Annotated in this window: 99 protein-coding genes, 1 tRNA gene and 4 pseudogenes (2 of these 104 cut by a window edge); 60 read left to right on the forward strand and 44 right to left on the reverse strand. The window is 70.7% G+C overall.

Going from position 1 to position 115343, the window contains the following annotated elements; translation table 11 throughout:
- Positions 1–696 carry the 3' portion of a DNA polymerase domain-containing protein gene (locus F4553_RS10855; protein WP_184835053.1) on the forward strand. 255 nt of this gene lie to the left of the window's left edge, so only the last 696 of its 951 coding nucleotides appear in the window; the start codon falls outside the window, past its left edge; the stop codon is at positions 694–696.
- 7 nt (positions 697–703) lie between these two features.
- Here the strand turns inward: F4553_RS10855 and F4553_RS10860 are convergent, their stop codons facing one another.
- Positions 704–1942, reverse strand: a complete 1239-nt coding sequence (locus tag F4553_RS10860) for a DUF1501 domain-containing protein (protein WP_184835055.1) — start codon at positions 1940–1942, stop codon at positions 704–706.
- Between the two features lie 22 nt (positions 1943–1964).
- A complete protein-coding gene (locus tag F4553_RS10865) occupies positions 1965–3281 on the reverse strand; it encodes a DUF1800 domain-containing protein (protein WP_184835057.1) in 1317 nt (438 codons plus the stop codon).
- A 144-nt stretch (positions 3282–3425) separates the two neighbouring features.
- Here F4553_RS10865 and F4553_RS10870 point away from each other — a divergent pair, with 144 nt between their 5' ends.
- The gene (locus F4553_RS10870; RefSeq protein ID WP_221469851.1) at positions 3426–4466 is read left to right on the forward strand and encodes an ion channel; all 1041 of its coding nucleotides are present in this window, start codon (positions 3426–3428) and stop codon (positions 4464–4466) included.
- Here the strand turns inward: F4553_RS10870 and F4553_RS10875 are convergent.
- The 3 genes from F4553_RS10875 to F4553_RS10885 form a co-directional block, all read right to left on the reverse strand.
- Complete coding sequence (locus tag F4553_RS10875) at positions 4463–6799, reverse strand: helix-turn-helix domain-containing protein (RefSeq protein ID WP_184835061.1); 2337 nt, start codon at positions 6797–6799, stop codon at positions 4463–4465. The two genes, F4553_RS10870 and F4553_RS10875, sit on opposite strands and share 4 nt — an antisense overlap.
- A 104-nt stretch (positions 6800–6903) precedes the next feature.
- Entirely contained in the window at positions 6904–9573 is a 2670-nt protein-coding gene (locus tag F4553_RS10880; RefSeq protein WP_184835063.1) for an AfsR/SARP family transcriptional regulator, read from the reverse strand.
- Positions 9574–9648: 75 nt separating this feature from the next.
- Entirely contained in the window at positions 9649–10212 is a 564-nt protein-coding gene (locus F4553_RS10885; RefSeq protein WP_184835065.1) for a PASTA domain-containing protein, read from the reverse strand.
- Positions 10213–10450: 238 nt separating this feature from the next.
- Between F4553_RS10885 and F4553_RS10890 the strand changes: the two genes are divergently transcribed.
- Entirely contained in the window at positions 10451–12571 is a 2121-nt protein-coding gene (locus F4553_RS10890; RefSeq protein ID WP_184835067.1) for a discoidin domain-containing protein, read from the forward strand.
- Positions 12572–12631: 60 nt separating this feature from the next.
- Here F4553_RS10890 and F4553_RS42355 read toward each other — a convergent pair whose 3' ends face one another.
- On the reverse strand, positions 12632–14215 hold the full coding sequence (locus F4553_RS42355; protein ID WP_184835069.1) for a PP2C family protein-serine/threonine phosphatase: 1584 nt from the start codon (positions 14213–14215) through the stop codon (positions 12632–12634).
- A gap of 40 nt (positions 14216–14255) precedes the next feature.
- Complete coding sequence (locus tag F4553_RS10900; protein WP_312875156.1) at positions 14256–15335, reverse strand: LLM class flavin-dependent oxidoreductase; 1080 nt, start codon at positions 15333–15335, stop codon at positions 14256–14258.
- Between the two features lie 302 nt (positions 15336–15637).
- On the opposite strand from F4553_RS10900, the gene fxsT reads away from it, so the two are divergent.
- Entirely contained in the window at positions 15638–18502 is a 2865-nt protein-coding gene (fxsT, locus tag F4553_RS10905) for an FxSxx-COOH system tetratricopeptide repeat protein (protein ID WP_184835071.1), read from the forward strand.
- A 41-nt stretch (positions 18503–18543) separates the two neighbouring features.
- Here fxsT and F4553_RS10910 read toward each other — a convergent pair whose 3' ends face one another.
- Together F4553_RS10910 and F4553_RS10915 are read right to left on the reverse strand one after the other, a co-directional pair.
- The gene (locus F4553_RS10910; RefSeq protein ID WP_184835073.1) at positions 18544–19014 is read right to left on the reverse strand and encodes a hypothetical protein; all 471 of its coding nucleotides are present in this window, start codon (positions 19012–19014) and stop codon (positions 18544–18546) included.
- A 27-nt stretch (positions 19015–19041) separates the two neighbouring features.
- Entirely contained in the window at positions 19042–20400 is a 1359-nt protein-coding gene (locus F4553_RS10915; protein ID WP_184835075.1) for an MFS transporter, read from the reverse strand.
- Positions 20401–20459: 59 nt separating this feature from the next.
- Between F4553_RS10915 and F4553_RS10920 the strand changes: the two genes are divergently transcribed.
- From F4553_RS10920 to F4553_RS10930, 3 genes are all read left to right on the forward strand, one after another.
- Positions 20460–21077 (forward strand): TetR/AcrR family transcriptional regulator, encoded by a 618-nt coding sequence (locus F4553_RS10920; RefSeq protein ID WP_184835077.1) that lies wholly within the window; start codon positions 20460–20462, stop codon positions 21075–21077.
- A gap of 82 nt (positions 21078–21159) precedes the next feature.
- Positions 21160–22539 carry a flavin-containing monooxygenase gene (locus F4553_RS10925; RefSeq protein ID WP_184835079.1) on the forward strand — a complete coding sequence of 460 codons (1380 nt, stop codon included), beginning with the start codon at positions 21160–21162 and terminating at the stop codon, positions 22537–22539.
- Positions 22536–23363, forward strand: coding sequence for an SDR family NAD(P)-dependent oxidoreductase (locus F4553_RS10930; protein ID WP_184835081.1), 828 nt, complete (start codon positions 22536–22538; stop codon positions 23361–23363). The genes F4553_RS10925 and F4553_RS10930 overlap by 4 nt, the downstream gene beginning before the upstream one ends.
- A 271-nt stretch (positions 23364–23634) precedes the next feature.
- Here the strand turns inward: F4553_RS10930 and F4553_RS10935 are convergent, their stop codons facing one another.
- Positions 23635–24267 carry a TetR/AcrR family transcriptional regulator gene (locus tag F4553_RS10935; protein WP_184835083.1) on the reverse strand — a complete coding sequence of 211 codons (633 nt, stop codon included), beginning with the start codon at positions 24265–24267 and terminating at the stop codon, positions 23635–23637.
- Between the two features lie 113 nt (positions 24268–24380).
- Between F4553_RS10935 and F4553_RS10940 the strand changes: the two genes are divergently transcribed.
- Positions 24381–25520 (forward strand): epoxide hydrolase family protein, encoded by a 1140-nt coding sequence (locus F4553_RS10940; protein WP_184835085.1) that lies wholly within the window; start codon positions 24381–24383, stop codon positions 25518–25520.
- An 86-nt stretch (positions 25521–25606) separates the two neighbouring features.
- Here F4553_RS10940 and F4553_RS10945 read toward each other — a convergent pair whose 3' ends face one another.
- Together F4553_RS10945 and F4553_RS10950 are read right to left on the reverse strand one after the other, a co-directional pair.
- On the reverse strand, positions 25607–27568 hold the full coding sequence (locus tag F4553_RS10945; RefSeq protein WP_184835087.1) for an elongation factor G: 1962 nt from the start codon (positions 27566–27568) through the stop codon (positions 25607–25609).
- A gap of 226 nt (positions 27569–27794) precedes the next feature.
- On the reverse strand, positions 27795–28385 hold the full coding sequence (locus F4553_RS10950; protein ID WP_184835089.1) for a GGDEF domain-containing protein: 591 nt from the start codon (positions 28383–28385) through the stop codon (positions 27795–27797).
- 243 nt (positions 28386–28628) lie between these two features.
- Between F4553_RS10950 and F4553_RS10955 the strand changes: the two genes are divergently transcribed.
- From F4553_RS10955 to F4553_RS10975, 5 genes are all read left to right on the forward strand, one after another.
- Positions 28629–28880 (forward strand): DUF397 domain-containing protein, encoded by a 252-nt coding sequence (locus F4553_RS10955; RefSeq protein ID WP_184835091.1) that lies wholly within the window; start codon positions 28629–28631, stop codon positions 28878–28880.
- A 170-nt stretch (positions 28881–29050) separates the two neighbouring features.
- On the forward strand, positions 29051–29944 hold the full coding sequence (locus tag F4553_RS10960; protein WP_512698870.1) for a Sco1979 family transcriptional regulator: 894 nt from the start codon (positions 29051–29053) through the stop codon (positions 29942–29944).
- Between the two features lie 123 nt (positions 29945–30067).
- The gene (locus F4553_RS10965; protein ID WP_184835093.1) at positions 30068–30853 is read left to right on the forward strand and encodes an SAM-dependent methyltransferase; all 786 of its coding nucleotides are present in this window, start codon (positions 30068–30070) and stop codon (positions 30851–30853) included.
- Positions 30854–30980: 127 nt separating this feature from the next.
- Positions 30981–32183 carry an esterase-like activity of phytase family protein gene (locus F4553_RS10970; protein WP_221469853.1) on the forward strand — a complete coding sequence of 401 codons (1203 nt, stop codon included), beginning with the start codon at positions 30981–30983 and terminating at the stop codon, positions 32181–32183.
- A 110-nt stretch (positions 32184–32293) separates the two neighbouring features.
- Positions 32294–33343, forward strand: a complete 1050-nt coding sequence (locus tag F4553_RS10975; protein ID WP_184835095.1) for a phosphatidylinositol-specific phospholipase C domain-containing protein — start codon at positions 32294–32296, stop codon at positions 33341–33343.
- 83 nt (positions 33344–33426) lie between these two features.
- Here F4553_RS10975 and F4553_RS10980 read toward each other — a convergent pair whose 3' ends face one another.
- Positions 33427–33804, reverse strand: a complete 378-nt coding sequence (locus tag F4553_RS10980; RefSeq protein ID WP_184835097.1) for a phage holin family protein — start codon at positions 33802–33804, stop codon at positions 33427–33429.
- 159 nt (positions 33805–33963) lie between these two features.
- On the opposite strand from F4553_RS10980, the gene F4553_RS10985 reads away from it, so the two are divergent.
- The 4 genes and pseudogenes from F4553_RS10985 to F4553_RS11000 form a co-directional block, all read left to right on the forward strand.
- The gene (locus tag F4553_RS10985; protein ID WP_184835099.1) at positions 33964–34374 is read left to right on the forward strand and encodes a TraR/DksA family transcriptional regulator; all 411 of its coding nucleotides are present in this window, start codon (positions 33964–33966) and stop codon (positions 34372–34374) included.
- A gap of 64 nt (positions 34375–34438) precedes the next feature.
- Positions 34439–34705 carry a DUF4235 domain-containing protein gene (locus F4553_RS10990; protein WP_312875157.1) on the forward strand — a complete coding sequence of 89 codons (267 nt, stop codon included), beginning with the start codon at positions 34439–34441 and terminating at the stop codon, positions 34703–34705.
- The gene (locus tag F4553_RS10995; protein WP_184835103.1) at positions 34705–35478 is read left to right on the forward strand and encodes a beta-phosphoglucomutase family hydrolase; all 774 of its coding nucleotides are present in this window, start codon (positions 34705–34707) and stop codon (positions 35476–35478) included. Before F4553_RS10990 ends, F4553_RS10995 begins: the two co-directional genes overlap by 1 nt.
- Positions 35475–37835, forward strand: a pseudogene (locus tag F4553_RS11000) (glycoside hydrolase family 65 protein); the annotation flags it as partial. The gene F4553_RS10995 and the pseudogene F4553_RS11000, both read left to right, overlap by 4 nt.
- A 75-nt stretch (positions 37836–37910) precedes the next feature.
- On the opposite strand, the gene F4553_RS11005 reads toward F4553_RS11000, so the two are convergent.
- Positions 37911–38321, reverse strand: coding sequence for a low affinity iron permease family protein (locus F4553_RS11005; protein ID WP_246466279.1), 411 nt, complete (start codon positions 38319–38321; stop codon positions 37911–37913).
- 5 nt (positions 38322–38326) lie between these two features.
- A complete protein-coding gene (locus F4553_RS11010; protein ID WP_184835107.1) occupies positions 38327–38803 on the reverse strand; it encodes a hemerythrin domain-containing protein in 477 nt (158 codons plus the stop codon).
- A gap of 159 nt (positions 38804–38962) precedes the next feature.
- Between F4553_RS11010 and F4553_RS11015 the strand changes: the two genes are divergently transcribed.
- A complete protein-coding gene (locus F4553_RS11015; RefSeq protein WP_184835109.1) occupies positions 38963–39853 on the forward strand; it encodes an alpha/beta fold hydrolase in 891 nt (296 codons plus the stop codon).
- 80 nt (positions 39854–39933) lie between these two features.
- Positions 39934–40182 carry a CsbD family protein gene (locus F4553_RS11020; protein ID WP_184835111.1) on the forward strand — a complete coding sequence of 83 codons (249 nt, stop codon included), beginning with the start codon at positions 39934–39936 and terminating at the stop codon, positions 40180–40182.
- Between the two features lie 91 nt (positions 40183–40273).
- On the opposite strand, the gene F4553_RS11025 is transcribed toward F4553_RS11020, so the two are convergent.
- Positions 40274–41719, reverse strand: a complete 1446-nt coding sequence (locus F4553_RS11025) for an APC family permease (protein ID WP_246466281.1) — start codon at positions 41717–41719, stop codon at positions 40274–40276.
- 222 nt (positions 41720–41941) lie between these two features.
- Between F4553_RS11025 and F4553_RS11030 the strand changes: the two genes are divergently transcribed.
- Together F4553_RS11030 and F4553_RS11035 are read left to right on the forward strand one after the other, a co-directional pair.
- Positions 41942–43402, forward strand: coding sequence for an alpha/beta hydrolase family protein (locus tag F4553_RS11030; protein WP_184835113.1), 1461 nt, complete (start codon positions 41942–41944; stop codon positions 43400–43402).
- A 625-nt stretch (positions 43403–44027) separates the two neighbouring features.
- Positions 44028–46037: a M4 family metallopeptidase gene (locus F4553_RS11035; protein WP_221470090.1), complete on the forward strand. Its 2010-nt coding sequence runs from the start codon at positions 44028–44030 to the stop codon at positions 46035–46037.
- Between the two features lie 59 nt (positions 46038–46096).
- Here the strand turns inward: F4553_RS11035 and F4553_RS11040 are convergent, their stop codons facing one another.
- The 3 genes from F4553_RS11040 to F4553_RS11050 are packed head-to-tail and all read right to left on the reverse strand — an operon-like array spanning position 46097 to position 48595.
- Entirely contained in the window at positions 46097–46606 is a 510-nt protein-coding gene (locus F4553_RS11040; protein ID WP_184835115.1) for a GNAT family N-acetyltransferase, read from the reverse strand.
- Between the two features lie 38 nt (positions 46607–46644).
- Positions 46645–47610, reverse strand: a complete 966-nt coding sequence (locus F4553_RS11045) for a site-2 protease family protein (protein ID WP_184835117.1) — start codon at positions 47608–47610, stop codon at positions 46645–46647.
- Between the two features lie 43 nt (positions 47611–47653).
- Positions 47654–48595 carry an ion transporter gene (locus F4553_RS11050; RefSeq protein WP_184835119.1) on the reverse strand — a complete coding sequence of 314 codons (942 nt, stop codon included), beginning with the start codon at positions 48593–48595 and terminating at the stop codon, positions 47654–47656.
- 293 nt (positions 48596–48888) lie between these two features.
- On the opposite strand from F4553_RS11050, the gene F4553_RS11055 reads away from it, so the two are divergent.
- Complete coding sequence (locus F4553_RS11055) at positions 48889–52788, forward strand: ThuA domain-containing protein (protein WP_184835121.1); 3900 nt, start codon at positions 48889–48891, stop codon at positions 52786–52788.
- A 41-nt stretch (positions 52789–52829) separates the two neighbouring features.
- Here F4553_RS11055 and F4553_RS11060 read toward each other — a convergent pair whose 3' ends face one another.
- Positions 52830–54227: an outer membrane protein assembly factor BamB family protein gene (locus tag F4553_RS11060; protein ID WP_184835123.1), complete on the reverse strand. Its 1398-nt coding sequence runs from the start codon at positions 54225–54227 to the stop codon at positions 52830–52832.
- A gap of 25 nt (positions 54228–54252) precedes the next feature.
- On the reverse strand, positions 54253–55605 hold the full coding sequence (locus tag F4553_RS11065) for an outer membrane protein assembly factor BamB family protein (RefSeq protein WP_184835125.1): 1353 nt from the start codon (positions 55603–55605) through the stop codon (positions 54253–54255).
- A gap of 177 nt (positions 55606–55782) precedes the next feature.
- Between F4553_RS11065 and F4553_RS42935 the strand changes: the two are divergent.
- The 4 genes and pseudogenes from F4553_RS42935 to F4553_RS11080 form a co-directional block, all read left to right on the forward strand.
- Positions 55783–56697 (forward strand): annotated as a pseudogene (locus tag F4553_RS42935) (fibronectin type III domain-containing protein); the annotation flags it as partial.
- 93 nt (positions 56698–56790) lie between these two features.
- Positions 56791–57813: pseudogene (locus tag F4553_RS42360) on the forward strand (chitinase); the annotation flags it as partial.
- Positions 57814–58170: 357 nt separating this feature from the next.
- Entirely contained in the window at positions 58171–58785 is a 615-nt protein-coding gene (locus tag F4553_RS11075) for a DUF4230 domain-containing protein (protein ID WP_184835129.1), read from the forward strand.
- Positions 58786–58853: 68 nt separating this feature from the next.
- On the forward strand, positions 58854–59435 hold the full coding sequence (locus tag F4553_RS11080) for a hypothetical protein (protein WP_184835131.1): 582 nt from the start codon (positions 58854–58856) through the stop codon (positions 59433–59435).
- 16 nt (positions 59436–59451) lie between these two features.
- On the opposite strand, the gene F4553_RS11085 is transcribed toward F4553_RS11080, so the two are convergent.
- Positions 59452–59856 carry a YbjQ family protein gene (locus tag F4553_RS11085; protein ID WP_184840598.1) on the reverse strand — a complete coding sequence of 135 codons (405 nt, stop codon included), beginning with the start codon at positions 59854–59856 and terminating at the stop codon, positions 59452–59454.
- Between the two features lie 145 nt (positions 59857–60001).
- Between F4553_RS11085 and F4553_RS11090 the strand changes: the two genes are divergently transcribed.
- From F4553_RS11090 to F4553_RS11100, 3 genes are all read left to right on the forward strand, one after another.
- The gene (locus tag F4553_RS11090; RefSeq protein ID WP_184835133.1) at positions 60002–60751 is read left to right on the forward strand and encodes a hypothetical protein; all 750 of its coding nucleotides are present in this window, start codon (positions 60002–60004) and stop codon (positions 60749–60751) included.
- Between the two features lie 72 nt (positions 60752–60823).
- Positions 60824–62320 carry a sulfatase family protein gene (locus F4553_RS11095; protein ID WP_184835135.1) on the forward strand — a complete coding sequence of 499 codons (1497 nt, stop codon included), beginning with the start codon at positions 60824–60826 and terminating at the stop codon, positions 62318–62320.
- A 246-nt stretch (positions 62321–62566) separates the two neighbouring features.
- Positions 62567–63136: a hypothetical protein gene (locus F4553_RS11100; protein WP_184835137.1), complete on the forward strand. Its 570-nt coding sequence runs from the start codon at positions 62567–62569 to the stop codon at positions 63134–63136.
- A 41-nt stretch (positions 63137–63177) separates the two neighbouring features.
- On the opposite strand, the gene F4553_RS11105 is transcribed toward F4553_RS11100, so the two are convergent.
- The 3 genes from F4553_RS11105 to F4553_RS11115 all read right to left on the reverse strand — a co-directional run bounded on the left by F4553_RS11105 (position 63178) and on the right by F4553_RS11115 (position 66651).
- On the reverse strand, positions 63178–64344 hold the full coding sequence (locus F4553_RS11105; RefSeq protein ID WP_184835139.1) for a histidine decarboxylase: 1167 nt from the start codon (positions 64342–64344) through the stop codon (positions 63178–63180).
- A 183-nt stretch (positions 64345–64527) separates the two neighbouring features.
- Positions 64528–65364 carry a phosphotransferase family protein gene (locus F4553_RS11110; protein ID WP_184835141.1) on the reverse strand — a complete coding sequence of 279 codons (837 nt, stop codon included), beginning with the start codon at positions 65362–65364 and terminating at the stop codon, positions 64528–64530.
- 90 nt (positions 65365–65454) lie between these two features.
- On the reverse strand, positions 65455–66651 hold the full coding sequence (locus F4553_RS11115; RefSeq protein WP_184835143.1) for a hypothetical protein: 1197 nt from the start codon (positions 66649–66651) through the stop codon (positions 65455–65457).
- 91 nt (positions 66652–66742) lie between these two features.
- Here F4553_RS11115 and F4553_RS11120 point away from each other — a divergent pair, with 91 nt between their 5' ends.
- Positions 66743–67666 (forward strand): hypothetical protein, encoded by a 924-nt coding sequence (locus F4553_RS11120; protein WP_184835145.1) that lies wholly within the window; start codon positions 66743–66745, stop codon positions 67664–67666.
- A gap of 138 nt (positions 67667–67804) precedes the next feature.
- On the opposite strand, the gene F4553_RS11125 is transcribed toward F4553_RS11120, so the two are convergent.
- The 5 genes from F4553_RS11125 to F4553_RS11145 form a co-directional block, all read right to left on the reverse strand.
- Positions 67805–68338, reverse strand: coding sequence for a hypothetical protein (locus F4553_RS11125; RefSeq protein ID WP_184835147.1), 534 nt, complete (start codon positions 68336–68338; stop codon positions 67805–67807).
- 11 nt (positions 68339–68349) lie between these two features.
- On the reverse strand, positions 68350–69270 hold the full coding sequence (add, locus tag F4553_RS11130; RefSeq protein ID WP_312875158.1) for an adenosine deaminase: 921 nt from the start codon (positions 69268–69270) through the stop codon (positions 68350–68352).
- A gap of 3 nt (positions 69271–69273) precedes the next feature.
- Positions 69274–70407 carry a hypothetical protein gene (locus tag F4553_RS11135; RefSeq protein ID WP_184835149.1) on the reverse strand — a complete coding sequence of 378 codons (1134 nt, stop codon included), beginning with the start codon at positions 70405–70407 and terminating at the stop codon, positions 69274–69276.
- A gap of 108 nt (positions 70408–70515) precedes the next feature.
- On the reverse strand, positions 70516–71790 hold the full coding sequence (locus F4553_RS11140; protein ID WP_184835151.1) for an ATP-grasp domain-containing protein: 1275 nt from the start codon (positions 71788–71790) through the stop codon (positions 70516–70518).
- A gap of 119 nt (positions 71791–71909) precedes the next feature.
- A complete protein-coding gene (locus F4553_RS11145) occupies positions 71910–72941 on the reverse strand; it encodes a hypothetical protein (protein WP_184835153.1) in 1032 nt (343 codons plus the stop codon).
- Between the two features lie 3 nt (positions 72942–72944).
- On the opposite strand from F4553_RS11145, the gene F4553_RS11150 reads away from it, so the two are divergent.
- Positions 72945–73292, forward strand: coding sequence for a hypothetical protein (locus F4553_RS11150; protein WP_184835155.1), 348 nt, complete (start codon positions 72945–72947; stop codon positions 73290–73292).
- Here F4553_RS11150 and F4553_RS41815 read toward each other — a convergent pair.
- Both F4553_RS41815 and argS read right to left on the reverse strand, forming a co-directional pair.
- Positions 73270–73404 carry a hypothetical protein gene (locus tag F4553_RS41815; protein ID WP_281395002.1) on the reverse strand — a complete coding sequence of 45 codons (135 nt, stop codon included), beginning with the start codon at positions 73402–73404 and terminating at the stop codon, positions 73270–73272. The genes F4553_RS11150 and F4553_RS41815 overlap by 23 nt on opposite strands.
- 155 nt (positions 73405–73559) lie before the next feature.
- Positions 73560–75274, reverse strand: a pseudogene (gene argS / locus F4553_RS11155) (arginine--tRNA ligase).
- Positions 75275–75574: 300 nt separating this feature from the next.
- On the opposite strand from argS, the gene F4553_RS11160 reads away from it, so the two are divergent.
- From F4553_RS11160 to F4553_RS11195, 8 genes are all read left to right on the forward strand, one after another.
- Positions 75575–77092 (forward strand): class I adenylate-forming enzyme family protein, encoded by a 1518-nt coding sequence (locus tag F4553_RS11160; RefSeq protein WP_312875159.1) that lies wholly within the window; start codon positions 75575–75577, stop codon positions 77090–77092.
- Positions 77093–77094: 2 nt separating this feature from the next.
- Complete coding sequence (locus tag F4553_RS11165; RefSeq protein ID WP_184835157.1) at positions 77095–80004, forward strand: non-ribosomal peptide synthetase; 2910 nt, start codon at positions 77095–77097, stop codon at positions 80002–80004.
- Positions 80001–80261 carry an acyl carrier protein gene (locus F4553_RS41820; protein ID WP_184835159.1) on the forward strand — a complete coding sequence of 87 codons (261 nt, stop codon included), beginning with the start codon at positions 80001–80003 and terminating at the stop codon, positions 80259–80261. Before F4553_RS11165 ends, F4553_RS41820 begins: the two co-directional genes overlap by 4 nt.
- Positions 80258–81679, forward strand: a complete 1422-nt coding sequence (locus F4553_RS11175) for a condensation domain-containing protein (protein WP_184835161.1) — start codon at positions 80258–80260, stop codon at positions 81677–81679. The genes F4553_RS41820 and F4553_RS11175 overlap by 4 nt, the downstream gene beginning before the upstream one ends.
- The gene (locus F4553_RS11180; protein WP_184835163.1) at positions 81676–83058 is read left to right on the forward strand and encodes a condensation domain-containing protein; all 1383 of its coding nucleotides are present in this window, start codon (positions 81676–81678) and stop codon (positions 83056–83058) included. Before F4553_RS11175 ends, F4553_RS11180 begins: the two co-directional genes overlap by 4 nt.
- Positions 83059–83148: 90 nt before the next feature.
- The gene (locus tag F4553_RS11185) at positions 83149–84084 is read left to right on the forward strand and encodes an anti-sigma factor RsbA family regulatory protein (protein WP_184835166.1); all 936 of its coding nucleotides are present in this window, start codon (positions 83149–83151) and stop codon (positions 84082–84084) included.
- 98 nt (positions 84085–84182) lie between these two features.
- The gene (locus tag F4553_RS11190; RefSeq protein WP_184835168.1) at positions 84183–86213 is read left to right on the forward strand and encodes a hypothetical protein; all 2031 of its coding nucleotides are present in this window, start codon (positions 84183–84185) and stop codon (positions 86211–86213) included.
- A gap of 124 nt (positions 86214–86337) precedes the next feature.
- The gene (locus F4553_RS11195) at positions 86338–87630 is read left to right on the forward strand and encodes an extracellular catalytic domain type 1 short-chain-length polyhydroxyalkanoate depolymerase (protein ID WP_184835170.1); all 1293 of its coding nucleotides are present in this window, start codon (positions 86338–86340) and stop codon (positions 87628–87630) included.
- A gap of 367 nt (positions 87631–87997) precedes the next feature.
- Here F4553_RS11195 and F4553_RS11200 read toward each other — a convergent pair whose 3' ends face one another.
- Positions 87998–88543, reverse strand: coding sequence for an EF-hand domain-containing protein (locus F4553_RS11200; RefSeq protein WP_184835172.1), 546 nt, complete (start codon positions 88541–88543; stop codon positions 87998–88000).
- A gap of 85 nt (positions 88544–88628) precedes the next feature.
- Here F4553_RS11200 and F4553_RS11205 point away from each other — a divergent pair, with 85 nt between their 5' ends.
- The 7 genes from F4553_RS11205 to F4553_RS11235 all read left to right on the forward strand — a co-directional run bounded on the left by F4553_RS11205 (position 88629) and on the right by F4553_RS11235 (position 94438).
- Positions 88629–89207 (forward strand): dihydrofolate reductase family protein, encoded by a 579-nt coding sequence (locus F4553_RS11205; protein WP_184835174.1) that lies wholly within the window; start codon positions 88629–88631, stop codon positions 89205–89207.
- Positions 89208–89291: 84 nt separating this feature from the next.
- Positions 89292–90098: an SAM-dependent methyltransferase gene (locus F4553_RS11210; RefSeq protein WP_184835176.1), complete on the forward strand. Its 807-nt coding sequence runs from the start codon at positions 89292–89294 to the stop codon at positions 90096–90098.
- A gap of 16 nt (positions 90099–90114) precedes the next feature.
- A complete protein-coding gene (locus F4553_RS11215; protein WP_184835178.1) occupies positions 90115–92244 on the forward strand; it encodes a putative bifunctional diguanylate cyclase/phosphodiesterase in 2130 nt (709 codons plus the stop codon).
- A gap of 67 nt (positions 92245–92311) precedes the next feature.
- Complete coding sequence (locus F4553_RS11220) at positions 92312–92788, forward strand: hypothetical protein (RefSeq protein WP_184835180.1); 477 nt, start codon at positions 92312–92314, stop codon at positions 92786–92788.
- A 58-nt stretch (positions 92789–92846) separates the two neighbouring features.
- Entirely contained in the window at positions 92847–93278 is a 432-nt protein-coding gene (locus F4553_RS11225; protein WP_184835182.1) for a hypothetical protein, read from the forward strand.
- Entirely contained in the window at positions 93272–93496 is a 225-nt protein-coding gene (locus tag F4553_RS11230; protein ID WP_184835184.1) for a helix-turn-helix transcriptional regulator, read from the forward strand. The genes F4553_RS11225 and F4553_RS11230 overlap by 7 nt, the downstream gene beginning before the upstream one ends.
- Positions 93497–93568: 72 nt before the next feature.
- The gene (locus F4553_RS11235; RefSeq protein ID WP_184835186.1) at positions 93569–94438 is read left to right on the forward strand and encodes a hypothetical protein; all 870 of its coding nucleotides are present in this window, start codon (positions 93569–93571) and stop codon (positions 94436–94438) included.
- 57 nt (positions 94439–94495) lie between these two features.
- Here the strand turns inward: F4553_RS11235 and F4553_RS11240 are convergent, their stop codons facing one another.
- On the reverse strand, positions 94496–96355 hold the full coding sequence (locus F4553_RS11240) for a CocE/NonD family hydrolase (protein ID WP_184835188.1): 1860 nt from the start codon (positions 96353–96355) through the stop codon (positions 94496–94498).
- Positions 96356–96545: 190 nt separating this feature from the next.
- Here F4553_RS11240 and F4553_RS11245 point away from each other — a divergent pair, with 190 nt between their 5' ends.
- The gene (locus F4553_RS11245) at positions 96546–97949 is read left to right on the forward strand and encodes a hypothetical protein (protein WP_184835190.1); all 1404 of its coding nucleotides are present in this window, start codon (positions 96546–96548) and stop codon (positions 97947–97949) included.
- Positions 97950–98062: 113 nt separating this feature from the next.
- Positions 98063–98743: a hypothetical protein gene (locus tag F4553_RS11250; RefSeq protein ID WP_184835192.1), complete on the forward strand. Its 681-nt coding sequence runs from the start codon at positions 98063–98065 to the stop codon at positions 98741–98743.
- 47 nt (positions 98744–98790) lie between these two features.
- Here F4553_RS11250 and F4553_RS11255 read toward each other — a convergent pair whose 3' ends face one another.
- The 4 genes from F4553_RS11255 to F4553_RS11270 form a co-directional block, all read right to left on the reverse strand.
- The gene (locus F4553_RS11255; protein WP_184835194.1) at positions 98791–99759 is read right to left on the reverse strand and encodes a GNAT family N-acetyltransferase; all 969 of its coding nucleotides are present in this window, start codon (positions 99757–99759) and stop codon (positions 98791–98793) included.
- A 9-nt stretch (positions 99760–99768) separates the two neighbouring features.
- Entirely contained in the window at positions 99769–100221 is a 453-nt protein-coding gene (locus F4553_RS11260; protein ID WP_184835197.1) for a hypothetical protein, read from the reverse strand.
- A gap of 103 nt (positions 100222–100324) precedes the next feature.
- Positions 100325–100408, reverse strand: a tRNA-Thr gene (locus F4553_RS11265).
- Between the two features lie 64 nt (positions 100409–100472).
- Positions 100473–101507, reverse strand: a complete 1035-nt coding sequence (locus F4553_RS11270; protein ID WP_312875160.1) for a coiled-coil domain-containing protein — start codon at positions 101505–101507, stop codon at positions 100473–100475.
- Positions 101508–101635: 128 nt separating this feature from the next.
- On the opposite strand from F4553_RS11270, the gene F4553_RS11275 reads away from it, so the two are divergent.
- The 3 genes from F4553_RS11275 (at position 101636) to F4553_RS11285 (ending at position 103854) form a co-directional block, all read left to right on the forward strand.
- Positions 101636–102232: a PadR family transcriptional regulator gene (locus tag F4553_RS11275; RefSeq protein ID WP_184835198.1), complete on the forward strand. Its 597-nt coding sequence runs from the start codon at positions 101636–101638 to the stop codon at positions 102230–102232.
- Positions 102229–103422: an FAD-dependent oxidoreductase gene (locus tag F4553_RS11280; protein WP_184835200.1), complete on the forward strand. Its 1194-nt coding sequence runs from the start codon at positions 102229–102231 to the stop codon at positions 103420–103422. Before F4553_RS11275 ends, F4553_RS11280 begins: the two co-directional genes overlap by 4 nt.
- Positions 103423–103539: 117 nt before the next feature.
- Positions 103540–103854, forward strand: coding sequence for a hypothetical protein (locus F4553_RS11285; protein WP_184835202.1), 315 nt, complete (start codon positions 103540–103542; stop codon positions 103852–103854).
- A gap of 61 nt (positions 103855–103915) precedes the next feature.
- On the opposite strand, the gene F4553_RS11290 is transcribed toward F4553_RS11285, so the two are convergent.
- Positions 103916–104083 (reverse strand): hypothetical protein, encoded by a 168-nt coding sequence (locus tag F4553_RS11290; protein WP_184835204.1) that lies wholly within the window; start codon positions 104081–104083, stop codon positions 103916–103918.
- A gap of 71 nt (positions 104084–104154) precedes the next feature.
- A complete protein-coding gene (locus F4553_RS41825; protein WP_312875161.1) occupies positions 104155–104514 on the reverse strand; it encodes a hypothetical protein in 360 nt (119 codons plus the stop codon).
- Positions 104515–104766: 252 nt separating this feature from the next.
- On the opposite strand from F4553_RS41825, the gene F4553_RS11300 reads away from it, so the two are divergent.
- The 8 genes from F4553_RS11300 to F4553_RS11335 all read left to right on the forward strand — a co-directional run bounded on the left by F4553_RS11300 (position 104767) and on the right by F4553_RS11335 (position 111438).
- Positions 104767–105945, forward strand: coding sequence for a helix-turn-helix domain-containing protein (locus F4553_RS11300; protein ID WP_312875162.1), 1179 nt, complete (start codon positions 104767–104769; stop codon positions 105943–105945).
- Between the two features lie 101 nt (positions 105946–106046).
- Positions 106047–107051 (forward strand): beta-ketoacyl-[acyl-carrier-protein] synthase family protein, encoded by a 1005-nt coding sequence (locus F4553_RS11305; RefSeq protein WP_184835210.1) that lies wholly within the window; start codon positions 106047–106049, stop codon positions 107049–107051.
- A gap of 55 nt (positions 107052–107106) precedes the next feature.
- On the forward strand, positions 107107–107439 hold the full coding sequence (locus tag F4553_RS11310; RefSeq protein ID WP_376776259.1) for an ArsR/SmtB family transcription factor: 333 nt from the start codon (positions 107107–107109) through the stop codon (positions 107437–107439).
- A 52-nt stretch (positions 107440–107491) separates the two neighbouring features.
- Positions 107492–108490, forward strand: a complete 999-nt coding sequence (locus F4553_RS11315) for a cation diffusion facilitator family transporter (protein WP_184835214.1) — start codon at positions 107492–107494, stop codon at positions 108488–108490.
- Positions 108491–108564: 74 nt separating this feature from the next.
- On the forward strand, positions 108565–109059 hold the full coding sequence (locus F4553_RS11320) for a SigE family RNA polymerase sigma factor (RefSeq protein ID WP_184835216.1): 495 nt from the start codon (positions 108565–108567) through the stop codon (positions 109057–109059).
- A gap of 1 nt (position 109060) precedes the next feature.
- A complete protein-coding gene (locus F4553_RS11325) occupies positions 109061–109906 on the forward strand; it encodes a hypothetical protein (protein ID WP_184835218.1) in 846 nt (281 codons plus the stop codon).
- Positions 109907–109987: 81 nt separating this feature from the next.
- Positions 109988–110371: a hypothetical protein gene (locus F4553_RS11330; protein ID WP_184835220.1), complete on the forward strand. Its 384-nt coding sequence runs from the start codon at positions 109988–109990 to the stop codon at positions 110369–110371.
- 395 nt (positions 110372–110766) lie between these two features.
- The gene (locus tag F4553_RS11335) at positions 110767–111438 is read left to right on the forward strand and encodes a class I SAM-dependent methyltransferase (protein ID WP_184835222.1); all 672 of its coding nucleotides are present in this window, start codon (positions 110767–110769) and stop codon (positions 111436–111438) included.
- Here F4553_RS11335 and F4553_RS11340 read toward each other — a convergent pair.
- The 3 genes from F4553_RS11340 to ypfJ are packed head-to-tail and all read right to left on the reverse strand — an operon-like array spanning position 111435 to position 113404.
- A complete protein-coding gene (locus F4553_RS11340) occupies positions 111435–111887 on the reverse strand; it encodes an NUDIX domain-containing protein (protein ID WP_184835224.1) in 453 nt (150 codons plus the stop codon). The genes F4553_RS11335 and F4553_RS11340 overlap by 4 nt on opposite strands.
- Positions 111884–112441: a riboflavin biosynthesis intermediates N-glycosidase gene (gene ybiA, locus F4553_RS11345; protein ID WP_184835226.1), complete on the reverse strand. Its 558-nt coding sequence runs from the start codon at positions 112439–112441 to the stop codon at positions 111884–111886. Before ybiA ends, F4553_RS11340 begins: the two co-directional genes overlap by 4 nt.
- A 54-nt stretch (positions 112442–112495) precedes the next feature.
- Positions 112496–113404: a KPN_02809 family neutral zinc metallopeptidase gene (ypfJ, locus tag F4553_RS11350; protein WP_184835228.1), complete on the reverse strand. Its 909-nt coding sequence runs from the start codon at positions 113402–113404 to the stop codon at positions 112496–112498.
- Positions 113405–113467: 63 nt separating this feature from the next.
- Here ypfJ and F4553_RS11355 point away from each other — a divergent pair, with 63 nt between their 5' ends.
- Positions 113468–114730, forward strand: a complete 1263-nt coding sequence (locus tag F4553_RS11355; protein ID WP_184835230.1) for an FAD-dependent oxidoreductase — start codon at positions 113468–113470, stop codon at positions 114728–114730.
- 10 nt (positions 114731–114740) lie between these two features.
- Here the strand turns inward: F4553_RS11355 and F4553_RS11360 are convergent, their stop codons facing one another.
- Positions 114741–115343 carry the 3' portion of a helix-turn-helix domain-containing protein gene (locus F4553_RS11360; protein ID WP_184835232.1) on the reverse strand. Its footprint extends 228 nt past the window's final position, so the window shows 603 of its 831 coding nt (coding positions 229–831); the start codon falls outside the window, past its right edge; its stop codon occupies positions 114741–114743.

Here is a 115343-nt window from a genome sequence, read left to right on the forward strand (position 1 = left end):
AAGCGGCAGGTCTCCTACGCCCTCTGCGACGACCGCCGCACCCTGCTGTGGTTCGCCAACCAGCGGGCGGTCGAATACCACCCGACGCTGACGACGGCCTCGGACCGCGAGCACCAGACCCACATGATCCTCGATCTCGACCCGCCCGAGGACGGCGAGGCCTTCCACCTGGCGGTGGCGGCTGCCCACCTCATCCGGCAGGCTCTCACCGACGCCGGGCTGAGCGGGGCGGTCAAGACCAGCGGCGCCAAGGGCGTCCACATCTTCGTGCCGGTCGCCAAGATCTCCATCGAGGACCTGGCGGCGGCGACGCGGGCTCTCGCCGCGCGCGCCGAGCGGATCGATCCGGTCCTCGCGACCACCGCCTTCATCCGCGAGGACCGGCACGGGAAGGTCTTCCTCGACTCGACCCGGGCGGGCGGTGCGACGATCGTGGCCGCCTACAGCCCGCGGCTGCGGCCGGGCGCGACCGTCTCGTTCCCGGTCTCCTGGGACGACCTCGACAGCGTCTCGCCGCGAGACTTCACCCTGCACACGGCACCGGGGCTGCTCGCCGGGGCCGACCCGTGGCTCGCGGCGATGCCCGAGCCGCAGGAGGTGCCGGCCGACCTGATCGCGGAGGGCCACACGATCCCGGTCGCCCGGGTGCAGGCGATGCACGAGGGCAAACGCCGCGCCCGGGCCAAGCAGGCCTGAAGCGCGCTCAAACCCACCAGGGCAGGGTGCCCTTCCATCCGCCGAGGCTCTGTCCGGGATCCGCGCCGAGGACCCTGGCCAGGGCACTGGCGTAGACATCGCGGAAGTCGGTGCTGAACTTCAGGTCGCCGTCGTCGAGGTCGGTGAGGCTCGGCTGCTCGCCGTAGATCCCGCCCTTGATCGAGTCACCGAGGATCAGCACGTTGGAGGCGGTGCCGTGGTCGGTGCCGTCGGAGGCGTTCGCCTTCACCCGCCGGCCGAACTCGGAGTAGATCAGCACCACCACGTCCTTGCCCGCGGGCGTGGACGAGATTCGCTGCAGGAACGCCGTGACACCCCGGTCGAGGTAACCGAGCAGCGTCTGCTGGAGCTGCCGCTCGTCGGCGTGGGTGTCGAAGCCGCCGAGCGAGACGGAGAAGGCCCTGGTCGCGACGTTGGCTTCGAGGCACTGGGCGACGAGGTCGAGCTGTGCCTGGAGCCCGGCGAGCCCGCCGGTGCCGGTCGCCTTGGGCGCATCGGCCTCGCCGGTGTCGTCCTCGTCGGCGGCGGCCTCCTTCACCTCGGCGACGAGCTCCTGGACGCGGACCAGGTCGGCGAAGCACTCGGCGGCGCGGGCCTGCAGCGGCTTCTCGCCCGCGACCGGCGTGCCGAAGTCGCCGAGAAGCTTCGCGTTCATCCCCTTGGGCAGCTTCGCGTCGGCGACCCCGACGACGGCACCGGCCGACTTCTCCCCGGCGAGCAGGGGCGGCAGCACCTTCTCGAAGGAGACGGCGAGGCGCGGGTCGCCCCCGGCCGTGTCGAGCCAGCGGCCCAGCCAGCCGGTCGTGGTGGGACGGTCCGGGTTGGCGGTCTGCCAGATGTCCATCGACCGGAAGTGGCTGCGGTTGGGCTTGGGGTAGCCGACGCCGCGCACGATGGCGAGCTTCTGCCGGCCGAAGAGGTCGCGCAGCCCCTTCATCCCCGGGTTGAGGCCGGTGGTGTCGTCGAGTTTCAGCACGTCCGCGGCGTCGTAGGCGAGTTCGGCGCGGGCGGAGCCGTAAGCGGGATCGGCGTACGGGATGACGGTGTTGAGGCCGTCGTTGCCGCCGTAGAGGGTGATGACGACGAGGGTCTTCGCCCCGGTCGGGCGGTCACCGGAGGTCGCCAGGATCTCGTTCAGGGTCAGCGCCGTGGCACCGGCGGCGAGTGCCGCGCCGCCGACGACACCGCTGGCGATCAGGAACCTACGCCGTGTCAACTGGTCCATCTGCAACCACTCCTCGTCGTCTTCACTGGACCGCGTACTCGGGGCTGACCAGTCCGAGCATGATCAATTTGCGGACGTCCTTGGCGTTGTCGGCGAGGATCGCCCTGGTCCGATCGGTCCACGCGTCCACCACCAGCAGCCGGGCCAGCGCGTCCGGCCGCCCCGACGCGGGTGCGGCCTGAAGCCGGTCGACGGCCGCCGCGCTCGCGCCGGCCGCGAGGGCCTGGCTGAGCTGCAGGCGGGTCTGGGTGGAGAAGGTCGTGAGCCACGCCGTCCCCGACGGCCACCCGCCGACGCTCGGCGGCCGGAAGGGCACCTGATCCAGGCGATTGAGGCCCTGGTAGAGCTGCTTGCGCTTCTCCCCCGCCGACCGCGCGTCGATGCCGAGCTGCCGCGCCGCGCCGACGAGCCACTCCACCGGCTGCTTGACGAGCTGACCGCCGGTCGCGGCGAACTCCTCGTCGAGCAGCAGGGCCCGGACCAGCGCGGTCACGTCACGCTCCGCGAAGGCCCTCCCGAGCCGCTCGGCCGCGCCGGCCGGCATCGGCTCGCCGGAGGCGAACCGAAACCACAACCTGGCGGGTACGAAGTGGGCCGCCGCCGGCTGCGCCAGGATGATCCCGGCGAGCTCGTCGGCGCCGAAGTGCCCGGTCTGCCCGAGAACCGTCTTCTCGCCGTCGTCGAAGCGCCCCGGCACGAAGGCGGCCCTGCCGGTGGTCCGGTCGATCGTCCACCCCGTCAGCGCCCGGGCGGCACCCTTCACGTCGGCCTCCGTGTAGGCGCCGATGCCCAGGGTGAACAGCTCCATCAGCTCGCGGGCGAGGTTCTCGTTGGGAGCCTTACGGGTGTTGCGCTGCCCGTCGAGCCAGTGGATGAGGGCCGCGTCGCGCAGCATCGCCTTCACCATGACGCCGAAGTCGCCGCGCCCGTCCCGGCGGAAGACCTCCTGCTGGGCCGCCATGAGCTGGGCGACGTCTACCTTCTGCACGCTGGTGGCCCAGTGCCCGTGCCAGAAGAAGACGAGCTTCTCGGTGAGCTGGTGCTCGGCCGCGATCATGCGGTCGACCCACCACTGGGTGAGCTGCTGCACCTGCGCCCGGCGGGCCTGCTTCGCCTTCTGCTTCTCCTCGCGGGAGGCGCCCTTGCCGAGCCCCTGGTAGGGGTCGGTGGCGAAGGTCGGCATCGGAGTCGCGGCAGCGCCCCGGTCCGCGGTCGGCGGGCGCAGCAGGGTTTCGACCGTCGCGGCGTACCCGGCCCGCTCGGCCTGGTCCACCTGCTCGGCGGTCGGCCCCAGCGTGGCCCGGCGCAGTAGATGGGCAACCTTCTCGCGTTCGGCCATGCGGCGAGCCTAGGTACGCATTGTTCGCGTCGCCCGACGAGCGTGTACGAGGAATGTAAGACCTGTCGCGAACCTGATTCGCCTTCCCCGTCCCGGCATGTCATGATCGCGCGTCGGGTGATTCCCTGGGGAGGGGGCGGACACGTGTTCTCGCTGCTGTACCGGCTCGTGCGCGGCGTACGCCGAAAGTCCACGTGGGCGCTGCCCGCGACCGTGATCGTCTTCGTCTTCGCGACGAGCTGGCCGCTGATGGCGCTCGCCGAGCCCGTCGGCTCGAAGATCCTCGAACCCGCCAACTACTGGTGGTGGTTCGTGATCACCGCGACCACCGTCGGCTACGGCGACTTCTTCCCCGTCTCCCCCGGTGGGCATGTGGTCGGCGCCTACGTGATCGTCGGCGGCATCGCCACCTTCGCCACCCTCTTCACCCGGATATCCATCGCCCTCGAGAACGTGAAGGGACGACGCATGCACGGCACCGTCGAGCTCACCACCGCCGACCACGTCGTCGTGCTCGGCTACACCCCCGGCCGGACCGAGCGGATCGTCGACGAGCTGCTCGCCGACGGCTCCCGCCCCATCGCCCTCGGCGCGTGGAGCACCGTCGAGTCGCACCCGATGGCCGAGCGCGACATCGACTTCGTCCGCGGCGACCTCACCGACGAGGGCGTGCTGCGCCGTGCCTCGGTGCACCGCGCCCACAGCGTCCTCATCGACGCCCGCGACGACAACGAGGCTCTCGCCGTGCTCGTCACCGTCGACCACCTCACCACGGGCGCGCACATCGTGGTCGCCCTGCGCGACATGGACCGCGCGGCACACCTGAGCTATGTCAACGCGGGCGTGCGGTGCGTGCAGTGGCACCAGCCGCACCTGCTCACCGAGGAGCTGCAGGATCCGGGCATCGCGCAGGTCTACACCGACCTGATGACGCACGGCGGCGGCAACACCTACTCGATGAAGCTGCCCGCGTCGCTGGACGGGATCAGCTTCGGCGAGTGCCAGGCCCACCTGGGGCAGCACCACGACACCACGGTGCTCGCGGTCAACACCGGCGAGAGCCTGCTGATCAGCCCGTCCTGGCAGGAGCAGCTGCGGACCGACATGGTGATCTACTACGTCGGGCAGGCGCGGCTCGACCCCGCCGCGGTCGCCCGTGGCCTGCGCCCGGCCAAGTCCGGCTAGCCCAGCTTGCGGCGGAGATCTTCCGCAGCCGGGTGGTTCAGCGCCGTGAAGATCTCCAACGCCTGCCGCCAGGAGAGCTGGGCCAGGTCGGCAGCCCCGGACTGCTGGTAGTTGTCGCCGAGGTGCACCAGGGTGTCGCCCTCGTGGAAGCGGTCGCCGACCTCGCGGTAGAGCTCGATCGATGACTGATAGCAGGCGATCGCCTCCTGGTGGTGGCCGAGGTGCTGGTGGGCGTACCCGAGACTGTCCCAGGCCGGCGCCTGACCGAGCCTGCTGCCCATCGCACGGTGCAGCGCGAGGGCCTGCTCGCAGCAGTCGACGGCTGCCTCATACTCCGCGAGCAGCGCGTGGTACCACCCGACGGCGTTGAGGGACCGCGCCTGGCCGGCCTGGTGCCCCGCGGCCCGGAACAGGCCGAGGGCCTGCTGCGACTGCTCCAGCGCGCTGCGGTGGTCGCCGTGCTCCTCATGCACCCGCGACAGCGCGATGTGGCTGTTGGCCTGGCCGACCGGGTCGCCCACCCGGTCGAAGAGCAGGACCGCCTCCGCGAGCAGCGTCGCCGCGTCGCCCCAGCGGCCGAGCCGGATATAGGCGCGGGCCAGGATCCGGTGCGCCTGCGCCGCACCGGCGATGTCACCGGCCTGCTGCGCGGCCCGCAGCGCGGTCGCCTGCACCGCCGCGAGGTCGATCCACTGGCCCCGCCAGTCGAGGACGTCGCCGATCGCCCAGGCGAGCTGCCAGGTATGGGCGGCGAAGCCCTGATCGGCCGCCTGGTCGATGACGGCGAGCATCGTGGCGTGCTCGGCGGCGAACCAGGCCCGGGCGTTCTCCTGCCCGCTCACCAGCTCCGCGGTGACACCGTCGGCGGGCGGCACGAGCATGATCGGGTCGCGCTGCGCGTAGATCATCAGGGCTGCGGCGTTGGCGGTCTGGAGGTAGTGGTCGAGCAGGCGCCGGGTCGCGGCACGCCGGTCGGCCTCGGTGTCGGCGGCCCGGGACTGCTCCCCGGCATAGGCGCGCAGCAGGTCGTGGCAGGTGTAGCGGCCGGGCACGTGCTCGTGCAGCAGGTTGGCGCTGACGAGTTCGGCGAGCATCGCCCTGGCCGCGGGGAGCGGGACCGCTGCGAGGCTCGCCGCGGCGGGCGCCGCGATGTCGGGCCCGGGGTAGCCGCCGAGCAGCCGGAACATCGTCGCAGCGGCCGCACTGAGGTCCTGATAGGAGTGGGAGAAGACGGCCCGGACGTCGACGACGGCGTCGTCACCGGCGAAGGGGTCGAGCCGCCCCTGGGTGTCGAGCAGCTCCTGGGCGAGCACGGCGAGCGAGAGCGACGGCCGGGTGCTGGCCCGGGCCGCGATGATCGCCAGGGCCAGCGGCAGGCAGGCGCAGCGCTCGATGAGCTGGTCGACGGCCTCCGGCTCGGCGAGCACGCGCGGACCGCCGAGCCGGTTCGCGAGGAGCTGCCGGGCCTCCCGCTGCGACAGCAGGTCCAGGATGATCGGGCGGGCACCCTCGGTCACGACGAGGCTGGCGAGCTGGTTGCGGCTCGTCACCAGGGTCAGGCAGCCCGGTGAGCCGGGCAGCAGCGGGCGGACCTGGTCGGCGTCGCGGGCGTTGTCGAGCAGCACCAGCACGCGGCGATCGGCGATCAGGCTGCGATAGAGCCCCACCTGCGCCTCGACGCTGAGCGGGATGCGCTGCGCGTCCACGCCGAACGCGTCGAGGAAGCCCCGGACCGCCTCGGTGACGCTCATCGGCGGGCCGCTGGGGTCGAAGCCGCGCAGGTTGACGTAGAGCTGGCCGTCCGGGAAGCGGGCCGAGACCCGCTGCGCCCAGTGCACCGCGAGCGCGGTCTTGCCCACCCCGGCGGTGCCGGAGAGGGCGGAGACGACGACGGTCGGCGACGGGCCCGGCGAGTGGAGCAGCGCGTCGAGCTCGGCGAGGTGTGCCGCCCGGCCGGTGAAGCGGAAGACATCCGCCGGGAGCTGGCGCGGGATCGGCCAGCCCGGTCCGGCCGAGGACTGCGGCGGGCGGCGGCGCTCGGCCACGTTGTCGCGCAGTGTCGCCAGGATGCCCTGCTCGACCGGGCTCGCGTCGAGCACCCTGATCAGCACGTCGAAGCGGTCGACCGGCGGCAGCGTACGCCCGCTGAGGTAGCCCGCGATGGTGCCGATCGACCACCCGGTGAGCGCGGTCAGCTCGCGATAGGTCAGCTCAGAACCGCGCCGCAGGTGGGCCTGCCTGCGCCGGAGCTGGCGCAGGAGCCTGGCCAGGTCCAGGACCGTCTCCACGCCGCGCACATCGAGAATGAGCGCGCTGGACCGCTCGTCGATCATCCGGGCTGCCCCATCCGACCACTATCCACCCCCAGAGCAGTGATGTTCAACAATGTTCAGCTTCCCATTCCTCGCCCCGGATGCCTGGTACGAACCACCTACGGCTATGTCCGCAGGCCTTCCAGGAGCAATGCCGCCGAGCGTCGGGCTTCGGCTGCGGCATCGGGATCGCCGGCTGCGATCAGGGCCTCGCCCAGCTCGGACAGCGCTGAGGCTTCGCTGAACAGGTCACCCAGGGCGTTGAAGAGCTCCCGAGCGCGCCGATAGGACCGCACGGCCTCGCGGTACTCGCCGAGACAGTGATGGGCGTGACCGATGCTGTGCCATGAGCTTGCCACACCTTCCCGGTTTCCGGCTCGCTGGTAGAGGCCGATCGCACGGCGGGAGGAGGTGATGGCGTTGGTGTGGTCGCCCTGAAGGGTCTGGATCCAGCCGGTGTTGCCCCAGGCGAAGGCCTGCCCCGCGGTGTGACCGCACATCTCGTAGAGACGCAGGGCCTGGCTGACGTAGTCGGCGGCGGCAGGCAGGTCGTGTGCGTCGGTGAACAGCCGACCCAGATCGATGACGGTGTCCGCCTCGCCGATCGAGTCGGCTCGGTGGTGGAAGAGCTCCCGGGCCCGGCGGAGGTGCGTCTCGGCGTCGGTCAAGCGACCGAGCCGCATGAAGCACCATGCGATGCCGCGGTTGCAGATGGCCTCGGCGCGGGAGTCGCCGAGACGCAGGGCGGACGCGAGGGCGGTACGCCAGACGCGTGTCCGGTCCGTCCAATGGCCACGCCAGTTGAGGAACGTGCTCGTCGCCCAGCCGAGCTGCCAGGCATGGGTATCGAAGCCTTCGGTGTGGGCGAGCGTCTGGACCGCCAGCAGGACATGGCGTTCGGCGGTGAACCAGGCCAGCGCCGAGTCGTGGTCGGCGATGGGTTCGGGACGGACGGCGGGCGCAGGCGGAGGGAGGCCACCCGGGTCGCGGTGCGTGATGAGGGCCTGGGCGGCTGCAGCGGCGGTTCGCAGATAGTGGTCGAGCAGGCGGTGCACGGCAGCGGGCTCGGGTGCGGCTGCAGCCAGCTCCGCCGCGTGGGCTCTCATGAGGTCATGCTGCGCGTAACGGCCGGAGGGTTCTTCGCGGAGCAGATAGGCGTCGCACAGCTCGGTGAGCGATGCCCCGGTGGATTCGGCGGGCAGGCCGGCGAGGCTGGCCGCCGCCATCCGGGTGATGTCGGGACCGGGATGGCAGCCGAGCAGCCGGTAGAGCCGAGCAGCCGGATCCGACAACGCCCGGTAGGACCAGGAGAACACGGCGCGCACGTCGGTCGTCGGATCACCGGCGTGGAGCACGTCCAGCATCCGGGTGTCGTCGCCCAGTTCCGCGGCGAGACCGGACAGCGGCCGGGCGGGGCGTGTCACCGCGCGAGCGGCGACCACGGCGAGAGCGAGCGGCAGGCGAGCACAGCGGTCGATGATCGCGTCCACGGCGGCCGGTTCGGCGGCAACCCGATCGGCGCCGAGACGGGCGATCAGAAGCTGCCGGGCTTCGTCGGGCGGGAGCAACTCCACCGGGACCGATCGGGCGTTGTGGGTGGCGACCAGGGCGGTGAGGCTCAGCCGGCCGGTGACCAGCACCGCGCAGCCGGGCGTACCGGGCAGGAGCGGCCTCACCTGAGCGGCGTCATGCGCGTTGTCGAGCACCAGCAGGACCCGGCGGCCGGCGAGCAGGCTCCGCCAGCGAGACTCCCGCATCGCGGGGTCGGCCGGTACCTGGGCGCCGAAGGACTCCAACAGGCCGTGCAGGACCTCCGTCGAGTCCGCCGGCGGGCTGCTCGGATCGAAGCCCCGCAGGTCGGCGTAGACCTGCCCGTCAGGGAACCGGTCGGCTGCGCGATGTGCCCAGTGCACCGCGAGGGCGGTCTTCCCGACACCGGGTGTGCCGGAGAGGATCACGACCGCCTGCTCGCCGAGGAGCAGATGATCGAGCCGATCAAGTGTCGACGCCCGGCCGACGAAACCGGGTACGGCGGGCGGGAGTTGGGCCGGGACGATGCGCTGAGAGGGGGAATCGGACCAGTTCAGTGCCCTGTCCTGGCGCAGGATCTGCGACTCCAGCTCTCGCAGCGGCTGCCCCGGGTCGATGCCGAGCTGATCGGTCAAGTTCGCTCGAACCTGCCGGTAGGCCGCGAGCGCCTCGCTCTGCCGTCCGGACCGGTAGAGCGCCAGCATCAGCTGATGCTGCAACACCTCGTCGAACGGCCGCTCGACCGCCAGCGCCTGCAGGTCCGGCAGGACCTCGGCATGTTCGCCCAGATCGATCCGGGCCTGAAGCAGGGCGCGTGAGGCGGTGCCGCGCAGCTCTTCCAGCCGGTCCGATTCGGCCTCCAACCAGGTTGATCCGTCGACATCGACCAGCGCCCGGTCCCGCCACAGCTGCAGAGCCGCTCGCAGCATCGCGGCGGTGGCGAACGGGTCGCCGGTCCGGTTCGCCTGCTCGATCAGTCGCTCCGCCTCGGCCGCGTCGGTGTCTGCGGTCAGCACATAGCCGGGAGGGTGCGCGACGACGGCGGATGGATCGGGCAGCACACCGCGCAGGTGGGAGATGTGCCGCTGCAACGTGTTCGCGGTGACGGCACCGCCCCACACGATCTCGGCCAGGCGTTCGACACTGACCACGTGCCCCGCGCGCAATGCCAGCACCGCGAGCAACGCCCGCCGCCGAGCCCCCGTTACCGGCCGCGACACGCCTTCGGCGAAGACGTCCAGCGGGCCGAGCAGCCTCACCAGCATTTGTCGGAGTCTATCTCGTAAAGCGCAGCTGCGAGTCCGGCGCCATCGGCGCCGGACTCGCATCCCTCTCGACGGTTACGGAACCTGGCAGTTGCCGACCCGCACACCGGTCGAGTAGCCCACGGGGCTGCCCGGGATGGCAGGAGCGCCTGGTCCGGGGTTCTGGCGTCCCACCACCCTCAGGAACTGGCAGCTCGGGTCGGGGAACGTACCGATCAGACCGATGGTGAAGCCGGCCGCGTTGATGGCCGTGTTGGCCTGACCGGGGCTCATGCCGATCAGATTCGGGACCGGTTTGGTCTTGGTCCAGACCGAGCCGTTGGACCACCGGATGGTCCCGGGTGCCTGCAGGATCGCGGTGTAGGTCGTGTCGTCCGGAAAGGACACGATGATCCGGTCGGTCGCCAGTACGACGCCGGTCGCGGTCGGTCGGTGCTGCGAGGACATGTTGACGGTCAGGATGTCGTTGACGTTCGTGATCGCAGGTCGGGCCGATCCGCCGTCGGAGAAGATCCCGTTGAGATCGAAGACCGTCGGTGTGGCCGCGTTTGCCGGGGCCGCCGCGGTCAGGACTGCGCCGGTCAGCAGAGCCGCCCCGACGATCATCGTGCTGATGGCTTTGCGCCAGTTTCTCTTCATGCCGCCATGGTGGTGGCGGCCGCGGCAAGGGCGCTGAACTCACGCAGAAACCCGCTGGGTGCCGTGAGGGAGATCGGAATGGCGGCCGAGCAGCCCCCGGCGCAGTGATGTTCAACAATGTTCAGCCCCGTTCAGGATTCGATGTTCGACGTCGCCGCATGCGTCAGGATCCATCCACTGCGGTAACTGCGAAGCCCGCCCGCAGAAGTAGTTCTCGCGAAGCATAGGGAGAAGTGCAATGAGATCTTCGCTGTGGAGACCCGCAGTGGCGCTGGCCGCGATCCTCGCGCTGGCCGCACCCACCATCCCCGCCCAGGCACACTCCGCGCAGTCCGCGCGGCCGGCCGTGGCGGGGCTGCGCAAGCAGATGACCTGGACCGCGAGCGAGCGGCAGGGTGGCTACGTCCACGTCGGATCGGACGGCACGACCAACGCCTACACCGGCGACACCGCCGTCGACCAGTACCAGCCCGCGCTGTGCCTGCGCGTGGACTACCAGTCGCCGCCCGGCGGCATCACCTTCGACTCCTACATCGGCTGGTCGCGGGGCCAGGTCAAGGCGACCGGTCCGGTACGCGGGGACGCCCTCGCCTCACCGCAGGCCGCTGACGAGCTGTGCTCGCGTACCTTCGGCGCGGGTTGGGAACTCGCCGAGTTCCACGACGGCCGCTACGGCCCGTCCTTCGAGTACCAGGGCGGCTGGTCGTTCTGGGCCGCCGGCGACCTGATCCCGGGCAGCCGGTTCTGGGTGACGATCAGCGACCAGCCCGCGAACGCCTGGAACTCGGCCGGCACCCTGCCCCCGGCGCTGCCGGCCGGCGACCAGAACGACCTGATCCTCAAGTCCCGCCTCGGTGAGCTGGTCAGCCCGCTGCTGCAGGTGGCGGACGGCAACTTCCAGTACCTCGTCCGCAACGCCGTCGGCCGCCTCTTCGACGGCGACGACAACGTGCTCCTGACCGACCTGATCTGGGAGGCGGAGGCGTCCTACATCGTCGATCCCTACGACCCGACGTGGGTGGCGTTCAAGGACGGCGTCGCGGCGCTCGGCAACGTCAACGGCGAGACCTACGTACCGCAGCTGTTCATCCCGAACTACGAGGACGGGGTCATCACCTCCGGCGAGATCACGCTGACGGTCTTCGAGTCCGACCTCGGGCACACGTCGCTACCCGCCTATGTCCTCAGCAACGGGCAGGTCGTGCAGCGTCCCACCCCGGTCGACGAGGTCTACGCCGAGACCAACGAGGTCTGGGTGCTCTCCCTCAACGAGCAGATCGCCGCGGGCTCGTCCACGCTGACGGCGAACACGCCGGCCGGCCGCGCCGAGCGGATGAAGAAGAAGTCGATCACCCCGGCTCCGGTCGTCACGGGACCGAAGGCGACCGGCACGGAGGCGACGATCGCGGGCCGCTCGGGCACCAACGTCACCTGCAACCCGACCGGCCTGCGCAACAACCGGGGCCTGGAGTACCTCCAGCGCTTCACGATCCCCAACCCCAGCTCGGTGGAGCACTGGACCGCGGGCAAGCTGGAGCCGCGCATGATCATTGTCGCCAAGGACGGCTACGAGCTGAAGAACGCCTACTTCGGCAAGATCAAGCGGAAGAACGTGAAGAACTGGGTCTGGCAGGACCTCTTCATCACCACCTGGGACCGCGCGGTCTGGGGCGACTACTTCGCGGTGAAGTGGCTGGAGATCGACAACGGACCCACGATCGACCTCTCGCTCGGCCTCGGCGCGCTCATCACCCAGCTCCTCGGGCTGCCGATCACCTTCGACATCAAGGCGCACTTCGAGAAGAAGAACGACGACATGGGCTCCGGCGTCGTCATGTTCTCCGAGTCCACCAACATCGAGTACGGCACCGGCACCGTCTACTGGTACCACTGCAGCTCCGGCGGTGACGGCGGCACGGGCAACGACAACTTCGCCCGCAGCGCCATCACCTCAGCCTCGTCGACCTTCCCCGGCTACTCCCCGGCCAGGGTCAACGACGGCGACCGCAGCACGGCCCTCGGCGGAGGTTCGAGCTGGGCCAACAACGCCGGCGGCGTCAACTACCCGCCGCAGTGGGTGCAGCTCGACTTCGGGGTCAACAAGACCTTCCGCCGGATCGTCGTCTTCACCACCGCCGGATATGAGATCCAGAACTTCGACATCCAGATCTGGAACGGCATCACCTGGGTGACCCCGCCCGGCAACGTCAACCCCGTCACCGGCAACACCGCGACGAGCCGGACCATCGTCCTCAACACCTCGCAGACCTCACGCCTGGTGCGGATCCTCGGCCGCCTCGGCCCCAACATCCAGCAGGGCTTCGTGCGGGTCAACGAATTCGAGGTCTACGCCCAGTAGGCCCGCTTGACTCGGCGGTGCGGCGCTCCCTCCACGGGTGCCGCACCGCCGATCGCCGTCTCAGCGGCCGGCTGTCCGCACGACGGTGAGCACGATGTCGTCGTCGCTCTCGACGTCGGTGCCGGTCTCGCGGAGAAGCTCGTCGCAGAGCCGCTCGGGTGAGAGCCCCTGCCGACCCGCGAGGGAGCCGGCGAGCTTGCGTACGCTGGCGGTGAGCAGGTCACCGCGCCGCTCGACCAGCCCGTCGGTGTAGAGGACGACGGTGCTGCCCGGCTCGATCCGCACGCTGTGGTCGGAGCGCACGGTGTCGGCGGCGAGACCCAGCAGCGCCTCCGGCACGGTGTCGAGCACGGTGCAGGTGCCGTCGGGGGCGAGCAGGATCGGCGGCAGGTGCCCCGCGTTCGACCAGCGCATGGTGTGGCCGCCGGTCGGCGTACCCGGGACGAACTCGGCGAGCACCGCGGTGGCGAGCGCGCCGATCTCCAGCCCGTTCATCGCGGCGTCCACCGCACCGAGCACCAGCGCGGGCGATTCCCGGCTGGTGAAGGCGATTCCGCGCAGCAGGTTGCGCAGCTGGGCCATCTCGGCGGCGGCACGCTGATCGTGGCCGGTCACGTCGCCGATGACGACCACGACGCGGTCGTCGGCGAGGGCGAAGGAGTCGTACCAGTCGCCGCCGACGAAGACCTGCTCGGCTGCGGGCTGGTAGCGCACCGCGATCTCCAGGTGCTCGGCGCGTACCGGCAGGGTGAGCAGGCTGCGCTGCAGCGCCTCGGACATCTGCCGCTGCATCGCCGCCACGCGCCGCTCGGACTGGCGGGCATGGACGCGGTCGAGAGCCTGGGCCAGGACCGCGGCGGTCAGCCGCAGGAAGCGCAGGTACTCCTCGTCGTGGGGCAGGTGCGGGCTGAGCCCGGTCACCAGCACCGCGTGCTGCGGCGCGGAGGGCACCGCGGTCAGCCTCAGATGGGCGACCGTGGTGCCGCCGGTGTCGTCGAGGAAGAGGTCGGTGTCGGCGAGCCGCGGCGGCAGCTGTTCCGGCAGCTCGATGGCGACCCCGGGCAGGTCGGCCTCGTCGGCGCGCAGCAGTGGCAGCGCCCGGTCGAGCAGCTCGGAGACGTCGTCGAGGTCGGCGAGCAGGTAGGTGAGCCGGCTGAGCAGCTCCAGGCGCCGCCGGGCCTGCAGCTGCGCCGTCGTCTCGGCGGCGATGTCGATGACGCCCTCGATGCGGCCGTCCGCGCCGGTCACCGCGGAGTAGGAGAAGGTGAAGTAGCACTCCTCCAGGAATCCGCGCCGGTCGAGGTCGAGCCGCAGGTCCTGCACCCAGGTCGCGCCCTCGCCCGCGCGGACCGACCGCAGCATCGGGTCGATCGTGGCCCAGATCTCGGGGAAGACCAACTCGGCCGGGGCGCCGAGGGCGGCCGGGTGCTTGCCCGCGATCAACGGCACGTAGGCCTCGTTGTAGACGAGGATGAACTCCGGCCCCCACAGCAGCGTGGCCGCGAAGCGGGTGTTCAGCGTGAGGCCGACCGCCGAGAGCAGCGCGGGGCTCCACGACTCCACCGGACCCAGCGGGGTGGCGGCCCAGTCGACAGCCTCGTACGCCTCCCGCAAGCTCCCGGCGTCGTCGAACGGACTGGCCACCGAACGAATGTAGCCCGGCGGCAGGTCCCGCGCCCGGCAATCAGCCGCGAGAGCGCACCAGCGGCAGGACGTGCTCGCCGACCCGGCGGGCCTCCTCCAGGTGCGGCCAGGCCGAGAGGATGAACTCGTCCATGCCGAGGTCGGCATATTCGCTGAGGCGTTCGGCGACCTCGGCGTAGCTGCCGACCAAGGCCGTCCCGGCGCCCTCCCGGACCAGGCCGACGCCCGCCCACAGGTTGGGCGCGATCTCCAGCCCGTCGGCGGAGCCGCCGTGCAGGGCGGCCATCCGGGCCTGCCCGACCGACTCCATCCGGGCGAACCGCTGCTGCGCCGCGCGGATGCGCTCGGGGTCCATCCCGGCGAGCAGCCGGTCGGCCTCCGCCCAGGCCTCGGCGGCGGTCTCGCGGGCGATCACGTGCAGCCGCAGTCCGTAGCGCAGGATCCGGCCGTGCCCGGCGGCGAGCGCCCGCATCCGGGTGATCCGCTCACCGATCGCGGCGGGCGGCTCGCCCCACATCAGGTAGGTGTCGGACAGACGTGCCGCGACCTGCTCGGCGGCGGGTGACGCGCCGCCGAAGTAGACCGGCGGCGCCGGGTCCAGCGGCTGGGCCAGCCCGCCGCCCTCGACCGCGTAGTGCTCGCCCCGGTAGTCGAAGGGTCCGCCCGCCCAGGAGCGCCGCAGCACCTCCAGGCACTCGGCGGTGCGGGCGTAGCGCTCGCCGTGGCTGAGGAAGTCGCCGTAGGCGCGCTGCTCGGCGGCATCGCCGCCGGTGACGGCGTTGAGGGCGAGCCGCCCGCCGGAGATCTCCTGGAACGCCTCGGCCTGCTGCGCGAGGAGCGTCGGGAGGGCGAACCCGGTCCGGAACGCCACGAGCAGCTTCAGCCGCTCGGTGTGCTGCGCGACGGCGGCGCATACGATCCACGGGTCCGGGCAGGCCGATCCCACCGGCGTCAGCGCGGCGGTGAAGCCGGACTGCTCGGCGGCCCGGCCCACCTGCGTGAGGTAGTCGATGGAGGCGGTGCGGCTGTGCCGGGCGGCACCGGCGGCGACCGTGGCCGAGCCGACCTGATCGCCGTCGCCGGAGGTGGGCAGGAACCAGTGGAACTGCGGCTGCGGCACGATCTTCTCCAGGTGGGACCGCTCGGGGTGGCGGAAGTCCTGTACCGACCTTATCGCATATCAAGATGGTAGGAAATACCGGTTGCGAGCACGAATACGGGTGGTGAGTCCATGGACGTCCCGGCATTCACTATCCGACAAAATATCTAGCCTGGCTCGTGGACAGAGCCACTACCATAGCTCTAGGTCAATGTAGGTCGGCACCGCAGCCGAACCGGTCATCCACTTCACACGCAGTTCGATGCAGAACGCGCGCTCGGCATGCTCCTAGGAAACTCCGGCCAGGACTGGGATGAAGACTGATGACTGAGACATCCACCGGCACCGCCTCCGCCACCGGCTCGTTCATCCTCCGCTACGCGGCCACGGACCGGGCATGGGCGGAGTGGATCGAAGAACTCCTCGTCTCGGCGGGCGCCCGCATCATCGACGACGCGCCCGGTGCCGCCGACCCGCACGGTCTGCCGGCCGATCTGCGTACCCTGCTGATCGTCTCTTCGGCGGAGCCGATGGCCGCGACCGGCGGCGGCCGCAACACGCTGGCGGTCTACGTCGCCGATGTCCGGCCGCTCGCGTCCGTTCCGGCCGAACGATCCGCGGTCCTGCACGGCCTCGACGAGGCGAGCGCGGCCGAGCGGGTCCTGCGGCTCACCGGCCACGGCGGCGCATCCCGGCCGCTCCCGGCCGACCCGCGGTTTCCCGGCACCGAGCCGATGGTCTTCAACGCGCCCGCCCGCAACCCGCGCTTCACCGGCCGCGACGCCGCGCTGCGCGACCTGCGTGCCCGGCTGCGCACCCAGCCGACCGGGGCCGTGGCCCTGCACGGCACCGACGGCTCCGGCAAGACCCAGATCGCGGTGGAGTACGCCCACCGCTTCCGCACCGCCTATGACGTCGTCTGGTGGATCGCGGCCGAGCCACCGCAGTTCGTCGACACCTCGCTGCTGGAGCTGGCGAGCCGGCTCGGCATGAAGCTGGACCCCTCCTCCGAGGCGAACACGGGACTGCTGCTGGCGGCGCTGCGCCGGGGCGAGCCGACAAGCCGCTGGCTGATCGTCTTCGACAACGCCGACGACTTCGAACGGATCTCGCCGCTGGTCCCGACCGGCGGAGGCCACGTCATCCTCACCTCCGGCAACCCCGCCTGGCACGACCGGGCCCATCCGATGCCGGTGGACGCCTTCCAGCGCGCCGAGAGCATCACCCACCTGCGGCGCAGGATGCCCCTGCTCACCGACGCGGAGGCGGCCTCGCTCGCCGGCACGCTCGGCGACCTGCCGCTCGCCGTCTCCGTCGCCGGGGCGTTTCTCGCCGAGACGAGTACGCCGGTCGCCGACTACCTGCGCCGGCTCGGCCAGGGCACACCCGCCGAGCTGACCGTCCGTGCGTGGGAGATGTCGCTGGACTGGCTCGCGGGCAGGTCGCGGGCGGCGTTCAAGCTGCTGCAGCTCTGCTCGATGCTGGCGCCGGAGATCCCGTTCGAGATGCTCTACGGCGATGAGATGGCCGACGCGCTGGTCCCCTTCGACTCGTCGGCGTCGGAGCGGCTGATGCGCACCATCCTGGTGCAGAACCTGAACCGGCTGGCCCTGATAAAGATCGACGACAAGGCCGCGCAGATCTACGTGCACCGGCGGCTGCAGCGGGTCGTCGAGCGACGGATGTCGACCGAGGAGCAGCGGCAGACCCGGCACGAGATCCACCTCGTGCTCGCGGGCGCGCGGCCCGACGGCGAGGTGGACGATCCCCCGACCTGGCCCCGGTTCCGCAGCATGTGGCCGCACCTGCTCATCTCGGACGCCACCGGTTGCCGCGACGAGCGTACCCGCCAGCTCTTCATCGACCGCGTTCGCTATCTGTGGCTGCGCGGCGACCTCCTCGCGGGCAAGCGCTTCGGCGAGCGGATCTCCCAGGAGTGGTCCGCCCTGCTCGACGACCCCGCCTTCGCGGGCGACCGGACCGCCCTGCGTCGCCAGCTGCTCAACCTGCGGTTCAACCTGGCCAACATCCTGCGCAGCACCGACGGGTTCCAGGCGTCGAGCGACCTCGACAACGAGGTGCTCGCGGCGCAGCGGGAGCTGCTCGGCGACCGCCACCCACACACCGTGATCACGATGGGCAGCGTCGGTGCCGACCTGCGCGGCCTCGGCAGCTACCCACAGGCGCTCGAACTCGCCGCCACCACCCACGACGCGGCGATGGCGGTCTTCGGCGAGAACCACCCGCGGACGCTCGCCGCGGCGAACAACCTCGCCGTCTCGTTCCGGCTGATGGGCGACTTCCACAGCGCCACGCACCGGGACGAGGACGTCCTCGCCCGGCGCCGGGAGGTCCTCGGCCCGGACCATCCCGCCACCTTCCATTCGGCGTCCTGTCTCGGCCGCGATTACCGCGACGCGGGAGATTACGCCAAGTCGGTGGCGATGCTGCGCCAGGTCTATGACGGCATCGTCGCGGCCCGGGGCGCCGAGGGCACCGAGGCGGTCATCGCCCAGGTCAACCTGGCCGCTTCGCTGCGCGCCGACGGCCGCCCCGAGGAGGCGATGCCGCTGCTCGACGACGCCTACGAGCGCCTGCGCGGCCGCCTCGGCGAGCGGCAGACCGAGACGCTGGCGTGCCGGCTCGGCCGCACCTCCAACCTGCTCGCGATGGGGCGCAACGAGCTCGCGGGTGCCGAGCTGCGGGCCTTGATCGAGGACTACCGGGCCGCCCTCGGCCCCGCACACCCGCACACCCTGATCTGCATGAGCAACCTCTCCGCCGTCACGCGCGCGCTCGGCGACCGGGTCGAGGCGCGGAGCCTCGCCCAGCACGCGGCGGACGAGCTCGCGCAGCACCTGCCGGCGAGCCACCCCTTCCTGCTGGGCGCGCAGACCAACCTCTCGGTCTGCCTCGCCGAGGACGGCGATCTCGCGGCGGCGCGGGCCGTCGCCGAGCGGACGCTGGCGCTGCTCGCCGAGTCGCTCGGGTCGGAGCATCCGGACGCGCTGCGCTGCGAGGCCAACCTCGCGCTGATCCTGCGGGGCCTCGGCGAGTCCGGCCCGGGCACCGACCACGCCGCGATCGTCGAGCGGCTCGCGGCCTCGGTCGGCGCCGATCACCACAGCGTCCAGGCGCTGCGGACCGGCGTCTACTCGCACCGGGTCATCGACCCGCACCCGTTCTGATCGGCACCGGCCCCGGTCCGCCGGGGCCGGTGCCGGCCGCGTCAGACGACGCAGCGAGCGAGCTCCGAGTGGTCGTAGACGAGGTAGAAGATCGTGCCGCTGCTGACGAACCGCTTCATGTGCCAGTAGCGGAAGGCGTAGGTCACGCCCCCGATGACGTTGTTGTGGGAGCCGACGTACTGCGCGAGCAGGCTCGAGGTGGTGCCGCAGCGGTCGCCCGACGTCGAGGTGACGGCGAGGTCCGCCGACCAGCTGATCGTGCTGCCGCTGCAGAGCACCACGTAGCTGCGCAGGTAGGTCTCGGGCGTGGTGGGGCTGACCACGTGCCAGTAGCGGTAGTTGCCGACCGAGCCGACGAGCCAGTAGGTGGTGGGGGTGCCGAGGATGACCCGGCTGTAGCTGCCCGCCGCGGAGCAGGCGAGCGAGTCCGGTGCGGCGAGCGCCGCGGTGGGGGCGACCAGCACCGTCGCGGCTGCCGCGACGAGGGAGACGAGAGCAAGTTTCAGCTTCATCGACTCACGATACATATGGATCTATAACTAGACTGTCGGCGATGCGTCCCGCAGTCTCGCGTCCAGTGTGTACTGCCGCTGCAGCAGCACCGCGACGACCATCAGCACCGCCGGGACCACACCGAACCCGAGCCGGATCAGGTCGTGCGCCCGCTCGCTCTGCACCACCTGCTCCCCCGCCCCGGTCGCGATGAAGCCGCCGACCGCCAGGCACGCGGCGTAGAGGTAGGGGCCCAGCGCACCGCCGGTCGCCTCGGCCGCCGTCCACATCCCGGTATAGGACCCGGCCCGCGCGGTCCCCGCCGCGCCGCCGGCCCGGACCACGTCCGGCAGCATCGAGAAGGGCAGCAGCTGCATCGCCGCGAACGCCACGCCGAGCACGGCCACACAACCCACCAGGATGGGTACGCCCACCGGCCGCCCGAAAGCCAGGACGACCGACCCCGCCGCGAAGGCGAGCTGGGCGATCAGCAGACCGGGCTGCTTGCCGATGCGCTTGGTCAGCCACACCCACCCGGGGGTGGCGATGAGTGCCGGTGCCACGAAGGCGGCGACGAGGACCGTGGTGAGGCCGGGCTTGCCCAGCTCGTACTCCGCGAAGTAGGGCACCGCGGTGAGCACGAGGTGGGTCGTGGTCGACATGAGCAGGTAGGCGGCGACGAGCCAGCGGAACTGCCGGTCGCCGAGCGCCGCGAGCAGGGTGCGTAGCCCGGCCGCGTGCGTCGGGGCGGCGACCGGCGGCGTCGGTGCCACGGTCGTGAGCGTCCGCACGCCGCGCAGCCCGATCAGCATCGCACCGAGCATCACCGCGCCGAGGATCGCGCCCATCAGCGCGTAGCCGCCCCGCGTCGGGTTGTCCTTGCCGGAGATGATCGGCGCGATCACACCGCTGAGCAGGATGCCGAGCGTCAGCACCACCATCCGGAACCCCATCAGCCGGGTCCGCTCGTGATAGCCGATCGCGAGATCCGCCGGCGTCGAGAGATAGGGCACCTGGTAGGTCGCGAAGAGCAGGTTGCCCGCGATGAAGAAGACCATCACCCAGATCGCGGCGGTGGTGCCGGTGAGCCCGGCCGGGAGCGCGAAGAGCCCGGCGAAGGCGAAGGGCAGCCCGCAGCCGAGCAGCATCAGCCCGCGCCGGTGCCCGCGCTTGCGCAGATCGGTGTCGGAGAGGTGCCCCACCCAGGGGTGCAGCAGCACATCGGCGATCTTCGGCAGGAGGAGCACGAATCCGGCGAGCAGAGGGCTGACCGCGAGCACATCCGTGAGAAAATAGAGTAGGAGCAGACCGGGGACGGTGACCCAGACCCCCATGCCGATCGAGCCGCCCGCGAAGGCGAGGAGGCCGGAGCGCGGGAGCCGCTGCGTCGGGGCTGACTCGGTCATCTGCGGCTCCCTGGAGGGCTAATCCAACGTTCGCTGGATTGTAGGGCACGATAGGAGCCATGACCACACCTCGCCGGGGGCCCGGCCGGCCCCGACGCGCCGAGCAGCGCGACACCGCCGACGACATCGTGCTCGCCGCGACCGCGCTGTTCGCCCGGCGCGGGTTCGACGCGGTCGGCATGCGCGACGTCGCCGCCTCGGCCGGGGTCGACGTCGCGACCGTGCACCACCACGCGGGCACGAAGGCCGAGCTCTACCAGGCCTGCTTCGCCCGGGTCTTCGCCGCCGAGAGCAGCGCACTCATCGACGCGGTGGCGGCCGCACAGGCCGGGATCGCCGAGGGCAAGGCGGAACTCTTCGACCGGCTGCACGCGCTGCTCGACGCGTTCGTCGACTTCCTGGAGGAGGTGCCCGAGACGACCGGGCTGTGGCTGCGGCGCTGGTCGGAACCCGATCGCCACACCGACCTCGACGAGTCCTTCGCCACCCCGCTCTACCAGGCGGTCGAGCAGGTGCTCGACGGTGCCGCCGAGGCCGGGCTGCTGCACGAGCCGCACCCGCACATCGCCGTGCGCAGCCTCGTCTGGGCGGTCCACGCCCACGTCTCCGCGGGGTCGCCGGACCGCAAGGAGTTCCGGTCCTGGGTCCACCGCTGGCTGGACCGCATGTACGCCTGAGTTCCGGGTCGCTTCACTTGACGATCAGCGCGGGGCGAGTCATTATCCAACAATCGTTGGATTAATTTTGCCGGAGGTCACCGTGGCTGACGCCGCACCAGTCGTCGCCGTCATCGGCGCCGGACCCGCTGGGCTCGCCACGCTCAAGGCGTTGGCCGACGTCGGCGTACCGGCCAAGGGGTTTGACGCGGGCGAGCGCGTCGGCGGCCTGTGGGCCTTCGGCGGACCGCACTCGTCGGCCTACCGGACCCTGCACCTCAACACGAGCAGGGGCCGCACGGAGTTCGCCGACTTCCCGATGCCGACCGACTGGCCCGACTACCCCGACCACACCCGGATCGCCTCCTACCTCCAGGAGTACGCCGACCGCTACGACCTCACCGACCGCGTCGCCCTGCGGCACACGGTGGACCGGGTGGAGCAGCTGGCCGACGGCCGCTGGGCGGTGACCGCGACCGGACCCGACGGCACCGCCACCGAGGTCTTCGCCGCCGTCGTCGTCGCCAACGGCCACAACAGCCGCCCGCGGATGGCGGTCTATCCCGGCACCCCCGCCGTCGCGGAGCTGCACAGCCACGACTACCGCGACCCCAGCCAGCTCGCCGGGAAGCGGGTCCTCGTCGTCGGCGGCGGCAACTCGGCGATGGACATCGCGGTCGACGCCTCCCACGTCGCCGAACGCACCCTGCTCTCGCTGCGCCGAGGCGTCTGGATCGTGCCGAAGCACCTGCTCGGCAAGCCGTCGGACACCCTCAACGGCGCGCTCGCCAAGCGCCTGCCGTGGCGCGTGCGCCAGGTGATCAGCCAGACGATGCTGCGCCTCACCGTCGGCTCCCCCACCCGCTACGGGCTGCCTGAACCCGAGCACGGCTTCCTGCAGGACCATCCGACACTCTCCGACGCCCTGCTGTCGCGCCTGAGCCACGGCGAGATCGACCCGCGCCCGGGGATCGAGCGCATCGACAGCAGCGTCGTCACCTTCGTCGACGGCACCCGCGAGCAGGTCGACCTCATCGTCTGGTGCACCGGCTACCGCATCGACCTGCCCTTCCTCGATCCGGCGCTGCTGGGGCCGGGCGCCGATCGGCTGCCGCTCTACCGCCGGATCTTCCACCTCGACGCGCCCGGGCTCATGTTCGTCGGCCTGATGCAGTCCACCGGTGCCGCGCTGCCCGTCGTGGAGGCGCAGGCCAGGCTCGTCGCGGGGCACCTAGCCGGGGCCTACGCCCTGCCCACCCGGGCCGAGCAGGCCGCCGACTGCGACGCCGTCCTGCGGGCCGCCACGCAGCGGTGGGGCGACCGCCGACCGGCGATGCGGATCGACTTCGACGCCTACCTCGAGCTCGCCGCGCGGGAGCTGCGCGACGGTGCCCGGCGTCGCGACCGGGGGCGCGGGATCACCTGGCCTTCGCCTCCTACTCGCCCCGAGAATTCTTCGAGCCTGGAGAGTGCAGCCCGATGAGTGATCTGACCGGACGCCGCGCCATCGTCACCGGCGCGAGCGGCACCTTCGGGCGGCTGCTCTGCCATACCCTCACCGCGGCCGGAGCCCGAGTCGTCGGCATCGACCTGCACGGCGGGGAGGTCGACGGGGTGACGGTCCTCTCGTGCGACCTGACCGACACCGCGGCGGCGGCAGCGGCCGTGGAGTCGGCCGCCCAGCTCCTCGGCGGGCTCGACCTGCTGATCAACAACGCCGGGGTGGGCGGGCCGGCGCCGGCCGAGTTCGCGCCGGGCGCGGCGGCTCGGCAGCAGATCGAGGTCAACCTCGTGGCGGCGTGGGCCGTGACGGCGGCTGCCGTTCCGGCGCTGGAAGCCTCGCGCGGGCGGGTGATCTTCGTGGCGAGCCGGATGGCGGTGCTGCCGCTGCCGCTGGCCGCCGCCTACGGGGTGAGCAAGCGGGCACTGGTCGCCTACGCCGACGCACTGCGGCTGGAGGTGGGTACGCACATCGGGGTGAGCGTGGTCTACCCCAGCATGGTGGCCTCACCGATCCACGACGCCTCGGCCGAGGCCGGGCTGTCGTTGCAGGGGGTGTCGCGGCTGGAGCCCGTCGAGGGCGTGATCGCCGCGATCCTGCGGGCGGCGACGGCGCGGAAGGCACCATCCAATGTGGCCACCACCCGGCGGGGGCGGTTCGAGATGGCGATCGCGCGGCACCTGCCGTCGGTGGCCGGGCTGATGGTGCGCCGGACGATCGCGACCCGGATCGCGGCGGGGGACCTGGACCGGGCGCCGCTGGCGGCCGGGATGGTCCGCCGACACGGCCGCACGCCAGCCGCGTAGCGGCCCGGCCCGGCCCGGCCGCGTAGCGTGAGCGAGCCGCCTTTTCGCAGCGCTGGCGCTCCCTGATCGTGCAGAAAGCCGGAAACATGCCCCTCGCGCCGGTCGCGTAGGGCATGTTTCCGGCTTTCTGCACGATCAAGGGGGTGCGCCGCGCCCGCCGGCTTTCTGCACGATCAAGGGGGTGCGCCGCGCCCGCCGGCTTTCTGCACGATCACGGGGATGCACCGCGCCCGCTAGCTTCTTGCGCGATCATGGGGGTGCGCCGCGCCCGCTAGCGCTGCTGCCAGCGCCAGCTGAGCTCCATCGCCGTCGGCGGCGGGCCCGGCAGCTCTCCCGCGTCTCGCGCCGACAGCCCCGCGAGCTGCACCGCGAGGTAGCGTCGCCGCAGCTCGGCGCTGCGCACCGCATCCGGGACCCGGACCGCCGCGCACCCCTCCAGGACGAGGACCAGGTCGGCGGTGACCACCTCCGGCCGCAGCTTCCCGGACCGGTGTGCCCGGACGAAGATGCCCTCCGCCAGCTCGCCTGCCCGCATCGCGTCGCGGTTCATCTCCTCGGTCGGGGTGAAGGTCCCGGCGAGGTGCACCGTGAGCGAGTGCACGTCGGCGTCGACGATCCGCTCGACGAAGCCGGTGAACGCCCGCCAGTCGTCCGGCTCGTCGGCGGCCGCCTCGGCCTCGGCGATGTAGCGGAGCAGGCCGTCGTGGCAGAGCTTGCGGAGCAGGTCTTCCTTGGCGGCGTACCGCCGATAGAGCGCGCCGATGCCGACTGCCGCGCGCTCGGCGACCGCGGCGATCGGCGCGGACGGGTTGGCGAGGAAGACCTCGCGGGCCGCGGTGAGGATGACCTCGTCGTTGCGCGCGGCCTGGCCCCGGCGGCCGGAGAGGCCGGAAGTCACTGTCATGGCACCGAGATTAACACTGGAACGGATCGTTCCGCTCTGCTACAGTTGAAACGGAACGAAGCATTCCGCTCCAGTCGACCAGAGAATCAGAGCACAACTCACGGAGGCACACCATGACCGAGATCCGCCCATTCCGCGTCGAGATCCCTCAGGCTCGGCTCGACGACGTGCGCGACCGGCTGACCCGGGCGCTGTGGCCGCACGAGCTGCCGGGCGTCGGCGCGGCCTACGGTGTGACCAACGAGCGGGTCCGCGCGCTGGCCGCGTTCTGGCTCGACGAGTTCGACTGGCGCGCCACCGAGAAGCGGCTCAACTCCCTCGACCAGTTCACCACCGAGATCAACGGTGAGCAGATCCACTTCATCCACGTGCGGTCCTCGCGCGAGGACGCGACGCCGCTGATCCTGACCCACGGCTGGCCCGGCTCGGTCCTGGAGTACCTCGACGTCATCGAGCCGCTGACCGAGCCGGCCGACCCCACCGACCCCGCGTTCCACCTGGTCATCCCGTCGCTGCCCGGCTTCGGCTTCTCCGGACCGACGCAGAGCACCGGCTGGGGCACCCACCGGACGGCGGCGGCCTGGGTCGAGCTGATGGAGCGCCTGGGCTACCGGCGCTACGGGGCGGTCGGCAACGACGGCGGGTCGATGATCTCGCCGATCATGGGCCGGCTCGCACCGGAGAGCGTGATCGGCACGCACGTCACGCAGATCTTCTCCTTCCCCTCGGGCGACCCGGCCGAGTTCGCGACGCTCACCGCCGAGGACCACGCGGCGCTGGCGAAGCTGCAGTGGTTCGTCGACAACCTGTCGGCCTTCAACACCCTGCACAGCCAGCAGCCGCAGACGATCGCGTTCGCGCTCGCCGACTCGCCGGTCGGGCTGCTCGCGTGGAACGGGCAGCTCTTCGGCGAGAACCTCGATCCCGAATTCGTCGTCGCCAACATCGCGCTCTACTGGCTGACCGGCACCGCGGCGTCGTCGATCCGGTTCTACTACGAGGACGCGCACCACCAGGCGGAGCCCGCGGGGCCGACGACCGTGCCGCTGGGGCTGGCGATGTTCGCCGGTGACTTCCAGTCGATCCGGACCTTCGCCGAGCGCGACCACGGCAACATCGTGAGCTGGCACTCCTACGACGTCGGCACCGCGGCCGGCTCCGAGCGCGACGCGGCCGGTCACTACGCGGCTCACGAGGCGCCCGAGGTGCTCGCCGCCGACATCCGCGGCTTCTTCGGGAGCCTGTCCGCCTGATGCGGCATCGGAGGACGCGCCGCTGCGCTGTCCGCTTCAGCACCAACTCTTGAAGAGTTGGTGCTGAAGCGGTGTGTGGCCTCCGGTCACACCCGTCGCACCACGTGCAGCAGGTATTCGCGGCGGTTGAGCGGATTGTGGTCCGTCCGCGACCGCTCCGGCGGCACCCCGACCACCGGCCGGTAGTGGTCGAACACCGTCTCCAGCACCCCTTCGCCGCTGGTCAGCCCGGGCAGCTGCAGCTCCAGCCCGTGCACCCGGTCGGCCGGGAGCTCTCCCTCCACTATGGAGGTCGTGCCGGCCGCCGACGATGTCTGCGGGATCGCGCCCAGTCGGACCAGCGCGGGCAGCATCGATCCGAAGATCCCCGACGGGATCTCCAGCCGGAACCGGTGCATCGGCTCGCAGACGGTCGTCCCGGCCGCCCGCAGCGCGTCCATCAACACCAGCGGCGTGAGCAGGCGGAAGTCGCCTCCCGTACTCGACATGCTCTTGTCGAACGTGCCGTGCGCGTGACTCTGCCGCGCCCAGTAGCCCGAGTGCGTCATCACCACCTCGCAGTCGGGCACCTGCCAGCCGTGCAGCCCCTGTCCGAGCGTCTCCCGGACGGTCTCCTCGACCGCGGTCATGAACGCCAGCGGCATCGAGCCGAGCTCGACCTCCAGGCGGTATCGCACACCGGTGCCGACCGGCGCGGGCTCGACACGCAGCCCGATCGTCGCGAGGAACGGATTGGGGCCCTTCGCGATGAACTCCACCGCCGCGCCGACGCCGTCGAGCCGCTCGATGCAGATCGTCGTCGTCTCCCGGAAGGTCACCATCAGCCCGAACTCGTCGGCGAGCGTGGCCTGGATGACCTCCTTCTGCACCTCGCCGTAGAGCGAGACGGACAGCTCCTGCCGCAGCTCGTCCTGGCGCAGGTTGATCAGCGGGTCCTGATCGGCGAGCTGGGTGAGCGCGGCGTGCAGCGCACCCCGGTCGGCGGCCCGGACCGAGCTGACGACCGTCTCCAGCGTCGGCGGGGCGAAGTGCCGCGAGACCGGTGCGGCCTCGCCCAGCCGGTCGCCGATCCGCACATCGCCGAGGCCCCACACCTTGGCGATCTGCCCGGCGGTGACCTGGTCGCGCCGGTCCAGCGTGCCGTCGGCGAAGACCCCGATCCCGGTGACCTTGCCCGGCTCGCCCCGGTCGAGCTGCAGCCTGTCTCTTACACGCAGGGTCCCGGCGAACATCCGCACGATGCCGACCCGCTCCCCCGCCGCGCCGCGCTCGACCTTGAAGACGGTGCCCGAGGCGGGCGCGGTCGCGTCGGCACCGGCGGCCGGGAGCAGCTCCCGAACTCCGGCCATCAGCTCCGCGACCCCCGCACCGGTGATCGCCGACCCGAAGAACACCGGGTGAACGAGCGCCCGGCCGGTCTGTGCCACCAGCTCCGCGCGCGCCCGCCCGGCCGTGATCCCCGATTCATCCGCCACGTACGCCGAGAGCAGCTCCTCGTCGTGCTCCGCGAGCACCTCGAGCCCGGTGCGGTCCCGGTGGGGGACGAACGACGCGTCCGGGGTCCCGAGCCCGGACGCCGACCCCATCGGGATGATCGCCGGGGTGAGCCGCTCGGCGATGGCGCGCAGCAGCTCCGCCTCGCGGGCGCCACGACGGTCGATCTTGTTGATGAAGAGCAGCGTGGGGATCCGCAGCCGCTGCAGGGCCCGCATCAGCACCCGGGTCTGCGCCTGCACGCCCTCCACGGCGGAGATGACGAGCACCGCGCCGTCGAGCACGCTGAGCACCCGCTCCACCTCGGCGATGAAGTCCGGGTGGCCGGGGGTGTCGATCAGGTTGACGGTGGTGTCGCCGACGGCGAACGAGACGACCGCCGACTTGATCGTGATGCCGCGCCGTCGCTCCAGCGCCAGCGAGTCGGTCTGGGTGCTGCCGTCATCGACACTGCCGATCTCGTCGATGACACCGGCGGCGTAGAGCAGCCGCTCGGTCAGGCTCGTCTTACCAGCGTCGACATGGGCGAGAATTCCTAGATTCAGCGTGCTCAACAGTCATGTCCTCGAGATAGGCGAATGGTCCTTCCTGGGGTGACATGACTGCAGCTCGCATCTCAGCTCCTTGATCGACGTTCTGGTGGCTCCGGCTTCGAGTAGACCAGGAGCCCTTCGGGCCCGACAACCGAATTACCCGACAACCGGATGAGTCGCCCACACGGACGAGGGTAAGAGTCCGTGTGTGGTCCAGGCAGGCAGCGGCCGGGACCACACACGGACTCTATGGGCGGCGCCGGTGCGGACTGTGGACCACAGCCGCGCAGCAGGCCGCCCGGGGACCCGATCGGGTCGCCGGCGCACCACGGTCCACGGGGGACTCGTGGAGCGAGGGGGTCCGGGGGAGAACCCCGACCGGGTGGTCGAGGACGAGCGCGAGGTCGGCCGTGGGTTCCAGATCCGCCAGACCCACCGAAACCCTCGCGCGAACACACCTGCCGGATGTCCAGATCGGCTCGGCGAGGATCCGCGTCATCGTCTGGGCGTCGGGATAGGACGTGCCGTCCATCGTGGTTGAGCTGATCACGACTGCGGCGAACCGGCCGGAGTCGAGATGTGCCGCCGGGTGGCCGGTGGTGTAGTCGGCGAACCGGCGGGCGACGGCGACGAGCACCAGGTCGCCCACTTCGGACCCGAACTCGTGGGAGATCGCCTCACCGTCGTCGAGCGCTGCGACGACGGCGACGTGAGGGCAGGGCGATCGACCTTGCCGCAGCGCGGCGAGTTCGTGGAAGGCACGCCGATTGAGCAGGCCGGTGCGGGGATCGACGTGGGTGGTGTGCCACGTCGTCGCGGCGGTGTCGGTCGGATCCACTGCTGCGTTCCCCTTCCTGCCCATGCGGCGGCTATCCGCAGGTGACCGATCGGCTCGTGCAGGGCTTCGGTCGTCTGCGACCAGCGGGTTGATGGTTGGGAATACATCACCAAACGTCAGCGACCCGGTGCAGGCCACTTGCGTTATGATGCGCCTTGCACATGGCAAATGCAAGCGCAGATGCACGTGCATTTGACTCGGGAACGTCGGTTGAGGACGTCTGCGGTGGATGAGGGGTGCGTCATGGCGAGGAGTGCCTCCGGCGGCGGCCCAGGCGACCAGTCGCCCGGCTGCGCGGAGCTGACATGGCGCAAGAGCGGGCGCAGCAACGCGAGCGGCAACTGTGTCGAGGTGGCCCGGCTCCCCTACGGCGAGGGCGTCGCGGTCCGCAATTCCCGCGATCCCGATGGATCGGCACTGGTCTTCACGCACGCCGAGATCGCCGCGTTCCTCTGCGGCGTCTACGACGGCGACTTCGACGACCTGATCGACTAGCCCGGCGGCACGCGGCCCCGCGTGGCCCGAGATAACTGCTGAACTGGGAAGATTGCGGGAGCAAAGGACGTTACAACGTCGGTGCGCAGCCGTCATCCACGTACGAACGGATCATGGCATGCTTACATCCCCGATGTGTCCAGGTGTGGTAGACGGATGGAGGTCAGCGCGTGACGACGCCGCCATCCGACGCCGGCACACCTGGCGACACTCCCGGCGGGCCGACCGTCCTGCGCATGCTCCTCGGCGCCCAGCTCCGTCGGCTGCGCGAGGCGCGGGGGGTGACCCGTGAGGATGCCGGGTACCGCATCCGCGGCTCCGAGTCCAAGATCAGCAGGATGGAGCTGGGCCGGGTCGGCTTCAAGGAGCGCGACGTCGCCGACCTGCTCACCCTCTACGGCCTGACCGACCCGGTGGAGCGCGACCGGCTGCTGGCGCTGGCTCGCAACGCCAACTCCCCCGGCTGGTGGAACCGCTTCAGCGACGTGCTGCCCTCGTGGTTCCACCCCTACGTCGGGCTCGAGGCCGCCGCTTCGCTGGTGCGCAACTACGAGGTGCAGTTCGTGCCGGGGCTGCTGCAGACTCGCGACTACGCGCGGGCCGTGGTGATGCTGGGGCACGGGCATTCGCCCCCCGACGAGATCGAGCGCCGCGTCGACCTGCGGCTGCTCCGCCAGCAGGTGCTGACCCGGCTGCATGACCCGCTGCAGTTCTGGGCCGTCATCGACGAGGCGGTGCTGCGCCGCCCGATCGGCGGGGTCGAGGTGATGCGCAAGCAGATCCACGCGCTCGCCGAGGCGGCGATGATCCCCAACGTCCGGGTCCAGGTGGTGCCGTTCCACCTCGGCGGCCACGCGGCGTCTGGCGGTGCCTTCAGCATCCTGCGCTTCGCCGAGCCGGATCTGCCCGATGTGGTCTATGTCGAGCAGCTCACCAGCTCGCTCTATCTCGACAAGCGCGACGACGTCGACCAGTATGCGATCGTCATGGAGAAGCTCTGCATCCAGGCACCCCCGCCGGAGCAGTCCCGTGACATCCTGCACCGGATCGCCGCCGAGCTCTAGGCCCCGCACCTGGGCATCGACCTCTTTCGTGGGGGTGGACACCGCCGGGCCGCCGTGGCGTCTACCCTAGGCTTCTTCCCGGACATCGCCGAACTCCGATCTTGACAAGCTGCGAGGTGCACCATGGATCAACTGTCCAGGCTGGACACATCGGTGGCGCACTCCGCCCGCCTCTGGAACTACCTGCTCGGCGGCAAGGACAACTTCGCCGTCGACCGGGAGGCCGCGGAGCAGGTGCTCACGTTCATGCCCGAGCTCGTGCAGTCCGCCCGCTACAACCGGGAGTTCCTCGGCCGGGCCGTCCGCTTCCTCGCCGGGGAGGCCGGGATCCGGCAGTTCCTCGACATCGGCACCGGTCTGCCGACCGCGAGCAACACGCACGAGGTGGCGCAGCAGACCGCGCCGTCGGCCCGGATCGTCTACGTCGACAACGACCCGATGGTGCTGGTCCACGCCCGCGCGCTGCTCACCAGCACGCCAGATGGCGCCACCGACTACATCGACGCCGACATCCGCGATCCGGAGGCGATCCTGGGCTCCGCCGAGCGGACCCTGAAGTTCGACCAGCCGATCGCGATCATGCTGCTCGGCATCCTCAACTTCGTCGTCGACGACGACGAGGCCGCCGCGATCGTGCGCCGGCTCGTCGACGCCGTGCCGTCGGGCAGCTACCTGGTCGTCTCGCACCCCACCACGGAGGTGCACAAGGAGGCGGTCGTGCGGGCGATGGAGATGTGGAACGCCAGCGGTTCCGCCCCGATCACGGCCAGGACACCGGCGGCGATCGCCAGCTTCTTCGACGGGCTGGAGCTGCTGGAGCCGGGCGTGCTGACCGTGTCGCAGTGGCGGCCCGACGGCAACGACACGACCGTCGTCACCGAGTTCGGCGCGGTGGGCCGCAAACCCTGAACCTTCGACGGGTACGCCGGAGGCGGCTCTCGGCGTACCCGCCGAGGTCTTTGGGGTGTTCGGTGGTGTTCGCGACGTGTTCAGGATGGATCTCTAGCGTCCGACGGGTCACCACCTAGGAGGACCCATGAGACGCATGCCCCGCCTCGCCACCGCCGGTCTGGCGGTCCTGACCCTGTCCGTCGCCGCGCCCGCCAGCGGCGCCACCCCCGCCGGTGCCGGATTCCAGCACCGGCCGGACCGCTTCGGCCAGGCCACCCTGACCGGCTTCGCGTCGCTGCCCGCGACGACCTTCGTCCCGGCGAGCGACCCGTCCGGCGCGCTGCTGGGCACGGCTGCGATCAACGGGATCGTGCCGCCCTTCGCCGACCAGCCCGTTCAGGGCTTCAGCGGGATCGCCCGCAACTCCGATGGCAGCTTCGACGTGATCTCCGACAACGGCTACGGCAACAAGGCCAACAGCGGCGACTTCGTGCTCCGCGTGCAACGGGTCATCCCGGACTACGCCACCGGGACGGTCGACGTGGTCGGCGGGGTCAACCTCACCGACCCGGCCGGGCTGGTGCCCTTCGCGCTGACCCGGCCGGACCGGGTGCTGACCGGGTCGGATTTCGATGTGGAGTCGATCGTCAAGGCGTCCGACGGCAGCTACTGGATCGGTGACGAGTTCGGTCCCTTCCTGCTGCACTTCGACCGGGCCGGTCGGCTGCTCGCGGCGCCGGTGCCGCTCGCCGACGTGCACGCGCCGGAGAGCGCCGCGATCCTCGGCGTCACGCCGAACCTGCCCAGCAGCAAGGGTTTCGAGGGGATGGCGTCCTCCGCGGACGGACGCTATCTCTATCCGCTGCTGGAGGGCACGGTGAGCGGTGACCCGGCGGGTTCGCTGCGGATCTACCAGTACGACCGGCGCGCCGGGCACTACACCGACCAGCGCTTCACCTATCGGTTGGAGTCATCCGCCAACGCGATCGGCGACATGATCTCGGTGGACCGGGACCGCTTCCTCGTCATCGAGCGCGACAACGGGCAGGGTGCCACCGCCCTGTTCAAGAAGATCTTCATGGTCGACGTACGGGATCGTGACGCCGACGGTGCCGTCGACAAGACCGTCGTCGCGGACCTGCTCGACATCGCGGACCCGAGGCACCTGGGCGGCACGGCGAGCACCTTCCGCTTCCCGTTCCAGACGATCGAGGACGTCATCCTCCTCGACGACCGGACGCTGGGAGTCGTCAACGACAACAACTTCCCGTTCTCATCGGGACGCACGCCGGGGCAGCCGGACGACAACGAGTTCATCACCATCCGGCTGACGCGCCCGCTCCGCTGACCCCTCGTCGGGTGTGCGGGCGAGCCGCTTCCCGCACACCCACGCCCGCTCACCCAACGTTCATGAAAATTGTTCTGGTTTGGACATCACCGAGCAATTACGGTGACTTCATGCATTTGAAATCATCGATTGCTGTCGTCGGCGCCGCCCTCGCGCTCGCCCTCGGCGCCAACGCTCCGGCCGCCGCCGCCGCCCCGACCGACGCCCTTCGCCTGACCGGGACCACGGCGGTCGGGGTGCACAACACCTATGAGAAGGCGAAGTTCCCCTACCTCGCCGACGCGCTCGACACCGGCGCCAACCTGCTGGAGTTCGACATCTGGGTCGACACCGCCACCCGTCGCTGGCGCGTCAACCACGAGCTCTTCGGCACCAGCAACAACTGCACCGCCGCGACGACCGCCGCGCAGCTGCGCACCGGTGCCCGGGACCAGCAGTTCGGCGTCTGCCTCGACGACATCCGGATCTGGAGCGACGCCCACCCCGGACACCGCCCGCTGCACCTGAAGATCGAGCTCAAGGCCGGGTTCGACAGCCGTTACGCCCTGGGCCCGCGCGACTTCGACACCCTCGTCGCGAGCCGGCTGGGCAGCAAGGTCTACCGCCCGATCGACCTCGCCACCAAGCCGGACGGCAGCCGCTTCGCGACCCTGGAGGACGCGGCACTCGGCGACAACTGGGCCACCCGCGCCGCCCTCGCGGGCAAGGTACTCATCGAGATCATCCCGGGTACGTTCGAGCGCGGCAACCCCTTCGACAGCCTCGACACCGACGTGGAGTACGGCCGCCACCTGCGCGATCTCAACGCAGCCGGACAGCTCGCCACCGCGCAGGCGTTCCCGGCGGTGCTCGACGCGGCGACCGGCGACCCGCGCACGCGCTACTCGGAGACGAACATCCGGCCCTGGTTCGTCGTCTTCGACGGCTCCGCGAGCACCTACATGAACGGCAGCATCACCACCGCCTGGTACGACACCCGCCACTACCTGCTGGTGATGACCGATGCGTCGGCGGTGGCCCCGGCGATCGATCCGGTCAACCCGACGCAGGCACAGGCGCTGGCCCGGATCAACCTGCTCGCGCTCAACCACGCGACCGTCGTGTCGGCGGACTGGTCGGTGGCGACCGGCGTACTCGGCACGGTCGTCGCCCGCGGCTGACCGTGAGCGGCCGGCGGCGCGTGCGGCACGCGCGGCCGGCCGCCACCTCATCCTCGGGAGCTTCGCGGCACACCGGGCCCCGCCTACGGAGACGGCACCTCGTCGCGAACCTCGGCCGCCCTGCTGGTGATGATCCGGCGTGGCGGGTTCTGGCGAGCTGCTTCGAGGTGGCGGCGGCCCACCAGGAGGAGGATCGCCGAGACGACGAGCAGGCACGCCCCGATCACGAGGGCGGCGGCCCAGCCGGGCAGGACGGTCGCCAGCCCCAGACCGCCCGCGACGAGCAGCGCCGCCAAGGCGTAGAGGACGGTGAGAAAGCCGCCGGCGACCAGCGCGGCCCCGGTCCGATACGGGCGCGCCCGGTTGATCAGCTGGGTGCGGATGGCTCTCAGCTCGTCGGTGACCAGCTTGGAGATCTGGTGTGCGGCAAGGCGGATCAGGTCCGCCGGGGAGCGCAGCATCGGATGGTCTCCTCTCGATGCCCTGGCTCATACCCGGTCCGCGGGCAAGCCACGCCTCGGTGGCGCGCCAACCGCGTGAGCTGCCCGGGTTTGCGGCGGAGCCGCACCGGGCATAGCTCCGCGCCGGATCCTTCTGGCACCGTCGAAAGGGACCCGGTCATGACGACCATGCGCGAAGCGCCCGCACTCCCCGATAGCCGCACCGACCGTCTCCACACCGGCGAGAACGATCCCGCGGTCATACTGATGCAGCGGTACGCGGAGGTGGACGAGGAGTACCAGGTGCAGCTCTCGGTCCTCGCCGGACTGCGGCAGGGGCTCGGCGACGACACCGGAGACATCGCCGACGGCGGCTCCAAGGCGACCGACCTCGACACCGAGGAGATCCTCACCGAGCGCCTGCGGCAGCGACGGGAGTCCCTGTCCGCGGCGATGGAGCGTGCCGCGCGCGGCACCTATGGCAGGTGCGACGGTTGCCGGCTGCCGATCGCCACCGAGAGACTGCTCGCCGCACCGGCCGCCCTGCTCTGCGTACCGTGCCAGGTCAAGGCCGAGCGAGCACATTTGTAGAGCTTAGAGTCGGCGTCGACTGGGTATACCGGCGTCACGGTACGAGCGACACATGGAGGCGATCGTGAATACGAGCAAGATCGTATACAAGCCGGTGGGGCTCATCGGCGGCGCGCTCGCGGGTGTCGCCGCGGGGATGGCGTTCAAGCAGCTGTGGCGGCTCGCCTCGGGAGAGGACGACACGCCCAACGCGACCGACGAGCGGCGTACGTGGCGGGAGATCTTGATCGCGGCCGCGCTTCAGGGCGCGGTCTTCGCGGTGGTCAAGGCCGCCGTGGACCGTGGCGGTGCGGTGGGCGTACGCCGGATCACCGGCCGCTGGCCGGACTGATGACACGGTCAGGGATCAAGCTGCCGGAGCGGGTGACCGCCTGCCTCTTCGACATGGACGGCGTTCTGACGCAGACCGCCAAGGTCCACAACGCGGCGTGGGAGCAGACGTTCAACGCGTTCCTGCGCCGCCGCGCCGACGCGCTGCGACAGCCCTACCAGCCCTTCGACCCGGTCGGCGACTACCAGCGCTATGTCGACGGCCGGGCCCGGGCCGACGGCGTGCGCGCCTTCCTCGCCTCGCGGCAGATCACGGTGCCGGAGGGCTCGGCCGACGACGCGCCGGACCTCGACACGGTCTTCGGGATCGGCAATCGCAAGAACCAGCTCCTCCTGGAGCGCATCCGCACCGACGGCGTCGACGTCTTCCAGGGCAGCGTCACGTTTCTGCACGCCGCGCGTGCTGCGGGCCTGCGGACCGCCGTCGTCTCCGCCAGCGCCAACACCCCCGACGTGCTCGCCGCCGTCGGCCTCGAGGAGCTCTTCGACGTCCGCGTCGACGGCAACGTCGCGCTCGACCGGGGCCTGCGGGGCAAACCGCAGCCGGACACCTTCGCGTACGCCGCCGAACTCCTCGGTGTGACACCCGCGCAGGCCGCCGTCTTCGAGGATGCGCTCGCCGGGGTGGCGGCGGGCCGGGCGGGGGGCTTCGGCCTCGTGGTCGGCGTCGACCGCACCGACGGCGACCGCACCGACGGCCGCAGCCACGCCGATGCCCTGCGGGAGAACGGGGCGGACCTCGTCGTCAACGATCTCACGGAGCTGCTGGCATGATCCGAGAGCACGGCTTTCCCGTCGAACCCTGGCACGTCCGCGAGGAGGAGCTCGACCTCGACGTGCTGGCCCAGTCCGAGTCGGTCTTCGCGCTCGCCAACGGGCACATCGGGCTGCGCGGCAACCTCGACGAGGGCGAACCCTACGGGATCAGCGGCACCTACCTGAACTCGTTCTACGAGCTGCGGCCGCTGCCCTACGCGGAGGCCGGCTATGGCTACCCCGAGTCCGGGCAGACCATCGTCAACGTCACCAACGGCAAGCTGATCCGGCTGCTCGTCGACGATGAACCCCTCGACGTCCGCCACGGCGAGCTGCTCTCCCACGAGCGGGTGCTGGACCTGCGGGCGGGCACGCTGCGCCGCGAGCTGGTCTGGCGCTCCCCCGGCGGCAGCGTGGTGAAGGTGATCAGCACCCGGCTCGTCTCGTTCACCCAGCGCTCCGTGGCGGCCGTCCGCTACGAGGTGGAGCCGGTGAACTGCTCGATCCGGCTGATCGTGCAGTCGGAGCTCGTCGCCAACGAGGCATCGGCCACACCGAGCACGGATCCCCGGGTCGCCGCCGTCCTCGAGTCGCCGCTCGTGGCCGAGGAGCAGCTGGTCACCGACGACGGGACGGCGCTGCTGGTGCACAGCACCCGGACGAGCAAGCTGCGGGCCGGTGCGGCGATGGTGCACGAGGTCGACTGCGCCGTGCGTACGGATGTCAGCACCGAGGCGTACGAGGACTGGGCCCGGACCACGGTGGCGTGCGAGCTCGCCGACGGCGAGCGGCTGACCCTGACGAAGCTCCTGGCCTACGGCTGGTCGAGCCGCCGATCGGTGCCCGCCATCCGGGACCAGGTCGGGGCGGCGCTCGCCGGTGCGCGGTTCTCCGGCTGGGAGGGACTGCTCGCGGAGCAGCGCGACTACCTCGACTCCTTCTGGGACGCCGCCGACGTGCGGATCGACGGGGATCCCGAGGTGCAGCAGGCGGTCAGGTTCGGCCTGTTCCACGTGCTGCAGGCGGGAGCCCGGGCCGAGCAGCGCCCGATCTCGGCGAAAGGCCTGACCGGGCCGGGCTACGACGGCCACGCGTTCTGGGACACGGAGATGTTCGTGCTGCCGGTGCTCACCTACACGCACCCGGCGGCGGTCGCGGACGCCCTGCGGTGGCGGCTGGACACCCTGGAGCTCGCCCGGCAGCGCGCGCAGCAGCTGGGGCTCGCCGGGGCCGCGTTCCCGTGGCGGACGATCAGCGGTCACGAGTGCTCGGGCTACTGGCCGGCCGGGACGGCGTCGTTCCATATCGGCGCGGACATCGCCGACGCGGTCCGGCGCTACGTCCAGGCGACCGGCGACGCCGGCTTCGAGCGCGACATCGCGGTGGACCTGCTCGTGGAGACCGCACGCCTGTGGCGCACGCTGGGCCATCACGATCGGCACGGCCGTTTCCACATCGACGGCGTGACCGGCCCGGACGAATATACGGCGGTCCGCGACGACAACGTCTACACCAACCTGATGGCGCAGCGGAACCTCCTCGCGGCGGCGGAGTCGGCGGCTCGCCACCCCGATCAGGCCCGCCGCCTCGGCGTCACCGACGAGGAGTCGGCGGCGTGGCGCGACGCGGCGGCGGCGATGCACATCCAGATCGACGACGAGCTCGGCGTGCACTCGCAGGCGGAGGAGTTCACCCGGCTGCAGGAGTGGAACTTCGCCGCGACACCGGCTGAGCACTACCCGCTGCTGCTGCACTACCCCTACTTCGACCTCTATCGCAAGCAGGTCATCAAGCAGGCCGACGTGGTGCTCGCCATGCACTGGCGCGGCGACGCCTTCACGGCCGAGCAGAAGGCGCGCAACTTCGCCTACTACGAGCAGCGGACCGTCCGCGATTCGTCGCTCTCGTCCTGCACGCAGGCGGTGCTCGCCGCGGAGACCGGCCATCTGGAGCTCGCGCACGACTACCTCGGCGAGGCCGCGCTGATGGACCTGCGCGACATCCACGCCAACACCGGGGAAGGACTGCACATCGCGGCGCTAGCCGGTGCGTGGATCGCGCTGGTCGGGGGCTTCGGCGGGCTGCGCGACCACGGCGACGTGCTGGAGTTCTCCCCCCGGCTGCCGGAGCGCATCAGCCGGCTGGAGTTCTCGCTGATGTGGCGGGGGCTCCGGCTGCGGGTGGTCGTCACGCAGGCCGAGGCGACCTACTCGCTGCGCGACGGCAGCGACGACGCGCGGATGCCGCTGCTGCACCACGGTGCAGCGATCGAGGTCACCTGCGCCCACCCCGTCACGGCGCCGGTCCCGCCGCGCATCCACCCCGGTCCAGCGCCGTCCCAGCCGCACGGCCGGGCCCCGGCTCGCAGGGCTCCGGCCGCACAGGTCCCACACCAGAATCACCCCGCTGCGGGTACGCCCACAGCCGCCGGGCGTACCGCAGCGGAGTGATCAGGCGCTTTCGCGCTCCTCGAGGCCGACGGCGTCCTTGAGTTCGGTCACGTCCTTGTGCAGCCCGGGCTTGTCCTCGGCCAGAGCCGTCATCAGGTCGGCGAGTCCGTCGGCGATGGCGTTCAGCTTGTCCTGCATCGCCATCTCCGACCGGCTCTGCGTGTTCTGCAGCAGCGCCACCATGAGGAACGTGATGATCGTCGTGGCGGTGTTGATGATGAGCTGCCACGTGTCGAGATCGCCGATGACGAAGTAGGACGGGGCCCAGATCGCGACCAGCAGGACGCAGAGCGCGAAGAACCACGGCTTGGCGGAGAACTTCGCCGCACGCTCGGCGAATCGGTCGAAGAACCCCGGCTGGGCGGTGACGTCGCTGGGCATGTGGGCCCGGGCGGGGCTGGGGGTGGCCATCGTCGTTACGCCTTGGCGGAGCTGAGCTTGAGCGGATTCGAGGGCGCCTTGGCCTTCGCCGCCGCCATCTGCTCGCCGAGCTCCAGGAGCCGGTTGCGGCCGAGTGCCTTGCGCACCTCGGGGAACCACTCCTTCTCCTCCTCCTCGACGTGGTGGCGCACGTTCTCGATGAGGACCGTCACCTTCGCGTCGTAGGTCTCCTCCTTGGGGTCGAGGTTCTGCAGCTCCGACAGGAGCCACGCGACGACGTGGTGCTCCTCGACGCTCTCCAGGATGTGGTCGGTGGTGTCGGGCGCGCCCGCCCGCGCGGCCGGGTAGAAGATCGTCTCCTCGATGAAGGCGTGGGTGGTGAGCTCCGTGATGATCTTGTCGACGATCTTGCGCTTCGCAGCGGGCGTCGCGGACTCCTTGCCCTTCTCGAACTCCTTGAAGAGCGCGTTGACGGTCTTGTGGTCTTCCTTCAGCAACACGATGGCGTCCATGAGAATCCCCTCACCTCGTGACGGTCCGAATCCGCCGACTATTGACAATAGGTGCATATAGAGCATCTACCTGCACAGTTAGAGAAATAGCCAGTTCGTGTCGGCGCGAAACCTCCCGTCGGGGGTTAGAGAGTCCGACGGCTGGAGATGAGGATCGGCATGTTCGACGATTTCACGCTGGAGACGGTCCCGGTGGGCGAGGTACGGCTACGGGTCCGCCACGGTGGCCAGGGGCCGCCGCTGCTGCTCCTGCACGGCCACCCGCGTACCCATATGACCTGGCATCACGTCGCCGACCTGCTCTCGGACTCCTTCACGGTGGTCTGCCCGGATCTGCGCGGCTACGGCCTGTCCAGCAAACCCGCCGAGACACCCGGGCACGGGGCCTACAGCAAGCGGGCGATGGCGGGCGATGTCGTGGAGCTCATGCGGATGCTCGGGCACGACCGGTTCGCCGTGGCGGGACACGATCGCGGTGCCTACGTCGCCCAGCGGCTCGCCCTCGATCATCCGGCGGCGGTGTCGCGGCTGGTGGTGCTGGACGGCGTACCCATCGGCGAAGCCCTGGCCCGCAGCGATGCGCGCTTCGCGAGCACCTGGTGGCACTGGTTCTTCCTGGGACAGACCGAGAAGCCGGCCGAGCCGCTCATCTGCGCGGACCCGCTGGCCTGGTACCAGATCTCCGACAAGCACATGGGCGCCGCCGCCTACGCCGACCTGGCCGCGGTGCTCACCAACCCGGAGACCGTGCACGCCATGTGCGAGGACTACCGGGCCGGGCTGACCGTGGACCGCCGCGCCGATGACGCCGACCAGGCCGCCGGGCGCAGGATCGCCTGCCCGGTGCTCTTCTGTTACGCCGCCGGGGACGGGCACACCACCGGCGAGATGGTGGCGCTCTACGGCGATCCGGGTGCGATCTGGCGCGACTGGGCCGACGACGTGCGCGTGGCGACGATCGACTCCGGCCACCACATGGCCGAGGAGGCGCCCGAGCAGCTCGCCTCGACGCTGCGGGAGTTCCTCCTCCCGACGCCCGCCGGAATGTGAGCCGGCCGGGGTTTGATCCGCTGCAGACCGGGGCAATAAGTATATATCCCAATGATTTCTTCACGGAATGAGGTTCGACAATGTCTATCGCTGACAAGATCGAGAACGCTGCCGAAGACGTCAAGGGCAAGGTCAAGGAGTGGGTCGGCGACAAGACCGACAACGAGAGCATGCAGGCCGAGGGCATCGCCGACCAGGCGGGCGCCCACGTCTCGCAGGCCGGCGAGCACCTCTCCGACGCGGGCCACGATGCGAAGGACGCGTTCACGGACGCCAAGGACGCGGTCACCGGCCGCGAGCCCGAGCGCACCGGGTACAACCAGGTCTAGGTATTCGACTTCGACGATCGCCGCGGCGGGCGGGTCCGTATCTCCGGACCCGCCCGCCGCGGTTCGCCATGGGGCCCGAGGGCGGCGCCGGTCAGGAACGCGCGCCGCCCTCGGGCGTCTGGGCCGCCGCCAACTCGGCGTACCGCTGCGGCCGGGCCGCCCGCATCCACCGGGCGTAGGCGATGCCCCCGGCGGCCACCGCCACGATCAGCCACGGCAGTCCGTTGACGATGGCCGAGTCGGTGCCGGAGATGAGCGAGTAGTTCCCCACCAGCAGCACGATGGTGACGACGAGACCGGCGAGGCCGAGCAGGGGCGCGAGAACAGTCCGCCACCAGTGCCGCTCGGGGTGGCGCCGGAAGAACCCGATGATCGACAGGGCCGCCATCGCCTGCAGGACGACGATTCCCAGCGTGCCGAGACCGACCATGCTGGTGGAGAGGTTGAGGTAGGGGTCGAGCCCCGCGACGGCGAAGGCTCCCACGACGACCACCGTCAGCAGGGTCTGCACCACGCTCGCCCGCGACGGCGAACCGTGCCGCGGGTGCACGGCGCCGAGCCCGCCCGGCAGCACCCGCTCGCGGCCCAACACGTAGAGGTAGCGGTTGGCGGCGTTGTGCAGCGCCAGCACACCGGCGAAGAGGCTGGTGCAGAGCAGCACCTGCATCGCGGTGGTGGCGGTCTCGCCGAGGTGGGTGAAGCTGAGGCCGAAGAACAGCTCGCCGAGCTGCTCGCCGGCGACGGCGCTGACCTGGTCCGGACCGACCGCACCGACGGCGATCCAGCTCGTCGCGGTGTAGAAGACCGAGATGATGACGACCGAGGCGTAGGTCGCGAGGGGCACGCTGCGCCGGGGGTTGCGGGTCTCCTCGCCGTACTGGGCGGCGGATTCGAAGCCGATGAACGAGATGAAGGCGAACATCAGCGCCACGCCGATCCCGGCGACGCCGAACGTGTCCGGGTCGAAGGAGGTGCTCGGCAGCGCCGTGCCCCCGAGGTCGCCGAGGATCGCGCCGTCGAGCAGCACCAGGATGCCGACCTCGCAGATCATCAGGATCGCCAGCAGCCGCGCGCTGATCTCGATCTGCCGGTAGCCGAGCAACGCCATCAGCGCCGTGCCGATCGCCGCCCAGACCGTCCAGTGCAGGGTCAGCCCGTGCAGCGAGCCGATCAGCGCGGCGAAGTAGCCGAACGCGCCGACGAGCCCGATCGTGGCGGCGTTGTAGGCGATCAGGGCGACGAGGCCGCCGGCGATCGCGGGTGGACGGCCGAGACCGCGCGCCATGTAGGTGTAGAAACCGCCGGTGTTGACGATGTGGCGGCTCATCGCGGCGTAACCGACCGAGAAGCAGAGCAGGGTGAGCCCGGCGAAGGCGAAGGCGGCCGGTACGGCGGGTCCGCCGCCGATCGCGAAGGCCAGCGGCACCGTGCCGACCATCGCCGCCATCGGTGCCGCCGCCGCGACGACCAGAAACACGATCTTCGGAGTCGACAGGGTTCTGCGCAGTGCCGTCTCGTTCGCCATACGTTGTGCCATACGTTGTAGCGTCACGTACCGGAAGCCATCGATGCATCTCCCTGAGTGTTCATCGACGACGGTCTGACCAGGCATAACCGTTCGGCGCAATGTGGCTTTTCGTCCCGCCGGACGGCTGTTCGAGCAGGTCCAGGCGTTTTCTTACCGCCGCAGGATGATGCGCTCGGCCACCGGACGTGATGTCCTGGTTCCCTGACGGTCTGGATGCTGGAAGGAACACGGGTGGACATCACAGAGGTCACGTGGATCGGCGCTGCCGCCAACGGGATGATCATCGCGCGGTGGCGCGGTGCGGACGGACAGGTCGAGGTCGACAGGCCGGCCGCGCGCAGCTTCGCCCAACCCGAGTCGCTGGTGCTGCGCGACGGGCGGCCCGTGGTGGACGGGGTGGTCCTGCAACCGGTCGCGGCGATCCCCGCCGACTTCGCGTCGGTCTGCGGCTGGTACGCCGGTGGCGGCCGGGAACTGCTCGTCACGCAGGTTCCCGAGCCCGACTTCGGGGAGCCGATGGTGCTGCTGTCGGAGGGCGGGCGCATCGTTCGGGCGTACCCCCTGGATGCGCTGCACCTGCTCGCGGAGGATGGCGCCCGCGTGGATCTGGTCGTCGGCGGCCTGCGCGTGCATGAGGGGCCGACCGTGACGGCGCTGACGCCGTCGCGGCGCGTCGCCGAGCGGGAGGTGAGCTTCGTCGCGGCCGGGACCCGGCTCGCCGGGACCGTGGTCGTCCCCGCGGGCGACGGGCCGCACCCGGCGGCGGTGCTGGTGCACGGCGCGGCGGGCGGGCAGCGCGACTTCAACCGCCTCTTCGCCGGGCCGCTGCTCGACGCGGGTGTGGCGGTGCTCATCTACGACAAGGCCGGCCACGGCACGTCGACCGGGGACGGCGACCCGTCCATCTTCGACCAGGCGGAGGCGGCCTCGGCCGCGCTGGACCTGCTGGCGTCGCTGCCCGAGGTGGATGCGAGCCGGATCGGCCTGGCCGGCTTCAGCAACGGCATGTGGTCGGTGCCGATCGTCGCCGCCGAGCGGGCGGACGTGGCGTTCGTGACCGGAATCGGAGCACCCGGTGTCTCGATGGCCGAGTCGGAGGTGCACCGGCGGACGAAGGTGCTGCGCGAGGCGGGCGTCGGTCCCGCGACCAACTCGGTGATCGCCGAGGCGTGGCGCAGCGTCTTCCGGATCGTCGCCGCGGGCACCGCCGACGACGACGTGGCCGCGCGGCTCGATCAGGCGCTCACCGAGATCGCGGCCGCGCCCGACCTCGACCGGTACGTCGTGCCCGACCTGGTTCGGGAGAACCCGATGCTCTCGCCGATCCCGCCCTTCACCGACGCGAAGCAGCTGGTGGAGATGCTCGGCGGCGACGCCGACCCGCAGGTGGTCCACGACCCGGCCGCCGACTACGCGCGGGTGGCGTGCCCGGTCTTCCTCCAGTATGGATCGGACGACACGAGCGTCCCGGTGGAGGCGTCGGCTCGTGCGGTCGAGCGGGTCGCGCCGGGTGCGACGATCCGTGTCTATGCCGGGTTGGAGCACATGCTGGAGGTGCTGCCCACCGACACGACCGGCCTGACGCTGGAGGCGGCGATCACCGGCTTCCACCACTTCAGCTTCGGCACCGGACCGGCGGCCGAGCTCACCTCCTGGCTGCGCGAGACGCTCCGCCGGACGCCGCGGAGCTGACCGCTGACCGAGGCCCGACCACGACGCGGCGGGGCTCGAACCCGAGGCCACGGGTTCGGGCCCCGCCGACTGCGCCCCGGGCCAGATGACAATGTTGTCATCTAGATTGATCAAATATTTCCGCCAGGCATACGATCCCCCCGACCATCCACACGTTCCGATACGTGTGGACTCTCCGTCCGGGGGATAACGGCGCATGGATAGGGCGACATAGCCGACTATGCATTGCGCCGACACTATTCCCATTGGCCGTGGCGACGGCATTCATTGAGCGGCGGACAAGCGCGTTCAAATTCTCCCTTATAAATACTGCAAAGCCATGTGAGCTGGCATAACACTGGCCACATAGCGCGGTGCTATGGACATTCGATCGTCGGCGTTTCTGCGCGGTAAATTACTTCCCGAGGTATTGACGGAAACATTTGCGATTGGTATCAATCAATCACCAAATAATGTCCGTGGAACCAAGGTTGACTATTTGTTGATGGCACGCCGATCGGTCGATCCGGTCGCCGCCGCCCGCTCGATGGCACACCTCGGTCCACCCCACCCTTCGGGAAGAGGGCACGTGAAGTTGTCACAACGTTTCGCCGTGGGAGCGATCCTCACGGCGACGGGAATGGTGATGGCGGCAACCACCGCCTTGGTGTTCACACCCGCCGCCGCAGCTCCGGCAACCCCGGAAGCGGCTCGCGCGATGGCAGCCCAGTCGGCCGACGCGCTCGTCGCCAGCCGACCGTCCTACCTGCACGCGGGCGCGGATGAGCAGTTCATCCAGCGCGCCGTCATCTCGTCGGAGGGCATGCAGTACGTCCCCTACGAGCGGACCTACCGCGGCCTGCCCGTCGTCGGCGGCGACTTCGTCCTGGTGGCCGACGGCAACGGCCAGGTCAAGTACAACTCCGTCGCGATGGAGCAGTCGATCGGCACCATCTCGATGCTGCCGAAGGTGACCCAGAAGGCCGCCGAGAAGACCGCCGCCTCGCTGCTCAAGACCGTCGGCACCGTCGAGCCCTCCAAGCTCGTCGTCTTCGCCCTGGAGACGACGCCCCGGCTCGCCTGGGAGACCACGGTCAACGGCACCGGCGCCGAGGGCGTCAGCCGCCTCACCGTCCACATCGACGCCGCCACCGGCGCGGTGCTCAAGACCCGCGAGCGGGTCATGCACGGCACCGGCACCGCGGCCTACAGCGGCCCCAACCCGCTGACGCTCGCCACGACGCTGTCCGGTTCGACCTACTCCATGAAGGACCCGGTCACCACGAGCCTCAGCTGCCAGGACGCCGCCACGAACACCACGTTCAGCGGCTCCGACGACGCGTGGGGCAACGGCGTCGCGACCAACAAGGAGACCGGCTGCGTCGACGCGCTCTACGCGGCGCAGACCGAGATCAAGATGCTGAGCTCCTGGCTGGGCCGCAACGGCTTCAACGGCACCGGCGGCGGCTGGCCGATCCGGGTCGGCCTCAACGACCAGAACGCCTACTACGACGGCACCCAGGTCCAGATCGGCAAGAACACCGCCGGTGCCTGGATCTCCTCCATGGACGTCGTGGGCCACGAGCTGGGCCACGGCATCGACGACACCACCCCCGGCGGCATCTCCGGCGGCAACACCCAGGAGTTCGTCGCCGACACGTTCGGCGCCATGACCGAGGGCTACGCCAACCAGCCGTCGGCCTACGACCCGCGCGACTACCAGGTCGGCGAGGAGATCAACCTCGTCGGCAGCGGCCCGATCCGCTACATGTACAACCCCTCGCTCGCCGGTGACGACAACTGCTACTCCAGCAGCATCCCCGGCGAGGAGGTCCACGCCGCGGCCGGACCGGGCAACCACTGGTTCTACCTGCTCGCCGAGGGCAGCGCCCCGACGAACGGCCAGCCCGCCAGCTCCACCTGCAACAGCACCAGCATCACCGGTGTCGGCATCCAGACCGCCGCCAAGGTCATGTACAACGCGATGCTGATGAAGACCTCGTCCAGTTCCTACCTGAAGTACCGCACCTGGACGCTGACCGCGGCGAAGAACCTCACGCCGGGCGACTGCGCCCTCTTCAACACGGTCAAGGCCGCCTGGAACGCCGTCAGCGTCCCGGCGCAGACCGCCGACCCGACGTGCACCGGCGGCACCTCGCCGTCGCCGTCCGCCAGCGCCTCGTCGAGCCCGCCGCCCACCGGCGGTTGCTCGGGCCAGAAGCTGCTCAACCCGGGCTTCGAGTCCGGCGCGGTGAGCTGGACCCAGTCGGCCGGCGTCATCGACAACACCTCCGGTGAGGCCCCCCGCACCGGTTCGTGGAAGGCGTGGCTCGACGGCTACGGCTCCACGCACACCGACAACCTGTCGCAATCGGTGACGATTCCGGCCGGGTGCGCGGCGTCGCTCACGTTCTACCTGCACATCGACACCGCTGAGACCACGACCACGACGGCGTACGACAAGCTCACCGTCTATGTCGGCAGCACCGCGGTGAAGACCTTCTCCAACCTCAACAAGAACACGGGCTACGCGCTGCAGACGGTTCCGCTGTCCGCCTACGCGGGGTCCACGATCACGCTGAAGTTCACCGGCGTCGAGGATGCGTCCCTGCAGACCTCGTTCGTCATCGACGACACCGCGGTCACCCTGAGCTAGTCCCTCCCCTCGCAAGAAGCCGGCCACCGTGGCGACAGTGCCGCGGTGGCCGGTCCCTGTCAGCCGGCGGAGGCGGGCGGCAGGTCCTTGGCGAGGATGACGCTGCGGTAGACCTTGCCGTCGTGCTGCAGGTGGCCGGCGACGCGGTAGCCGCGGCGGGCGTACCAGCCGATGAGGGCGTGCGCACCCTCGGCCGTGTTGAGGATGACCTGGGTCGCGCCGAGACCGGCCGCGTGGTCCTCGGCGGCCGCGAGCAGTGCCCCGCCGACGCCGCTGCCGTGACAGTCGGGGTGGACCCCGAACTGGCTGATCGACGCCGTCTCCGGCCGGTCGTAGTAGGGCCGGTCCGCCGTGAGCGGCAGGACCAGGATCGTCCCGATCAGCCGGCTGCCCTCGGCCGCGACGAACGCATCCCCGCTGCTCAGCCGCCCACGGGTCACCTCGACGCCCTGGTCGACGGCGGTGTAGTTGAAGCCCTGTGCCGCCAGCCCCGCGTAGGCGGCGTGCAGCAGCGAGGTCAGCTCGGCCGGTGAATCGGTCGCGGCGAGCCGTCGAATGATGATCGACATGCCGGCATTATGGCGCAGGAGCCCGCCGCGGGCCGACCCTACTTGAACCAGCCCGACCAGAAGCGGAACAGCTCGTAGCCGTAGTAGTCGCCGTTGATCGGCGCGCCACCGGTGTCGAGGATCCAGTAGCTCACGCTGCTGAAGGCGTCCCGCGCCACCGGCAGGTAGAGCAGCACGAAGACGACGATCAGGCCGTAGGGGCGGATCTGGTTGCCGATGCGGCGCGCCGATGCCGGCAGGTAGGGCTCGATGATCCCGTAGCCGTCGAGCCCGGGCACGGGCAGCAGGTTGAGGATCGCCGTCGCCACCTGGAGATAGGCGAGGAACGTGAGCGCGGACCAGAAGGGCGCGTGCGGCTCGGTGACGTCGTAGATCGCCTCGGGTCCGCCGATCGAGACCGCGGCGAGCAGGATCACCGCGGCGATGATGTTGATCGCCGGTCCGGCGGCGGAGACGAGCGCGTCGCGGAACCGGTTGCGCAGGCGGTGCGACTCGATCATCACGGCCCCGCCGGGCAGCGGGATGCCGCCCAGGAGGAGGAACACGAGCGGGATGACGAAGGTCAGGATCGGGTGGCCGTATTTGCGCGGGTCCAGGCGCAGGTAGCCCTTGCCCGCCACCGTGTCGTCGCCGCTGCGGTGCGCGGTCAGGGCATGCGAGAACTCGTGCAGGCAGAGGGTGATGAGCCAGCCGCCGAGCACGAAGACGAAGACCGACGCGGAGGCCGGGCCGAGGTCGAGCCAGAGCGTCACCCCGCTGACAGCGGTGATCACGACCAGCGCGATGAAGATCGGTGAGATGCCGCCGGTCCGGGCCGGTCGGCCGACGCTCGACCGGCCGGCGAAACCGGACCGGGCCGACCGCGGCTGCGAGACCGGGCGCCAGACCCGGGCCTTGCGGCGGTCCCGCGCCACGTCGCGCTCGGCGTCGCGGACGCGTTTGCTCCAGTCCTCCTCGGCGGCGAGCCGGTCCAGCGGATTGTCGTCGTTACTCCCCGTGCCCATGCGGGCAGGCTACCGGGACAAGCTGAGAACTCCCAGCAACCGATCAGCCGACTCCGACGCCGGCCCGGCCGTGGGAGCCCTCCCCCTCGCGCGGCTCGGGCACCGGCAGCCCTCGGTGCAGCTCCGCCTCCAGCTCACCGATGGCGTGCTTGAGCGCGGCGATCCTGGCCGAGACCGGCTCGCCGAGCTGCGCGGGCTCCGCGCCCGATGCGCCCGACGCGCCGGCGGGCGCCGCCGCGTGCGCCGCCGCCGCGTGGTTGGCGTCGTCCTCGGACTCGATGACACGCGCCTCGTCGAGGGAGCTCAGCACGACCCCGAGCAGGATGTTGACCATCAGGAATCCGCCGAGCAGGACGAACGAGATGAAGAAGAGCAGCGTCCAGCGCGACAGGGCCATGCCCTCGGAGATCGTCCCGGAGAGGTCGTCGAAGAGCATCAGGTAGAACATGGACAGCGTCGCCCGGCCGATCGAGCCGTACTTCTCCGGCAACTGCGCGCCGAAGAGCATCCACGCCAGCATGCCGTAGACGTAGAGCAGGATGACGCCGAGCACGGCGAGGCTCGTGGTGCCGGGGATGCTGCGCCAGACGGCGTGCACGATGATGCGCATCGTCGGGAAGATCCGGATCACCCGCAGGACCCGGGCCAGCCGGAACAGCCGCAGCAGGGTGACGTTCTCCCGGACGCCGGGGATCATGGCGCTGACCACGATGAGCAGGTCGAAGACGTTCCACGGGCTGCGGAAATACTCCATCGGGCGGCGGCCGCAGGCGGTGAGCCGGATCGCCACCTCGAGCGTGAAGAAGGCGAGGCAGAGCGAGTCGACCACGTGGAGCGCCCCGCCGAACTGCGCCACCGCGCGGGGATAGGTCTCCACGCCGAGGATGACGGCGTTGAGCAGGATCACCCCGGCACTGACCCCGTGAAACCACTTCTCCTCGGCGACGCGGGCACAGAACCCCACGACACCACGCGACTGCGACACCCCGCGACTCCCCTCGTCACTACCGTCAACGAAACGAATGATCAGGAAAAACGTGACGTTCGCGCTGGTGAGTGAAGGTCTGGTCCATTGGGGAGCGCTCTCCGAGCAACTGCCCTTCGTCCCGATTTGACCGTGCCGACCGGCTTTGATTCACCGTGATGTCTTGACTGTTGCGGCAAAGTGTCAAACACTGTTGTCGATGTCAGAGAGCGCTCTCTGGCAAGATCGATGCATCCGTCCCGGACGTGATCGGCGCACGTCCTGTCTGCACCTCCTCCGACGGGAGTCCCCCCGTGTTACGCAGAATCAGTGTCTTCCTCTGCGCCCTCATCGCCGCCTGGGCCGTTGTGGTCCCAGCCGCGAGTGCCGCGCCCGACTTCACCGTCCTCGTCTTCAGCAAGACCGCCGGCTTCCGGCACGACGCCATTCCCGCCGGGATAACGGCGATCCAGCAGCTCGGCACGGCCAACAACTTCGCGGTCGAGGCGACCGAGGACGCAGCGGCGTTCACCGACGCCAACCTGGCCCGGTTCAAGGTCGTCATCTGGCTCTCCACCACCGGCGACGTCCTCAACGACACCCAGCAGGCCGCCTTCGAGCGCTACATCCGCGGTGGCGGCGGCTATGTCGGCGTCCACGCGGCGGCCGACACCGAGTACACCTGGCCGTGGTACGGCAAGCTCGTCGGCGCCTACTTCGAGAGCCACCCCGCACCCGCGCAGGTGACCGTCCGGGTCGCCGACCGGGTCAACGTCTCCACCGCGACGCTGCCGCAGCGCTGGTCGCGCTTCGACGAGCTCTACAACTACCAGACCAACCCGCGCGGAACCGCCCACATCCTCGCCACGCTGGACGAGACGACCTACAGCGGCGGCGGGGACGGGTTCGACCACCCGATCTCCTGGTGCCAGAACTACGACGGCGGCAAGTCGTGGTACACGGGTCTGGGTCACACGATCGAGAGCTACAGCGAGGCCAACTTCCGGACCCACCTGCTCGGCGGCATCCGCTCCGTCGCCGGGGTCGCCGCCTTCGACTGCGGTGCCACCGTCAACAGCCGCTTCCAGCAGGTCACCCTCGCCAAGGGGGTCGCCGAGACCGGCGAGCCGATGGGCCTGACCGTGCTGCCCAACCGCGGCGTGCTGCACACCTCGCGCGAGGGCGTCGTCCGCTTCACCGATGTGGACGGCAACACCAAGGTCGCCATGACCCTCCCGGTCTACACCCACGACGAGGAGGGCATGCAGAGCATCAAGGCGGACCCCGCCTTCGCCACCAACCGCTGGGTCTACATCTACTACGCCCCGCCGCTCTCCACACCGCCCGGGGACGCCCCGCCGACCGGTACGCCGGCCGACTTCGCACCGTTCAACGGGCTCAACCGGATCTCCCGGTTCGTGGTGAAGGCCGACAACACGATCGACCCGGCGAGCGCCGTCACGATCCTGGACGTGCCGACGAGCCGCGGCCAGTGCTGCCACGTCGGCGGCGACCTGGACTTCGACGGTGCGGGCAACCTCTACCTCAGCACCGGTGACGACACCAACCCGTTCGACTCGTCGGGCTTCACGCCGATCGACGAGCGGGCCGGGCGCAACCCCAACGGCGACGCGCAGCGTACCGCGGGCAACACCAACGACCTGCGCGGCAAGGTCCTGCGGATCAAGCCGAGCGCGGCGGGCGGCTACACGATCCCGGCGGGCAACATGTTCGCGCCGGGCACCGCCAACACCAAGCCCGAAATCTACGCGATGGGCTTCCGCAACCCGTTCCGGATGAGCGTCGACAAGGCCACCGGCATCGTCTACCTCGGCGACTACGGTCCCGACGCGGGCACCGCCGACCCGGCCCGCGGACCGGCCGGACAGGTCGAGTTCGCCCGGATCACCACGCCGGGCTTCTACGGCTGGCCATACTGCAGCAGCTACAACACGCCCTACGTCGACTTCACCTTCCCCAGCGGACCGTCGGGTGCGCCGTTCAACTGCACCGGCGGCGTCGTCAACAACTCGCCCAACAACACCGGCCTGCAGCAGCTGCCACCGGCGAAGACGTCATGGCTGCCCTATGTCGGGTCGAGCCCGGTGGAGCTCGGCGGCGGCGGCCTCTCGCCGATGGGCGGGCCAGTCTACCGCTACGACCCCAACCTCGTCTCGGACGTGAAGTTCCCGCAGTACTACGACGGGACCTTCTTCGCCGGTGAGTTCGGCCGGCGCTGGATCAAGAACATCGTGATGGACTCGACGGGCGCGCCGCTGGCGATCAACCCGTTCCCGTGGTCCGGCACGCAGGTGATGGACATGGAGTTCGGCCCCGACGGCGCGCTCTACGTGCTCGACTACGGCACCGGGTGGTTCGGCGGCGACGCCAGTTCCGCCGTCTACCGCATCGAGTACGCCACCGCCGGCCGCGCGCCGATCCCCACCGCCACGGCGTCCGCCACCTCGGGTCTCGCCCCGCTGACGGTCAACTTCAGCTCGGCGGGCTCCTACGACCCGGACGGCAACCCGATCACCTATGCCTGGGACTTCACCTCCAACGGCAGCACCGACTCCACGGCGGCGAACCCGAGCTTCACCTACACCGCCAACGGCGCCTACACCGCGACGCTGACGGCACGCGACAGCACCGGCAAGACCGGTACCGCCAGCGTGGCGATCACGGTCGGCAACACCGCGCCGTCGGTGACGCTGACGCTGCCGGTCAACGGCCAGGTCTTCACCTTCGGCGACCTGGTGCCCTACTCGGTGACGGTGACCGACGCGCAGGACGGCACGATCGACTGCAATCGGGTGAAGGTGAGCTACATCCTCGGCCACGACACCCACGGCCACCCGCAGACCAGCAAGCAGGGCTGCTCCGGCACGATCCAGACGGTCGCCGACGGCGAGCACGGCAGCTCGGCGAATGTCTTCGGCGTCTTCGACGCGGAGTACACCGACAGCCCGGTCAACGGCGTACCGGCCCTGACCACGCACGCGCAGAACGTGACCCAGCCGCGCATCCGCCAGGCTGAGCACTTCAACGGCTCCAGCGGCATCCAGATCGCCGCCAAGGCATCGGCGAACGGCGGCAACGCCGTCGGCTACATCGACAGCGGAGACTGGCTGTCGTTCAAGCCCTACGCGCTGAACGGCGTCACGTCGTTCTCGGCCCGGGTCGCCTCGGCCGGCGTGGGCGGCACCCTGTCGCTGCGCACCGGTTCGCCGACGGGACCGCTCGCCGGCTCCGTCGCGGTGGCACCGACCGGCGGCTGGGAGACCTGGGCGACCGTCACCGGTACGCTCACCCCGCCCACCGGTACGCAGGAGCTCTTCCTCGTCTTCACCGGACCGGCGGGGTCGCTGTTCGACCTCGACGAGTTCACCCTCGGCGCCGGGACCGTCCCCCCGCAGACCGGCACCGATCTGGCCCTGAACCGGCCGGCCACGGCGTCGAGCGTGGAGGGCGCGGGCACACCGGCATCGGGTGCCTTCGACGGCAACGCGGCGACCCGCTGGGCGAGCGCCTTCGCCGATCCACAGTGGATCCAGGTGGATCTGGGGTCGTCGACCGCCATCAACAGGGTGAAGCTGACGTGGGAGGCGGCCTACGGGTCGGCCTATCAGATCCAGACCTCCGACAACGGGACGGCCTGGACCACGATCAAGTCGGTGACCGGCGGGGACGGTGGCGTCGACGACCTCACCGGGCTCACCGGCACGGGCCGATACGTGCGCATGAACGGTACGGCGCGCGGCTCGGCGTGGGGCTACTCGCTCTTCGCCTTCGAGGTCTACGGCGGCGGCACCACACCGCCGGTCACCTCCAATCTGGCCCTGAACCAGCCGGTGACGGCGTCGAGCGTGGAGAACGCGGGCACCCCCGCGTCGGCCGCGGTCGACGGGGTGGGGACGACCCGGTGGTCCAGCCTCGCCACCGATCCGCAGTGGATCCGCGTCGACCTGGGCCAGACCCGCACCGTCAACCGGGTCAAGCTGACCTGGGAGGCGGCCTACGCGACGGCGTACCAGGTGCAGATCTCGCCGGACGGCACGACCTGGACCACGATCCAGAGCGTGACCGGCGGCAACGGTGCGGTCGACGACCTCACCGGCCTGACCGGGACCGGACGCTATGTCCGGATCAACGGCACGACCCGCGCGACCGGGTACGGCTACTCGCTCTGGGAGTTCGAGGTCTACGGCTCCTGACGTGGGATGACGGGGAGGGGACGCGATCGGCGCCCCCTCCCTCACCCGGTGGGGAGCGTGGTGGCGGGGGTGCGGATCGGCACCGCCATCAGCGAGCCGAGCCCCGCGCAGACGACCCACGCACTCTTCGACCAGCATGACGTGACCGGCGGGCCGGTCGGCCCGAAGAGTCCGAGCGTCGTGACGGTGAGATCGCCGCTCGCCGGAACCAGCCCCACCCAGGTCCGTTTCTCATCGGTGGTGCCGTCGTCGATGATCGCGACGACGAGGCCGCCCGCGTCGAGCCCCACCGCCTGCCAGGCGCCGAGATCGGCACGGCGGGCTCCCGTCACCGCGTCCAGGACGACCCGGCCGCCCCGGTCGCCCTGCTGGACCACGATGAGCTCCTCGCCGTCGCCACGGTGCCAGAGCCCGAAGATGGCGGCGTTGGGCGCCGTCCACCGCGCCTCGCCGGAGCGGGGCACGGTGGCGACGATCGCGCCGCGCACGTCACGGCAGACCAGGGCACCGCAGCGCAGGGTGTTCAGCGAGCTCCCGGCGACCGCCGAGTGCCACAGCTCCCGCCGCGAAGCCCGGTCGAAGCCCATCGCCATCGTCGGCTGGGAGCTGCCGGGCAGCGGGAGCGGACCCACCGACGTATCGACCACGATCGTCTCGTCGTCGATGAAGGAGACGGTGGAGTTCGGCGGCAGCCAGCTGATGTCGCTGGTGGTCCCCGAGTCCAGCCGCAGCTGCAGCCGGCTGCCGTCACGCCGCGTCAGGAGGTAGAAGTCGAGGACCGGCAGCGGCTGCGGCACCAGCAGGTTCCCGAACGCCTCGGCGATGTTGTCGATCGACACGCCCTGGCCCGGGTCGAACCGCCATCGTTCGGCTCCGCCGGGCACCTCGATCCCGGCGAACTGCGGCCACGCCCCGTCGCCCTGCATGAGCACGGCGAGCCGCTCGTCCGGTGTGACGGAGTGCAGGCTGCCGGGCCGGGTCCACCGCGGCTCACCGGTCGCGGCGTCGACGGCGACGACCTCCGCCGTGCCGACACCGGCGCCCGCGCCCGAGCCGTCACGCACCTTGCCCGACACGAGCAGCAACCCGTTCACCGCCATCGCGTACACGTCGTCGAGCCGCAGATCGGCCTGCCAGCGGATGCTCCCGTCCGCGAGCCCCCGCACCGTCACCGGGCCGACAGCGGCCTGCTGCTCCAGCACGACGTCCCCGGTGACCCAGGTCAGGTCGGCCGCGACCGTGGCGAAGGTCGTCATCCGCCGCCACGGCGGCGCGGCGGCGGGCAGGGCCGACGCGCCTGCCGTGGCGAGGACCACCACGGCGCAGGCGAGGGCGTAGAGCAACCGCCGCCCGCTGGGCCGGTCCCGGCTCCACGGCGGATCGCCGAGGTCCCGGGGTGCGCCTCCGAGATCGATGACGATCTCGCGCGACTCGTTCATGCCGTCTCCTGTTCAGCCTGTCCCGTCACGCGACGGCGAGGGGGTCGAGCACGATGACCTTGCCCAGGACCGCGCAGACCAGCCAGGCGCCCTGCGTCCAGCAGTCGGAGACGGCTGCCCCCTGCGCGCCCAGCAGCCCCAGCACCCGCACCACCGGTGCACCGGTCGGCGCGACCACGCCGAGCCAGGTGCGGGTCAGGGGACCGCTCGTGTCCATCAGCCGGACGAGCAGCCGACCGTCGACCACCCCGATCGCCCGCCATCGCCCCAGATCGGCCTGGAGCGCCCCGCTGGCCGCGTCGATGAGCCGGCGCCCGGCCACGTCCGCGGAGCTGGTCATGATGATGACATCACCGGTGTCGCGGTGCCACAGGCCGAACGCGTTGACGCCGGGCACGGTCCACAGCACCTTCCCCGTCCTGGGTGACCGCGCGACCACGTCGTCGCCGTGGTCCTGGCAGAGGATCGCTCCGCAGCCCATGACGCTGTCGTCGCCGGCGATCGCCTCCGAACGCCACAGCTCCCGCCGGGTGGCCCGGTCATAGCCCACGAGGATCTGCTGCGGGCTGTCGATCCCCGGCTCGGGCGGGGCGGGCAGCCTGCCGACGATGGTGGTGTCGTCGATGGTCTCGACGGACGCACCCTGATCCAGCCGGTCGAGGGTGGTCGCGACGCCGGAGTCGAGCGAGATCTCGATGTGGCTCCCGTCGATCTTCGCCACCAGATAGGACGCCGGGCGCGTGACACCCCGCCACGTCATCATCAGCCCGTCGCCGGCGTAGCCGATCAGGGATTGCGGTCCGGCCTCGAAGTGCCAGCGTTCGGCACCACTGCGCACGTCGATCGCCGTGATCAGGCCCTGGTCCGTACCATCGTGCACGATGGCGACCTGCCCGTCCGGCGTGAGCGACTGCAGCCAGCCCTGATGCCGCCAGCGGACCGCCCCCGTCGCCGGATCGACGCCGAGCACGATCCCCCTCGCGGAGTCGTCGATCCCGACCGGCAGGCCTCCCACGACGAAGGTCCCGCTCGCGGCGAGGACCCGGATGCTGTCCAGACCGAAGTCGGCCCGCCAGCGGATTCGCTCATCGGCGAGGTTCCGCGCCACCGCGACCGTCGTGCCCGCCTCGATCGCGACCAGTACGTCTCCGACGAGGGAGTAGCGGTTGTCCCCGCCGCTGACGAAGGTGGTCATCCGACGCCACGGGGGCGGCGGTGCCGGTGCGGCCGCGGCGCCGACGGTGACGAGCACCGCGACGGCACACGCCACGGCGGCGCAGCGGCGCCGCCAGGTCAGCGGGAAGGGCCGGGGCGGCCGGTCCACGGGCCGGTCCTGCCATCCTTCGAGCTCGATCATGACCTCGGAACCCGCGACCACGCTCGGTCTCCCCTCAGACGACGACTCAGCACACTAGACGCGCGAGCGGGGGGATCCGGTTCGACCGCCGAAGCCCGGCCGGAATCAGTTATGGACATTAACAGTTAGCTGTCTTAATAATTAACCCACCATCGATGTCCCGGCTCCCCCCTCGCCGGGCGAATGGAGGGTCACCCTATGAGACACCGTCCCCGCCTGCTCGCCTTCGCCGCATCCGTGCTGCTGGCAGCTGGTCTCGTCAGCGTCGCCAGCCCGGCCTCGGCGGCCAACCTGCTCGGCAACCCCGGTCTGGAGAGCGGCAGCCTCTCCCCGTGGTCGTGCAGCCTCGGCTCCGTCGTCAGCACGCCCGTCCACAGCGGCACCAAGGCGCTCGCGGGCGCCGCGAGCGCCTCCGACAACGCCCAGTGCACCCAGACCGTCGCGGTGGTGCCGAGCACCGCCTACTCGCTCACCGCGTGGGTGCGCGGCAACTACGTCTACCTCGGTGTCACCGGCGGCGCGTCGACCTGGACGTCCAACGCCAACTACACCCAGCTCACCGTCAACTTCACCACCGCGGCGGGCCAGACCTCAGCGCAGGTCTACCTGCACGGTTGGTACGGGCAGGGCACCTACTACGCCGACGACATCAGCCTCGACGGCCCCGGTGGATCGTCGGCCCCCGGCGTACCGGGCAACCCGAGCGTCGGGACCGTCACCAACTCCTCCGTCGCGCTGTCCTGGGGCGCCTCGTCGGGCACGGTGACCGGCTACCGGGTCTACGAGGGCACCACGGTGCGGGCCACCGTGACCGGGACCTCGACGACGATCACCGGGCTCGCCACCTGCTCCGCGCACACCTACACGGTGGCCGCCTACAACTCCGTCGGGGAGTCGGCGAAATCCGGTGCCGTCAGCACGACGACCACCGGGTGCACCACGGCACCGCCGACGCCGGGCGGGGTGCTGATCACGGGCACCACCAACACGTCGATCTCGCTCGCCTGGAGCCCGTCGGCGGGTGCCACGGGGTACCGGGTTTACGAGGGCACCACGCTGCGGACCTCGGTCACCGGGCTGTCGGCCACGATCGGCGGCCTGACGGCGTGCACGACCTACACGTACAGCGTCTCGGCGTACAACGCGAATGGTGAATCGAGCAAGAGCGGCACCGCCAGCGGGACCACGACCGGGTGTGTCAACTCCGGGCTGCCCAAGCACGCGCTCATCGGCTACCTGCACGCGAGCTTCGCCAACGGCTCCGGGTACGTGCGGATGGCCGACGTGCCGGCCGCGTGGGACATCATCAACCTCTCCTTCGGCGAGCCGACCTCGGTGACCTCCGGCGACATCCGGTTCAACCGCTGCCCGGTCGCCGAATGCCCCAATGTGGAGAGCGAGGCCGACTTCATCGCGGCGATCCGCGCCAAGCAGGCCCAGGGCAAGAAGGTGCTGATCTCCATCGGCGGCGCCAACGGCCAGGTCCAGCTCGCCTCGACCGCCGCCCGGGACACCTTCGTCTCGTCGGTGAGCGCGATCATCGACCGCTACGGCCTCAACGGTCTCGACATCGACTTCGAGGGCCACTCGCTGAGCCTCAACGCCGGTGACGGCGACTTCCGCAACCCGACCACGCCGGTGATCGTCAACCTGATCTCGGCGCTGCGCACCCTGAAGGCCCGATACGGCTCGTCGTTCGTGCTGACGATGGCGCCGGAGACCTTCTTCGTGCAGCTCGGCTACCAGTTCTACGGCGGCACCTGCTCCGGCTGCGACAACCGGGCCGGGTCCTACCTGCCCGTCATCTACGCCCTGCGCAACGACCTGACCGTCCTGCACGTGCAGGACTACAACTCGGGTCCGATCATGGGCCTGGACAACCAGTACCACAACATGGGCGTCGCCGACTTCCACATCGCGATGACGGACATGCTGGTCGCGGGCTTCACCGTCGCCAACACCGGGATCACCTTCCCGGCGCTGCGGCGCGACCAGATCGCCTTCGGCGTCCCGGCGGCGGTGAGCGCGGGCGGCGGCTACACGACTCCGGCCGCGGTGCAGCAGGCGGTGAACTGCCTGGTCAAGAACCAGACCTGCGGTGGTTACACGCTGCGCGGCGGCACCTCGCCGGACTTCCGCGGCCTGATGACGTGGTCGATCAACTGGGACCGCTACTACAACTGGGAGTTCCAGAACAGCCACGAGCCGTTCCTCAACGCCCTGCCGTGACAGCGGCGGGGTGACACCGGGGTAAAGGTAAAAATGCGGGCGGGCCGGTTTCCCGGCCCGCCCGCGTCTGCACCACCCGGTTAAGTAATGACGGACAGCTTCTCGGCGCGGGCCCGCCGATCGCCGTACGATCGATTGCTGTTTCTACATCGATCAGCCGGTCCTCACCTCCGTTCGGCGCACCGTCGGCGCCGGACGGACAGCACCCCACCCGATCGACCTCCATCCGGGGCTGCGGATCCGTGCCGGTCCCCGCTCCCCGCCCGACCCGGAGAGCGATCCACCGGCCTGCCGGGTGGAATCCGATCCGCCGATCAACGGCTGTCCGGGAGGGACCGCCCGGCACATGCTGAGCGGATGAGACTGTTGCGGCTCATCGCCGGGATCGCGGCCCTGGGATTGATGGTGGTCGGCGGGGTCGCCCTCTACAACGACTTCTTCGGCGTCGAATCCGTCGATCGCAGCGGGCCCGTGGTGCTCAAGTCGATCCAGGACCTGAGCCGCTTCGAGGCGGCGTCGGGCAACTTCGAGGTCGTCGTCGACCTGGAGGAGAAGAGCGGCTGGCTCGACCTGCTCAGCAAGCGCGTCATGCTGATCGTGGTCGGCTCCGTCGACGTCTACGTCGACTTCTCCGCCATCGACAAGAACTCGATAGTCGTCTCGCCCGACGGCAAGAGCGCCTCGATCACCCTGCCGTCGCCGGAGTTGGAGAAGGCGAACCTCGACAACGCCAAGACCCACATCTACGACATCGACCGCAGCGCCATCCAGGCGGTCGGCGACCTCTTCGGCAGGGATCAGGACCTGGAGCACAGGGCCTATCTCGAGGGTGAGAAGAAGCTCGAGCAGGCGGCGCGGGACGCCGGGCTGGAGGAGCGCGCCAAGACCAATACCCGCAACATGCTCACCGGCCTGCTCCGCGGGCTCGGCTTCACCGACGTGACGGTGACCTTCACACCGCCACCGCCCTGATCGGGCTCCTCACCTCGGCGAATCCTCGGCGGATGGAGACTCGGCGGTTTCATGGGTACGCTCCCACGGTGACTCCGAGCCGACGCCCTCTTCTCGCGACCACCCTCCTCGTGCTGCTCACCGCCGGGTGCGGCAGTCCTGACGACACCACCGCCACGACCGCGACCGCACCGAGCATCTGCGGCAAGGCACCCGACCTCGCCGGCACACAGGCCGAGTCGGGTGGCTACGCCCTCACCGAGCTCACCCTGCGGCCGCAGAGCGACGCCGCTCCCCCGACCGTCACGGTGGGCCTCACCAGCACCCGGACCGCCTCGGCCAACGGCAGCGGTTACCAGGTCTACGTCGTGCGCGACGGTCTCGTCGTCGCGGCCGGGCCGATGGACCCCACCGCGAAGGACGGCGCCCTCGCCGTTCCCGCACCCCGGGTGCTCGAACTGACGGCCGGCAAGGTGCAGCACGACATCGTGCGCGAGCCGCTGGCGCTCTGCGCCGGTCAGGCCTGGCCCGACCTCTACGCCCAGCACGGGCAGGTCGAGGTGGTCCTGCGGACGCGGATCCCGGCGCAGATCCCCGCGCCCAGCCCCGCCTATCCGCTCGACGGCGACCTGGTGACCCGGGCACCGTTCCCGGCGGCACCGGCAGCCTGACGGTTGGCGGGCCGCGCTACTGGACGAAGGTCCGGTAGTGCTGTTGGTGCGGCATCTGCCCGGCCTTGACGAGGTAGTCGTACTGCTTCTTGGCGTCGTCGGTCACCGGCACGACCCAGACCGCCGTGCCGTAGGCGCAGACCTCGGTCCACTGCTGCATGATCTCGCCGTTGTCGAAGCGCATCGCGACGACGGCGTTCGCGCCGCGCTGGTGCGCCTCGTGGAGCATCCGGCCCATCGCCTCGTTGCGGCTCTGCGCGACCAGCTTCGTCATCTCCGGCACCTCGCCGCCGCCGAGGGAGCGGAAGCTCGCGGTGAAGCCCGCACCGAGCCGCAGCGACCGTACGGTCAGCCCGAACACCTCGCCGTAGACGGAGCGGATCTCGTAACCGGGGATGTCATTCGTCGTCACGACCAGCATGGTGATCACGGTAGCGCTCCTCAGCCAGGGCTCGCGGACCCACTCGAAACGCCGAGGGCGCGGGAATGCGGTGAAATCACGCAAAGTATTCCTAGTCTCACTTTTAGTGAAGATTATGCGGCGAAAGCGAAGCTGGCTCGGGACAGTGACGGCCACCGGGGCGATGGCGGGCGCCCTGCTCGCGTTCGCGCTGATCGGCTGGCCGTCGGCCCTCTCGGCGGCGCCGGTCGTGCTCCTCACCCACAAGGCCGCCACCGATCAGCTCCGCGCCGCCGGGATCGCCTGGATCTCGTCAGGGAACTGCACCAACCGCAACAACCCGGAGTGCACCTCCTTCGAGCGCATCCGGCAGTCCACCATCGACGGCGTGATCACGCTGCGGACCGCGAGCCGCTGCCCGATCACCGTCACCGGCGGGACCGAGACCGGCCACGGTACGGGCACCTACACCCACTGGAACGGCTGGAAGCTCGACATCGCCCGCTGGGCCTGCGTCAGCGCCTACATCGGTCGCAACTTCGCCTACGTCGGCTACATCAGCGGCTGGGGCCATCAGTACCGGGCGCCGTCGGGCAACATCTACACCGACGAGGGCAACCACTGGGACATCCTCTACTACACCTGCGGCGGCTGCACCGTCTCCAGCCGACCCGCCCCGCCGCCGGTGAGCGTGGCGGTGAGCCCGTCGGCGAGCCCCTCCGGCGCACCGTCGGCCAGCCCGCAGCCGGGGATGTCGCCGGCGGTCAAGCCGTTGCCGTCCGGCTCCAACTCCAGCTCCGGCGAGATGCCGGACGTGGCCGGGTACGGGCGGTCTCCGTACCAGCCGGGGCCGGAGCCCGAGCCCAGCGGCCCGCCGGTTGTCGACGCCCTGCGCATCCACGACCACCTGGGCTGATGTCGACGGCGTTAACAGGTCGCCAATAATTCCTTCACCAGCAGTGTATATTTATTGATCACAATGTGATGCATGCTGATTCCCCGCCGCCCGGGGCCGCTCGCCGCCCTCGCCGCTGCCAGCCTCGCCACGCTGGCGATCTGGGCTCCGGCCCGAGCCGCCACTCCCCCGGCCGAGGTCGCCGCCGCGCCGCCCAACGTGATCTTCGTCCTCACCGATGACCTCTCGTGGAACCTCGTGCAGTTCATGCCCGAGGTCCAACGGCTGCAGCGTGACGGCGTCACCTTCACCAACTACACCGTGACCGACTCACTCTGCTGCCCGTCCCGCTCGTCGATCTTCACCGGCAAGTTCCCGCACGACACCGGCATCTTCACCAACAGCTCGCCGGACGGCGGCTTCGACGTCTTCCACAACCGGGGCCACGAGTCGAAGACGTTCGCGACCGCGTTGCAGGCCAGGGGCTACGCCACCGGATTCATGGGCAAGTACCTCAACGGCTACCTGCCCGGTGACACCCAGGGCGGCAGCCTGCCCTACGTCCCGCCGGGCTGGTCCGAGTGGGACGTGGCCGGCAACGGCTACCCGAACTACAACTACGACCTCAACGAGAACCACACCGTCGTGCACTATGGCAGCACGCCCGCCGATTACCTCACCGACGTGATCGCCGACAAGGGCAGCGCCTTCATCCAGCGCTCCGCCGCGAGCGGAACCCCCTTCCTGCTGGAACTCGCCACCTTCACCCCGCACGCGCCCTTCACCCCGGCGCCGGAGGACCTCAACGACTTCCCCGGCCTCACCGCACCCCGCACCGCCGCCTTCAACAAGCTACCCGTCAACGCACCGTCCTGGCTGGCGGGAAACGGACCCCTGACCACAGCGGAGAAGACGGCGATCGACACCAACTTCCGCAAGCGGGCCCAGTCGGTGCAGGCGATCGACCGGCTCATCCGGGACCTGCGGGCGACGCTGGTGGCGACCGGGCAGGCCGCCAACACCTACATCGTCTTCAGCGCGGACAACGGCTTCCACCTCGGTGAATACCGGCTGACGCAGGGCAAGATGACGGCCTTCGACACCGACGTCCGGGTGCCGCTGATCGTGACCGGTCCCGGCGTACCGGCCGGCACCACCCGCACCGAGGTGGTGCAGAACATCGACCTAGCGCCGACCTTCCAGCGCATCGGCGGCGGCACCGTCGCGTCCGATGTCAACGGGCGCAGCATCCTGCCGCTGCTGCAGGGCGAAGCCGCGCCCAACTGGCGGACCGCGTCGCTGATCGAGCACCACGGACCCAACCAGGCCGCCGACGACCCCGACGCGCAGACCCAGCGCAACGGCAACCCGACCACCTATTCGGCGCTGCGGACCGCGACCTACACCTATGTGGAGTACGCCAACGGCGAGCGCGAGTACTACGACCGGCTCGCCGATCCCCAGCAGCTCAACAACATCGCCGGTCAGCTCACCGCGGCCCGCCTCGCCGCGCTGCACACCGCGCTGCAGGGCCTCGTCACCTGCCACACCCACGAATCCTGCTGGACGGCGGGCCACGTGACGGCGTAGCCATTGCGCGAGATCGTGCTGTTTCCCGGAAGCAGTCCCCTCGAAGCACGTCGGTGGGGCCTGTTTCCGGGAAACAGCACGATCTTGCGCCCGGGCAGGCACGATCTTGCGCCCAGGCGGGAGTGTGCACGGACCTGCGGAAGCGGCAGCGCGGCCGACGATCGTCCATGCGATATCGACAACCGTCGCGGAGGCAGGACCGGGGCGGGCGATGTGCTCCCGACCCGACCGTGAGCACCATGTCCTATGCAGCCCGACCAGGTGATCGCACCAGGACAGAAGCCCGCCGACGGCAAGCGCACGCGCAGGCTGATCGGCGGCATCGTCGCCGGTGTCGCCACACTCATCGGCATCACCTCCGGCGTGATCGGCATCGCGGAGTTCCTCGACCGGGGAACACCGGCCTTCGCCCAGCCGATCGACACCGTCGAGGGCATGCGGGAATTCCTCAGCTTCGCCGACGAGCACGACGGCGAGCTGGTCCGCCTGGAGACGCGGTGCGTCTTCCACGACGGCCCGATGCCCTGCTCGCAGCAGGGCGACCCGCTGCAGCGGGCATCGGTGCTGCTGGACCTCAACGCGGATCCGAGCTGCGATCCCGATCGGGTGCAGCCCTGCACCGGATCGGTGGTGCTCTTCTTCTTCGCCGAGAACGTCACCGACGCGCAGATCGACAACGGCGAGTACGGCGCGGGCAGCATCGTGGTACGCGGCTACTTCACCGTCTCCCGGCGCGGCAGCCTCGGCACGCTGCCGGAGGGGACCACAGCGATCTACCTCACCGCCGTCCCGGCCGACGAGGTCAAGGACGAGTAGGTCCGGCTCGGGATCGGACCGCCCCGAGCCGGACCGCTGCGCTAGGAGACCACCACCAGCGACTGCTCGGGGGCCTGGTGGGCGGGGGCGAGCTTGCGCGGCCCGGCCACCGCCGTGGCGATGTCGGCGACGAACTCGTCGATCTGCGCCACCGTCACGCCGGGCATGCAGATCACGTGGCTCCAGCCGCCCTCGCTGGGCAGGTTCCACCGCCGCTCCACCGGCGTCGGCGGCGTGTCCAGCACCACGGTGAAGGCGTAGGGATGCCGCCAGGCGTGCCAGCCGATGTTGGCGAGCCGCTGCTGGGCATAGGCCGCGAGCACCCGGGCGTCGTCGGCCCGGCGGCGCAGGCCGTCCACGCCGAGGCTGTGCAGCACGTGCGCGATGTAGAGCGGCGTGTGGCCGTTGCGCGAGCAGCCGATCGGGGTGTCGGCCACCCCGGTGTAGGAGACCGGGTCCAGCAGCGTCACGGGCTGCCGGTCGCGCCGGGCGACGAAGATCCCGCACGGCATGGGTACGCCGAGGAACTTGTGCCCCGACACCACGATGCTGTCGGCGCCGTCGGCGAAGTCGAAGCCGGGCCGGGCCTTCGCGGGCAGCAGTGCCAGCGGGATGCCGGTGAGCGCCGCGTCGCAGTGGATGAACCGCCGGGTGACCTGCTGCTGGTCGAGGATCTGCGTGATGACCCGCAGGTCGTCGACGGCCTCGGTCATCGTGGTGCCGACGTTGGCGACGACGATGACCGCCCGGTCCCGGTGTGCGCCGACCTGCCGGGCCAGGTCCGGGTAGTCCATCTCCCCCGTGCTGACCGCCCGCACCTCGATCGCGGGCATCGACAGGATCCGCGCCGCCTTGCGTACGCTGTTGTGCGCGGCGCTGGAGTGGTAGACGACCGCGTCGGGATAGCGGGTGCGGGCCTCCAGCAGCCCGGCGAGCGTGCCCTCGCTCGCGCCCGGCGTCACGTATCCCCAGTGCTGCTCGGGTGCGCGCAGGAGCCCGGCGATCGTGTCGATGACGAAGCGCTCCAGGGGCTTGCTGTGGTTGGCGTAGAGCCCCTCGGTCCAGGGGTCGCCGACGTTGTTGAGCGGCTGCCCGGTGAGCACCTCGGCGAGGTGCGGGAACGACATGTCGGTGGCGCCGGGGAAGCCGATCGCGCGGCGGCCCCCCTCGGCCCACCCGTTGGCGAGAACGTCGAGGCTACCGAGCACAGCCGGACCGCCCTACAAGCTCGTCGAGGTCGCAGATCATCATCTCGATAGCCTCCATGCTCCGAGTCGTTCACCAAGGGGTGCGCCGCAGTCACGCCCTCAGCGACTAACGCGAGCAAGCGGCAGGAAAGCTCACCGCCGCAACGATGTCGGCCAACGACCGCACGATCGCCGAAACGTCGCTCACACGGGCGGCTCGGCGGCGAGCAGCGCGAAGATCGGCTCCGCGTCGGCCGGATCGCCGTTGGCGTGGAACCACTCGGCCCGGGCGAGCCGCCGCAGCGTCGTGTAGAACGGCACCAGCGCGGCGAAGGCGGCCCGCTCGGCGTCGGTGGGGGCGTACCCGGCCAGCACACCGGGGAGGAGCCCGGGGTCGTCCACGGCGAGGACGCCGAGGTCCATCGCGGCGTCGCCGGCGCGGATCTCGGAGAGGTCGATCATCACCGCGATCCGGTCGCCGTCGACGATGAAGTGCTCCGGCCGTCCGTCGAAGAGCATCAGGTCGCGGCCCCGCGTCGACAGCAGCTCCGCCTCCTGCGCCAGCCAGGACCACAGGCGGGCGATCGTCGCCGGATCGGCCCGCCCGGTGGACTTCCACCACGCCGCGGCGTGGTTCAGCCAGCCCGCCATCCACTCCGGCCACGTCGGGACCGTGCCCGCGTAGGGCCCGTCGCCACCGGCGGCGTGCACCCGGCGCAGGAGGCGGCCGGCGTCCGCCTGTGCGCGCGCCGGGCTCGCCGACGTCAAGCCCGCGCCGTCGGTCCAGCGCAGCATCGCGTACGCCACCGGCGCCTCACCGGAACCGAGGAGCTCCGGCACCGGCAGCCCGAGGGCGCCGAGCCGGGCGACGCCGGCCACCTCGCGGGCGATGATGTCGTGGTCGGCGGCCGCCTTCAGCAGGACCGGGCCGTCGTCGGTCTCGACCTTCGCGACGAACCGCGTCGGGCGATCGACGAGCACCGCCCAGCTGCTCGCCCTGCGCCCGTGGGCGGCCGTCACCGCGGCGGGGTCGACTCTCATGCCCCGCATCATCGCGCAGCCGCGCCGGACTTCGGCGGTGCAAGCACCAAGATCGCCGCAACTCTTCAAGAGTTGGTCCCGTGAGCATGCTCAACCGTCGTAGGAGGCCTGCTCCACGGCGAAGACGTTGCGGTGCCCGATCGTCTCCTGCAACGAGAAGAGCAGGTCGGGATTGGTGGTGTCCTCCCAGTAGCTGATGCTCTCGCCGCCGCCCACCCAGGCATAGGTGGTCGAACCGGCCGCGGGCGTCCAGTAGTAGAGCTTCTTCGCCGCGGACGAGTTGAACCACCAGCGGTTGTTGTGCGAAGCGACCCCGTTGAGGTTGTACCAGGGCAGCTGCAGCGCCTGCGTGGCCGTGGTCGAGGCGGCGAAGGTCGTCGCGCCCGAGGCGAACGGGAACCGGACCGCCCGGGGTGCCCGCTGCGGGTAGTTGGTGCAGCTGGCGCAGGTGTACTCGGTCATGACGATCGAACCGCTCACCCGGTCCAGGGAGATGCTCGACCAGGCCAGCGCCGTGCCCGAGGTGGTGGCCGAGGTGATCGTGCCGATCTGCGTCAGCACGTAGGCGTAGTTGTGCGCGTAGTAGGTGGTGCCGTCGGACTGTCGGCCGATCTGGCTCGCCGTACCCCCGGTGTTGGTTTTGAGGATCTTCTTCATGTTGAAGACCCGCATGCCGCGGCCGGTGTCGGCGACGTAGAGGTAGTCGCCGTACCAGGAGACGCCGCCCGCGTGGATGGTGATGTCCTTGAAGCTCGGCGCGGCGGCGGTGCCGGTCGGCTCGACGAGCAGCACCTTGCGGTATTTGTCGGGGTAGGTGGCGTCCCAGTCGACGAGCGTGATCCGGCTGCGCGAGGAGGCGCCGTCACAGCCGTCCTTCGTGTACCAGCTGACCAGGACGAGCTGGTGCCCGTCGTAGTTGCCGCTGTTGGCGGTGCCGATGGCGTCGCGGCTGGTGGTGATGCCCTGCGGGTAGTTGGTGCAGTCGTTGTCGTCGCCGGAGTCGAAGGTGAACCCGGCGGTGTAGCCGGGCAGTCCGAGCGAGTCGGTGACGGGGCCGCGGTCGTGGTTGGCGTTGTCCATGACGGTGTGGACGGCGGCGGTGCCGAGCTTCGCCACGAGCGCGGCGTTGAGCGCGTCGAACTGGTGATAATCGGCGCTCAACGTGTACTGCCCCGCGGGCAGCGTCGTCGGCGCGGCAGCGGCGGAAGCGCCGGTGGCGGTCAGGGCCGTCGCCGCGAGCGTCGCCATCGCGGTCGCCGCCAGCAGGAACCTCTTGCGTATCGACATGCCGACTCCCTTCGCTTCAACACATAGACTCGTGACGATACCCTGATCCATATTCCCTGCAAGCCGACGCGGATCCTGACAACCTGGTCCCATGGAGAGCCCACGCATCGAGGACCGGGTCTGGCGCGAGCTGCCCGGCGCTGCCCGCCGCGCACTGGAGACCGGACTCTCCCCCACCGAGCTGCAATCGCTGCTGCTCTCCGTCACCCGCACCCGGGCGCGGGAGGTGAACGCGTCCCGGCTGGTGCAGCGGTGGGGCTCCGACCGGTTCGTCCGCCCGGCACCGACCGACCCCCGGCGGCTCGCGCGCGTCGAGGCCCGCCTGTGGGAACTGCTACCCGAGGTGTACGCCGGGGTCGAGCTCGCGCCCGTCGTCCCGCTCGGCACCTGCTCGGCGCTCGGCCCGGTCGACCAGCACCGCATCGTCAGCACCGTCCGGGGCACCGAGGTGCTGAGCGACCCGACGAACGCGCTCGCCGTCGAGGCCGCCGTTCGGCGCGGGGCCGGGGCGGCCGGGCAGATCGACCTCGCCGCGTCGCACCGCGTACTGCGGGCGCAGACCTTCGGCCCCGGTGCCTCGCAGCACTTCCGGCTCTTCGCGCTCGTCTCGACCGCCCGCGACACGGGTTCGGGGCGCACCGAGTCCCGGCTGCTCGTCGAGCACATCGGATTCTGGCAGCGGGTGCTCGCGGACCTGCTGCCCGGGCACCCGAGCCGTATCACGGTGACGGCGTTCAGCCCGCTCCTGACCGAACGAGTCCACGACACCGTGCTGCCCGCCGTGGCCGACGGCCCGGTCCCGGTCGTCCCGGATCAGGACCGGACGCAGGGCGCGGGCTATTACGCGGGCGCGGCGATCGGGCTGCGGGCCGAGCACGACGGCCGGACCGTGGACCTCGGCGACGGCGGCCTCACCACCTGGACCGCGCAGCTCCTCGCCGACGCCAAGGAACGCTGCCTGATCTCCTGCATCTCCACCGAACGCCTCACCGCACTCACCACCCCCAGCACCTGAGCCCCGCGGCCGGAGCCCCCAAGATCGCCGCAACTCTTGAAGAGTTGCGTCTTCTGGGTCGCACCAAAACTCCGCAACTCTTCAAGAGGTGCGGCGATCTTGGGGTTGCGCTGCGGTGAAGGATGCCGCGGTGAAGGACTACGCGGGGACGGTGATGCGGTAGCGGGCGCCCACTTTGAGGTCCGCTCCGTCGGTGCCGTCGACGATCAGCTCGTGGGTACCGGGGGTCAGCGGCTCGGACTGGGCGAACAAGCCCCAGCAGCGCCGCTGGGCCGGGTCCTTGCGGACCGTCACCGGGTTGCCGAGCGCTCCCTTGATCGTGAACGGCGTCGGCGTGCCGATCGCCGAGATCTCCAGCGGCGTGCCGTCCAGCAGTGCGCTGCCGTCGGCGCCGCCCATCACCGGCAGGCCCACCTCGGCGGGCGCCCAGATCGCGATCACCGGCAGGAACAGGGTCCGCCCGGCCGGGACCTTGATCTCCCGCTCGACCGTACCGCGCAGGCTCCCGGCGAGGAAGAAGACGTCGTCGGGCTGGTGCCGACCCGCGAACCGGCCGGTCGTGTCGGCGAGCGGGCTGCGCAGCGGTCCGCACGACGCCAGCCACGACACCCAGCGCGCGACGAGTCCGCGCTGGCTGTGCGGCGGGTAGGGAATCAGCTCGTCGGTCGCCATGGTCCGGGACTTTAGCCGACCGCATCGCGACGCGAGGCGGCCCCCGCGATCGACGCCGCGGCGAGGGCGGTCAGCTCGGCCTCGGTGCAGCCGAGGTGGTCGCGGGCGATGGCGTACTGGTCGTCGAGACAACCGCCGAACAGCAGCGGGTCGTCGGTGCCGAGCGCCACCGGCACGCCCGCGTCGAGGAAGGCCCGCAGCGGGATCGCGGCGAGCGACGGCACGACGCCCAGCGGCGGGTACGACGTGGGGCAGAGCTCGATCGTGACGCCGCGCTCGGCGAGCAGCTCCAGGGTCGCCGGGTCGGTGGCGGCGGTGATGCCGTGGCCGATGCGATCGGCGCCGAGCAGCAGGACGCAATCGCGCACGTGAGCCGCCGGTTCGTAGAAGCCGCCGTGCGGCACGATCAGCAGTCCCGCGTCGGCTGCTACGCGCGCTGCCGGTACGAAATCCGCCACCCGGCCGAGCCGCTCGTCGTTGGAGAGGCCGAATCCGATCACGCCCTGGTCGGCGTACCCGGCGGCGATCTGTGCCAGGCGCAGCGCGTGCTCGGGCGGGCGAGCCCAGCTGGAGGCGACGATCACCCCGGCCCGCAGTGGAGCCGCCGCGGCGAGGACCGCCTCGACCACGGCCTGCGGGCTGCCGAAGAGCGGTGTCAGCGAGGTCGGGTCGATCTGGATCTCGGTCCAGACCGACCCGCAGGCCTCGTCGTCGGCGACGGCTTCGGCGACCACCCTCGCGATGTCGTCGGCGTCGCGCAGCACCGCCCGGGCCAGGTCGTAGCGGTCCTGGAAGGCCTGCCACGGGTGGGCGGTGCCCGACAGCAGCGGCTCGGGCAGCGGCAGTCCGTCGCGGCCCGCGAGCTCGGCGAGCGTCGCGGGCCGCATCGACCCGGTGAGGTGCAGGTGCAGGTTGGCGCGCGGAATGGTCACGCCTTATCGTCGCTGTACCATGGCGAGCTTGTTGCGCAGGGCGCGGGCGAACCGCTTGCGGTCCTCCGGCGTCGGGCCGTAGGCGATGACCTCCTCGGCGTCGAGCATCCGGGCCAGCAGCCCCAGCGGCGTCGCGAGCATCGCCGTGCCGGGCTGCGCGAGCGCGGCGACCCGGTCCCGGGCACCCACGAGCACCCACCGGCCCTGGAAGAGCGGCTTGATGTTCTGCACCTCCCACACGAGCGCGTCGGTGGGCTGCGACACGTCGATCACGACCACCTCGGAGACGCGGGCGAGGCCACGGACGGCGTGCTGCCAGAACGCGGTGGGCACGGCGATGACGACGAGCCGGGGCGCGAAGATGCGCCGGCCGAGCCGGGCGATCCGCCGGGCCGTCGCGTCGACGTCGCCTTCGTTGCGCAGAACCTGGCTCGCCGCGCGCTCGGCCCGGCGGGCGGCGAGGTAGGAACCGCCGCCCAGCAGCGCGATCAGGCCGACGATCACGGCGAAGCCGACGACCATGATGAGCAGCAGCGCGCCGAAGAGGGCACCCACCCCGGCGGCGAGGACGGACTCGCCGAAGCCATCCCCCGCCTGGCTGGCGGTCTGCTCCATCAGGCTGTCCGCCGAGTCGCTGTAGCCGCCGCCGACGAGGTAGATCACGAGCAGGAGCACGCCCGCTCCGGTGATGAACCAGACGAAGCCGGCGAACCGCCGCCGCCCGTGCCCGGCGCCGATCGGGGCGACCATGGAGTCGTCGAGGGTCACCAGGCGCACCGAACGCCCCACCGCCGAGTTGAGCGCGTGGCTCACCGTCCGGGTCGTGTCGGCGAACCCGAACTTCCGCAGGTAGAGCCCCGTACGGCGGCGGCCCCGGATGAACCGCAGCCCCAGCCAGAAACCGAGGAGCGAGACCGCGATCAGCACCAGGAGCTGGACGGCGTCATTGCCGTCGAGGCTGCTCACCGAGTTGCCCTGCAGCAGATCGCTCGCCGTGAGCAGGATGTAGATCAGCGGGAAGACCGCCGCGACGATGCCGACCACGATCAGCACCACGCCGAGCAGCACCGCTATCGCGCGCAGCACTCCTCGCAGGCCGGAGCCACCCTCCACATCGTGGACCACCCGAACCGCCATACCGACTCCTCATCCCGCGCCGATGTCGGGTGCCAGGATGCTGCCTGCGCCGCATCCGCACCATCGACTACCCGACGGAGACGGGGCCGTCTGAGCCGCTCAGATACATCACATCTTGGCCAAGGTGAACTCGAATCCGGAGCGGACGCGTTCCACAAGGGACGTCGTCGTGGCGCGCAGCGATCGGCCGTCGTCACCGGCGAGCTGGCCGTCGCCGGTGAACCGGGCGAGGATCGCCCCCGGCAGCATGGTGATCCCGGCCTTCGGCAGTGCGCTCACCGCAGCGGAGGCGGCGGGCACCTCGCGGACCACGACCGGCGGACCGCTCCAGCGCATGATGAGGTGGCTGCCGGGGTTGACCTGCGCGGCGGGCCGCGTGGTCGCGCCGAGCGGTCGGCCGAGGAGCGCCTGGAGGTGCTGCTCCAAACAGGATGGTCCGCCGCGTTCCCCCTCCAGGCGGCTGAGCAGCCACGACGATCCCTGAATCCGCGGATTGACCTCCAACACCGAAAGGGTCCGCCCCGATACCGAGATGTCGACGCCGAAAATTCCCAGGTGTCCCTGCTCCCGCAACCATTCTCCGATCGTCGCGGCGTGCTGGAACGCCTCCTCGCGCACCGCCGCGGCGACAGCGGCCGCACCGAAGTCGCTGCCGCAGTAGGCGCCGAACTCGAACCCCAGCTCGGCGATCCCGCTCGCCTGCACCGAGATCGGCAGCAGCTGCGTGCCGTCGACGTGCACGATGCCCGCGACGTTGATCGTGGTGTCGCCCGCGAACGCCGAGACGAGCCAGCGCTCCACGTGCGGGTGGGCGGTGAGCGCGGTGGCGAGCCCCGCCGGATCGGTGACGAGATAGGTGCCCTGGCCACCGGCCCCGTTCGGCGACTGCACCACGAACGGGCTGCCGAGCCGCTCCTCGATCGCCGCGAACCCCATCGCGTCCGGTGTCAGGACCACCGCCTCCGGCACCGGTACGCCCAACCGCCGCAACGCCTCGCGTACGTGCGCCTTGTCCTCGGCGATCGGGTCGACGACGGCGATCGGGCTGGCTGCTACGCGTACCCGGCCCGGCCAGGCGGCGGCCGCGGACTCCCACGCCGTCGAGGCCCGGGGCGGGACGAGCAGGATCGGCCGGTCGTCGCGGGGTGCGTCGGCGAGCACCTTCGGCACGAAGTCCGCCAGGCGGGCCACGTCACCGAAGCGCCACCGGCGGCGTACCCCGTCGAGTGCCTCCAGCGACAGCCCGGCGACGGGACCATTGATCGTCCGGTCGGCGTCGCCGGAGAGCACGCAGATGCACGACGGGTGCTGGGTCAGGGGCGCCATCATCCCCGGATAGGCGCTCGCCGTGACGAGGCGGTAGTCGTGCAGATCCCATGTCATGAGCACAGACTGTGATGAGCGCCGCGTAACTCGCACCACGGTCACGACATACGCCAGGCGAACACCCGGCGAATCCTTGCTAAAGCGCAGTTCCGGCGCGCCCTGCGGTGCTCCGGTCGCTACGCTCCCTGCACTCCTCGTGCCAGCGCTGTTCCCGGCGCGCCCTGCGGGGCTCCGATCGCTGTGCCGGCGCTGCGAGCGCCGAAGAGGAGCGCCAGCAGCACCGGGAACTCCAGGTAGGCGTGGTAGCTCGCGAGCGCCTGGTAGATCGTGCGCCCCTGCGCGTAGTCGGCCCACAACAGCAGGCCGAGCACCATCGCGGCACCGATCCCGAGCGCCCAGGCCCGCCGACCGGTCAGCCACGGCACCCGCGCTTCCAACTCGGCGGCGGCATCGGGGGCGTAACGCGGCAGGAACCCGACCCAGACCACGTAGTGCATCGTCTGCAGGAAGGCGAAGACCGCGAGGAACCGCAGCCCGATGTCCATCCCGGCGAGCCCGGCCGGCACCACGGGCGCGGCGATGACACCGGGCGGCCCGGCGAAGGCGGCGACCGCCGACGGCCCGGCCGCGATGACCCGGTCGAAGGCCCCGGCGAGCAGCAGCGCGGGCACCACGAGCACCCAGCCGACCTGGGTGGCCCGGAAGAGCAGCCGGTCCCGGGCGCCGAGCCGCCGCGACCACTCCCACAGGAAGAACAGCGGCACGATGTTGTGCAGGTGGGCCAGGACCACGAAGTGGTAGCTCGGCCAGGTCAGCGACACCGCCGCGGCCACCGCGAGGCCGCCGAGCGCGAGCACCCGCCAGCGCCCCGAGGCCGCATGCCCGACACCCGCGGCGAGTACGCCGTAAGCCAGCACGATCTCCGGCACCCGCAGTCCGAGGAGCCGGCAGATCACGATGCCCGTGACCAGCCCCAGCAGCGTTCCGAGGAGCGGCCCCCGCAGCACCGCCCCGAAGCGCCCGGCGACATACCGCAGCTCCAGCACGTTGTGCAGCACCCCGAAGCCGATCAGCCCGAGCACCATCGTCGCCAGCGGTGCCCGGACCGCCACGGCGAGCGCCATCGCGGCCGCCCCGCCGAAGCCGAGGACCACGGCCACCGCGGGCGGCAGGGTGCGCACCCGGGGCAGCGGAGCGGCTACCGTCATCGGATGCTCCCGGCGTATCTCCTCGCGTTCGGGCTTACGCTCGCCGTGGAGATCCCCCTGTACGCGATCGCGCTGTCACTGGGTTGGCGGGTGCCGTGGCGCCGGGCGGTGCTGTTCGCCCTGGTCGTGAACGTGTGCACGCATCCGGCGCTGTGGTTCGCGCTGGCGGCGATGCGGGAGCGGTCGGCGTACCCGATGCTGGTCTTGATCTGTGAACTGCTCGTGTGCGCGGCGGAGGGCCTGCTGCTGACGGCGCTGCTGCGCCGGCGCGACCCGCTGCTGGTCGTGCTGAGCATCGCGGTCAACGGTGCGTCCGTCCTGGCCGGTCTCATGGTTTCTTGGAACGCTTGACCAGGAAGAAGACCAGCCCCGCGATCGCCACCACGACGACGGCGCAGAGGCACAGCGCGACGAACGGCCCGAAGGCCTCCTGCGGCGAGGGCGCAACATCAGCAAGCGACATCGCCCCAGTATCCCCACACCCGCCCGCACCCACCATCCCCCCTGAATTTTAATGCTGGACACGCCGCGAAAAGTGCAACGGAAGTCAGTACCCGCAGGATCCTGACTTCCGTTGCAGCCCGAACGCCGTGTCCAGCATTAAAATTCAGGGGAGGGCTACATGCGGGACGGGGACTCGATGCCCAGCAAGGCCAGGCCCTTGGCGATCGTGCGGGCCGTGACGTCGCACAGGAGCAGGCGGCTGGCGCGGATCTCCGGGGACGACTTCAGGACCGGGCAGGTCTCGAAGAACGACGTGTAGGCACCGGCCAGACCCTGGAGGTATCCGGTGAGCCGGTGGAACTGCAGCGTCTCGGCGACCGTCTCGACCACCGACGGGAACGCGAGCAGCTCCAGCGCCAGCGCCCGCTCGGCGGGCTCGACCAGCAGCAGCGGTGCACCCCGGTCCGGCGCCACCTCCCCGCGCCGGAAGATCGACTGCACCCGGGCGTGGGCGTACTGCAGGTAGGCGCCGGTGTCGCCGGTGAAGGAGAGCATCCGGTCCCAGTGGAAGACGTAATCCTTGATCCGGTCGCTGGAGAGGTCGGCGTACTTGATGGCGCCGATGCCGACCGCCCGCGCCACGTCGGCCTGGGTCGCGGCGTCCAGATCGGAGTCGACGATCAGCGCGGCGGCCCGGGTGACCGCCTCCTCCAGCAGCTCGACGAGCTTGATCGCCTCACCGGACCGGGAGGCGAGCTTCTTGCCGTCCGGACCCACCACCAGGCCGAACCCGACGTGCGTCGCCCTGGCCGGTGCGACGAGCCAGCCCGCCTCCCGCGCGGTCTGATAGACCATCTCGAAGTGCTGGTGCTGCGGTGACCCGACGACGTAGAGCAGCCGGGTCGCGCCCATCGTCTGCGTCCGGTGCCGGATCGCGGCGAGGTCGGTCGCGCCGTAGCCGAAGCCGCCGTCCCGCTTGCGGACGATGATCGGCTGGGGTTCCCCGCTCCGCCCGGTGAAACCTGCCGGGAAGGCGCACTGCGCACCGTCGCTCTCGGTCAGCAGGCCGAGCGCGCCGAGCTCGTCGACGACGGGTGCGAGCAGGTCGTTGTAGAACGACTCCCCGCAGAAGTCCCGGCTGGTCAGCGTGGTGCCGAGCAGGGCGTAGACGGCGAGGAAATACTTCTCGCTCTCATCGACGAGCATCCGCCACAGCCGCAGCGTCGTCTCGTCGCCGGACTGCAGGGCCACGACCCGCTGCCGGGACCGGTCGGCGAAGGCCGGGTCGCTGGAGAACTTGACCCAGGCGCCCTGGTAGAAGCCGTTGAGGTCGCCGATGGAGAGCTCGTGCGCCGCCTCGGTCTCGCCGAGGTCGAGCAGGTGCTCGATGAGCATGCCGAAGGGCGTGCCCCAGTCGCCGACGTGGTTGGCCCGCCGCACGTCGTGGCCGAGCCATTCGAGCAGTCGGGCGATCGCGTCGCCGATGACGGTCGAGCGCAGGTGCCCGACGTGCATCTCCTTCGCCACGTTGGGCGCGGAGTAGTCGACGATCACGATCTCCGGCGCCGAGGTGACCCCGACGCCGAGCCGGTCGTCGGCGGCGACCTCGGCGAGCAGCCCGGCGAGTGCGGCGTCGTCGAGGCGGACGTTGATGAAGCCGGGTCCGGAGAGCTCCGCCGTGGCGATCAGGCCGGTGAGGTCGGCCCGCGACAGCACGTCGGCGGCGATGTCGCGAGGCGCCCGGGCGAGTCGGCGGGCCAGCGGCAGGGACCGTCGACCTGGAAGTCGGCGTGCTGGGACCGGCGTACGACGGGGTCCACGCGCTCACCGGCCACCGCCTCGAAGGCAGCGGCGAACCGATCGACGACGAGCTTCTCCAGATGTGTCATAGAGACGGCCTCTTTCGGGCACAGAGCGGCAATGGGTCCACCGCGAGAAAGGAAGAAAACGGACGCTGCGGGCAGGCTCAGCGAGCTGCCGGGCTCCGTCGTCGCGACAGGCGGCCACCCAGGGGGCGGCTCAGGCGTGTCGCGGTCGAGATCATGCGCTGAGGATACCCCACCCCGAGGGCTTGACCGGCCCGGATTTCGGCTGCTTGCCATCCGTATCGACATCGTGAAATTCTTGCCCGCCGGAGAGAGCGTCTCACCGGCGCAGTGATCGAATACCAGTGATCCGAGGGACATCGAGTGTCGAGTCTGGACGGCTGGCAGCGGAAACGTCCGGCCGCTGCCCCGGTGGCGCCCCGGACCGTGCCGCAGCTGCTGCGTGAGCGCGCGCGCCAGGACCCGCACCGGGTCGCGATCGAGACGCACGGCGTGGGCACCCTCACCTTCGGCGACTGGGCCGCCCGGTCGGCCAGAATCGCGACCGGCCTGCGCGACCGCGGCCTGCGCCCGGGCGACCGGGTCGGGCTCGTCTTCGGCATCGGCGAGTGGATCGACTACGCCGCCGCCTACTGCGGGGTGCTCGCGGCGGGCGGGGTCGCCGTCCCGTGCTCGGACCGCTGGGCCGCCGCCGAGCTGCGCTACGTGCTGGAGCACTGCGGCGCGGTCGGGCTGCTCCACCGGCCGGGCGAGGTTGCGCCGACCCCCGGCTGGACCGCGACCGTCGACGAGCTGGAGCGCGCGCCGCAGGAGGAGGAGGAGACGGACGGCGACCCGAGCGGTCTGGCGCAGATCCTCTACACCTCCGGGACGACCGGGCGGCCCAAGGGTGTCGCGGCATCGCACGCCAACCTCACCGCGACCGCGTCGACCGATCCGCGCCGCCGGCCGCTCGCCCACTCGGAGCGGTTCCTGCACGCCTTCCCCGTCGGCACCAACGCGGGCCAGACGATGCTCTTCAACGCGCTCGACGCGCACCCGGGCGCGCTCACCCTGCCGCTGTTCACCCCGGCCCGGTTCGCCCGGCTGATGACGCGGGCGGGCAGCGTCTTCGTCGTTCCGGCGATGGCGATCGAGCTGCTCGGCTCGGGCGCGCTGGCCAAGAACGACCTCAGCGGCGTACGCCTCGTCGGCTCCACCGCCGCGGCGCTGCCCGGACCGGTCGCGGCGGCGCTCGCGGCGGCCCTGCCGCAGGCCTCGATCGTCAACTACTACACCTCCACCGAGGCCGCGCCCGCGCAGACCAGCATGGTCTTCGACCCGGCCCGCCCGGCGTCGCTGGGCCGCTCGATCGGCGGCGGCCTGCGCATCACCGACCCCGACGGCAAACCGGTTCCCGCCGGCGAGCCCGGCGAGGTCTGGCTGCGGTCGCCGCATCCGCGCTCCTATTTCCGCGACGCCGAGTCGACCGGGGCCGTGTTCCGGGGCGGCTGGGTCCGCATGGGCGACCTCGGCAGGCTCGACGACGAGGGCTACCTCTACCTGCTCGACCGGGAGCAGGACGTGATCAAGTCGGGGGCGCACAAGGTGTCGACCCTCGCCGTCGAGGCCGCCCTGCACGAGCACCCGGCGGTCGTCGAGGCGGCCGTCGTCGGTGTCGAGCACCGGGTGCTGGGCCACGCCGTCGCCGCCGCCGTCGTGGCCCGCGACGAGGTGACCGCCGTCGAGCTGCGGGCCTTCCTGCGCGACCGGCTGAGCCCGCACGAGGTTCCCGGCAAGTTTGTCCTGCTCGACGCCCTGCCGCGCAATGACGCGGGCAAGGTCGTCAAGCGTGAGCTGCGAGCTCTCCTCACCGGCTCGGCCGGTGACCCGGAAGGATGACGATGACCGCTGCGTCCCCCGCACAGCACGGCATCTGGTTCACAGAGGAGGCGGGCCTCGCCGGCTCGGCCTTCCACATGGCGGTGGAGATCTGGTTCGACGGCGACCTGGACCTCGACGCGCTGCACAACGCCTGCACGGCGGTCGCCGAGCGCCATCCGGCCCTGCGATCGGCCTTCACCGACGAGGCCGGATCGCTGCAGGTGGTTCCCGGCGTGATGCCGCCGGTGCTCGTCACCACGCTGACCGAGTCGCTGGTGGCGCAGGAGCTGGCGAGCCCCTTCGACCTGCGGCACGGCCCGCTGGCGCGTTTCACCGTCGCCAGTGCGTCCCCGTCCCGGCACCTGCTGCTCGTCACCGCGCACCACATCGTCTTCGACGGAATCTCCAAGGCGGTGCTCGTCGCGGACCTCGCCGCCGCCTACGGCGGTGCGCAGCTCGCGCCGCTCGCCCCGGCTCCCCTGCCGGCGGTCGATCTCGACGCCGCCCGGGACTTCTGGCGGGACCGTTTCACCGGTCCCGGTCCGGTGAGCCTGCCGGGTCTGCGCCACGTCCCGGCCGAGGCCGCCACCGCCGCCCACGTCACCTGGTCGCTCGGCCCGGTGCTGAGCCGCGGTTTCGGCGAGGCCGCGGGCGCCGCCGGGGTCACCCGCTTCGAGTTCCTGCTCACCGGCTTGCTCACCCTCCTGCACCGGTACGCCGACCAGCCCCCCACCGTCGCCGTCGACGTCTCCACCCGGAGCCCCGAGACGGCTGACCACATCGGACACTTCGTCAACGAGCTGCCGATCACCGTCACGGCACCCGCGGACGGCACCTTCGCCGCCTACGCGACGGACGTGCGCGCGGCGTTGCGCGAGGCCTACCGGCACCGGGCCGCCCCGGTGGCCCGGGTCGTCGGCGGGCTGCGCCCGGCACCGGCGCTCACCCCGGTCTCGATGAGCTACCGCCACCACGGCGGCGGCGAGGCGAAGTTCGCCGGACTCGACGCGACCGTGACCTGGATGGTGCCGGTCACCGCCGCCCGCAACGCCCTGCACCTGCAGGTGCTCGACGAGACGACCGACCTGCACGTGAGCCTGCAGTTCTCCCCCGCCGCGATCGACGCCGACGCCGTGAGCCGCATCGCCGGGCACCTGGGCGAGCTGCTCACCGCCGCGATCACCGCCCCCGCGGCACCGCTCGCGACCCTGCCGGTGCTCACCGGGGCCGAACGGGAGCTGCTGCGCGCGGTCAACGACACGGCGGTGGCCTACCCGTCGGGCACCGTCGACGACCTGATCGCCGCCGTCGTCGCGTCCACTCCGGACGCCGTCGCGATCGTCGATAGTGGACGCGAGCTGACCTACGCCCAGCTCGACACCGAGGTGGCCGCCGTCGCGGGCGCGCTCGCGGCGCGGGGGGCCGGGCCGGGCGCCCTGATCGGGGTCTGCCTTCCCCGGTCCGTCCCGATGGTGGTGACGATGCTGGCGGTCCTGCGGTGCGGGGCGGCGTACCTGCCGCTGGACGTCTCCCATCCGCAGCCGCGACGGGCGATGATCCTGGACGACGCACGACCGCTGCTGACCGTGGACGAGCAGGTCTGGGCCTCGCTCGACCGCGGCGAGGGCCAGGCGCCGCGTGCGGGCGAGCTCGCCTACGTGATGTACACGTCCGGGTCGACCGGGCGGCCCAAGGGCGTCGAGGTGACCGTCGCCAACCTGCGCAACCTGCTGCTCGGCCTGCGCGACGCGCTCGGTTCCGGCCCCGCCGACACCTGGCTGGCGCTCACCTCGCCCGCCTTCGACATCAGCGCGCTGGAGCTGCTGCTGCCGCTGATCACCGGTGGCCGGCTGGTACTCGCGCCGCCGGAGCTGGCCCGGGACGCGGTGGCGCTCCACCGGCTCATCGCCGATCACGGCGTCACCCACGTGCAGGCGACACCGTCCGGCTGGCAGTTGCTGCTGGAGGGCGGTCGGCTGCCGGGCCTGCGGGTGGCGCTCGCCGGTGGCGAGGCGCTGCCGGCCGCGCTCGCGTCCGTGCTGCGCGGCGAGGCCGACCGGCTCGTCAACGTCTACGGCCCGACGGAGACGACGATCTGGTCCACGATGGACGATGTCGGGGACGGCGATGTGACGGTCGGGCGGCCGATCGCCAATACCCAGGCGTACGTGCTGGATGCGAGCATGCGACCGGTGCCGCTGGAGGTGACCGGCGAGCTGTGGCTCGGCGGCGCCGGGGTGGCCCGGGGCTACCTGGGGCGGCCGGAGCTGGACCGGGAGCGGTTCCTGCCGGATCCCTTCGGACCGGCGGGCGCGCGGCTCTACCGCACCGGCGACCTGGCCCGATGGCGGACCGACGGGCGGCTGGACTTCCTCGGCCGCCTCGACGGCCAGGTGAAGATCCGGGGCCACCGGGTGGAGCTGGGCGAGATCGAGGCACGGCTCACCGAGCACCCGGAGATCAGCCAGGCCGCGGTGGCACTGCGCGGCGAGCCGCCTCGGCTCGTCGCCTACCTCGTCGCGGCGGCCGTCCCGGCCGACCTGAGGGCCCGGCTGGAGGCGGCGCTCCCCTCGGCGATGGTGCCGTCGGCATTCGTCCAGCTCGACCGGCTGCCGCTGACCCCCAACGGCAAGCTGGACCGGGCCGCCCTGCCCGAGCCGCCCGCCGTCGTGCCGAGCGCGCCGGTGGAGGACGCCGGACCGATCGCGGCCGAGCTGCTGACGATCTGGTCGGAGGTGCTGGAGATCGACGGGATCGGACTGGACGAGGAGATCTTCGATCTCGGCGGCCACTCCCTGCTCATCGTGAAGATCATCAGCCGGATCCGGCGCCAGCTCGGCGTCGACGTGCCGATCGAGGTCTTCCTCGATACCCCGACCGTCCGCGGCCTCGCCGAGGCCATCACCGACTACCACCGGAGCAACGCGTGAACCCGGACCAGCTGCGCCACCGCCTCGCCGAGCTCGTCGCGGCCGCCAGCGACGGCGATGTCCGCGTCGAGGACGCCCTCGCCTCCTCGGCGGGCCTCGCCGAGCTGGGCCTCGGGTCTCTCGGCCACCTGCGCCTCGTCGACGCGGTCGAGGCGGAGTTCGACGTGCAGCTCGACACCGCCGGTGACCTGCACGCGCTCGACAGCATCGACCAGCTCGCCGCCTACCTAGCCGGCCCGGCCAAGGCGGCGTCATGACCCCGGTCGCCGCCTTCCGGGGCACCCGGACCGCCGAGGCGCCGCTCACCTGGGGCCAGCAGGGCATCTGGAAGATCATCGACGTGATGGCGCCGAACGACGCCTTCCTCAACGTCCGGGCGGTCGTCCCCGTGCCGCAGCGCGCGGCCGGGACCGTCGACTCCGTCGCCGCCGCGATCGGCGCGCTCATCTCCCGGCACGAGTCGCTGCGCACCCGCATCGTGGTGACCGGCGGCGAGCCCCGGCAGGTCGTCGTCGACGCGGGTGAGTGCCCGCTGGCGCTGATCGAGGCGACCGCCGAGACCGCCGCCGACGTCGCCGAGCAGGCGATGGAGCGGCTGCGGCACCACCCGTTCGACTACGCCGGTGAGCTGCCGATCCGGGTGACCCTCGTCGTCGCCGACGGCCAGGTGCGCTTCGTGGTGCTGATCCTCACCCACGTCGCCGTCGACTGGTACGCGCTCACCCTCCTCGGCCGGGAGCTGCGTGTGGCCCTGCTGCGCGGCGAGATCACCGGCCCGGTCGGCATCCAGCCGGTCGACCTCGCCGCGACCGAGCACTCCGAGGCCGGGCAGCAGCGCAGCGCCCGAGCCCGAGATCATTGGCGGCGGCAGTTCGACCGCTTCCCGGCCAGCGTCTTCACCGAGGCGGGGCCGCCCGCGACACCGCGTTACCGCAGAGCGGAGCTGACGTCGCCGGCCCTGCTCGCCGCTGCCCGGATCATCGCCGCGCGGCACTCGGCGACCTCCTCCACGGTGCTGCTCGCCGCCGCCGGTGCGCTGATCGGCGCCCGGACCGGGCAGGAGGTCTGCGGCATGCTGACGATCGTCAACAACCGCTTCCAGCCCGGCCACCGCGACATCATGGCCCCCACCAACCAGCTCGGCGTGATCACGCTCGACCGGCGCGGTGCGGCCACCTTCGGCGAGCTCGTCACCGCCGTCTGGCGCGAGGCGCTGCAGTGCTTCCGGCACGCCTACTACGACCAGCACGTCCTCGACGCGTTCCTCGCCGACGGCGGGCACGCCCACGGGGAGAAGATCGAGCCGTACTGCTGCTTCAACGACATGCGCGCGGGCGACGGCGAGCTGCGCGACACCGCGACCGCCGATCAGCTCCGGGCGGCGCTCCAGGAGACCGAGCTGACCTGGCCGGAGACGTTCGACGAGTTCAACTGGCAGTTCATGCTCTCGGTCAGCGACGCGCCGGGTGCGCTGAGCCTGTCGCTCTCCACCGACTCCCGCTACCTGCCGCCCGTCGAGCAGCAGCGCTTCCTGCTCGACCTGGAGGACCTCGTCGTCCGCTCGGCCATCGACGACGTGCGCCTGGGCGACCCGGGCGCTCACCACAACGACCCGGGCGCTCACCACGGTGCACCGGACGCTCACCACGTCGCGCTGGACGGGCGGGCGTCATGACCGGCATCGGGCTCGCCGCGGCCGAGGCGGAGGCGCCCATCCCGCGGCGCCCGGCCGACGTGACCCGGGTGCCGCTGTCGGCGTTCCAGCAGCGCATGTGGCACCTCTGCACGGCCTATCCCGGCACGTCCTCGCCGGTCGTCTCGCTCAACCACCGGCTGCGCGGCCCGCTGCGGACCGACGCGCTGATCCGGGCGATCGGCATGGTCGTCGACCGGCACGAGAGCCTGCGTACCGTCGTCGTCGACACCGATCTCGGCCCGCAGCAGAGCTTCCTGCCGCTGGGCGGGCACACCGTCGAGCTCGTCGACCTCGGCGACCTGCCCGAGGGTGAGCGGGAGGAGCGGCTCGCCGAGCTGCTCGGGTCCCGCACGGCGATGCTCTTCGACCTGCACGGCGACAGCCTGGTCCGGTCCAGCCTGATCCGGCTCGCCGAGACCGATCACGTGCTCTCGATCGTGATGCACCACATCATCGCCGACGGCGCCTCCGCGGGCATCCTCGCGGCCGACCTCGCCGCGTGCTACCGGGCCTGCGTCGAGGGCGCGAGCCCCGCCCTCCCCGACCTCATCATCGGGTACGGGGACTTCGCCCTCTGGCAGCGCGACGGCTTCGACGCGCGGGCCGCCGAGGGCCTGGCCTATTGGCGGGAGCGCCTCGCCGGGGTGACGCCGCTGGAGCTGCCGACCGACTTCCCCCGCCCGGCCGAGCTGGGCACCCGCGCCGCCGACGTCTCCGTCCACGTCGGCGCCGATGTCGTCGAGGGGGTCGAGCAGCTCGCCAGGGCGTCCCGGTGCAGCACGTTCACCGTGCTGCTCGCGGCGTACCAGGCGCTGCTCGCCGGCCGCAGCGGCACCGACGACATCTGCGTGGGCATCCCGGTCGCCGGGCGGACCCGGATGGAGCTGGAGCCGATGATCGGGCTGTTCGGCAACACACTGCCGATGCGGTGCGATCTGAGCGGCGACCCGACCTTCGCCGAGCTGCTCAAGCGGGCCCGGAGCATGGTGCTGGGCGGACTCAGCCGCCAGGATGTGCCCTTCGGGCACGTGGTGGCCCAGCTCGACCTGCCCAGCGACCCGAGCCGGACCCAGGTCTTCCAGACGATCATGGTGCTGCACACCGAGGGCGGATCGGAGGGGCTCGACCTCACCGGGCTCGCCGTCGAGCCTACTCCGGCCGGAATGCCCCAGATCATCCACGACCTTGTCCTGGACCTCTTCCCGCGGCCGGACGGGCTGGAGACCGACTGGCGCTACGACACCGCGCTCTTCACCGCCGAGACGATCATGGAACTCGCCGCCGACTACGGGAAAGTGCTCCGACGCATCGCCGCCGAACCGGGCGTCCGCATCTCCGCGCTGGTAGAAGCGGTGTGATGGATTCGGCGAGCAGGCATGAATCCGACGCCGGATGGATATGTTAACTCCAACGCAATAGAGTGCTGATCTACGCGAACGGAGGGTGCCATGACCGCCGCCACGATCGATTCGTTCGTCCACCCCGCGCTGTTCTACGGCGACACCGCCGATTACCTCGCGGGCACCCTCCCCTTCATCCAGGGGGGCCTCGACGCGGACGAGCCGGTCATGATCGCGGTGCCGGGCGCCAACCTCGACCACATCCGCAGCGCTCTCGGCGGCGACGCGGACCGGGTCCAGCTCCACGACATGAGCGTCGCCGGACGCAATCCGGGCCGGATCATCCCGGGCGTGCTGCTCGCCTTCGCCGCCAAGCACACGGGGCGTGCCGTGCGGATCGTCGGCGAGCCCATCTACGCCGAGCGCACGCCGGCGGAGTACCCGGCCTGCGCCCAGCACGAGGCGCTGATCAACCTGGCCTTCGCCGGTCGGCGGGCGTCGATCCTCTGCCCTTACGACACGAGCAGCCTCGATGAGAGCTGGCTCGCCGACGCCTACCGTACGCATCCGGTCGTGCGCAGCGCCGCCGCCGAGTGGCCGAGCCCGGCCTACGGCGATCCCGCCGCCTGCGCGGCCGACTTCAACCACGCGCTGCCCGACCCGCCCGCGGACGCACGGCAGATCGGCGTCGACAGCACCGCCCTGTCCGGGATGCGCCGCGCCGTCACCGAGCAGGCGGGCGACGCCGGGCTGCCGGTCGAGCGGATCAACGACCTGATCATCGCGGTGAGCGAGCTCGCCGCCAACACGATCGAGCACGGCGGAGCCGCCGGGACGCTGACGCTCTGGACAGACGGCAAGATTCTCTGCTGCCAGCTCACCGATACCGGACACATCACCGACCCGCTCGCGGGCCGGATCCCGGTCCCGGTGACCCAGGCGACCGGCGGGCGGGGCCTGGTCATGGTCAACCAGCTCGTCGACCTCGTGCGGATCCACACCCGGCCGGGCGCGACCACGGTCCGCCTGCACATGTACGTCTGACGGAGCTCCCCAGCACCAGCCTGGCCTGATCAACTATCACCATTGATCTATAGATGTATATATCCTGATGCTTCCCGCCACCCTAGCGGAGGAGCCTCATGACCCCGCCCCTGTTCAGCCCTCGCCGCACCCACCGGCACCGGTTCTGGTCAGCCGCCGCGGTATCCCTCGTCACCACCGCCGCATCGGCGGTGATCGTCCTCGCCGGCGGCGTGGCACCGGCACCCGCCTACGCCGCCGATGCGCCCGGCTCCTGCGTACGCGTCATCGACGGCGTGGAGTGGAACCTCGACCCCTGCATCCCCGAGGGCGCACCGCTGCCGCAGGACTTCGCCGACACCCTCGCCACCCTGCGCGCCTGCCAGTCGGCGACCCCCACCCCGACCGCCACCCCGACCGGCGGGCTGCGGACCGCGCGCCAGGCCGCCGTGCTGCCGACCAGCACCGCGGCTCCGTCGCCGCCGCCGGTCTCCCCGCCGCCCGTCTCGCAGCCGCCGACCTCGCCGCCCGTGTCTCCACCGCCCACCTCGCCCGGACCGCCCACCAGCCCGTCGGCACCGCCGCCGACCTCACCGGTGCCCACCACCACACCCGGCAGCCCGTCGACGTCGCCGAGCTCGCCGCCGGGGCAGCCCTACCCGTGCCCGGACCCGACCACGCCGGTGCCGTGGCCGACCCCGTCACCGACCGCATCCCCCGACCCCACCGGCTCGCCGAGCCAGAGCCCGGCGCCGAGCCCCAGCGCACCGCCGACGCCGCCGTGGCCGTCGCCGTCGCCGTCGCCGTCAGCCTCACCGTGGCCGTCCCCCTCGACCCCGCCGTGGCCCTCACCCTCGATTCCGCCGTCGCCGTCCACCTGGCCGTCGCCGTCCACCAGCCCCAGCGCGTCGCCGTCCACGAGTCCCAGCACCAGCCCGTCCGCGAGCGCGTCGCCGTCGCCGTCGGACGGGGTCTGCACGGCGGGCACCCCGACCGGGCACGCACCGCAGGCGGAGAAGGACGAGTCCGCCGACCTGATCGAGTGCCGAGATCCGGCGAAGATCCCCGACCCGAAGAAGCCGGTCACGCTGGTCGCGACCGGTGACTCGCTCACCTCGGCCCACCACCAGACCGGCTTCGGCATCGGTGTCTGCGACAACACCGCCGCCGACTTCCGCGCCCTGAAGGGCAACGACGCCACGTTCAGCTACGCCGGGCTCTACTTCGGGATGAACAAGCAGATCACCTCCTACTACAACTTCGCCCGGACCGGGTTCACCACCAGCGACATCCGGGGCGCCGCCGCCGCGACGACCGACGCCTGCACCAACGTCTGGGGCCGCAACGGTTCGCCGCTGGCGCAGGCGGAGAAGGTGATCGCGGCGGCGAAGAAGAAGGGCGACGCCGCCTATTACGTCACGACCGGCGGGGTCAACAACACCAACTGGACCACCGTCGTCGCCAAGCTCGCCGAGTGCGCCGGGCTCGACTTCGCGATGAACAACCTGCTGGCGGGCGCGGGCAACGTCGGCGCGAAGGTCAAGTTCTACTACGTGGTGCCGAAGGCGGCGCCGACCGATCCGCCGCTGGGGTTGAAGAAGAACATCATCGCCAAGGGCGGCGCGTGCTACGCCCGGGTCGACTTCGCCGGGCAGCTGTGGTGGACGCGGGTCGGCGTACCCGCCTATGACGGCCCAGGATCTGCGGCCGTGAGCCCGCTGGCGGCGGCGATCGGGCCCGATGTTACCGCGATCGTCAACGCGGTGCTGGCGAAGGGCGCGGACAAGGTCGTCTGGATGCCCTATTACGACATCAGCCCGGCCAACATCGATGTCGCCAACCTGGGGCTCGCGGCGGCGAAGGCGAAGCTGCCCGCGTGGGCGGCGGGATGGCTGCCCGCGACGGTGGCCGCGTTCGACATGTCGCTGATCGATCCGCTCTGGGTCGGCGATGTCCGCAAGCTCGTCAAGGACCTCAACGACGTCATCACCCTCGCCATGCCCGCCAACGCCAAGGCCGCCATGGCGAAGGCGGCCGTCCTGCTGCCCGGCGACATCCAGAACACCGGGATCGGCGGCTCGCCGCACCCCAACGCCAAGGGCCAGCAGAAGCTCGCCACCTGCCTGGACACGGCGTTCAAGGCACTCTAGCGCCACCCTGCGGGGCGTGACCGGCGAGCGGTCACGCCCCGCAGGCATGTTGACGATAAACCGGTTAAGTGATGTGATGACACGCGTCAATGGGAGCGCTTCCAACGCCCGGAGGAGTAACCACATGAAGACGCCCACCGTCCTCAAAACCGTCCTGTGGGGAGTGATCCCGCTGCTCGTCGCGGCCTTCACCCTCCTGCTCGCACCGACCGCCGCCACGGCCGCCTCGCTCACCGAGGTGACCTCGTTCGGCGCCAACCCCAGCCAGCTCAAGATGTACGTCTACCTCCCCGCCAACCGCCCCGCCCGCCCGGCGGTGGTGGTCGCGGTGCACTACTGCCACGGCGACGCGGTCGCGTTCTACAACGGCAGCGACTTCGCCCGCCTCGCCGACCAGTACGGCTTCATCGTCATCTACCCCTCGGTGACCCAGGCGAGCGACGGCTGCTTCGACGTCGCCTCCGCGGCGACCCTGCAGCACAACGGCGGCAGCGACTCCCTCGGCATCGCCTCGATGGTCCGCTACGCGCTGACCACCTACGACGCCGATCCGGCCCGGGTCTTCGCCACCGGTGTCTCCTCCGGCGCGATGATGACCAACGTCCTGCTCGGCGCCTATCCGGACCTGTTCAAGGCCGGGAGCGCGTTCGCCGGCGTACCCTTCGCGTGCTTCGCCGGACCCAACTCCTGGAACGGCGAGTGTGCCAGCGGCCTCATCTCCAAGACGCCGCAGCAGTGGGGCGACCTGGTCCGGGCCGCCTACCCCGGCTTCACCGGCACGCGGCCGAGGATGCAGCTCTGGCACGGCACCGCCGACACGGTCCTGCACTACAACAACTTCGGCGAAGAGATCAAGCAGTGGACCAACGTCTTCGGCCTGAGCCAGACGCCGACCTCGACGGACACGCCGCAGTCGGGCTGGACCCGCACCCGCTACGCCAGCGGCTCCACCGTCGCGCTGGAGGCCGTCAGCATGCAGGGCGTCAGCCACAACCTGCCGGTCCAGGCCGCGGCGGCGATCGCCTTCTTCGGCCTCAACACCGCGACCAGCCCGTCCCCGTCACCCTCCGCCAGCGCGTCCCGCAGCCCGTCGCCCTCCGCTTCCCCCTCCCCCGCCGGTACGCGCGCCTGCACCGCCACCTTCACCCCGGCGAGTGTCTGGGCGGGCGGTTTCGTCGGAGCGGTCAAGGTGACCGCGGGTTCGACGGCGATCTCGGCGTGGCGGGTGACCCTGACGCTGCCCAGCGGCGACACGGTCAGCAACTCCTGGAACGGCCAGTTCAGCGCGGTGTCCGGCGCGATCGCGGTGACGAACCTGCCCTACAACGGCGCGCTGGGCGCGGGCGCCACGACCGAGTTCGGCTTCCAGTCCAGCGGCACCCCCACCGGCACCACGGCAACCTGCACCGCCACCTGAGCACCGCCCCAGCCCAACATCGCCACACTCAAGCTCGCCGCAGCCCACGACCGCCCGCAGCCCACGATCGACACGCCATGATCGTCGCAACTCTTGAAGAGTTGGTGTTATCCGCCGCAACTCTTCAAGAGTTGCGGCGATCATGGCGCGGGTCCGCCCCACGGGCCACCTCCTGGAAGATCACGTCAGGTTCAGTGAATTAGACGTGATCTTCACTCAAGATCGCGTCTCCTTCAGGGAAAGCGACGTGATCACCGCACCGCACCGAGCCGCGCGCATGATGATCGCACCAAGTTTGGGGAAAACGGTGTGATCAATGCCCATGATCAGGCCATCTTCGGGGAAAACGGTGTGATCATCGCGGGTGTCACACCTTGCCGAAGAGCCAGTCGCCGGCGGCGGGCTGGGTGCCGGTGTAATACTGCCTCGCCGCGAGCACCAGTTCCTCGACCGTGAGGCTGCCGTCACCGTCGGCGTCGAGGTGTTCGAAGGCGGCCTTCGCATCCTTCGCCGGCGCGCCGAATGCCTTGAGCAGCGTCTTGAACTCGTCGAAGGCGACCGCACCGTCGTCGTCGGTGTCCGCAAGGCCCATGATCGCCTCGGCGGCGGGCTGGAAGCCCTGGTCGAATCCCGCCTCGGGCTCCACGAAGGCGGTGATCATCCCGGCCTGCCACTCCTTCGGCGTGATCGACCCGTCGCCGTCGTGATCGACGGCGGCGACGAGCGACGTCCAGAACTCCTCCAACCCGTCGACGAGGGCCTGCCCCTTGGGGCTCGCCGTCGACTCGCCGAAACCGTCCGCGAGGCGGGTCGCGAGGCGGGTGATGTCGTCGTGGTCGATGTGGCCGTTGCGGTTGACGTCGAGGTGACCGAAGGCGCGATCGAGCTTGAGCTCCAGCAGCATTGAGGCCATGACCTGGAGTTTATGACGATTCGCCCCGGCGGTCAGGCGGTCGGCCGACCCGGCGGGAGAGCCCGCGATCTGGCACGATATCGCCATGGGCCGGACTCAGTACTACACCGCCACCAGCATCGACGGTTTCATCGCGGACGAGCACAATTCGCTCGACTGGCTCTTCGGGGTCGGTGCCGGTGCCGACCCCGACGCCGGCGACTCGCAGAAGCGCTTCCAGGACTTCTTCGGCGGCGTCGGCGCGATGGCGATGGGTGCGACGACCTACGAGTGGGTGCTGGAGCACGACAACCTGCTCACCGAACCGGCGAAATGGCACGGCTACTACGGCGACACCCCGTGCTGGATCTTCACACATCGCGATCTGCCGCCGATTCCCGGCGTGGACCTGCGCTTCGTGCAGGGTGACGTGGCCGGGGTGCACGCGGAGATGGTCGCGGCGGCCGGTGACCGCAACCGCTGGATCGTCGGCGGCGGCGAGCTGGTGGGCCAGTTCGCCGATCACGGGCTGCTCGACGAGGTCCAGCTCGGCGTCGCGCCGGTCTTCCTCGGCGCCGGGGCACCGCTGCTGCCCCGTAAGCTGCTCAGCGCCGAGCTGACCCTCGCCAAGGTCGAGCACGACGCCTACTTCGTCCACCTGACCTATACGGTTAACAAGCCTTAGCGGATTCTTGCTCAAGATTCCCACGGCACACGACAGCGCCTATGCTGGCAAAGATCAGTTTGCCTGCCTCGAAGGGTCAGCGCCGTGGAACGTCCCACCTGGGCATCTGCCGATGTCGATCTCGACCGGCCCAGTGTCGCTCGTGTCTACGACTACTACCTGGGCGGATCCCACAACTTCGCGGTGGACCGGGAGTTCGCCGAGAAGGTCCTGCAGGCGATGCCCAACGTGCCCCGGCTGGCCCGGGAGAACCGCGCCTTCCTGCGCCGCGCGGTCCGTGATCTCTGCACCGACGGCATCGACCAGTTCGTCGACCTGGGCTCGGGCATCCCCACCGAGGGCAACGTGCACGAGGTGGCCCAGGAGATCAACCCGGAGGCCCGGGTCGTCTACGTCGACTGGGATCCGGTCGCCGCCGCGCACGGCCAGTCGATCCTCGCGGGCAACGACCGCACCGCGGTCGTCCGGGCCGATCTGCGCGAGCCAGAGTCGGTCTTCACCGACTCCCAGCTGACCAGACTCATCGATCCGTCCAAGCCCACGGTCGTGCTGCTCATCGCGGTGCTGCACTTCGTCCCCGACGACCAGCACCCGATCGAGCTGATCGGCCGGATCGCGAGCCTCCTCGCCCCGGGCAGCTACCTGGCGATCTCGCACGCGAGCCCCGAGGGGCAGCCGTCGGAGCTCGGCAAGGCCGCCGCGCTCTACACGCAGACGGCGAGCCCGGTGACGACGAGGTCGCAGACCGAGATCGCCGCGCTCTTCGGCGGCCTCGACATCATCGAGCCCGGCGTGGTGCAGACGCCCCTGTGGCGGCCGGACTTCCCCGACGAGGTGGACCCCGAAGCACAGACCTATCCCGGCTTCGCCGGGGTCGCCCGCATCGGTTAGGACCGAGGCGGCACCGATGGTTGTTTGCAACGCCCAGCAGGTGGCCCGGGTCTGGGCTGAGGCCATCGCCGAGACGAGCTACATCACGATCAGCAGGCGGAGCCTCGTCATCCGGCTGCTGCGGCGGGTCAACCAGATCCTCCATGCGCTCAGCGCCGGGACCCATGACGCCGACGCCCTGGGCCGGGAGATCGGCGCCGCCCTCGTCGAGTCGCACTTCACCGACACCGCCGCGCTCTCCGGCACGCTCACCGCGCTGGGTTCGCAGCTCACGCCGTACGCCATCGAGATCGGCCGCGCGGACCGGCTGCACCTGCTGCTGGGCACGATCGCGGCCGGGTACGCCCAGGCGCTGCGCGAGCGCACCCTCGACGAGCAGCAGCAGATCCACAGTGCGGTGCTCACGGCGCGGGCGGAGTCCGAGCGGGCCCGCTGGGAGAGCCAGGCCCGGTTCCAGGCGGTCTTCGCCGAGGCCGCGATCGGCATCGGCATCGGCGGCCTCGACGGGCAGATCATGGAGGTCAACCAGGCGCTCTGCGAGATGCTCGGCTATGACCGCGACCAGCTCAACCGGCTCTCCGCCGCCGACTTCGCCCATCCCTCCGACGATCCGGCGGTCTGGGACAACCTCGCCGGCCTGGTCAACGGCGACTTCGATCATTTCCGGATGCAGAAGGCCTATTACCGCAGCGACGGTGCGGAGATCTGGACCGATCTGGTGGTGTCGCTCATCCGCGACCAGGACGGCAGTCCCCGCTTCGCCGTCGGCATGGTCGAGGACATCACCGAACGGCACCGGCTCGTGACCCAGCTCCGCTACCAGGCGACCCACGATCCGCTGACGGATCTGCCCAACCGCACGGTCTTCTTCGACCGGCTCGCCACGGTGCTGAGCGATCCGGATCCGGCGACCCGGGTCGGGGTCTGCTACCTCGACATCGACGGCTTCAAGAACGTCAACGACACCCTCGGCCACGACGCGGGCGACGAGTTGCTGCGGCAGATCGCCGGCCGCCTCTCGGCCGGTGTCGCCGGCGCCGGGCACCTGGTGGCCCGGATGGGCGGCGACGAGTTCGTCGTGCTCGTCGAGGGCAGCTCGGGTGAGGCGGACGCGGCGGCCGTCGCCGAACTCGCCCTCGCGGCGGTACGCGAACCGGTGCACCTCGACGGCCACCGGCTGACCGTCTCCGCGAGCATCGGCGTCGTCGAGCGGCCGATCGGCGGCACCTCGGCGGCGGAGCTGATGAAGGCGGCCGACACCACGCTCTACTGGGCCAAGAACGACGGCCGGGACCGCTTCGCGCTCTTCGATTCCGACCGGCACGCGGTCGCGGTCAGCCGTTACCGCCTCTCGGCGGAGATGCCGCAGGCGCTCGACGACGAGCAGTTCTTCCTGGAGTACCAGCCGCTGATCCGCCTCGACGACCAGGCGCTCGCCGGGGTCGAGGCGCTGGTCCGCTGGCGCCACCCGGAGCTCGGCCTGCTCGGCCCGGACAAGTTCATCGAGCTCGCCGAGCACAGTGGACTCATCGTCCGGCTGGGCCGCTGGGTGCTCCAGGAGGCGTGCCGCCAGGCGCAGCAGTGGCGGCGGACCCATCCCGACTGGCACCCGCTGATCAGCGTCAACCTCTCCCCGCGCCAGGTGGCGGAGCCGTCCATCGTGGACGATGTCGTGGCGATCCTCGCCGAGACGCAGCTCCCGCCCGGCTCGCTGCAGCTCGAGTTGACCGAGAGCGCCCTGATGAGCGCCAAGGGCGAGCCGCTCTCGACGCTGCACCGCATCGCCGAGCTGGGGGTCCGGATCGCCCTCGACGACTTCGGCACGGGCTACTCCAACCTCGCCTACCTGAGCAACCTGCCGATCCACGCGTTGAAGCTGGCCGGGCCGTTCGTCGCCGCCCTGCACCGGCCGGCCGGTCCGGACGCGATCGACATCGACATCCTCACGATGCTGGTGCAGCTCGCCCATACGCTGAAGCTGACCGTCACCGCCGAGGAGGTCGAGACCTCCGATCAGGCCGAGCTGCTCGCGGGGCTGCACTGCGATCTGGCACAGGGCTGGCACTTCAGCGCGGCCTGCTCGGCGTCGGCCGTCACCGACCTGCTGCGCTCGGCCCACCCGCTGGTGCGCCGCCCGTCTCGCTGAGCGCTGCCGACTCCCGGGATCTGGCATAGCGTGGGGCACCGTACAGCCCGCAACGAAGGAGCCACCCATGTCCACGCCCGATCCCGCCATGTTCCTGCAGCTCCGGGGCCACCTGCTGAGCACGGACCCGGAGACCGTGGGGCTGGCCCGCAGCGAGCGTTTCCCCGAGGCGTGGGGTTTGATGATGGAGACGGCCTACCCGCAGGGCGCGGTCAGCCTGGTGGCGCTCGCCGACGGCACGACCAGCCTCTATTTCAGCAACGGCGGCGGCATCATCGGCGGCGGCGAGCACCAGCACATCGCCCGGGCCAGCATCACGGCCGTCGGCCTGCTGCAGACCTTCGCGGCCGACATGCCGGTCGAGGCCGAGGCGGCGCTGCCGGGTCCGGGCCACACGATCATCCGAGCCCTGGGGTACGCGGGACACCGCTCGATCGAAGCCGCCGAGGATGATCTGGGCTACGGACGGCATCAGCTGTCACCGGTCTTCCACGCCGTCCACCGGGTGATCGCGATGGTCAGCGAGACCACCAAGGACGAATAGAGCAGCGGCCAAGTCAAGAAAATTTGACTCCATGTAAGTTTTACTTTACATTCGGTCCATGCCATTCGAAGAGAAACGCGCGTGGATCATGGTGGTGGTCTCGATCGCCACCTACGCGGTCTACGTTGCCATCATTCTCGGGCGAGCGGGGGCGGACACTCCGCCGACCGAGGTGCCTTACGCCGCGACGCTGCTCTGGACCGTCGGCGCCTCGATCCTGGCAACGATCGTGCTGCACATCATCGCCGCGATCCTCGCCCCGCAGGACGCGGACAGGAAGGATCAGCGCGACCGCGAGATCCACCGCTTCGGCGAATACATCGGCCAGTGGTTTCTCGTCGCGGGCGGGGTCGGCGCGCTCGTCCTGGCGCTGCTGGAGTCCGACTACTTCTGGATCGCCAACACGATCTACCTCGGCTTCGTGCTCTCGTCCGTCCTGGGCTCCAGCGCCAAGATCTTCGCCTACCGCAGGGGTTTTCAGCCGTGGTGAAGCCGACCCGAGTCACCAACTCCATCCGCGCCCTGCGCTTCGCACACGGGGAGATGACCCAGGCGGAGCTCGCGGACCGCATCGGCGTGACCCGCCAGACCGTCATCGCCATCGAGCAAGGGCGATATTCCCCGTCGCTGGAGATGGCGTTTCAGATCGCCCGCGTGTTTCGCGTACCCCTCGACGACGTCTTCCAATACCCGGACGGCGACGCTTAAAATCGATTGTCGTTTATGCGTTAGATGCGAGAGAGCGGGAACCGGATGACCGAGCAGAACGTCTCAGCGGGCATGACCAGACTACGAGGCGGGCTGATCGCCGTCGCCTGTTCCCTGATCCTGCTCTCCGCCGGATGCGCGCAAGGCAAGGCGGCCGACGACGCCGGTGACGGCGGGCCATCCCTGCTGGCCGACGCGGTCGCGCTCCGGGTCTCCTACACCGGCGGGTTCGTCGGAGCCGACGCCCTCGTCAGCCGCCTGCCGATGCTGACGATCTACGGTGACGGCCGCGTCATCACCGAGGGACCGCAGATCGCGATCTACCCCGGCCCCGCCCTGCCCAACATCCAGGTGCAGCGGATCTCGACCGTCGACGTGGAGACCCTCATCAACCGGGCGCTCGCCGCGGGCGTCGGCACGACCCTCGACTACGGCCAGCCGCCGATCGCCGACGCGCCGTCGACCCGGTTCACGGTGCACACCTCGGCCGGGGTCAAGACCGCCGAGGCCAACGCGCTGGGCGAGGCGACCACCGGCGCCGGTCTGACCGAGGCGCAGGTGGCGGCACGCAAGAAGCTCCAGGACCTGCTCGCGGCCCTGACCGACCTGCCGAAGACGCTCGGCGCCGACAAGGTGTCGAAGAGCGACCCCTACCAGCCCGTCACCCTCGCCGTGATCACCCGTGAGTGGGTCGCCGACAACGGCGTGCCCGGCGAGCAGAAGCCGATCGCGTGGCCGGGTGCCGCCCTGCCCGGCGAGTCGATGGGCCTGAACCTGGGCTGCGTCACCGCCACCGGCAAGGAGCTCGGCCGCGCCCTGGACGCCGCGAAGGGCGCCAACACGGTGACCCCGTGGACCTCCGGCGGCAAGAGCTGGACGCTCACCTTCCGGCCGCTGCTCCCCGACGAGACCGGCTGCGCCGACCTCCGGCGTACCAGCTAGAAAGCCCCAAGATCGGCGCAACTCTTCAAGAGTTGCGCCGATCTTCGTTTCGTTTCGCTATGGTGCGACGGGCAGGCGGAGCAGGCTGCGGGCCAGGTCTACGGTGATCACCGCACCCGTCGCCGATGTCGTGGTCCAGGAGCCGTCGGCGCCGCCGATCACCAGCGCGAGCCGGTGACCGGCCGGGATGACCTGGTCGGTGTCGTGCAGCCGCCACGTGATCGTCTGCCACACGTTCGCGGGCACCGGCGTCGGCGCGCTGAGCGAGTCACGGTGCGCCGCGTCCAGCCAGCCCCGGGTCAGCCCCGACGTACCCGTGCTCACCGTGACCTTCTGCGTCTCCTTGTAGCAGGCGTCGTCGGCGGCGGTCGAGTCACCCCAGCAGGTCTGATTGGCGAGCGTGGCGATGCCGCTGCCCGAGCTCTCCCAGTTGACCCTGGTCAGCGTGCCATAATCGACGAGCCGTGCCGTCAGCGCGGTCGTCGGCTTGGTGACCTTCACCATCAGCGTGATCGTCGAGCCGCCCGCGATGTGCAGCGGCGCGGTGAGCGGGCCGGTCTGGAAGACCTTGCGGCCGTTGACGGCGTTGGCCGGGTTGGCGACCGCGCTCGCCTCGCTGAGCTTCACGTCCGTGATGTTGACCGTGCCCGCGACCGGCGCGGAGAGCGTCAGCTCCCCCGTCGTCCCGTTGCCGGGGCGCAGGTTGAAGACCGACTCGGTGGTCCCGGCGGGCGGCCAGACCGAGCTCTCGGCCCAGACGTCGGCACCACGCTCCACAGTGGCCTGCGGCTCGTTCATGATCCCGGTGTCGAGGCCGTAGAGCCACTGGTCGAACCAGCGGTGCAGGGTGTCGACCCAGACGCTGCGGCGGAAGTCGAAGGGGTCGACGTGCCCCTCCTGCGACAACCACAGCTTGCGGGGCACGTCGTGCGCAACGAGCTGCTGCCACCACAGGCCGAAGTTCGACGGCTTGACGTTCAGATCATTCATCCCGTGTACGGCGAGGACGCTCGCCTGCACACTCGCGGCACTCGCCACATAGTCCCGTTCGGCCCAGAACGGTGTGTAGGAGATGGCACTGCTCGCCCCGCCGGCGGCGAGCTTGTTGATCGTGGCGGTGCAGGTACCGGCGGGGCGGGCCGTGACGAGGCTGTGCAGGGACGACATCGAGCTCACCCCGGAGACCTCCGCGCCGTTGAGCCGCTCGTAGTCGTACCAGCTGGTGACGGCCGAGATGGGCACGATCGTGGCGAGCCCGGTGACACCGGTCGCCGCGACACCGGTGGCGATCGCACCGTCCCACGACTTGCCGATCATCCCGGCCCGGCCGGCGAACCAGGTCGCGAAGACCTGGGTGCCGTCGGCACGGAAGGCGCTGGCGGTGCCGTTGAGCCACTGCACGACCGCCTTGGCGCCGAGGACCTCGGCTACGCCGCCCGCGTCGGCACAGCCGGTGGAGCGGGCCGTTCCGGCGAGATCGACCGCGAGGAAGGCGTACCCCCGGGGCACGAAGTAGTTGTCGTAGTAGAGCGGGACCTTCGCGACCGGGCTGGCGGGGTCGTTGGGGTTGGCGTAGGTCTTCTTCTCGTTCTCGTTGCCCCGCCCGCAACACCTGTAGTACGGCGACGCGTCGATGATCGCGGGTACGCGCAGCGTCGGCTGGGTGGGATCGTTCGGCCGGACGATGTCGACGGCGATGCGGTCGAAGCCCCCGACGTTGTCGCTGTCGACCGGGCTCTGCACCCAGACGACCTCGCGGATCGCGGTGGCGTAGGAGTAGACGGGCACCGTCTCGGTGGCGAGCAGGTGCGGCGGGCGGGCGGCATCGGTCACGGCACCGGCGTCGGCGGGGGCGGCGATGGCCGACCCGCCCAGCGCCATGGCTACCACGGTGAGGCAGCGGATTACGCGCTTCATGGGGGTTCTCCCAGCTAGGTCGATAAAGTCCATCGACACATCGGCATTGATTGCGCATCATATGCCCGCTCGGACCCGTCGGATCCACGACGATCTGTATCCGGTCCCCGACGTATCAGCCGGGGGTGCTCGCGCTTCCTATCCCTGTCACGGCATTCGCCGACCACGACGCCCAGGGAGGGGACGCACCATGAGGTTCTGGCTCAGCACGGTTCGCGACGGCGGCCAAAAGCTGTTCAACGCGACGAGGTACCAGGTCCCGACGACGAACGTCGGCATCAACCTCCACTCGCTCTACCGCCTCGCGAACCACGACTTCACGCTGCTGACCGACAAGGAGTTCCTCGAGACGCGGTGCACATCGCCGATCTGGGCGCTGGAGACGGCCGGCAGCGAGGTGGTCGAGATCGAGTCGGTCGACCTCGTCAAGGATCTGCGCCAGCGCGTCAAGGAGCTCAAGGCGGCCAAGACGTCGGTCCGGACCAGGGCCTCATGGACCAAGAAGAAGCACCAGTACGAGACGGCGGTCTTCCTCGGCCTGCTCGACGAGGAGATGCTCTCCCACTTCACCGACCCCGACGACTTCACCCACGCCATCGAGCTGGGCAGCTGCTTCGCCGGCCGGGCCAGCGGCAAGATCAGCGACGAGTACGCCGACGCGCCGCTGCTCCACTACACGGGCCTCGACCTGCAGGATGTCATGCTGCACCCCTCGCTCATGGGTGTGCCCTTCGACGATGTGGACACCTATCGGTCGAAGCTCGTGCTGAAGGAGAAGAACCCGGGCCGGCTCGCCCTCGGCACCTCGATCATCTCCCGGTCCCTCTTCCGCTCCGGCATCCAGGACGGCGTCTTCTTCCAGCAGTACCTCGCCAGCACCGTCGGCCCCGAGCACAACCTCGACGGCTACGCCCTGCACACGCTCTACGTCGACCTCGCCACCGGCGAGCTCTTCTTCTTCGCCGAGGGCATCGGCAAGCACGTCATCGGCATGGTCGACGGCATCAACAACCCGCTGGCGCCCTTCGTCTTCTCCGTCATGGGCCGCACCTACTACGCCTACCTCAAGCTCAACTCCGAGCGCCGCAAGGGCAAGCAGGTGCCGATCGACATCGTCCGGGGCGGTCCGGACCAGCGCCGCGTGCTCGAGGACTACATCCGCGAGAGCTTCCCCACCATCGCGCAGCACCGGCAGCTCACCAGCACCCTGGACTCGCTCGGCCGTCCGCTGCAGGCCATCAAGCACCTGCTCGGCACCAACGTCTGGCAGTCGCCGCCGGAGGAGCCCGCCAGCAGCGGCACCACCGGTCCGAAGCTGCTCACCGACGAGGCCACCGACATCAGCGGCAAGGTCGCGGTCAAGGGCAAGAAGACCGGCGGCGGCAGCGGCGGCTCCGGCCGCGGCTCGGGCGGCAGCTTCGGCGCCTGGCCGTTCCTGCTCCCGGTCCTGCTGCTCGCCTACTGGTACGCCGGTAGCGACACCGAGAACGAGGAGCTGGACGAGAACGGCGACTTCAACCAGATCTTCACCACCCTCGACGCCGACCTCAAGCCGATGCCCCGCACCACACTGACCATCACCGAGGAGGAGTAATTCCTCCCGGGCTGCGCCGGTCGCCCCCCGTCGGCCGGCGCAGCCCTCATGTGTGGGAGCGCATCCACTCGGGTAGACATGGGGGCATGAAGGCATGCGTACCCGCGATAGGTTTGGCATTTGTCCTGCTCGCAGCGGGATGCAGCGACCACCGCGACACCACCGACCCGCGTGACCCCGACCGGGTCCACGTCGCCGCCGCGCAGCGCGGCGACCGCGACGCGGCGAAGCTGACGCTCGTGAGCGGCGCGACGACCGTCACGGCCCGCGCGGAGGATCTGGGCGACGATCTCTACCGGATCAGTACGCCGGACAACTCCCAGCTCACCCCGGATGTCGTCGAGTCCGGCGACCGTTACGAGGTGCACCTCACCAGCACCGGCAACAGTGGACCGGCCGCCGTGGAGATCCTGCTCAACCGCGATGTCCGCTGGGATCTGCGCTTCGCCGGTGGCGCCACCGAGACGCTCGTCGACATGGGCGCCGGGCATCTGTCCGCAGTGGACTTCTCGGCCGGCTCCAGCCGGATCGAGACGATCCTGCCCAAGCCCGACGGCGCCGTGACGGTGCGGATGGCCGGTGGCGCGTCGGAGTTCCTGGTCAAGGCACCGCAGGGCATTCCGGTGCGGGTGACCGCCGGCGGCGGTGCCGGGAGCGTGACGGTCGACGGGGTCCGGCGATCGGGCGTCGCCGGCGGAACGGTCATCGCACCGGCCGGATGGCCCGAGTCCGACCCGCGCTACGACGTGGACGCGGTGGCCGGTGTCTCCTCCCTCACGGTGAGCCGCACCTGAGATCTTGAGCGGCTTCCGTCGTCAACCCGCTCAAGGTCCCGGCGTGGTCAGTAGCCGACGAGGCGGTGCAGGCGGGTGAACGACTCGGCGAACCCCAGCGCGGGCCACGCCCTCGACGAGAGCAGGTTGGTCACCCGCCAGTCGGTGACATAGCTGCTGAACCCGGACTCCGCCGACCACAGGCCCACCGCCTCCCCCAGCGCCCGTCCCACGCCCAAGCCGCGTGCCTGCGGAAAGACCGCCGCAAACCCGAGGAAGCCGGCGTTGTCGGGCCGGGCGAGCGTGGTGTGCGCGCCCGACTTCGCCAGCGAGCAGCCGATCGCCGACCCGACCACCCGGCCCTCGTGCTCGGCGACGAAGGTCGCGAAGTCGGTGTCGTCGAAATCGTCCTCCCAGCTCTTCAGCGTCTCGGCCAGCTCCGGCACCCGGGCCGCCGAGAAGGTCGGCACGAGCGACTGGTGCTGCGCCAGGACGAGGTCGAGCTCGGCGAGGAGCGGGATGTCCGCGCGCTCCGCCCTGCGGATCACGACGCGGGGTGCCCTGACCTCGTCGGGAGTCGGCAGGGCGCGCAGGCCGTGGCAGTGCTGGTGGCCGAAGCCGAGCCGGAACCAGGACCGGACCAGCTCGGTGTCGCTCGCCGGGGCCAGCACGTAATGCGCGGTGCGCCCCTCGGCCACCCAGCGCTCGGCGGCGAACGCGTAGAGGTCGCGGATGTCCTCGGCGTAGGTGACCGCCTGACCGGCCGCCTCGACCCACACGTTGGGGCCCCAGGACGGGGCGGCTTTGGGGGCACCGAGGAGGAACCCGACGACGTCGGTCCCCCGGACGGCGAGCGCGCCGGAGGCGTCCGGCTGGGCCAGCGCCTCGGCGAGCACGGTGGCGGTGGCGTCGGGTTCGGCGTACACCGGGGATAGTAAGGGCTGGTCACGGCGGTGCGCGCGGTGGCGGCGGGCCAGCAGGATCGCGGCGTCGGGGATGTCGGCGGCGGTGAGCGACCGCACCTGCAGGCGAGACATACCGCCACCCTAGGCAGCGCGCGCACTGTCAGGCATCTCGATTTCCGCGACGGTCAGGCCCGGGCGCTCGTCGTCCCAGGCCATCGAACTGATGCGCCAGCCGAGCGGGGTCAGTACGCACTGAGTGGAGATCATCCCGGCGCCCGCGAACGGCACACCGTCGAGGACCCCGCGCTTGGCGTAGGCGCTGAACCGGTGCGCGACCTGCCCGAAGACCTCGGTCCTGGCGGCCGTCTCGACCTCCTCGAACTCGGTCAGCGCGCCCGAGTCGACCGTCGCCTGTCGGGGTTCGATGAACTGCGCGACCGTGGTGACCTCTGGTGCGGGGCCGCTGTTGCGGATCAGCAGTCCTTCGGGGAGGAAGAGGTCGTGGATCCGGCCATAGCCGGGTCGCTCGCCACGGCGGAAGGAGACGGCGGCGAGAAACGCACCGAGCAGTTCTGCGAGTTCGTCATGCACCACGGCCCATGTGTACCGGAGATCCCCGGCCTGGCGCCACGCAATTCGCGCCGATGCGATCAGCCCGAGCCGTTTCCGGTTCGGGCTGATGCGCATGGAGATCACCTGGTGGAGACGCGAGGACTTGAACCCCCATCTTCCGCTCAGCACGAGTGCTGCGCGGCTGCTCTACCAATTGAGCTACGTCCCCCTTGGCTTGCTAACACCATCCTGGGGGAACGCTGCCCATCACCGCAGCCGAACGGCGAAATCAGCTAGAGCATCGACAGGTGCACGTGATTCGTGTGCGTCCCCGCGGGCCCGCCCTTGCCGCTGTAGGCGCGCCACCCGAGCCCGGGCATCCAGATCCGCCTGTACCAGATCACATACATCACGCCCAGCCGACTGGCGTTCTTGATGTAGAACGACGCCAGCTTGTCCCCGTAGAGCCGATCGGCCCCGGTGGCGTCCTTGTTCTCGAAGCCGTTCGTCGCCGCCGCCCAGTCGCAGGCGCGGCCCTTCGGGTGCTCCCCGGATCCGCTCGGTCGGTAGCAGGAGACGTAGTGCGTGAACATCTTCTTGCCCGACGAGTCGACCGCGGCCTTGGTCTGGTTGTATGCCCACGCGGTCCGCGGCGTGATGCAGTGCGACGTCGTCGGGTCGTTGACCGTGCAGCTCTCCTTGGGCCAGCTGCCGTCGGAGTTGCGCGGGGCCGGCTTCGCGGCGGGCGACTTGGGGTCGATCAGGCCGTAGACCCTGGTCCCGCCGGTCTTGCCCAGCGCCAGCTCGGCCGCCTTCTTCCGCTTGGACATCTCGGCGACCTGCGCGGCCTGGGTCTTCACCTCGGCGTCGATCGCCGACTTGGAGCCGGCGATGTCGGCCTGGACCCGCATGAGGCTGGCGAGGGTGCCGTTCTCCCGCTGGGCCATCGTCTCGATCAGCATGGCGCGGTTGAGGAAGTCGTCGGGCGAGCCTGCGGCGAGCATCGCCCCGAGGGTGCCGAGTCGACCGTTCTGGTAGGCGATGGTGGCGACTTCGGCGATCTCGGCGCGCAACGGCCCGAGTTCCTTCTCCACCTCGGCGAGCCTGGCCGTGATCTCCTTCTGCTTCTTCTGCGAGCTCTCCAGCGCCGCTTCGGCCTCGAGGTATCCGCGAGCGGCGGACTCGAGGTTCTTCGTGAGCACCGGCGAGTGACCCTCGTCGTCGGGTTCGGCGCTCGCCGGATCGGGGAGCGCGACCGCCAGGTAGAGGGCAGCGAGAATAGCGGTGGCTAAGGTCAACCAGCGCCGCGAGAGTGGCGACAGCGTCACGGGTGGGGGTCCTTCCGTAGGCCGCCGCACAGATTACCCCACGATGCTGTGGTACGCGTCCCACCCAAATAGTTGACACTGACTAATCAGGCCCGGATAGTTAATCCTGACTAAGAGATGAGGATGTCGTGGCGAAGAGGCGCACCGTGGCCAATCCGCTCGCGCTGGCGGTCCTGGCGGAGATGCTCGTCGAGCCGTTGCACCCCTATGAGATGGGGCGGCGGCTCAAGGAGCACGGCAAGGATCGCAACATCAAATACAACCGCAGCTCGCTCTACATGGTGGTGGAGCAGCTGGTCAAAGCCGGTTTCATCAGCCAGCAGGAGACCGTGCGGGACACCCAGCGGCCGGAGCGCACCGTCTATGCGATCACGGATGACGGGCGTCGCGAGTTCTTCGACTGGATGCGGGAGCTGGTGGCGACGCCTCAGCAGGCGTACCCCCCGTTTGGGGTCGCTCTGTCGCTGCTGAGCGTGCTGCCGCCGGCGGAGGCGGGCGAATTGCTCACCGCGCGCCTCGCGGCGCTCGGCGCCGAGATCGACGCGATCCGCGCGGGGATCACGGCCGCGACCGGCGACGGCCTCGCCTGGGTCTTCCTCGTCGAGGAGGAGTACGCCCTGGCGCTGCTCGAAGCCGAGCACCGCTTCGTCACCGGCCTCATCTCGTCACTCCAGGAGCCGGACTATGTCCGCGCGTGGCACGAGATATTCGGGAGCATGACATGACTGCAGCCAGGACAGCGCTGATCATCGGTGGTGGCATCGCCGGACCGGTGACGGCGCTCGCGCTCCGCAGGGCCGGCATCGAGGCGACGGTCTACGAGGCATACGGCAGCTCGTCCGAGGGGATCGGCGGCATTCTCATGATCGCGCCGAACGGGCTCGATGCCCTCCGGCTGCTCGGGCTGGCGGAGGCGGTGGCGGAGATCGGCCAGCCGATGGCCGGAATGGCGATCGTGGACGCGACCAACGGCAAGACGATCATGAGCTTCGACGGGCTGCCGGGCCAGCCGCCGAGCCGGACGGTGTGGCGGTCCGACCTCTTCCGGGTGCTGCACGACCGCGCGGCGGCCGAGGGCATCCCGATCGAGTACGGCAAGCGGCTGGTCGGGATCGACGAGTCGCCGACGGGGGTGACCGCCCGGTTCGCCGACGGCACCACCGCGAGCGCCGACATCCTGATCGGTGCCGACGGGATCCGCTCCACGGTCCGCTCGGTGATCGACCCCGCCGCCCCGAGCCCGAGATATGTCGGCCTGCAGTCCTTCGCCGGGCACGGACCGGCGGGCGGCGAACCGGGCCCGATGCACTTCGCCCAGGGCAAACGCGCGTTCCTCGGGTACTGGACCTTCCCCGACGGGCGGATCGGGTGGTTCAGCAACGTGCCCTATGCCGAGCCGCTGACGATGGCGCAGGCCCGCCAGATTCCCGCTGCCGAGTGGCTGAAGCTGCTGCGTGAGATGCACGCCGACGACATCCCGGCCCGCGACCTGATCGCGCCGACCACCGCCGAGGAGCTCTACGTCTTCGGCCCGACCGAGATCATGCCGAGCGTGCCGCGCTGGTACCGCGACCGGCTGGTGCTCGTCGGGGACTCCGCGCACGCGCCGTCGTCGAGCTCGGGGCAGGGTGCCTCGCTCGCCGTGGAGAGCGCCGTCCAGCTCGCCCGGTGCCTGCGGGACCTGCCTGACCTGCCGAGCGCCTTCGCGGCGTACGAGCGGCTGCGCCGACCCCGGGTGCAGAAGGTCGCCGCCTTCGCCGCCCGGCAGAACGACCGCAAGGCGTCCGGGCCGGTGGCGCGGGCGGTCATGGGCGTGGTGATGCCGCTCATGATGAAGACAATCTTCACGCCGGAGCGGATGTTCGGCTGGATGCACGGTTACCGCATCGACTGGGACGAGACCGTCACCGCGTAACGGCCATTTTGGGCAATTCATCCCTTTAGGTGACTCGGCCTGCCTAGGCTGACCTCCGTAGCGAAGCACCAGCATGGACCAGCTGATGGTCCACACGGGACAGCGAGGAGTCAGAACATGAAGGCAAGGTTGCTCCGCAGGATCGGGCAGGGTGTGGCCGTCACGGCCGTCTCGCTCGCCGCCATGGCCATGCTGGCCCCGGCCGCACAGGCGGCACCGTCACCCGACCGCCACGGCACCGCTCAGACCGAGTCGCTTCTCGGCGGCAACGGCGGCCTGCTCGGGGGCGGCAACGGCGGCCTGTTCGGGGGCGGCAACGGCTGGCACGACAACGACGGCATCCTCGGCGACCTGCTCGACAGCCTGCTCGGCGGCCGGGACGACTGCGGCCTGCTCGACGGGCTGCTCGGCGGCTGCCACCGCTGGCACTGATCGACCGGCACGGGCGCACCGTCTCCTGTCCATCCAGGACGGTGCGCCCAGCCGTGGCCTGTCACGTTTTGCAGCAACGCGTGGCCATTTTCGCGTGTGAGGCCACGCTTTGCTGCAAAGCGTGACACGCGCGCAGGCCGGCCGCGACGAAGCGCGCAGGCGGACCCGCGCCGAAACGCGCGAAAGCCTGCGCCGCGCCGCGCTGGAAATGCCGGCGGGTGGTGCTCATGCCGCCTCCGCCCGGCGCAGCAGGAGTGCGGTGTTGTGCCCGCCCAGCCTGAAGGAGATCGAGGCACCGGCCTAGGCCGTGCCGCCCGGCACCGGTCCGAAGGCCAGGTCGGGCGGGGCGAGCGCACGGTCCACGTTGAGCGTGTCGAAGACCTCGCCGCGCTGCACCGCGAGCGCGGTCGCCGCGACGTCGAGCGCGCTCGCTGCACCGAGGGTGTGGCCGTAGACGGGCTTCGTCGACAGGAGCGGCACGTTTCGTGCCCCTCTCCGGGAACCCCCCGAGATATTTGCGGGCGTCGAATTCGCCGATCCGGCCCATCGGGAGCGGCTCGCCGGGCTGCGCCGGGTTCGGCTGCAGAGTGAGCTGCGACGACCCCGAACACAACTGTCCCCAGAGGACAGCAGCGGTGTCGCAGCCCGCCAGCAGGACACCGATTCCAGTGATCACAACGTTGTGCACCGGCCACCTCCCGACTCGCATTACGCGAGGTGAGTTCACCGTAGGTAATGCTGATCACTGCGCGCCTACTCGCGTGGTGGCCCATGAACGTGGTTTCCGTACCCCAACATTCAAGGTCCCCGAGCACAACCCCCGGAAGAGTGACGCAGGGGTACCGTTGTGATGCCTACGATAGATCGAGATGCGCTTACGGACAGTGACCATGTTCCGGGCCGGAGGTATGCGTGTCAGCTGACACACCACACCTGACTCCCGGCCGCCGCCTTGCCCTTCGAAGAATCCAACGTGGAATGTCCCGCCGCACCCTCGCCGAGCTCATCGGCCGCAGCGAGGAGTGGCTGCGCCTGATCGAGACCGGCGCGCGGCCGCTCGACAGCGTGCAGGCTGTCGTCCGGCTGGCGGAGGTGCTGCGGCTGCGCGACCCGGCCGAGCTGCTCGACGGTTTTCCGCCACGGCAGCGGACCCCGATCCAGCTCGGCACCGAGGACCCGTGGGACGAGCTGCGGACGGCGGCCGTGGAGCCGCCGCAGGCGGGATCCGTGGCGACGATCGGGGTCGACGATCTCTGGCACCAGTGGCGGTTCTGCAGCCGCCGCAGCACCACCCTTCGGCAGGAGCTGCCGATCCGGCTGGCGGAGCTGCGTTCGGCGTGGCAGGACCGGACCGGTGACGAGGCGCTCGCGGCCTCCCTCATCGACGCATACCACCTGGCCCGGTCGATGGTCGGCGGCAGCGAGCCCGGCCTCGCGCTGCTCGTCGCCGACCGAGCCGTGGCCCTCGCCGAACGCGACGCGCCGCTGCGCCGGGCCGCCGCGGCCCGCAACCTCGCCATGGCCCTGCTGCAGACCGGTGATTACGCCCGAGCGCTGCGGCTCGCCCAGACGGTCGCCGCGTCGATCGGCGACCGGCCGCCCGCCGACCGGCCGGAGCTGCTGCTCTGGGGTTCGCTGCAGAGCATCGCCGCGAAGGCCGCGGCCCGCCGCAACGACATCGAGAACACCCGGCGGCTGCTCGCGGCGGCGGCCGACGCCGCAGCGCGGGCCGCCTTTGACGACGCGCACCACAACGTCTGGTTCGGACCGTCCGACCTGCACCTCACCCGGATGAGCACGGCGATCAACCTGGGTCAGCTCCAGGAGATCCCGGTGCTCGCGGCGGAGGCCGAGTTCAGCGACGGCTACCCGCCGACGCTTCAGGCCGCCTACTACGTGATGCTCGCCTACGTCTATGCGCGGCGGCACGATGCGGCGGCTGCGGCGATGGCGCTCGACCGCGTGGAGCAGCTCTGCGCCGACGAGATCACCGACAACGCGACCGTCACGCGTACGCTCCACCTGCTGCTGCAGCACCAGCCCGTACCGGCCGAGATCCGCCGGCTCGCCCGCCTGGCCGGCATCCTGTAGGACTCCTGTCACCAATATGAGACATCTACGGCAAATAGGCACAGAAGTCGGTAAGGTCGGGGCATCTGGCAAACCCGGGGCCGAGCCGAGAGGTGCTGCCGATGAGCATCGTGATCACGGCGTGCGAGCAGTCCACCTGGGCCGGCGACGGCCAGGCGACGATAGCCGCGATCTTCGAGGGCCGACCCTCCCGCAGCTCCGCGCCGCCCGCGCTGCCGGGACTCTGGCTCACCAGGTGCGTCCGGGTCGCCGCCGACCGGGCCGGCCTCGACCTCTCCTCCGACCGCGTCATGGTGATCGCGAGCTGCGGCCTGCGGGACCTCATCGAGGACGAGGCGGGCGAGGAGGTCCACGCGGCCGAGGCCCGCTTCGCCACCGCCGTCCACGACGCACTCCCCCAGATCCGCACGGCGGTCACCATCACCGCCGAGAGGGCCGCCACCGGCGGGAGCATCGCCCTCGCCTGCGAGCTGCTCCAGCTCGGCCAGGCGGACGCGGTCGTCGTCATCGGCTGCGACACTCCGGCCGGCGCGGCCCGGTCCACGACCGGCGGCCACCTTCCGCCGATCCTCGGTCCCGGCGGCGCGGTCGTGGTGCTGACGACCCGCGCAGCCGCCCGGTCACTGGGGCGGCACGTGCTCGGCCACGTGCTCGGGGTCGGCCTCTCGGCCGACGTGCCGACGGCGTTCGATCCGGCCGCGATCGCGAGCACGATCTCCGTCGCCCACCTGCGCGCCGGGGTCGATCCGGCCGAGGTCGACCTGGTCGTCGCGGACAGCCCCACCACCTCGCTCGACTTCCGCCACGAGGCCTCCGGCCTGGCCAGGGTCTTCGCGGAGAACCAGCCGGGCCCGCTCGTCACCACGATCGCGGGCGCGCTCGACCAGACGCCGGGCGGCGCGCCGCTGCACAGTGTCGCGGTCGCACTGCACTCGCTGCAGTCGGGTTGGGTCCCGCCCGCCGCCGGGCCGCCGCCGGTCACCGCCACGAAGATCAACCTCGTTCTGGGTACGCCATCCGAGCGCACCGTCAGAATCGCCCAGGTCAACGCGCTGGGAGCCGCGGGCACGAGCGCATTCGTGGTGCTCGGCTCCCGAGCCCGATAATCATTCATCGCCCTATGAATTCAGCAAATGATGTACCGTTGCCCCCATGGAGACCATGACCGGCACCGCCGCCGCCACGCACGGGCAGGTGCTCGCCCGCTTCGGGCACGCCCTCTCCGACCCGACCCGGGCTCGGCTGCTGCTGGCGCTGCGTGAGGGGCCCGCCTACCCGGCCGACCTCGCCGACCTGCTCGGGGTGACCCGGCAGAACCTCTCCAACCACCTCGCCTGCCTGCGCGGATGCGGCCTCGTCGTCGCCGTCCCCGAGGGCCGCCGCTCCCGCTACGAGCTCGCCGACGCCCGGCTCTCCCACGCCATCGGCGACCTGCTCGGCGTGGTGCTCGCCGTCGATCCGGCAGTCTGCCCTGCCGACGAGGTGGACTGTTGATGGACGCATTCGGCTGCGACGATGGAATCCGCACCGGCGGAGGGATCCCGGCATGAGCGAGAAGCACAGCGAGCACGACCACGACCACGGCGGTGGGGCGCACGCGCACGGCGTCAACCCCGACGCCGACCGGCGCTGGCTGACGATCGCGCTGGCCCTGATCCTCGGCTTCATGGCCGTCGAGGTCACCGTCGGCGTCATCGCGCAGTCGCTGGCCCTCATCTCCGACGCCGCGCACATGCTCACCGACGCCGTCTCGATCATCCTGGCCCTGATCGCGATCCGGCTCGCCGCGCGGCCCGCCCGCGGCACCTACACCTATGGGCTCAAGCGGGCCGAGATCCTCTCCGCCCAGGCCAACGGGCTGAGCCTGCTGCTGCTCGGCGGCTGGCTCGCCTACGAGGCGATCACCCGGCTCTTCGCTCCGCCCGAGGTCGCCGGCGGCCTGGTGCTCGCCACCGCGCTCGCCGGGATCGTCGTCAACATCGGCGCCGCCTGGGCGCTGAGCCGGGCCAACCGGAGCAGCCTCAACGTCGAGGGCGCCTTCCAGCACATCCTCAACGACCTCTACGCCTTCATCGCCACCGCGGTCGCCGGTGCGGTCATGCTCTTCACCGGCTTCGCCCGGGCCGACGCGATCGCCTCGCTCATCGTCGTCGCGCTCATGGTCACGGCCGGCATCGGACTGCTGCGCGACTCCGGCCGGATCCTGCTGGAGGCCGCACCCGCCGGGATCGACCCCGACGCGATCGCCGACGAGCTGCTCTCCCAGCCGCACGTCGTGGAGGTCCACGACCTGCACATCTGGGTCATCACCTCCAACCAGCCCGCGCTCTCCGCACACGTGCTCGTCGAACCCGGCGCCGACTGCCACGCCGTGCGGGTCGACCTGCAGACCCTGCTCAGCACCGGCCACCACCTCAACCACGCCACCCTGCAGGTCGATCACGCCGACGACGACCTGCACCAGATCTCGTCCCGCGACGCCCTGAGCGGCCACTGCGCCGACCCGCACGGACCCGTCCACCGGAGCAGCCCGCACCGGCACTGACTGCGTGCAACCTCGACGTCAGAACCCTGCGTCGTGCGGTGGAATGGACAACCACACTGCATGGGGAGGCGAGCGTGACGAGGTCCGATGAGGACGAGTTCCATGCCTACGTCGCGGTTCGGATGGACCGGTGGCGCCGGACCGCCTATCTGCTCAGCCGCGACTGGCATACCGCCGACGACCTGGTCGCGGTCACCATCGGAAAGATCTATCGGCACTGGAAGCGGGTCTCCCAGGCCGACAACCCCGACGCCTACGCCCAGCGCATCCTCACCCGGTCCTGGCTCGACGAGCAGCGCCGACCGTGGCGGCGGCGGGAGAACAGCCAGGCCCGACTACCGGAGACGGAGCTGCCGCCCACCGATGACATCAGCGATCGCGACAGCCTCGATCAGCTGCTCGCCTCGCTCGGGCCACGGCAGCGGGCCGTGGTCGTGCTGCGCTACTACCTCGATCACTCGGTCGAGGAGACCGCCGAGATCCTCGGCATCTCGACCGGCACCGTGAAGAGCCAATCCGCGCGCGGTCTGCAGACCCTCCGCATCGCCGCGACCGAGCAGGGGGCATGAGATGACGCAGCGACTCTTCGACGAGGTCATCGGTACCGTGCCGGCACCCGCCCTCGATGTCCACGCGATCGTCCGACGGCAGCGCCGGGCACGCCGCGTCCGCCGGATCCTCGGCGGCGGTGCCGGTGCGCTGGCCCTCGCCGGGGCGCTGGCGCTGGGGAGCGCGCTGGTGGGCGTACACCCGGATGGGGTTGATCCGCAGCCGGCCGCGACGCCGTCGCGGGTCGTGCCCACCGACGGGTTCGCGCTGCAGCTCGGCACCCGGGACCAGCGGCAGGCGACCGCCGACCGGCTCGGCGCCGAGCTGGACCGGGCCATGCGGGCGCAGGCATCCGGTGTCGGCTGGATCTTCGAGCCGGACTATCTCGGCGAGCCGATGGGGCCCGATGGGCGACAGCCGGTCTTCACCGTCGAGGAGAGCGGCGGCGAAAACTGGATCCAGGCCTCGTCCGGGGTGGCCCGTGGCAGCGGCAAGGGCAGCCTGCAGGTCAACATCTCCTCCGCGTTGTGCCGCAGCCCCGGCTCGACCCAGCCGCCGCAGTCCAGCTTCGCCGAGGTGGTGCCCTGCGATCCGCCGATGATCTGCGAGGGCCGCCTTCCCTGCACGGCGGGCACCACACCGGGCGGGCTGCCGTTCACGCTCGTCGAGCAGCGGGAGACCTTCGAGAACCACCCCATGGTGATGTTCAGCGCCGCCGTCCGCCTGGATTCCGGGCTGCGCCTGACGCTGGTCGTCAGCGCCGACTGGGGCGTCGACACGTCGTCGGTCTACGCGGCCGAACCGCCGCTCACCTCGGCGCAGGCCCTCGCCGTCGCCGCGACGATCGCCGACAAGATCATCTCGTAGTTTGCCGCCGGCGGTTCATGGGTATCCATGCCACACAGGACCCATGAACCGCCCGCCCCCGGCGGGCCCCGGAGGCATAAAATGATCATTCTCGGTCTACTTCTACTGCTCGGCGCCGCCGGCCTGTCCATCGCGGCGATCGTGGCCAACCAGGATGCATTCGCCGCGTCCGCCGGAACCCTGGAACTCTTCGGATACTCCGCCCAGCTCACGATCGGGGAGGTCTTCCTCATCGGCACCGGCGCCGGTGTGGTCGGACTCATCGGGCTGCTGATGCTCTTCAGCGGGATGGGACGCAGCGCTCGGCGCCGGTCGGCCACCCGCCGGGAGCTCGCCGCGCAGCGGGCCGAGATGCGGGAGCTGCAGCGAAAGAACGAGCTGGCCGAGTCCAGCCTGGAGAGCCAGCGGACCGCTGATGTCCGCGACCCGGACCTCGATCGGGACGAGGTTCGGTCCGCTCGGTAACATCCCCATCGACCACGTCAGGGGTCGGCCCGTCCAGGGGCCGACCCCTGACGTCTTTGCGAGGGGACCGCTGGCGGGCCCCTCGGTATCGCGCAAGATCGCGTTTTTTCCCGGAAACAAGCCCTACGGGCCCGCTTCGAGGGGCTTGTTTCCGGGAAGCACGATCTTGCGTGTCGGTAGGGGCAGTTTCCCGGAACGAGCGCGATCACCGCGCCGACGCGACCCCGAGCAGCGCGGGACGCGGTGCCACCTCTGCCCCCGACCAGGCCCGGGCGCCTACTCGCCGAGCTCTTGATCGTGCCGCGACCACGCGGCGGGAGAAAACTTGCCGGAATGGCAAGAAGGTTTGCGGGTAACGCCGCTGCCGGTGCATGGTGGTCGTGGAGGTGGTCACCATGACCCATCAGCACGGACACCACGGACAGCACGCTCACGACGAGCAGATCGTCTACACACAGGAGTTCTGGGACGAGCGTTACCGCAGCGCCGACCGGATCTGGAGCGGCAACCCCAACCCGCACCTCGTCACCACCGTCACCGGCCTCACGCCGGGCACCGCGCTCGATGTCGGCTGCGGCGAGGGCGCCGACGCCATCTGGCTCGCCGCCGCCGGGTGGCAGGTCACGGCGTTCGACGTGTCGGCGGTCGCGCTGGAGCGAGCCGCTCGGCAGGCCGTCGAGGCGGGCACCGAGACCGCGGACCGGATCACCTGGCAGCGCACCGACCTCCTCACCTGGGAGCCGGGCGAGGAACAGTACGACCTGGTCTCGGCCCAGTTCATCCACCTGCCCCAGGCGGAGCTCGCGAAGCTGCACCGGCAGCTCGCCGCAGCCGTACGCCCCGGCGGGACGCTGCTCATCGTCGGCCACCACCCGTCGGACCTGGAGACGTCGATGGGTCGGCCGCGGCTGCCGGAGCTGATGTTCACCGCCGAGGATGCAGCGGTGCGGCTCGACCAGGACGAGTGGAAGGTCGTCGCCGCCGACTCCCGCTCCCGCGAGACCGTGGACCCCGACGGGCAGCCGGTCACGATCAGCGACGCCGTGCTGCACGCCGTGCGCCGCTAGTCGGTCTCCCAGGCGTGCAGGGCCACCGGGGCGGTGCCCGTGGTGAGCAGGCCCAGCACGGCGGTGTTGTAAGTCTCCAGCGGCTGCGGCGGCGCGACCGGGTCTGCCCAGGTCACGCCGTCGCACTTGGTCGGCTCGGCATTGTGGGCCACCCCGTGGCGGGCCGGGTCGTAGTCGGCGGCGAACGCGAAGCCGACCCTCGGCACGTCGCTGCCCCGGGTGTGCACAACACCGACCGCGCGCAGGTCGGCCGGGGTGAGCGTCACGCCGACCTCCTCCAGCGCCTCCCGGCACACGGCGGAGACGACATCCTCGTCACGCTCGACCTTGCCGGCCGGCAGGTTCCACTGGCCGCCCGCGTAGAGGTGGGCGGCGCGGCGGCCGAAGAGCACCCGGCCGTCGGCGGCGCGCAGGATCAGGAAGACATCGACCGCCGCGAGCTGGGTCATCGTCCCTCGCGCAGGGCGGCCCGGGCGTCCATCAGGGCGAACCCGAGCAGGTTGAGACCGCGCCACCGCGCCGGATCGCCGACCGCCGGGTGGGTGGCACCGATCCCGATGCCCCAGATCCGGTCCAGCGGGCTCGCCTCGACCAGGATCCGCTCCCCCGTCCCGAGCAGGTATGCCCGCAGCGCCTCGTCGGCGGCGAACTTCCTGATGCTGCCCTCGACGACGATCGCCGAGCGCTGTGCCTCCCAGGTGGCCTGGACGAAGCCGCGCACCTCACGGCCGAGCTGCTTCGCCTCCTGGGGATGGTCCACGGTGAAGACCCGGTCGGCGACCTCGTGATCGCCGAAGAGCTCCGCCTTGCGCCACATCATGTAGTGCTCGGCGGTGGCGAAGGTGCGGCCGTCGACGGTGAACGGCGACGGCCACCACTGGCTCAGGCAACCGGCGCCCACGCTGCCGTCGGCCTGCGGCTGGTGGCCCCAGAACGGCAGGTATTTCAGCCGAGCGCCGGTCGCGGCGAGCTTGACGAGTTCGGAGACGTCCCGGGGATGCATTGCTGCATTCTGCCCGGGACGTCCGACATTCGCCTGTGCATATACCGCCGCGGGTCAGATGCCGCCGCTGAAGGTGTCGCAGGCCTTACCGTCACCGGTGGTGTAACCCTTGGTCAGCCAGCTCTTGCGCTGCTCGGCCGTACCGTGGGTGAACTTCGACTCGTCGACCCGGCCGCCGCTCTGCTCCTGGATCTTGTCGTCGCCGATCGCACCGGCCGCCTCGATCGCCTGGTCCATGTCGGCCTGGGTCAGCGACTTGAAGATCGCGTTGCCCTTGGCGTCCTTCGTCTCGGTGGCGTGCTTGGCCCACACCCCGGCGAAGCAGTCCGCCTGCAGCTCCATGCGGACCGAGAGGGCGTTCGCCGAGCTCGGATCGCGCTCGGACTGCCGCTGCACGTCGGCGGCGGTGCCGAGCAGGTTCTGCATGTGGTGGCCGTACTCGTGGGCCAGGACGTAGGGCTGGGCGAACTGGCCCTTCGCGCCGAACCTCGTCGCCAGCTCGTCGTAGAAGGTCAGGTCGATGTAGACCTGCTCGTCCGGCGGGCAGTAGAACGGACCGACACCGCTGTCGGCCTGGCCGCAGCCGGTGTTCACGGCGTTGCTGAAGAAGACCGTGTCGACGGTCTTGTACTGCTTGCCGAAGGTCTCCGGCGCCGCCTTGCGCCAGTACGCCTGGATCGAGTTGATGTAGAGCGCGTTACGGCACTCCGCGTTGTCCAATCGGTTGGGATTGGATGTCGCACAGGTCTGGTCGACATCACCCGCACCGCTGTCGCCGTCCATCAGCTTCGGGCCGAGGAACGTGCCCGCCAGGGTGAGCCCGATGACGATCAACGTCCCGATCAGGCCTCCGCCCACCGGGATCGGGAATTTGCCGCCACCGAGGCCGCCGAGGCCGCCACCGGAGCCACGCTGGTCCGTGACCTGACTGGTATCGATCTCCGCGTTCTCGTTCAGTGTCATGCCAACCGAATTACCCATTGAGCGCGTCCCGCAATCAGGGGGCTCGACCGGGAGGAGGGATCGATGGCGTGGGACGTGATCGTCGTGGGTACCAGGGTCGCCGGGGCGGCCACCGCGATGCTGCTGGCCCGGCGGGGGCTGCGGGTGCTCGCGGTCGACCGGGTCGCCTTCCCCAGCGACACGGTCTCGTCGCACCAGATCCAGGTCCCTGGGGTCGCGCTCCTGCATCGGTGGGGGCTGCTTGATCGGGTACGCCAGACCGGCGCGCCGCCCACCCGGCACGTGCGCTTCGACTCCGGTGACGTCGTGCTGGCGGGATCGTTCCCGGCCTACCAGGGCGTGGACGCGTTGTACAGCCCTCGGCGTACCCACCTGGATGCCCTGCTGATCGACGCGGCCCGCAGCGCGGGAGCGGAGGTCCGGGACCGCTTCCGCGTCGCCGACCTGGTCTGGTCGGGCGGGCGGGTGACCGGCGTGCGCGGGTGGGACCGGGGCGGCGCGGCGATGACCGAGACCGCGACGCTGGTGATCGGGGCCGACGGGAAGCGGTCGTTCGTCGCCGAGGCGGTCGGCGCGCGGCGCTACCGGGAACGGCCGGTGCGGGCGTTCGCCAGCTACGGCTACTGGTCCGGGCTGCCGATGGAGACCGGGGAGGTCTACCAGCGGCCCGGGCGGGCGGTCGCCGCCTTCCCGACCAGCGACGAGCTGACGATGGTCTACGTCTCGGCGCCGATCGCGGAGTTCGAGGCGGCGCGGGGCGACCTCGACCGGCACTACCTCGCGACCCTGGACGGCTGCGGTGACCTCGGCGAACGAGTTCGCGGAGCCGTGCGTGCCGAGCGGCTGCGCACCACGCCCGACCAGCCGAACACCTTCCGGCGCTCGCACGGGCCGGGGTGGGCGCTCGTCGGGGACGCCGGTGTCGTGATGGACTCGATCTCCGCGCAGGGGATCACCAACGCGTTCCGCGACGCCGAACTGCTCAGCGACGCCGTCGCGGCCGGGCTGGACGGCGGGTCGCTCGATCGGGCGCTCGCCGGGCACCAGCGGCGGCGGGACCGGGCGATCCGGCCGATGTTCGACTTCACGATGGGGCTGGCCGGGTTCGCACCGCGCGGGATCGAACGGGCGCTGCTGCGGTCGCTCGGCGGGCGGCAGGGCGAGATCGACCGGTTCCTGGGGGCGTTCGCGGGCAGCGTGACCGGCTACTTCACCCCGGTCAACGTGGCCCGGGTGATCGGCGTGCGCGGGCTGCTCCGCCTCGCTGCTCTTGAGGTTCGCCGCGAGCATCGCCCGGTCGAGGCCGGGCAAAGGACCAACTCTTGAAGAGTCGGTCCTAGGAGTGTCCGCCCGACGAACGGCAGGCCGTCGTTCCGGTGGCTCGGATGACCCTGCCGAAGGCGACCGTGGCGATCGCCTCGACGCAGCCGGGGCCGGTGAGCAGCAGGTCGCCGTAGGTCTGCTCCAGTCTCGGGAACTCGAAGACCGAGCGCATGCCGTCGGCCGGGCGGTGTGAGGTCACCGTCACCGCGATCGGCTGATCCGTGATGGGGGCGAGCAGCGGTTCGAACCTCGGCCACGCGGCCCGGCAGCTCGGGGAGTAGCGCAGGCTGACCAGGCCTACCTGCGTACCGGCCGGGACGTGGGCCGCGCCCAGGACGGCCGCCGCGGCCGTGACCACCGGCGCGCTGGCGATCGTGACCGCGTCGCCGACACAGCCGGCCGCCTTCGGGTCGTTGCCGTCCCAGGTGGACGGTGCCGGTGCTCCGGCGCGGCCCGGATCGGCGATGCCGCGCTCGACGGATCCGCCGGTGAGCGCGATGAGCAGCCCGGTCGCGACGACGAGCAGCACCCCGCGGGTCCGGCCGTGGCCGCGAATCCCGGTCTCCGGCGGCTCCGTCGAGGTCGGCGGAGCCGGTGCCGCGCGTTCGACGAGCGC

The sequence above is a fragment of the Allocatelliglobosispora scoriae genome, assembly GCF_014204945.1.
GTDB classification, from domain to species: Bacteria; Actinomycetota; Actinomycetes; order Mycobacteriales; family Micromonosporaceae; genus Allocatelliglobosispora; species Allocatelliglobosispora scoriae.

What these genes read in the sequence shown, in the direction of transcription:
- F4553_RS11040 (WP_184835115.1), bottom strand. Translation starts at nt 46,606, where the DNA reads ATGTCGATCATCATTCGACGGCTCGCCGCGACCGATTCACCGGCCGAG.
- F4553_RS11240 (WP_184835188.1), bottom strand. Translation starts at nt 96,355, where the DNA reads ATGAAGCGCGTAATCCGCTGCCTCACCGTGGTAGCCATGGCGCTGGGC.
- F4553_RS11200 (WP_184835172.1), bottom strand. Translation starts at nt 88,543, where the DNA reads ATGGCCTCAATGCTGCTGGAGCTCAAGCTCGATCGCGCCTTCGGTCAC.
- F4553_RS11005 (WP_246466279.1), bottom strand. Translation starts at nt 38,321, where the DNA reads ATGGCCACCCCCAGCCCCGCCCGGGCCCACATGCCCAGCGACGTCACC.
- F4553_RS11215 (WP_184835178.1), top strand. Translation starts at nt 90,115, where the DNA reads ATGGTTGTTTGCAACGCCCAGCAGGTGGCCCGGGTCTGGGCTGAGGCC.
- F4553_RS11225 (WP_184835182.1), top strand. Translation starts at nt 92,847, where the DNA reads ATGCCATTCGAAGAGAAACGCGCGTGGATCATGGTGGTGGTCTCGATC.
- F4553_RS11135 (WP_184835149.1), bottom strand. Translation starts at nt 70,407, where the DNA reads ATGGCGGTTCGGGTGGTCCACGATGTGGAGGGTGGCTCCGGCCTGCGA.
- F4553_RS10860 (WP_184835055.1), bottom strand. Translation starts at nt 1,942, where the DNA reads ATGGACCAGTTGACACGGCGTAGGTTCCTGATCGCCAGCGGTGTCGTC.
- F4553_RS10875 (WP_184835061.1), bottom strand. Translation starts at nt 6,799, where the DNA reads ATGATCGACGAGCGGTCCAGCGCGCTCATTCTCGATGTGCGCGGCGTG.
- F4553_RS11190 (WP_184835168.1), top strand. Translation starts at nt 84,183, where the DNA reads ATGACCCCGCCCCTGTTCAGCCCTCGCCGCACCCACCGGCACCGGTTC.
- F4553_RS11220 (WP_184835180.1), top strand. Translation starts at nt 92,312, where the DNA reads ATGTCCACGCCCGATCCCGCCATGTTCCTGCAGCTCCGGGGCCACCTG.
- ypfJ (WP_184835228.1), bottom strand. Translation starts at nt 113,404, where the DNA reads ATGACACTGAACGAGAACGCGGAGATCGATACCAGTCAGGTCACGGAC.
- F4553_RS41815 (WP_281395002.1), bottom strand. Translation starts at nt 73,404, where the DNA reads ATGTCGCTTGCTGATGTTGCGCCCTCGCCGCAGGAGGCCTTCGGGCCG.
- F4553_RS11290 (WP_184835204.1), bottom strand. Translation starts at nt 104,083, where the DNA reads ATGAGCACCACCCGCCGGCATTTCCAGCGCGGCGCGGCGCAGGCTTTC.
- F4553_RS11035 (WP_221470090.1), top strand. Translation starts at nt 44,028, where the DNA reads ATGGCGGCAACCACCGCCTTGGTGTTCACACCCGCCGCCGCAGCTCCG.
- F4553_RS10930 (WP_184835081.1), top strand. Translation starts at nt 22,536, where the DNA reads ATGAGTGATCTGACCGGACGCCGCGCCATCGTCACCGGCGCGAGCGGC.
- F4553_RS10910 (WP_184835073.1), bottom strand. Translation starts at nt 19,014, where the DNA reads ATGAAGCTGAAACTTGCTCTCGTCTCCCTCGTCGCGGCAGCCGCGACG.
- F4553_RS10980 (WP_184835097.1), bottom strand. Translation starts at nt 33,804, where the DNA reads ATGCTGCGCTCCCCGGCGGACCTGATCCGCCTTGCCGCACACCAGATC.
- F4553_RS11245 (WP_184835190.1), top strand. Translation starts at nt 96,546, where the DNA reads ATGAGGTTCTGGCTCAGCACGGTTCGCGACGGCGGCCAAAAGCTGTTC.
- F4553_RS10920 (WP_184835077.1), top strand. Translation starts at nt 20,460, where the DNA reads ATGACCACACCTCGCCGGGGGCCCGGCCGGCCCCGACGCGCCGAGCAG.
- F4553_RS10880 (WP_184835063.1), bottom strand. Translation starts at nt 9,573, where the DNA reads ATGCTGGTGAGGCTGCTCGGCCCGCTGGACGTCTTCGCCGAAGGCGTG.
- F4553_RS10965 (WP_184835093.1), top strand. Translation starts at nt 30,068, where the DNA reads ATGGATCAACTGTCCAGGCTGGACACATCGGTGGCGCACTCCGCCCGC.
- F4553_RS10865 (WP_184835057.1), bottom strand. Translation starts at nt 3,281, where the DNA reads ATGGCCGAACGCGAGAAGGTTGCCCATCTACTGCGCCGGGCCACGCTG.
- F4553_RS11185 (WP_184835166.1), top strand. Translation starts at nt 83,149, where the DNA reads ATGACCGCCGCCACGATCGATTCGTTCGTCCACCCCGCGCTGTTCTAC.
- F4553_RS11315 (WP_184835214.1), top strand. Translation starts at nt 107,492, where the DNA reads ATGAGCGAGAAGCACAGCGAGCACGACCACGACCACGGCGGTGGGGCG.
- F4553_RS11120 (WP_184835145.1), top strand. Translation starts at nt 66,743, where the DNA reads ATGGAGAGCCCACGCATCGAGGACCGGGTCTGGCGCGAGCTGCCCGGC.
- F4553_RS11235 (WP_184835186.1), top strand. Translation starts at nt 93,569, where the DNA reads ATGACCAGACTACGAGGCGGGCTGATCGCCGTCGCCTGTTCCCTGATC.
- F4553_RS10985 (WP_184835099.1), top strand. Translation starts at nt 33,964, where the DNA reads ATGACGACCATGCGCGAAGCGCCCGCACTCCCCGATAGCCGCACCGAC.
- F4553_RS11140 (WP_184835151.1), bottom strand. Translation starts at nt 71,790, where the DNA reads ATGACATGGGATCTGCACGACTACCGCCTCGTCACGGCGAGCGCCTAT.
- ybiA (WP_184835226.1), bottom strand. Translation starts at nt 112,441, where the DNA reads ATGCATCCCCGGGACGTCTCCGAACTCGTCAAGCTCGCCGCGACCGGC.
- F4553_RS11355 (WP_184835230.1), top strand. Translation starts at nt 113,468, where the DNA reads ATGGCGTGGGACGTGATCGTCGTGGGTACCAGGGTCGCCGGGGCGGCC.
- F4553_RS11205 (WP_184835174.1), top strand. Translation starts at nt 88,629, where the DNA reads ATGGGCCGGACTCAGTACTACACCGCCACCAGCATCGACGGTTTCATC.
- F4553_RS11305 (WP_184835210.1), top strand. Translation starts at nt 106,047, where the DNA reads ATGAGCATCGTGATCACGGCGTGCGAGCAGTCCACCTGGGCCGGCGAC.
- F4553_RS10885 (WP_184835065.1), bottom strand. Translation starts at nt 10,212, where the DNA reads ATGAAGAGAAACTGGCGCAAAGCCATCAGCACGATGATCGTCGGGGCG.
- F4553_RS11180 (WP_184835163.1), top strand. Translation starts at nt 81,676, where the DNA reads ATGACCGGCATCGGGCTCGCCGCGGCCGAGGCGGAGGCGCCCATCCCG.
- F4553_RS11310 (WP_376776259.1), top strand. Translation starts at nt 107,107, where the DNA reads ATGACCGGCACCGCCGCCGCCACGCACGGGCAGGTGCTCGCCCGCTTC.
- F4553_RS10915 (WP_184835075.1), bottom strand. Translation starts at nt 20,400, where the DNA reads ATGACCGAGTCAGCCCCGACGCAGCGGCTCCCGCGCTCCGGCCTCCTC.
- F4553_RS11335 (WP_184835222.1), top strand. Translation starts at nt 110,767, where the DNA reads ATGACCCATCAGCACGGACACCACGGACAGCACGCTCACGACGAGCAG.
- F4553_RS10935 (WP_184835083.1), bottom strand. Translation starts at nt 24,267, where the DNA reads ATGACAGTGACTTCCGGCCTCTCCGGCCGCCGGGGCCAGGCCGCGCGC.
- F4553_RS10890 (WP_184835067.1), top strand. Translation starts at nt 10,451, where the DNA reads ATGAGATCTTCGCTGTGGAGACCCGCAGTGGCGCTGGCCGCGATCCTC.
- F4553_RS11085 (WP_184840598.1), bottom strand. Translation starts at nt 59,856, where the DNA reads ATGCTGGTCGTGACGACGAATGACATCCCCGGTTACGAGATCCGCTCC.
- F4553_RS11095 (WP_184835135.1), top strand. Translation starts at nt 60,824, where the DNA reads ATGCTGATTCCCCGCCGCCCGGGGCCGCTCGCCGCCCTCGCCGCTGCC.
- F4553_RS11340 (WP_184835224.1), bottom strand. Translation starts at nt 111,887, where the DNA reads ATGACCCAGCTCGCGGCGGTCGATGTCTTCCTGATCCTGCGCGCCGCC.
- F4553_RS11150 (WP_184835155.1), top strand. Translation starts at nt 72,945, where the DNA reads ATGCTCCCGGCGTATCTCCTCGCGTTCGGGCTTACGCTCGCCGTGGAG.
- F4553_RS11045 (WP_184835117.1), bottom strand. Translation starts at nt 47,610, where the DNA reads ATGGGCACGGGGAGTAACGACGACAATCCGCTGGACCGGCTCGCCGCC.
- F4553_RS11195 (WP_184835170.1), top strand. Translation starts at nt 86,338, where the DNA reads ATGAAGACGCCCACCGTCCTCAAAACCGTCCTGTGGGGAGTGATCCCG.
- F4553_RS11075 (WP_184835129.1), top strand. Translation starts at nt 58,171, where the DNA reads ATGAGACTGTTGCGGCTCATCGCCGGGATCGCGGCCCTGGGATTGATG.
- F4553_RS10975 (WP_184835095.1), top strand. Translation starts at nt 32,294, where the DNA reads ATGCATTTGAAATCATCGATTGCTGTCGTCGGCGCCGCCCTCGCGCTC.
- F4553_RS11285 (WP_184835202.1), top strand. Translation starts at nt 103,540, where the DNA reads ATGAAGGCAAGGTTGCTCCGCAGGATCGGGCAGGGTGTGGCCGTCACG.
- F4553_RS11125 (WP_184835147.1), bottom strand. Translation starts at nt 68,338, where the DNA reads ATGGCGACCGACGAGCTGATTCCCTACCCGCCGCACAGCCAGCGCGGA.
- F4553_RS10955 (WP_184835091.1), top strand. Translation starts at nt 28,629, where the DNA reads ATGGCGAGGAGTGCCTCCGGCGGCGGCCCAGGCGACCAGTCGCCCGGC.
- F4553_RS11015 (WP_184835109.1), top strand. Translation starts at nt 38,963, where the DNA reads ATGTTCGACGATTTCACGCTGGAGACGGTCCCGGTGGGCGAGGTACGG.
- F4553_RS11165 (WP_184835157.1), top strand. Translation starts at nt 77,095, where the DNA reads ATGACCGCTGCGTCCCCCGCACAGCACGGCATCTGGTTCACAGAGGAG.
- F4553_RS11330 (WP_184835220.1), top strand. Translation starts at nt 109,988, where the DNA reads ATGATCATTCTCGGTCTACTTCTACTGCTCGGCGCCGCCGGCCTGTCC.
- F4553_RS11325 (WP_184835218.1), top strand. Translation starts at nt 109,061, where the DNA reads ATGACGCAGCGACTCTTCGACGAGGTCATCGGTACCGTGCCGGCACCC.
- F4553_RS11145 (WP_184835153.1), bottom strand. Translation starts at nt 72,941, where the DNA reads ATGACGGTAGCCGCTCCGCTGCCCCGGGTGCGCACCCTGCCGCCCGCG.
- F4553_RS10970 (WP_221469853.1), top strand. Translation starts at nt 30,981, where the DNA reads ATGAGACGCATGCCCCGCCTCGCCACCGCCGGTCTGGCGGTCCTGACC.
- fxsT (WP_184835071.1), top strand. Translation starts at nt 15,638, where the DNA reads ATGACTGAGACATCCACCGGCACCGCCTCCGCCACCGGCTCGTTCATC.
- F4553_RS11175 (WP_184835161.1), top strand. Translation starts at nt 80,258, where the DNA reads ATGACCCCGGTCGCCGCCTTCCGGGGCACCCGGACCGCCGAGGCGCCG.
- F4553_RS11025 (WP_246466281.1), bottom strand. Translation starts at nt 41,719, where the DNA reads ATGGCACAACGTATGGCGAACGAGACGGCACTGCGCAGAACCCTGTCG.
- F4553_RS11100 (WP_184835137.1), top strand. Translation starts at nt 62,567, where the DNA reads ATGCAGCCCGACCAGGTGATCGCACCAGGACAGAAGCCCGCCGACGGC.
- F4553_RS10995 (WP_184835103.1), top strand. Translation starts at nt 34,705, where the DNA reads ATGACACGGTCAGGGATCAAGCTGCCGGAGCGGGTGACCGCCTGCCTC.
- F4553_RS11010 (WP_184835107.1), bottom strand. Translation starts at nt 38,803, where the DNA reads ATGGACGCCATCGTGTTGCTGAAGGAAGACCACAAGACCGTCAACGCG.
- F4553_RS11110 (WP_184835141.1), bottom strand. Translation starts at nt 65,364, where the DNA reads ATGAGAGTCGACCCCGCCGCGGTGACGGCCGCCCACGGGCGCAGGGCG.
- F4553_RS11255 (WP_184835194.1), bottom strand. Translation starts at nt 99,759, where the DNA reads ATGTCTCGCCTGCAGGTGCGGTCGCTCACCGCCGCCGACATCCCCGAC.
- F4553_RS11280 (WP_184835200.1), top strand. Translation starts at nt 102,229, where the DNA reads ATGACTGCAGCCAGGACAGCGCTGATCATCGGTGGTGGCATCGCCGGA.
- F4553_RS10940 (WP_184835085.1), top strand. Translation starts at nt 24,381, where the DNA reads ATGACCGAGATCCGCCCATTCCGCGTCGAGATCCCTCAGGCTCGGCTC.
- F4553_RS11060 (WP_184835123.1), bottom strand. Translation starts at nt 54,227, where the DNA reads ATGAACGAGTCGCGCGAGATCGTCATCGATCTCGGAGGCGCACCCCGG.
- F4553_RS11020 (WP_184835111.1), top strand. Translation starts at nt 39,934, where the DNA reads ATGTCTATCGCTGACAAGATCGAGAACGCTGCCGAAGACGTCAAGGGC.
- F4553_RS11115 (WP_184835143.1), bottom strand. Translation starts at nt 66,651, where the DNA reads ATGTCGATACGCAAGAGGTTCCTGCTGGCGGCGACCGCGATGGCGACG.